Annotated in this window: 105 protein-coding genes (2 of these 105 cut by a window edge); 57 read left to right on the forward strand and 48 right to left on the reverse strand. The window is 70.7% G+C overall.

All coding sequences use genetic code 11. From position 1 onward, the window contains the following. A protein-coding gene (locus ACIBQ1_RS11195) for a nitroreductase family deazaflavin-dependent oxidoreductase (protein WP_397276469.1) crosses the window boundary here: on the reverse strand, nt 1-378 show its 5' portion. Its footprint begins 36 nt before the window's first position; only the first 378 of its 414 coding nucleotides appear in the window; its start codon is at nt 376-378; its stop codon lies off the left edge, out of view. A gap of 81 nt (nt 379-459) precedes the next feature. On the opposite strand from ACIBQ1_RS11195, the gene ACIBQ1_RS11200 reads away from it, so the two are divergent. Beyond that, entirely contained in the window at nt 460-1068 is a 609-nt protein-coding gene (locus ACIBQ1_RS11200; RefSeq protein WP_397276471.1) for a TetR/AcrR family transcriptional regulator, read from the forward strand. Here the strand turns inward: ACIBQ1_RS11200 and ACIBQ1_RS11205 are convergent, their stop codons facing one another. The 4 genes from ACIBQ1_RS11205 to ACIBQ1_RS11220 are packed head-to-tail and all read right to left on the reverse strand — an operon-like array spanning nt 1069 to nt 4394. Beyond that, nucleotides 1069-1674 (reverse strand): MBL fold metallo-hydrolase, encoded by a 606-nt coding sequence (locus ACIBQ1_RS11205; protein WP_397276473.1) that lies wholly within the window; start codon nt 1672-1674, stop codon nt 1069-1071. It abuts the gene before it with no gap. Nucleotide 1675: 1 nt separating this feature from the next. Beyond that, nucleotides 1676-2032 (reverse strand): VOC family protein, encoded by a 357-nt coding sequence (locus tag ACIBQ1_RS11210; RefSeq protein WP_397276475.1) that lies wholly within the window; start codon nt 2030-2032, stop codon nt 1676-1678. 25 nt (nt 2033-2057) lie between these two features. Then, nucleotides 2058-3281 carry an exodeoxyribonuclease VII large subunit gene (gene xseA / locus ACIBQ1_RS11215; RefSeq protein ID WP_397276477.1) on the reverse strand — a complete coding sequence of 408 codons (1224 nt, stop codon included), beginning with the start codon at nt 3279-3281 and terminating at the stop codon, nt 2058-2060. Nucleotides 3282-3308: 27 nt separating this feature from the next. Beyond that, a complete protein-coding gene (locus tag ACIBQ1_RS11220) occupies nt 3309-4394 on the reverse strand; it encodes a hypothetical protein (protein WP_397276478.1) in 1086 nt (361 codons plus the stop codon). A gap of 100 nt (nt 4395-4494) precedes the next feature. Between ACIBQ1_RS11220 and ACIBQ1_RS11225 the strand changes: the two genes are divergently transcribed. Then, a complete protein-coding gene (locus ACIBQ1_RS11225) occupies nt 4495-5460 on the forward strand; it encodes a 4-hydroxy-3-methylbut-2-enyl diphosphate reductase (RefSeq protein ID WP_397276480.1) in 966 nt (321 codons plus the stop codon). On the opposite strand, the gene ACIBQ1_RS11230 is transcribed toward ACIBQ1_RS11225, so the two are convergent. Together ACIBQ1_RS11230 and ACIBQ1_RS11235 are read right to left on the reverse strand one after the other, a co-directional pair. Then, on the reverse strand, nt 5457-5963 hold the full coding sequence (locus tag ACIBQ1_RS11230) for a DUF6542 domain-containing protein (protein WP_397276482.1): 507 nt from the start codon (nt 5961-5963) through the stop codon (nt 5457-5459). The two genes, ACIBQ1_RS11225 and ACIBQ1_RS11230, sit on opposite strands and share 4 nt — an antisense overlap. Before the next feature lie 15 nt (nt 5964-5978). Continuing rightward, nucleotides 5979-7235, reverse strand: coding sequence for a DNA recombination protein RmuC (locus ACIBQ1_RS11235; protein ID WP_397276484.1), 1257 nt, complete (start codon nt 7233-7235; stop codon nt 5979-5981). A 79-nt stretch (nt 7236-7314) separates the two neighbouring features. Between ACIBQ1_RS11235 and ychF the strand changes: the two genes are divergently transcribed. The 12 genes from ychF (at nt 7315) to ACIBQ1_RS11295 (ending at nt 23567) form a co-directional block, all read left to right on the forward strand. Next, nucleotides 7315-8391 (forward strand): redox-regulated ATPase YchF, encoded by a 1077-nt coding sequence (gene ychF / locus ACIBQ1_RS11240; RefSeq protein WP_397276486.1) that lies wholly within the window; start codon nt 7315-7317, stop codon nt 8389-8391. 216 nt (nt 8392-8607) lie between these two features. Further along, a complete protein-coding gene (locus ACIBQ1_RS11245) occupies nt 8608-8907 on the forward strand; it encodes a hypothetical protein (protein ID WP_397276488.1) in 300 nt (99 codons plus the stop codon). Nucleotides 8908-9529: 622 nt separating this feature from the next. Then, the gene (locus tag ACIBQ1_RS11250; RefSeq protein WP_397276489.1) at nt 9530-10249 is read left to right on the forward strand and encodes a conjugal transfer protein; all 720 of its coding nucleotides are present in this window, start codon (nt 9530-9532) and stop codon (nt 10247-10249) included. 81 nt (nt 10250-10330) lie between these two features. Next, a complete protein-coding gene (locus ACIBQ1_RS11255) occupies nt 10331-10576 on the forward strand; it encodes a hypothetical protein (RefSeq protein ID WP_397276760.1) in 246 nt (81 codons plus the stop codon). Nucleotides 10577-10631: 55 nt separating this feature from the next. Further along, nucleotides 10632-13673: a TcpE family conjugal transfer membrane protein gene (locus ACIBQ1_RS11260; protein WP_397276490.1), complete on the forward strand. Its 3042-nt coding sequence runs from the start codon at nt 10632-10634 to the stop codon at nt 13671-13673. Between the two features lie 47 nt (nt 13674-13720). After that, the gene (locus tag ACIBQ1_RS11265) at nt 13721-16198 is read left to right on the forward strand and encodes an ATP-binding protein (RefSeq protein ID WP_397276492.1); all 2478 of its coding nucleotides are present in this window, start codon (nt 13721-13723) and stop codon (nt 16196-16198) included. Continuing rightward, complete coding sequence (locus ACIBQ1_RS11270) at nt 16195-18474, forward strand: type IV secretion system protein (protein ID WP_397276494.1); 2280 nt, start codon at nt 16195-16197, stop codon at nt 18472-18474. Before ACIBQ1_RS11265 ends, ACIBQ1_RS11270 begins: the two co-directional genes overlap by 4 nt. A 6-nt stretch (nt 18475-18480) precedes the next feature. Then, nucleotides 18481-19107: a hypothetical protein gene (locus ACIBQ1_RS11275; RefSeq protein WP_397276495.1), complete on the forward strand. Its 627-nt coding sequence runs from the start codon at nt 18481-18483 to the stop codon at nt 19105-19107. Then, on the forward strand, nt 19104-20198 hold the full coding sequence (locus ACIBQ1_RS11280) for an NlpC/P60 family protein (RefSeq protein ID WP_397276497.1): 1095 nt from the start codon (nt 19104-19106) through the stop codon (nt 20196-20198). Before ACIBQ1_RS11275 ends, ACIBQ1_RS11280 begins: the two co-directional genes overlap by 4 nt. Further along, nucleotides 20195-20599: a (deoxy)nucleoside triphosphate pyrophosphohydrolase gene (locus ACIBQ1_RS11285; RefSeq protein ID WP_397276498.1), complete on the forward strand. Its 405-nt coding sequence runs from the start codon at nt 20195-20197 to the stop codon at nt 20597-20599. The genes ACIBQ1_RS11280 and ACIBQ1_RS11285 overlap by 4 nt, the downstream gene beginning before the upstream one ends. A gap of 112 nt (nt 20600-20711) precedes the next feature. Beyond that, a complete protein-coding gene (locus ACIBQ1_RS11290) occupies nt 20712-22199 on the forward strand; it encodes a hypothetical protein (RefSeq protein WP_397276500.1) in 1488 nt (495 codons plus the stop codon). A 78-nt stretch (nt 22200-22277) separates the two neighbouring features. Next, on the forward strand, nt 22278-23567 hold the full coding sequence (locus ACIBQ1_RS11295) for a hypothetical protein (RefSeq protein ID WP_397276501.1): 1290 nt from the start codon (nt 22278-22280) through the stop codon (nt 23565-23567). 54 nt (nt 23568-23621) lie between these two features. Here the strand turns inward: ACIBQ1_RS11295 and ACIBQ1_RS11300 are convergent, their stop codons facing one another. From ACIBQ1_RS11300 to ACIBQ1_RS11330, 7 genes are all read right to left on the reverse strand, one after another. After that, nucleotides 23622-24374: a succinate dehydrogenase/fumarate reductase iron-sulfur subunit gene (locus ACIBQ1_RS11300; protein ID WP_397276503.1), complete on the reverse strand. Its 753-nt coding sequence runs from the start codon at nt 24372-24374 to the stop codon at nt 23622-23624. After that, a complete protein-coding gene (locus tag ACIBQ1_RS11305) occupies nt 24371-26269 on the reverse strand; it encodes a fumarate reductase/succinate dehydrogenase flavoprotein subunit (RefSeq protein WP_397276505.1) in 1899 nt (632 codons plus the stop codon). The genes ACIBQ1_RS11300 and ACIBQ1_RS11305 overlap by 4 nt, the downstream gene beginning before the upstream one ends. 12 nt (nt 26270-26281) lie before the next feature. Next, nucleotides 26282-27067, reverse strand: a complete 786-nt coding sequence (locus ACIBQ1_RS11310) for a hypothetical protein (RefSeq protein WP_397276507.1) — start codon at nt 27065-27067, stop codon at nt 26282-26284. Between the two features lie 193 nt (nt 27068-27260). Beyond that, nucleotides 27261-27710, reverse strand: a complete 450-nt coding sequence (locus ACIBQ1_RS11315) for a response regulator (RefSeq protein ID WP_397276509.1) — start codon at nt 27708-27710, stop codon at nt 27261-27263. Beyond that, nucleotides 27703-28848 (reverse strand): ATP-binding protein, encoded by a 1146-nt coding sequence (locus ACIBQ1_RS11320; RefSeq protein ID WP_397276510.1) that lies wholly within the window; start codon nt 28846-28848, stop codon nt 27703-27705. The genes ACIBQ1_RS11315 and ACIBQ1_RS11320 overlap by 8 nt, the downstream gene beginning before the upstream one ends. Next, complete coding sequence (locus tag ACIBQ1_RS11325) at nt 28845-29978, reverse strand: PP2C family protein-serine/threonine phosphatase (protein ID WP_397276512.1); 1134 nt, start codon at nt 29976-29978, stop codon at nt 28845-28847. Before ACIBQ1_RS11325 ends, ACIBQ1_RS11320 begins: the two co-directional genes overlap by 4 nt. A 32-nt stretch (nt 29979-30010) precedes the next feature. Next, nucleotides 30011-30940 (reverse strand): LysR family transcriptional regulator, encoded by a 930-nt coding sequence (locus tag ACIBQ1_RS11330; RefSeq protein WP_397276514.1) that lies wholly within the window; start codon nt 30938-30940, stop codon nt 30011-30013. Nucleotides 30941-31075: 135 nt separating this feature from the next. Here ACIBQ1_RS11330 and ACIBQ1_RS11335 point away from each other — a divergent pair, with 135 nt between their 5' ends. The 4 genes from ACIBQ1_RS11335 (at nt 31076) to ACIBQ1_RS11350 (ending at nt 35733) form a co-directional block, all read left to right on the forward strand. Beyond that, entirely contained in the window at nt 31076-31825 is a 750-nt protein-coding gene (locus tag ACIBQ1_RS11335) for a succinate dehydrogenase cytochrome b subunit (protein ID WP_397276516.1), read from the forward strand. Beyond that, a complete protein-coding gene (locus tag ACIBQ1_RS11340; protein WP_397276518.1) occupies nt 31825-33747 on the forward strand; it encodes a fumarate reductase/succinate dehydrogenase flavoprotein subunit in 1923 nt (640 codons plus the stop codon). The genes ACIBQ1_RS11335 and ACIBQ1_RS11340 overlap by 1 nt, the downstream gene beginning before the upstream one ends. Next, on the forward strand, nt 33744-34484 hold the full coding sequence (locus ACIBQ1_RS11345) for a succinate dehydrogenase/fumarate reductase iron-sulfur subunit (protein WP_397276520.1): 741 nt from the start codon (nt 33744-33746) through the stop codon (nt 34482-34484). Before ACIBQ1_RS11340 ends, ACIBQ1_RS11345 begins: the two co-directional genes overlap by 4 nt. A 778-nt stretch (nt 34485-35262) precedes the next feature. Further along, entirely contained in the window at nt 35263-35733 is a 471-nt protein-coding gene (locus ACIBQ1_RS11350; RefSeq protein WP_397276522.1) for a hypothetical protein, read from the forward strand. 565 nt (nt 35734-36298) lie between these two features. Here ACIBQ1_RS11350 and ACIBQ1_RS11355 read toward each other — a convergent pair. Further along, a complete protein-coding gene (locus tag ACIBQ1_RS11355; RefSeq protein ID WP_397276523.1) occupies nt 36299-36622 on the reverse strand; it encodes a cupin domain-containing protein in 324 nt (107 codons plus the stop codon). 70 nt (nt 36623-36692) lie between these two features. Between ACIBQ1_RS11355 and ACIBQ1_RS11360 the strand changes: the two genes are divergently transcribed. The 3 genes from ACIBQ1_RS11360 (at nt 36693) to ACIBQ1_RS11370 (ending at nt 39856) form a co-directional block, all read left to right on the forward strand. Further along, on the forward strand, nt 36693-37661 hold the full coding sequence (locus ACIBQ1_RS11360) for a helix-turn-helix domain-containing protein (RefSeq protein WP_397276525.1): 969 nt from the start codon (nt 36693-36695) through the stop codon (nt 37659-37661). Continuing rightward, the gene (locus ACIBQ1_RS11365; protein ID WP_397276527.1) at nt 37658-38581 is read left to right on the forward strand and encodes a hypothetical protein; all 924 of its coding nucleotides are present in this window, start codon (nt 37658-37660) and stop codon (nt 38579-38581) included. The genes ACIBQ1_RS11360 and ACIBQ1_RS11365 overlap by 4 nt, the downstream gene beginning before the upstream one ends. 120 nt (nt 38582-38701) lie before the next feature. After that, on the forward strand, nt 38702-39856 hold the full coding sequence (locus ACIBQ1_RS11370; protein ID WP_397276528.1) for an RtcB family protein: 1155 nt from the start codon (nt 38702-38704) through the stop codon (nt 39854-39856). A gap of 29 nt (nt 39857-39885) precedes the next feature. Here ACIBQ1_RS11370 and ACIBQ1_RS11375 read toward each other — a convergent pair whose 3' ends face one another. Continuing rightward, on the reverse strand, nt 39886-40650 hold the full coding sequence (locus ACIBQ1_RS11375) for an SDR family NAD(P)-dependent oxidoreductase (RefSeq protein ID WP_397276530.1): 765 nt from the start codon (nt 40648-40650) through the stop codon (nt 39886-39888). An 8-nt stretch (nt 40651-40658) separates the two neighbouring features. Then, entirely contained in the window at nt 40659-42086 is a 1428-nt protein-coding gene (locus ACIBQ1_RS11380) for a DHA2 family efflux MFS transporter permease subunit (RefSeq protein ID WP_397276532.1), read from the reverse strand. 80 nt (nt 42087-42166) lie between these two features. Here ACIBQ1_RS11380 and ACIBQ1_RS11385 point away from each other — a divergent pair, with 80 nt between their 5' ends. Next, entirely contained in the window at nt 42167-42790 is a 624-nt protein-coding gene (locus ACIBQ1_RS11385; protein ID WP_397276534.1) for a TetR/AcrR family transcriptional regulator, read from the forward strand. Nucleotides 42791-42847: 57 nt separating this feature from the next. Continuing rightward, nucleotides 42848-43120 carry a hypothetical protein gene (locus tag ACIBQ1_RS11390; RefSeq protein ID WP_397276535.1) on the forward strand — a complete coding sequence of 91 codons (273 nt, stop codon included), beginning with the start codon at nt 42848-42850 and terminating at the stop codon, nt 43118-43120. Here ACIBQ1_RS11390 and ACIBQ1_RS11395 read toward each other — a convergent pair. The 7 genes from ACIBQ1_RS11395 to ACIBQ1_RS11425 all read right to left on the reverse strand — a co-directional run bounded on the left by ACIBQ1_RS11395 (nt 43102) and on the right by ACIBQ1_RS11425 (nt 51561). Further along, nucleotides 43102-43317, reverse strand: a complete 216-nt coding sequence (locus ACIBQ1_RS11395) for a hypothetical protein (protein ID WP_355369618.1) — start codon at nt 43315-43317, stop codon at nt 43102-43104. The genes ACIBQ1_RS11390 and ACIBQ1_RS11395 overlap by 19 nt on opposite strands. 87 nt (nt 43318-43404) lie before the next feature. Continuing rightward, a complete protein-coding gene (locus tag ACIBQ1_RS11400; protein WP_397276537.1) occupies nt 43405-44484 on the reverse strand; it encodes a serine hydrolase domain-containing protein in 1080 nt (359 codons plus the stop codon). Nucleotides 44485-44538: 54 nt separating this feature from the next. Continuing rightward, entirely contained in the window at nt 44539-45159 is a 621-nt protein-coding gene (locus ACIBQ1_RS11405; protein ID WP_397276538.1) for a phosphotransferase, read from the reverse strand. A gap of 48 nt (nt 45160-45207) precedes the next feature. Beyond that, the gene (narI, locus tag ACIBQ1_RS11410) at nt 45208-45888 is read right to left on the reverse strand and encodes a respiratory nitrate reductase subunit gamma (RefSeq protein WP_397276539.1); all 681 of its coding nucleotides are present in this window, start codon (nt 45886-45888) and stop codon (nt 45208-45210) included. Next, on the reverse strand, nt 45885-46439 hold the full coding sequence (gene narJ / locus ACIBQ1_RS11415; protein ID WP_397276541.1) for a nitrate reductase molybdenum cofactor assembly chaperone: 555 nt from the start codon (nt 46437-46439) through the stop codon (nt 45885-45887). The genes narI and narJ overlap by 4 nt, the downstream gene beginning before the upstream one ends. Further along, nucleotides 46436-48067 carry a nitrate reductase subunit beta gene (gene narH, locus ACIBQ1_RS11420; RefSeq protein WP_397276543.1) on the reverse strand — a complete coding sequence of 544 codons (1632 nt, stop codon included), beginning with the start codon at nt 48065-48067 and terminating at the stop codon, nt 46436-46438. The genes narJ and narH overlap by 4 nt, the downstream gene beginning before the upstream one ends. Then, nucleotides 48067-51561: a nitrate reductase subunit alpha gene (locus tag ACIBQ1_RS11425; protein WP_397276544.1), complete on the reverse strand. Its 3495-nt coding sequence runs from the start codon at nt 51559-51561 to the stop codon at nt 48067-48069. The genes narH and ACIBQ1_RS11425 overlap by 1 nt, the downstream gene beginning before the upstream one ends. A 45-nt stretch (nt 51562-51606) precedes the next feature. Here ACIBQ1_RS11425 and ACIBQ1_RS11430 point away from each other — a divergent pair, with 45 nt between their 5' ends. From ACIBQ1_RS11430 to ACIBQ1_RS11440, 3 genes are all read left to right on the forward strand, one after another. After that, complete coding sequence (locus ACIBQ1_RS11430) at nt 51607-52773, forward strand: nitrate/nitrite transporter (RefSeq protein WP_397276546.1); 1167 nt, start codon at nt 51607-51609, stop codon at nt 52771-52773. A 77-nt stretch (nt 52774-52850) separates the two neighbouring features. Beyond that, entirely contained in the window at nt 52851-54539 is a 1689-nt protein-coding gene (locus ACIBQ1_RS11435; protein ID WP_397276548.1) for an ABC transporter ATP-binding protein, read from the forward strand. A gap of 225 nt (nt 54540-54764) precedes the next feature. Further along, nucleotides 54765-56525: an ABC transporter ATP-binding protein gene (locus tag ACIBQ1_RS11440; protein ID WP_397276550.1), complete on the forward strand. Its 1761-nt coding sequence runs from the start codon at nt 54765-54767 to the stop codon at nt 56523-56525. A gap of 394 nt (nt 56526-56919) precedes the next feature. On the opposite strand, the gene ACIBQ1_RS11445 is transcribed toward ACIBQ1_RS11440, so the two are convergent. Further along, entirely contained in the window at nt 56920-57801 is an 882-nt protein-coding gene (locus ACIBQ1_RS11445) for an MBL fold metallo-hydrolase (RefSeq protein ID WP_397276552.1), read from the reverse strand. A gap of 67 nt (nt 57802-57868) precedes the next feature. On the opposite strand from ACIBQ1_RS11445, the gene ACIBQ1_RS11450 reads away from it, so the two are divergent. Next, nucleotides 57869-58393: a MarR family winged helix-turn-helix transcriptional regulator gene (locus ACIBQ1_RS11450; protein ID WP_397276553.1), complete on the forward strand. Its 525-nt coding sequence runs from the start codon at nt 57869-57871 to the stop codon at nt 58391-58393. A gap of 257 nt (nt 58394-58650) precedes the next feature. On the opposite strand, the gene ACIBQ1_RS11455 is transcribed toward ACIBQ1_RS11450, so the two are convergent. Further along, a complete protein-coding gene (locus tag ACIBQ1_RS11455) occupies nt 58651-60054 on the reverse strand; it encodes an alpha/beta fold hydrolase (RefSeq protein ID WP_397276555.1) in 1404 nt (467 codons plus the stop codon). A 192-nt stretch (nt 60055-60246) separates the two neighbouring features. Here ACIBQ1_RS11455 and ACIBQ1_RS11460 point away from each other — a divergent pair, with 192 nt between their 5' ends. After that, a complete protein-coding gene (locus tag ACIBQ1_RS11460; protein WP_397276556.1) occupies nt 60247-61266 on the forward strand; it encodes a hypothetical protein in 1020 nt (339 codons plus the stop codon). Between the two features lies 1 nt (nt 61267). On the opposite strand, the gene ACIBQ1_RS11465 is transcribed toward ACIBQ1_RS11460, so the two are convergent. Continuing rightward, complete coding sequence (locus ACIBQ1_RS11465; RefSeq protein ID WP_397276558.1) at nt 61268-63331, reverse strand: prolyl oligopeptidase family serine peptidase; 2064 nt, start codon at nt 63329-63331, stop codon at nt 61268-61270. A gap of 72 nt (nt 63332-63403) precedes the next feature. On the opposite strand from ACIBQ1_RS11465, the gene mshB reads away from it, so the two are divergent. The 5 genes from mshB to ACIBQ1_RS11490 all read left to right on the forward strand — a co-directional run bounded on the left by mshB (nt 63404) and on the right by ACIBQ1_RS11490 (nt 67003). Continuing rightward, entirely contained in the window at nt 63404-64309 is a 906-nt protein-coding gene (gene mshB, locus ACIBQ1_RS11470) for an N-acetyl-1-D-myo-inositol-2-amino-2-deoxy-alpha-D-glucopyranoside deacetylase (protein ID WP_397276560.1), read from the forward strand. An 11-nt stretch (nt 64310-64320) separates the two neighbouring features. Then, nucleotides 64321-64743 (forward strand): DUF6113 family protein, encoded by a 423-nt coding sequence (locus ACIBQ1_RS11475; protein WP_397276562.1) that lies wholly within the window; start codon nt 64321-64323, stop codon nt 64741-64743. 18 nt (nt 64744-64761) lie between these two features. Then, complete coding sequence (locus tag ACIBQ1_RS11480; RefSeq protein WP_397276564.1) at nt 64762-65256, forward strand: flavin reductase family protein; 495 nt, start codon at nt 64762-64764, stop codon at nt 65254-65256. Between the two features lie 176 nt (nt 65257-65432). Continuing rightward, the gene (locus ACIBQ1_RS11485; protein WP_397276566.1) at nt 65433-65996 is read left to right on the forward strand and encodes a hypothetical protein; all 564 of its coding nucleotides are present in this window, start codon (nt 65433-65435) and stop codon (nt 65994-65996) included. A gap of 584 nt (nt 65997-66580) precedes the next feature. Further along, the gene (locus ACIBQ1_RS11490; protein WP_397276568.1) at nt 66581-67003 is read left to right on the forward strand and encodes a hypothetical protein; all 423 of its coding nucleotides are present in this window, start codon (nt 66581-66583) and stop codon (nt 67001-67003) included. 358 nt (nt 67004-67361) lie between these two features. Here ACIBQ1_RS11490 and ACIBQ1_RS11495 read toward each other — a convergent pair whose 3' ends face one another. Both ACIBQ1_RS11495 and ACIBQ1_RS11500 read right to left on the reverse strand, forming a co-directional pair. After that, on the reverse strand, nt 67362-68222 hold the full coding sequence (locus ACIBQ1_RS11495) for a hypothetical protein (RefSeq protein WP_397276570.1): 861 nt from the start codon (nt 68220-68222) through the stop codon (nt 67362-67364). Nucleotides 68223-68563: 341 nt separating this feature from the next. Next, entirely contained in the window at nt 68564-71050 is a 2487-nt protein-coding gene (locus ACIBQ1_RS11500) for a penicillin acylase family protein (protein ID WP_397276761.1), read from the reverse strand. A 173-nt stretch (nt 71051-71223) separates the two neighbouring features. Here ACIBQ1_RS11500 and ACIBQ1_RS11505 point away from each other — a divergent pair, with 173 nt between their 5' ends. Continuing rightward, a complete protein-coding gene (locus ACIBQ1_RS11505) occupies nt 71224-71403 on the forward strand; it encodes a hypothetical protein (protein ID WP_397276572.1) in 180 nt (59 codons plus the stop codon). A 214-nt stretch (nt 71404-71617) separates the two neighbouring features. Here ACIBQ1_RS11505 and cysS read toward each other — a convergent pair whose 3' ends face one another. The 7 genes from cysS to ACIBQ1_RS11540 form a co-directional block, all read right to left on the reverse strand. Next, complete coding sequence (cysS, locus tag ACIBQ1_RS11510; protein WP_397276573.1) at nt 71618-72973, reverse strand: cysteine--tRNA ligase; 1356 nt, start codon at nt 72971-72973, stop codon at nt 71618-71620. 113 nt (nt 72974-73086) lie between these two features. Further along, nucleotides 73087-74880: a sigma factor-like helix-turn-helix DNA-binding protein gene (locus ACIBQ1_RS11515; RefSeq protein ID WP_397276575.1), complete on the reverse strand. Its 1794-nt coding sequence runs from the start codon at nt 74878-74880 to the stop codon at nt 73087-73089. A 119-nt stretch (nt 74881-74999) separates the two neighbouring features. Next, complete coding sequence (locus tag ACIBQ1_RS11520; RefSeq protein WP_397276577.1) at nt 75000-76820, reverse strand: UvrD-helicase domain-containing protein; 1821 nt, start codon at nt 76818-76820, stop codon at nt 75000-75002. A gap of 4 nt (nt 76821-76824) precedes the next feature. Next, nucleotides 76825-79263 (reverse strand): hypothetical protein, encoded by a 2439-nt coding sequence (locus ACIBQ1_RS11525; RefSeq protein ID WP_397276579.1) that lies wholly within the window; start codon nt 79261-79263, stop codon nt 76825-76827. Nucleotides 79264-79375: 112 nt separating this feature from the next. Further along, nucleotides 79376-80152, reverse strand: coding sequence for a methyltransferase domain-containing protein (locus ACIBQ1_RS11530; RefSeq protein ID WP_355369670.1), 777 nt, complete (start codon nt 80150-80152; stop codon nt 79376-79378). Between the two features lie 102 nt (nt 80153-80254). Continuing rightward, on the reverse strand, nt 80255-81325 hold the full coding sequence (locus ACIBQ1_RS11535) for an ABC transporter substrate-binding protein (protein ID WP_397276581.1): 1071 nt from the start codon (nt 81323-81325) through the stop codon (nt 80255-80257). Nucleotides 81326-81342: 17 nt separating this feature from the next. Further along, complete coding sequence (locus ACIBQ1_RS11540) at nt 81343-81573, reverse strand: hypothetical protein (RefSeq protein ID WP_355369674.1); 231 nt, start codon at nt 81571-81573, stop codon at nt 81343-81345. Between the two features lie 106 nt (nt 81574-81679). Here ACIBQ1_RS11540 and fdxA point away from each other — a divergent pair, with 106 nt between their 5' ends. The 3 genes from fdxA (at nt 81680) to ACIBQ1_RS11555 (ending at nt 83919) form a co-directional block, all read left to right on the forward strand. Further along, entirely contained in the window at nt 81680-82006 is a 327-nt protein-coding gene (gene fdxA, locus ACIBQ1_RS11545) for a ferredoxin (RefSeq protein WP_355369676.1), read from the forward strand. 94 nt (nt 82007-82100) lie between these two features. Further along, nucleotides 82101-83171: a succinyldiaminopimelate transaminase gene (gene dapC / locus ACIBQ1_RS11550; protein ID WP_397276583.1), complete on the forward strand. Its 1071-nt coding sequence runs from the start codon at nt 82101-82103 to the stop codon at nt 83169-83171. A 91-nt stretch (nt 83172-83262) separates the two neighbouring features. Further along, nucleotides 83263-83919 carry a DUF4178 domain-containing protein gene (locus ACIBQ1_RS11555; protein WP_397276585.1) on the forward strand — a complete coding sequence of 219 codons (657 nt, stop codon included), beginning with the start codon at nt 83263-83265 and terminating at the stop codon, nt 83917-83919. On the opposite strand, the gene ACIBQ1_RS11560 is transcribed toward ACIBQ1_RS11555, so the two are convergent. Then, nucleotides 83916-84734, reverse strand: coding sequence for a hypothetical protein (locus ACIBQ1_RS11560; RefSeq protein ID WP_397276586.1), 819 nt, complete (start codon nt 84732-84734; stop codon nt 83916-83918). The genes ACIBQ1_RS11555 and ACIBQ1_RS11560 overlap by 4 nt on opposite strands. Before the next feature lie 37 nt (nt 84735-84771). Here ACIBQ1_RS11560 and ACIBQ1_RS11565 point away from each other — a divergent pair, with 37 nt between their 5' ends. From ACIBQ1_RS11565 to ACIBQ1_RS11590, 6 genes are all read left to right on the forward strand, one after another. Then, nucleotides 84772-85605: a 2,3,4,5-tetrahydropyridine-2,6-dicarboxylate N-succinyltransferase gene (locus tag ACIBQ1_RS11565; protein ID WP_397276588.1), complete on the forward strand. Its 834-nt coding sequence runs from the start codon at nt 84772-84774 to the stop codon at nt 85603-85605. Next, on the forward strand, nt 85605-86660 hold the full coding sequence (gene dapE, locus ACIBQ1_RS11570; protein ID WP_397276590.1) for a succinyl-diaminopimelate desuccinylase: 1056 nt from the start codon (nt 85605-85607) through the stop codon (nt 86658-86660). Before ACIBQ1_RS11565 ends, dapE begins: the two co-directional genes overlap by 1 nt. Nucleotides 86661-86859: 199 nt before the next feature. After that, the gene (locus ACIBQ1_RS11575; RefSeq protein WP_397276591.1) at nt 86860-87657 is read left to right on the forward strand and encodes a TIGR00730 family Rossman fold protein; all 798 of its coding nucleotides are present in this window, start codon (nt 86860-86862) and stop codon (nt 87655-87657) included. An 11-nt stretch (nt 87658-87668) separates the two neighbouring features. Beyond that, on the forward strand, nt 87669-88253 hold the full coding sequence (locus ACIBQ1_RS11580) for a TIGR00730 family Rossman fold protein (RefSeq protein WP_397276593.1): 585 nt from the start codon (nt 87669-87671) through the stop codon (nt 88251-88253). Nucleotides 88254-88378: 125 nt separating this feature from the next. Then, nucleotides 88379-89125, forward strand: coding sequence for a hypothetical protein (locus ACIBQ1_RS11585; RefSeq protein WP_397276595.1), 747 nt, complete (start codon nt 88379-88381; stop codon nt 89123-89125). Between the two features lie 29 nt (nt 89126-89154). Then, nucleotides 89155-89676: a DNA-3-methyladenine glycosylase I gene (locus ACIBQ1_RS11590; RefSeq protein WP_397276762.1), complete on the forward strand. Its 522-nt coding sequence runs from the start codon at nt 89155-89157 to the stop codon at nt 89674-89676. Here the strand turns inward: ACIBQ1_RS11590 and ACIBQ1_RS11595 are convergent. The 3 genes from ACIBQ1_RS11595 to ACIBQ1_RS11605 are packed head-to-tail and all read right to left on the reverse strand — an operon-like array spanning nt 89636 to nt 93449. Continuing rightward, on the reverse strand, nt 89636-91882 hold the full coding sequence (locus ACIBQ1_RS11595) for a polysaccharide lyase 8 family protein (protein WP_397276597.1): 2247 nt from the start codon (nt 91880-91882) through the stop codon (nt 89636-89638). The two genes, ACIBQ1_RS11590 and ACIBQ1_RS11595, sit on opposite strands and share 41 nt — an antisense overlap. Next, nucleotides 91879-92655: an enoyl-CoA hydratase-related protein gene (locus ACIBQ1_RS11600; protein WP_397276598.1), complete on the reverse strand. Its 777-nt coding sequence runs from the start codon at nt 92653-92655 to the stop codon at nt 91879-91881. The genes ACIBQ1_RS11595 and ACIBQ1_RS11600 overlap by 4 nt, the downstream gene beginning before the upstream one ends. Then, the gene (locus ACIBQ1_RS11605; protein ID WP_397276600.1) at nt 92652-93449 is read right to left on the reverse strand and encodes a PaaX family transcriptional regulator C-terminal domain-containing protein; all 798 of its coding nucleotides are present in this window, start codon (nt 93447-93449) and stop codon (nt 92652-92654) included. The genes ACIBQ1_RS11600 and ACIBQ1_RS11605 overlap by 4 nt, the downstream gene beginning before the upstream one ends. A 160-nt stretch (nt 93450-93609) precedes the next feature. Between ACIBQ1_RS11605 and ACIBQ1_RS11610 the strand changes: the two genes are divergently transcribed. Next, nucleotides 93610-93777: a DUF3117 domain-containing protein gene (locus tag ACIBQ1_RS11610; protein WP_020545024.1), complete on the forward strand. Its 168-nt coding sequence runs from the start codon at nt 93610-93612 to the stop codon at nt 93775-93777. Between the two features lie 78 nt (nt 93778-93855). Continuing rightward, nucleotides 93856-95259, forward strand: coding sequence for a leucyl aminopeptidase (locus ACIBQ1_RS11615; RefSeq protein ID WP_397276602.1), 1404 nt, complete (start codon nt 93856-93858; stop codon nt 95257-95259). Between the two features lie 110 nt (nt 95260-95369). On the opposite strand, the gene ACIBQ1_RS11620 is transcribed toward ACIBQ1_RS11615, so the two are convergent. Further along, complete coding sequence (locus tag ACIBQ1_RS11620; RefSeq protein WP_397276604.1) at nt 95370-96008, reverse strand: O-methyltransferase; 639 nt, start codon at nt 96006-96008, stop codon at nt 95370-95372. Nucleotides 96009-96181: 173 nt separating this feature from the next. On the opposite strand from ACIBQ1_RS11620, the gene sigE reads away from it, so the two are divergent. From sigE to ACIBQ1_RS11640, 4 genes are all read left to right on the forward strand, one after another. Further along, complete coding sequence (gene sigE, locus ACIBQ1_RS11625; protein ID WP_192787922.1) at nt 96182-96814, forward strand: RNA polymerase sigma factor SigE; 633 nt, start codon at nt 96182-96184, stop codon at nt 96812-96814. Beyond that, nucleotides 96814-97338 (forward strand): anti-sigma factor family protein, encoded by a 525-nt coding sequence (locus ACIBQ1_RS11630; protein WP_397276606.1) that lies wholly within the window; start codon nt 96814-96816, stop codon nt 97336-97338. The genes sigE and ACIBQ1_RS11630 overlap by 1 nt, the downstream gene beginning before the upstream one ends. Before the next feature lie 179 nt (nt 97339-97517). Further along, nucleotides 97518-99302: a trypsin-like peptidase domain-containing protein gene (locus tag ACIBQ1_RS11635; RefSeq protein WP_397276607.1), complete on the forward strand. Its 1785-nt coding sequence runs from the start codon at nt 97518-97520 to the stop codon at nt 99300-99302. Nucleotides 99303-99735: 433 nt separating this feature from the next. Then, nucleotides 99736-100104: a sec-independent translocase gene (locus tag ACIBQ1_RS11640; protein ID WP_397276609.1), complete on the forward strand. Its 369-nt coding sequence runs from the start codon at nt 99736-99738 to the stop codon at nt 100102-100104. A gap of 393 nt (nt 100105-100497) precedes the next feature. Here the strand turns inward: ACIBQ1_RS11640 and ACIBQ1_RS11645 are convergent, their stop codons facing one another. Then, a complete protein-coding gene (locus ACIBQ1_RS11645) occupies nt 100498-101634 on the reverse strand; it encodes an Mrp/NBP35 family ATP-binding protein (RefSeq protein WP_397276611.1) in 1137 nt (378 codons plus the stop codon). Between the two features lie 160 nt (nt 101635-101794). Between ACIBQ1_RS11645 and ACIBQ1_RS11650 the strand changes: the two genes are divergently transcribed. Next, the gene (locus tag ACIBQ1_RS11650) at nt 101795-102256 is read left to right on the forward strand and encodes a MarR family winged helix-turn-helix transcriptional regulator (RefSeq protein WP_397276613.1); all 462 of its coding nucleotides are present in this window, start codon (nt 101795-101797) and stop codon (nt 102254-102256) included. Here the strand turns inward: ACIBQ1_RS11650 and ACIBQ1_RS11655 are convergent. Together ACIBQ1_RS11655 and ACIBQ1_RS11660 are read right to left on the reverse strand one after the other, a co-directional pair. Continuing rightward, nucleotides 102240-102707, reverse strand: a complete 468-nt coding sequence (locus tag ACIBQ1_RS11655; protein WP_397276615.1) for a DUF1003 domain-containing protein — start codon at nt 102705-102707, stop codon at nt 102240-102242. The genes ACIBQ1_RS11650 and ACIBQ1_RS11655 overlap by 17 nt on opposite strands. Further along, nucleotides 102688-103908 (reverse strand): magnesium transporter MgtE N-terminal domain-containing protein, encoded by a 1221-nt coding sequence (locus ACIBQ1_RS11660; protein WP_397276617.1) that lies wholly within the window; start codon nt 103906-103908, stop codon nt 102688-102690. Before ACIBQ1_RS11660 ends, ACIBQ1_RS11655 begins: the two co-directional genes overlap by 20 nt. 97 nt (nt 103909-104005) lie before the next feature. On the opposite strand from ACIBQ1_RS11660, the gene ACIBQ1_RS11665 reads away from it, so the two are divergent. Beyond that, entirely contained in the window at nt 104006-104959 is a 954-nt protein-coding gene (locus tag ACIBQ1_RS11665) for an EamA family transporter (RefSeq protein ID WP_397276619.1), read from the forward strand. A gap of 62 nt (nt 104960-105021) precedes the next feature. On the opposite strand, the gene ACIBQ1_RS11670 is transcribed toward ACIBQ1_RS11665, so the two are convergent. Further along, entirely contained in the window at nt 105022-105390 is a 369-nt protein-coding gene (locus ACIBQ1_RS11670; RefSeq protein ID WP_397276621.1) for a hypothetical protein, read from the reverse strand. Between the two features lie 49 nt (nt 105391-105439). On the opposite strand from ACIBQ1_RS11670, the gene ACIBQ1_RS11675 reads away from it, so the two are divergent. Then, nucleotides 105440-106372 carry a CoA ester lyase gene (locus ACIBQ1_RS11675; RefSeq protein WP_355369722.1) on the forward strand — a complete coding sequence of 311 codons (933 nt, stop codon included), beginning with the start codon at nt 105440-105442 and terminating at the stop codon, nt 106370-106372. Here ACIBQ1_RS11675 and ACIBQ1_RS11680 read toward each other — a convergent pair. Both ACIBQ1_RS11680 and ACIBQ1_RS11685 read right to left on the reverse strand, forming a co-directional pair. Further along, nucleotides 106362-106904 carry a DUF6529 family protein gene (locus tag ACIBQ1_RS11680; RefSeq protein ID WP_397276623.1) on the reverse strand — a complete coding sequence of 181 codons (543 nt, stop codon included), beginning with the start codon at nt 106902-106904 and terminating at the stop codon, nt 106362-106364. The genes ACIBQ1_RS11675 and ACIBQ1_RS11680 overlap by 11 nt on opposite strands. Next, nucleotides 106901-107611, reverse strand: coding sequence for a hypothetical protein (locus ACIBQ1_RS11685; RefSeq protein WP_397276624.1), 711 nt, complete (start codon nt 107609-107611; stop codon nt 106901-106903). The genes ACIBQ1_RS11680 and ACIBQ1_RS11685 overlap by 4 nt, the downstream gene beginning before the upstream one ends. Before the next feature lie 100 nt (nt 107612-107711). On the opposite strand from ACIBQ1_RS11685, the gene ACIBQ1_RS11690 reads away from it, so the two are divergent. Further along, entirely contained in the window at nt 107712-108695 is a 984-nt protein-coding gene (locus ACIBQ1_RS11690; protein WP_397276626.1) for a lysostaphin resistance A-like protein, read from the forward strand. A 306-nt stretch (nt 108696-109001) separates the two neighbouring features. After that, on the forward strand, nt 109002-111779 hold the full coding sequence (locus ACIBQ1_RS11695; protein WP_397276627.1) for a hypothetical protein: 2778 nt from the start codon (nt 109002-109004) through the stop codon (nt 111777-111779). Between the two features lie 62 nt (nt 111780-111841). Here ACIBQ1_RS11695 and ACIBQ1_RS11700 read toward each other — a convergent pair whose 3' ends face one another. Beyond that, nucleotides 111842-112237, reverse strand: coding sequence for an NUDIX hydrolase (locus tag ACIBQ1_RS11700; protein ID WP_397276629.1), 396 nt, complete (start codon nt 112235-112237; stop codon nt 111842-111844). A gap of 74 nt (nt 112238-112311) precedes the next feature. Between ACIBQ1_RS11700 and ACIBQ1_RS11705 the strand changes: the two genes are divergently transcribed. The 3 genes in view from ACIBQ1_RS11705 to ACIBQ1_RS11715 are tightly spaced (at most 54 nt apart) and all read left to right on the forward strand, a layout consistent with a single transcriptional unit that may run on beyond the window. Next, nucleotides 112312-112938: a DUF6758 family protein gene (locus ACIBQ1_RS11705; protein ID WP_397276631.1), complete on the forward strand. Its 627-nt coding sequence runs from the start codon at nt 112312-112314 to the stop codon at nt 112936-112938. A gap of 54 nt (nt 112939-112992) precedes the next feature. Then, complete coding sequence (locus ACIBQ1_RS11710) at nt 112993-113703, forward strand: MBL fold metallo-hydrolase (protein ID WP_397276633.1); 711 nt, start codon at nt 112993-112995, stop codon at nt 113701-113703. A gap of 3 nt (nt 113704-113706) precedes the next feature. Beyond that, nucleotides 113707-113882, forward strand: partial view of a RecB family exonuclease gene (locus tag ACIBQ1_RS11715; RefSeq protein ID WP_397276634.1) — the beginning only. Its footprint extends 730 nt past the window's final position; 176 of the gene's 906 nt are visible here — the first part of the coding sequence; its start codon is at nt 113707-113709; its stop codon lies beyond the right edge, outside the window.

Genomic DNA, 113882 nt, shown 5'->3' on the forward strand with positions numbered 1-113882 from the left:
GCGGCGGCTGGTCCTGGCCTCGTACTCGCGGAACCCCGGCCACTTCTCCGCCACCCGCTCGTAAAGCCGGTCGCGCTCCTCGCCCTCCAGCACCACGGCCTTGACCTCGAACTTCTCGACGCCCACCTCCGCCGTCGCCTCGGGCGTGGCCCGCAGGTTGTGATACCAGGCAGGGTGCTTGTCGCCGCCGCCGTTCGAGGCGATGACGACGTAACGGTCGCCGTCCGCCAAATACAGCACCGGCGTGGTCGACGGCCTGCCGCTCTTGGCACCCGTGGTCGTGAGCAGCACCAGCGGGGTGCCCTCGAAGTTGCCGCGGACCCGCCCCTCGTTGGCGCGGAACTCGTCGATGATCTGCTGGTTGAACTCGCTGGGCATCTCAGACTCCTCGTAATCGGAGAACTCTCCGGATCGAGCATAATCGGAGAGTTCTCCGGTTGCCAGCGGTATGCTCCACCCGTGCGCGGACGTCGATTGCTGCCCGTCATCGGGCAACCTCAGCCGGAGCGGGCCGATGCCGCGCGCAACCGGCAGAAGATCATCGAGGTCGCCGCGGGGATGATCGCCGAACGCGGCGCCGACGAGCTCTCGCTCGACGAGGTGGCCAAGGTCGCGGGCGTCGGCGTCGGCACCGTCTACCGGCGCTTCGGCGACCGGGCCGGGCTCGTCTACGCGCTGATCGACGAGCAGGAGCGGCAGTTCCAGTCGGCGTTCTTCTCGGGGCCGCCGCCGCTCGGCCCGGGCGCCCCGGCCGGCGAGCGGATCACGGCCTTCCTGCACGCGCTCGTCGACCGCATCGTGGCGCAGCAGGGGCTGTTCATGCTGCTGGAGCAGGGGGGCAAGGCGCAGAGGTTCGGCGGGCCGTACCAGGTGCACCACGTCCACCTGGCCGCCCTGCTCGGCCAGGCCTGCCCGCGCGGCGACGCGCCCTACCTGGCCGACGTGCTCCTGGCGCCGGTCAACGCCTGCCTGATCGCGTTCCAGCGGGAGCAGCGCGGGATGACGATCGACGAGATCAAGACCGGCCTGGCCGACGTGGCGGCGTCCGTCCTCGCCGGGCCCGGCTAGCTACGCGGTCTCGCGCGGGGCCAGCCAGCGGTAGCCGTCGCCGGTCTCCTTGGCCAGCCAGGCGTTCGCGGTGCTCAGCCCGCGATCGTTGAGCTGGGCGTCATGGATCCCGTACGCCCGCCGGGGCCGCACCGCCCGTACGAAGTCGATCGCCTCGACGGTCTTCAGCCACGACCCCTGCAGCGGCACCAGCAGCGTCTCCACCGGCTCGTCCGGCACGTGTACCGAGTCGCCCGGGTGGTAGAGGGAGCCGTCGAGCAGGTAGCCGAGGTTCGCGCAGTCGGGCCGGTCGCCGTAGATCAGCGCGTGCCGCCCGCCGTGCGCCCGCACCCGGAAGCCCGCCGCGGAGAAGTCGTCGCCCGCGCTCACCGGCGTGTACGGCAGCGCCCCCAACTCCGCCCCGGCCGGCGCGAACACCGGAACCCCGGCCCCGAGCAGCCGCAGCACGTCCACGTGGTCGGCGTGTTCGTGGGTGACGAGCACCGCGTCGGCCCCGTCCAGCGCGGAGGGCTCGCTCCAGATCCCCGGGTCGATGACCAGCACACGCCCCTCGTATTCCACACGTATGCAGGCATGTGTGAACTTTGTTAGCTTCACACCTCCCACGCTAGGTCATCAGGCAGAGCAGATTTCCCTCGGAGTCCTTGAACGCGGCCATGCGGATCTCCCGGCCCGGCGTGCCGAACGTGCCGTCGTCGGTGAAGACCAGATGCGGCTCCTCGACCATCGCGACGCCGTGCGAACGCAGCCGGGCCACGTCCCCCTCCAGGTCGTCGGAGGCCAGGTAGAGCACCGAGGAGGGCGCGCCCCGCTCGATCAGCAGGCGGACGCCGTCGAGGTCGAAGAAGGCCAGTGCGGGCGGCCGGTAGGTGGCGATGTGCCGCAGGCCCAGCACGTCACGGTAGAAAGCGGTGGCCCTGTCGAGGTCGTCGGCGTGCTGGGCGACCTGCACGAGTCCTCTCATGCGCCGACGGTGGACCCCGGATCGATCACGTGTCCCCGGGTTCGCCCGGCTTCTCCGCGCGTACGGTCAGGCGGTCGTCGCTCAGGCGGATCGTCAGCAACGAGCCGGGGGAGACGTCCTTGGCCAGGCGTACGACCTCGCCCGACGGGTGCTGGACGATGGCGTACCCGCGCTCCAGCGTGGCCGCGGGGGACAGCGTGATCAGGCGGGCCCGCAGGTGGGTGAGGTCGTCGGAGGCCCGGTCGAGCGAGCCGGACAACGAGCGCCTGGCCCGGTCGCGCAGCGACTCGACCTGCTCGGCCCGGCGCTCCAGCTCGCGCACCGGGTCGGCCAGCGACGGCCGCGAGCGCGCCGACGTCAGCCAGGACATCTCGCGGTCGAGCCAGCCGCTCAGCACCCTGCGGCCCCGGTCGCGCAGCTGGCGCACCAGCGAGAGCTGCTCGCCGACGTCGGGCACGACCTTCTTGGCCGCGTCGGTCGGGGTGGACGCGCGCACGTCGGCCACCAGGTCGAGCAGCGGGCTGTCCTGCTCGTGGCCGATCGCGCTCACCACGGGGGTGCGGCAGGCGGCGACCGAGCGTACGAGCGTCTCGTCGGAGAACGGCAGGAGGTCCTCCAGCGAGCCGCCGCCGCGGGCGATGACGATCACGTCGACCGAGGAGTCGGCGTCGAGCTTGCGCAGCGCCTCGGTCACCTCGCCCACCGCGTAAGGCCCCTGGACGGCCACCTCCTCGACCTTGAACCGCACGGCCGGCCAGCGCCTGCGGGAGTTTTCCAGCACGTCGCGCTCGGCCGCGGAGTCCCGGCCGCAGATGAGCCCGATCGTGCCGGGCAGGAACGGCAGCCGCCGCTTCCTGTCGGCGTTGAACAGCCCCTCGGTGGCCAGCAGCTGCCTGAGCCGCTCCAGCCGGGCGAGCAGCTCGCCCACGCCGACCGGGCGGATCTCCAGCGCGGTGAAGGCGAACGAGCCCCTGTTGACCCAGAAGTCGGGCTTGACCTGCATCACGACCCTGGCGCCGTCAGCCGGCCTCGGTACGGCGGCCTCGTAGACCCCGCGCGGGGTGGTGACCTTGGCCGAAACGTTGGCGACCGGGTCGCGCAGGGTCATGAACACCGTGCCGCCACGAGCGCTCAGATCGGTGATCTGGCCCTCGACCCAGACCGTGCCGAGTCTGCCGATCCAACCGCCCACCATCTGCAGGACCGTGCGGATCGGCAGGGGAGACTCGGGTGAGGTCTTGTCGGTCATGGCTGGAAGACTACGGGGTAGGTACGACTACTCTCCGGCCTGCAGCTTGGCCAGGCGGTTCTCGAACATCTTGATCACCTCGGGCCGCGACTTCGTGGCCTTCTCGAAGGTGAGGAAGTCGCTGATCTGCTCGGCGGTCTTGCCGCGCATCCTGGCGCGCAGGGACGCGACGGTCAGCTCGGAGTAGCCGGGCAGCGGCTCGGCCAGGTCCGCGGGGGCGGCGGCCGGCTCGGACGCGGGTTCCGGGGCCACGGTCGCCTCGGGGGCCGCGGCGGGCTCCTCGACGGCGGCGGGCTTCTTGGCGGTCCTGCGGGTGCGCTTCGGCTTGACCTCGACGGCCTCCTCGGCGACGGGCTCGGCGACGGGCTCCGCGACGGGCTCCGCGACCACGGCCTCCACCTTGGCGGCCTCCACCTTGGGGGCTTCCTCGGCGACGGCCTCTTCCGCGACGGCGGCCTTCGGCTCCGCCTCCACGACGGGCGCCTCCGGCTCGGCGACGGCCTCCTCCGCGGCGGCCTTGGGGGCGGCCTCTTCCACGACGGCGGCCTTCGGCTCGACCTCGGCGGGCTTCTCCGCGGCAACGGCCTCCACGGGCTTGTCCGCGACGGCGGTCTCGGCGGGCTTCTCCGTGACCGTGGTCTCGGCGGCGGCCTTGGGAGCCGAGGTGGGCTCCTCCGTCGTCGCGGGCTTGGGCTCGGCGGCAGGAGCGGCGGTCTCGGGGTTGGCGGTGGACGCCGACTCCGACTTGCCCGCCGGAGCGAAGATGACGGGGTCGGGCTTGGTCTTGGCGACGCCGTTGGGCTCGGCCGCACTGGGCCGCGGCGCGAAGATCACCGGCTCCTTGCGGGCGGGCTTCTCCTCGTCCGCGGCCGGAGCCGCGGCCACCTGCTCGGCGGCGGAGGGGCGCGAGTCGTACGACTCCTCTTCCCGCTCCTGCTTGTTGCCAAGGCCCTTGATGGAGTTCTTCACCCGGTCGACGACCAGCAGTGCCTGCCCGGCCGCGCTGAGCGTGGTCTGGATGACGAGGAGCGGAAGGTCCTTGGCCTTCTCCTTCAGCTCGTCTTTGTTGGTGACGGTCTTTGCGATGTTGCGTATCACGTCGCTGAGGGACATGACGTCTCCCTGGGAGGTCAGTAATGGACGGCTAGTCTGGCAAACCGCGGGCAACCACGCACGCGCGGGCCTGACGGCCGCTCCACGTAGCATAGAAAGTATGGAGCCCCAGACCCCCACTTCCCGCCGAGTACTCGTAGCCAAGCCACGCGGCTACTGTGCCGGAGTCGATCGAGCCGTGGTAGCGGTCGAGAAGGCTCTGGAGCAGTATGGTGCGCCGATCTACGTACGCAAGCAGATCGTCCACAACACCCACGTCGTCAAGACGCTGGAGGCCAGGGGCGCCATCTTCGTCGAGGAGACCGAGGAGGTGCCCGAGGGCGAGATCGTGGTGTTCTCCGCTCACGGGGTGTCCCCGGCCGTCCACGACGAGGCCCAGCGGCGCAGCCTGCGCACCATCGACGCCACCTGCCCGCTGGTCACCAAGGTGCACAACGAGGCGCGGCGGTTCGCGAGCCAGGACTACGACATCCTGCTGATCGGGCACGAGGGCCACGAGGAGGTCGAGGGCACCTCCGGTGAGGCCCCCGACCACATCCAGCTCGTGGACGGGCTCGACGCGGTCGACAAAGTGCAGGTCAAGGACCCGAGCAAGCTGGTCTGGCTGTCGCAGACCACGCTGTCGGTCGACGAGACCAACGAGACGGTCACCCGGCTCAAGGAGCGCTTCCCCACGCTGATCGACCCGCCGAGCGACGACATCTGCTACGCCACCCAAAACCGGCAGGTCGCGGTCAAGGAGATCGCCGCCGAGGCGCAGCTGGTCATCGTGGTCGGCTCGGACAACTCCTCCAACTCCAAGCGCCTGGTCGAGGTGGCCAAAGACTACGGGGCCGAGGCCTCCTACCTCGTCGACAACGCCAACTTCATCCGCGACGAGTGGCTCGACGGCGTCACCACGGTCGGCGTGACCAGCGGCGCCTCCGTCCCGGAGGAGCTGGTCGACGAGGTGCTGGCGCGGCTGGCCCAGCACGGGTTCGGCGACGTGACCGAGGTCGAGTCGGTGCAGGAGCGCATGCGTTTCGCGCTGCCCCACGAGCTGCGCAAGGACCTGCGGGTCTCCTAGTCGTCCCCGCGCGGCGTCCCGTACACCTTGGGCTCGAAGTAGCCCTCCGGCTCGGGCACGAACGGCTGGCGCGGGCGCGACACCTCCGCGCCCGCCTTCAGCTCCTCCCGCAGGTCGCGTACGTTGTCGCGGAGCCCGCGCCGCCACGCGACGCCCAGCACGACGGCCGAGCCCGCGAACAGCCACGGCGCGCCCTGCGTCAGCGACGTGTAGAGGCCCAGCGCCAGCGACTGCACGATCGACACCGAGCCGAACGCGCGCCCCAGCTCGACGAAGAGCGTGGCGCAGAAGAACACCAGCGGCGGCGTCACCACCAGCGACAGCAGCTCGCGCCGGTTGACCATGAGCACGCCCAGCAGGCTCGACAGCACGAAGGCCGCGCCCACGACGTACTGGATGGCGAGCAGGGCCGCCAGCACGTAGCCCGCCAAGGTGGTGACCAGGGCGAGCGCGATGGCGCCGCGAGCGGTCAGCCTGACCGCGGAACGCCTCTTCTCACCCAATGCCCCACCCCCGATTTATTGCGACCCGTTGGCCAACTTACCGTTCGAGTGGGAAAGCAGAGGTGAGGTTTCCAGCAGTTCGGGGGATGCCAGGGGCCTGGGCAGGCCTTCGAGCATCTCAGGAGCGTCGAGATCGCCGTCCACGACGCCCAGATCGTTCAGTTTGCGAGCGGTGACCAGGACGCGGCTTTCGAGCGATCCGACTGACTTGTTGTACGCCTCCACGGCCCGCGTCAGCGCCCTGCCGAGCGACTCGACGTTCCTGCCGAGGGACGACAGCCGCTCGTACAGCTCCTTGCCCAGCTCGAACACCGCTCGCGCGTTCTCGCTCAGCGCGGCCTGCTGCCAGGCGTAGTGCGCGGTGCGCAGCATCGTGATCAGCGTCGTCGGCGTGGCGATGTGGACCCGCCGCGTCATGGCGTATTCCAGCAGCCCGGGATCGCGCTCCAGCGCCGGGGCCAGGAACGCCTCGCCGGGGATGAACAGCACCACGAACTCGGGCGACGGGTTGAAGCCCTGCCAGTAGGACTTGGCCGCCAGCCGGTCGATGTGCTCGCGCACGTGCCGGGCGTGGGCGTCGAGCCTGACCGTGGCCAGGCTCTCGTCGGACGCCTCCGCGGCCTCCAGATAGGCCGCCAGGGAGACTTTGGAGTCGACCACGATGTTCTTGCCGCCGGCGAGCCTGACGACCATGTCGGGGCGCATGGGGCCCTCGGTGACCTGCTCGTCGAAGTCGCAGTGGCGCTGCATGCCGGCGATCTCGGCGACCCTGCGCAGCTGGAGCTCGCCCCACCTGCCCCGCGCCTCGGGCCGCTGCAGGGCCCTGACCAGGGCCGTGGTCTGGGAACGCAGCTGCTCGTTGCTCTGCCGCACGAACTCCATCTGCTTGGCCAGCTCGGCGCGGGCCACGCGCTGGCCGGACTCGGTGTCGCGCAGCTGCGACTCGACCCGGGCGAGCGCGTCCTTCAGCGGCTCCACCAGGTGCTCGACGGCCTGCCTGCGCTGCTCCAGATCGCCCGTGGCCTCGGCGCGGGTGGCGGCCAGCCTGGTCTCGGCCAGCTCCAGGAAGCGGACGTTGTTGACGTCGAGGGCGCGCGTGGACAGGGCCTGGAAGCGCTCGGCGAGCTGCTCCTCGACGTAGACCAGCTTGTCGGCGGCCGACCTGGCCCGCGCGTCCGCCTCGGCCACCCGCACCGCGGCCCGCGTCCTGGCCACCAGGAATCCGATGACGAGCCCGGCGACCAGACCTACGAGAAGCGAGACGACGTCCACTTGATCGATGATTGCAGGACTTCGACGCGCCGTTCCGACCCGACACGCTCGTTACGCCGGGCACGTAAACTTGGGGTCCGTGAGTCTCTCTATCGGTATCGTCGGTCTGCCCAATGTCGGCAAGTCCACGCTCTTCAACGCGCTGACGAAGTCCGGCAACGCGCTCGCCGCGAACTACCCGTTCGCCACCATCGAGCCCAACGTGGGCATCGTGGGCGTGCCCGACGACCGGCTGCCCAAGTTGGCCGAGATCTTCAGCTCGGCCCGCATCCTGCCCGCCAAGGTCGAGTTCGTCGACGTCGCGGGCCTGGTCAAGGGCGCCTCGGAGGGGCAGGGCAGGGGCAACCAGTTCCTCGCCAACATCCGCGACACCGACGCGATCTGCCAGGTGGTGCGCGTCTTCAGCGACCCCGACGTCACGCACGTGGACGGCGACATCTCTCCCAAGCGCGACATCGAGACCATCAACACCGAGCTGATCATGGCCGACCTGCAGACGGTCGAGAAGGCCATCCCGCGCCTGCAGAAGGAGGCGCGCACCAACAAGGACAAGAAGCCCGCGCTGGAGGCCGCCGAGGCCGCGCTGAGCGTGCTGGAGACCGGCAAGACGATCTTCGAGAGCGGCCTCGACCGCGAGGAGCTGCACGACCTCCACCTGCTGACGGCCAAGCCGTTCCTGTACGTGTTCAACCTCGACTCCGACGAGCTGGGCGACTCCGCGCTCCGGGAGCAGCTGGCGACGCTGGTCGCGCCCGCCGAGGCGGTCTTCATGGACGCCAAGATCGAGTCGGAGCTGGTCGAGCTCGACGAGGAGGAGGCGCTGGAGCTCCTGCAGTCCGTCGGCCAGGAGGAGTCGGGGCTGCGGCAGCTGGCCAGGGTCGGCTTCGACACGCTCGGCCTGCAGACGTACCTCACGGCCGGGCCGAAGGAGACCAGGGCCTGGACGATCCCCAAGGGCGCCACCGCGCCCGAGGCGGCCGGCGTGATCCACACCGACTTCCAGCGCGGCTTCATCAAGGCCGAGGTCGTCTCGTTCGACGACCTGGTCGAGGTCGGCTCCGTCGCCAACGCCCGAGCGGCGGGCAAGGCCCGCGTCGAGGGCAAGGAGTACGTCATGCGAGACGGCGACGTGGTGGAGTTCCGCTTCAACGTCTGAGCACGGCACGGGCCGGGGTGTCCGCGTGGTCAATCACGGAAAGCCGCCGTTCGCTACGGTAAGTTACCTTCGGTGACGGCGGCGATGCCCCCTCAGAAGACGTCTGATCCCGGGAATCGGTAGGACGTCTGATCCCGGGATAACTGATGCGTCAACCACTTTGGGCCCCCGCGCGTCGAATCGTCACGGCGTTCACGCTGACTCGGGAGGCCCTCAATGATCCGTCGCATCATCCGGAAACGACGTCCAGCGCCCACGCTCGCGGGCATCAGCCTTGAGGAGGAGCTCGCCCTGATCAGGGTCGAGCTCATGTACGGCCTGCGCGTCAACCGCGAGGCGTACCTCCGCAGGAAGGTCGACGAGCGCAACGAGATGGCGACGCGCATACGTGAGCGGGACGCCGCCGACATGCTGGCGGATCTGCGCGGCTCCCTGGAGCGGGCGGTGCAGCCGACGGTCGTGGACCTCCACAGCAGGCGTCAGCCGCGGCCCAGCCAGGACCCGGAGCCCGCCTGACGGCCTTGACTCCGCTCCGCGATCCATACCAAATCCGCAGGTAGCGAGAGTCCATGCCCGGTTGGACAGGAATCCGTGGCCGTCGGGCTATGCCATTTTAGGTATCTGGCCTGGTCAAAAGCCGATTCCATCGGGAAGTCTCAGGAATCGGCAATGACGCCTGCCCTCTGCTCCGGTTTGCCGTCAGGACGGTCATGCCGCAGCATGGGCGTGGCTTTCCTGGAACAATGGCGGAGACCGGATAGGGTGACTACTTCACCGCGGATGATGGGGATCGGCAACGGACGACACCGCGCCAGCCGGGGGGATCGGCGCGAGCGGAGGCGTGATGGCTCGTAGGTCTACCGTCCAGCACGATCCTCGGATCGCTGGCGACCCCGGGCTTTCCGCGCGCCTTGACACGGCTGACTTCGACGCGCCGCCGCCTCGCCGGCCGCGGCGCGGCTGGCCGGGTGGCGGCGGGCGATGGCTGGTATGGACCGGTCGTGTCATTCTCTGGGCGCTTATCGTCGTTGTCGTGGTTAATGGGGTTCGTGCCCCATTTGAGCGATTTACCCAACAAACGGCAGCGACGCCCAATGGCGTCGCGCCTGCTCATCACGGTTTTCCCGCCGACCGGGGCATGGCTTTCGCCGCCCAGTTCGCCGGGGTCTATCTCAATTTCAGCCCGGACGACGCGGCGAGCAGGTCGCGTAAGCTGGCCGCTTTCCTGGCCGAGGGCATGGATCCGCAAATGGGCTGGGACGGCTACGGCAAGTTCGCGGCCGTCGCCATCCAGCCGTACGACATCGACGCGAGCGACGCTCACAACGCCCTGGTCAGCGTGGCCTTCCAGTCAGGCCCGCGCAGGTTGATGCTGTCGGTCCCGCTCTACTACTCGGGCGACGAGGCCGGCAGCAGGTTCGCCGTGGTCGGCCGGCCCGCGGTCCTGCCCGCCCCGGCCCCGGCCGACGTGCCGCAGGTGGCCGCGCCGGAGACCGACGAGGCCACCGCGAGCGAGCTCAAAGAGCAACTGAAGGGTTTCTTCACCGACTACGCCTCCGGCGACGCCGCCGGGCTGCAGCGTTACGTCGCCGCGGGCCGGACCCTGCCGAGCTTCGGCGGCACGTTCACGTTCAGGGAGCTGAAGAAGGTCGTGGTGCCTGTGGGGGGTGCCACCCGAGAGATCCAGGCGGTCGTGGTGTGGGTCGTGCCGAACAGCGAGCCGTCCGCCACCCCCGACACCACCGATGCCGCGGCTGTGGGCGGCACGCTGGAGATGGCCTACCGGCTGACCGTCGAGAAGCAGGGCGACAAGTGGTTCGTCGCCGACATCCGCGGCGCCGGCCGGGTTGTTGGATAGAGGCACGGCCACGCCGCTCATCGGTACCCCCCGGGAGGACAAGAAGTGACCTTGAAGACCGTACTGCTCCACTTGCTCGAGATGACGCCTACGCCCCCGGCCACCGGCCCGGACACCGGGGGTCTGGCCAACTTCCTGCGCGGGTTCTTCGCCCCGCTGTTCCTCGTCGTCGTCTCCGTGGTCGCGCTCTTCTTCCTCTTCACCCGCGAGATCACACGTTTCGTGCAGTTCTTGATACTGGCTGTGGCCATCGGCGTGATCTTCTACGTTCCCAACATCATTGAGGTGACGGCGAAGGCAATCGCGGGTGCACTGGGCATCAAGTAAGGGTTGAGACCGCTCCGCGGCGGTCATGTACGAGCGGGTGGAGAGGAGGACCGGCGTGGATCTGCCCACATATACGAACATCTGGCGGATCGAGAAGCGGCTCTACAAGCTGTACGACCTACGGCTGCCGATGCCGCTCCCGATCGTCTGGATCGGCGTTTTCGTCGGGGTGTTCGTTCCGTGGTCGCTCCTGCTGGTCCTGGTGGGCGTGCCCGTGGAGATGCCGTGGCACGTGCTCTACCTCGTGCCGCCCGGGATCGTGACCTGGCTGTCCACCCGTCCCGTCATCGAGGGCAAGCGGCTCACCGAGCTCCTGGAGTCCCAGCTCCGCTATCTTGGCCAGCCGAAGGCGTGGTACCGCCTCGCGCCCACGTCGGAATCCGAGACGATCACGTTCTCCGGTCGCGTCTGGCGCACCACCCCCGCGCGGGCCAAGTCGAAGGCGCCCCGCAAGGCCCGCCAGCCGCAGCGTCGGCGCGAGGGCCAGCGGATCTCCGGGCCGCGCCAGGTCCGCCCGGCCGTCGCGGCCGCTGCCGCCGCCGCTTCCCAGGCTCCCGTGGCGGAGCCGACCACCGGCCGCTGGGGCACCCGCCGCGGCACCGCGCCAGCCCTCAAGGCCCGGGTACGCGAGACGGCGCCGCCTTCGGCACCGAGGGCCGGGGTCGGTGCGTTGCGGCGCGAGGAGGCCCTTCCAGGCGGTCCTGGACGCCGTCAGGACGCTCTGCCGCCCGCCGTCCACGAGGGTTCCGAACCTTCCGCCCGGGAGCACCCGGAGTGGGGAGAGGCCGCCGCCCCTCTGGCCGACGTCGGGGCTCAGGAGCCTGCTGCCGGGACGCGGGGTCGCGAAGCCGCCGCCGGGGGCCAGGAGGTTGTGGGCCGGGCCGGGGACGTACAAGGGCTCGGTCACGGATCGCCCGAGGACGCGCGGGCCGATCGCGAGGCGGCCGGGCCGGCCAGGGAGACGGAGGGCCACAAGCCCGCTGCGGGCAAGCCCATCGACACCGAGGCGCTGCGGCGGCTGCGCAGGCTCGCGGCGAGCGCCGACGCGCCCGCCGAATCCTCGGGACGTCCTGAGGGGGAGCGGCAGGAACCCGAAAAGGAGCGGCGCGAGGACGAGGTCGCGCGGGACCAGCACAGGAAGGGGCAGCCGCCTCGGCTGGGCACCGCTCCGGTGCTGTCCGGGCCGCAGCGCGTCTGGCCGCCGCTCAACCCCGACGCCAAGCCCCTGCCCCGCCCGTCCACCACGCGCCCCGCGACGCACACCGCTGACGCCGCCCCGATCCGGCAGGGTGAGACGCCGAACACGCCTGATGTGCCGAGCTCGTCGGCAGGCGCGCCGGATTCGCCGGACCGTTCGCCGCGCCCGTCGGCCGAGGTCGCGGGGGCGCGTAGTGGCATGGACGCGGCGGGTGCGACGGGTGACGTGCCGAAGGACGACGTGCCGGAGACGGTTGGCGACGCCGTCGAGGCGCGCGACGACGCGGACGCGCCGCAGTCGGTCGGTGAGGCCGCGGATGCGCCGGATGGCGTGGACGCGCCGGGTACGGTGCACGGCGGGCCGAGAGGCCGCACGCTGCAGCTGGTCGGTGAGGACGCCGGGGACGCCGAAGGACGTGACGGCGTGGATGCGCCCGGGGACGTGGAAGCGCCGGTGGCGACGCACGACGAGCCGGTGCATGACGAGCCGGTGCATGACGAGCCGGAGCGCGGTGTCTCGCAGCGAGCCGCCGACGCGCCCGGCAACGCAGAGGTGCTCGGCACCGAAGATGCGCCCGGCGGCGCCGACGCGCAGGAGCCCGGTGCGGTCGGTGATCGGCCCGAGCGGGTCACGGCACGGCGACCCGCCGCGAAGGGCGATGCGCCGGTCACGCCCCTGCCCGGCACGCGTGGCGATCGGGTTGCGCCCTTGTCCGGCACGCGCGGCGGCCAGGGTGCGGCTGTGCCCGACGCACGTGGCCCGGCGGCCGGTGACCGGCGCGTTGCGGCGGCGAGCGCCGATGGGCCTCAGAGCACGGCGGCGGGCGCCGATGGGTCTCAGAGCACGGCGGCGGGCGCTGGTGAGGGCCGGGGTGCGGTTCATGAGCGGGGTGGTGACTTCGTCGCCCCCGTGCCCGTCCCCCGTCCGGGTGAAGGCCGGGTGCGGCGGGTCGAGTCGGTGGTGGGGCGCGACTCCGGGGGGTGGCGGAGGATCGCGCAGGTGGTCGTCGGCGGCGGCGGGGTCCGGACGGACGGGTCCGAGATCGACGAGGCCAGGGCCAGGGGCGTGTTCGGCGGCAGCCGCAGGATCGTGGTCCTGGGCTGCACCGGCGGCGCCGGTCAGAGCACGACGGCGCTCATGCTGGGCCACACCTTCGCCAGATACCGCGACGACAGGGTCGTGGCCGTCGACGCCAACACCGGCGGCGGCACCCTGACGAGCAAGATCCAGCCGGAGACGCCCGAAACTCTCACCTCGCTGCTGTCCGGGCTCGACCGCGTCAGCGGGTATCTCACCATGCGTGGGTACACCACGAGGACCGCCTCCGGGCTGGAGGTGATCAGCGCGGACACCGACGCGGGCGCCGAGCAGCGCCTGGCGGACCGGTCGTTCTTCTCCGACCACCGGTTGGGCGAGTCCATGCGCCTGCTGGACCGCCACTACAAGCTCGCCGTCATCGACCCGGCCGCCGCGCTGGCGGCCAGGCTGCTGCCGTACGCGGACCAGCTCGTCCTGGTGGTCCCCGCGAGTGAGGAGGCGTCCGAGGCGGTGGCGATGACGTACGAGTGGCTCGACGGGCACGGCTGCGCGGAGCTGCGCAGGCGTGCGGTCATGGTGGTCAACGGCGTGAGCAGGCGTTCGATGGCCGACGTCGAGCAGGCGGAGTCGGTGGCCAGGGGCAGGTGCCGGGCCATCGTCAGGGTCCCCTGGGAGGACGGTCTGGCGCCCGAGGGCGTGGAGGTCGTCGACCCGGGGCAGTTGCGCACGGCCGGCAAGCGGGCCTACCTCGCCCTGGCCGGCGTCGTGATCGCGGGCTTCGCGGCACAGGCACAGACCGTCCGACCGAGCGAGGAGGAGTGGGCGAGTGACCCCCCGGGCACGAGAATCGGTGAGCGATAAGTGAACAAGCGAGCAGGTCTGGCCCGTTCATGCGCCGAGGGGGCGGCATGAGCAGGGCGGCACGAGCGCACCAGCGCCTTGGGGTCCGTTATTTCGACGACCGCATCCTGCTCACGGACACCTGCGCATGGGCGTACTTCCGCCTTCCGACGGTCAGCTACGAGTTCGTCACACCCGACGAACGCGAGGCGCTGGCCACCAACATCACGATCGCGCTGGCCGCGATCAGGATGCCCGACGCCGAGGTCCACCTGAGGGTCGCGCACCGCACGTACCCCGCCGCGGAGTGGGCGATGGCGCTCAACGCCACGTCCGACGAGGGGGCTGGCTGGCGCGACTACCTGGAGGAGATGTACCGGCACGTCTGGGCGAAGGACTTCTGGTCCAAGGAGGTCTACCTCGGCGTGCGGCTCGGCCCGCGCGGCAAGCAGCTCGGCGCCGGCGTGCTGTCCCAGCTCTTCGGCTTCTACCAGAAGACCGAGAAGGCGCTCGGCATGGAGGACGACCACGTCCCCGACAGCGAGATCGGGCGCTGGACCGAGCAGGCCGAACGCCTCGGCAGAGCGCTCGCGTCGAGCGCCCTCTACGCCAGGCACGCCACCTCCGTCGAGGTGGCGTGGTTGTTCCAGCACGCGGCCTCGGGCGCGCTCGGCGACCCGCCGCCATCGGCCAGCCCGAAGCGGCGCTGGGGCAAGGGCGAGATCGAGTCGCTGGTGGAGGGGGAGATCCACAACGGCAGGTCGCTGCTGCGCATCGTGCAGCCGCAGGGCGACTCGTACGTGGCCTACCTGTCGTTCGCGAGGTTCCCCGACCTGATGCCGTTCCCGGACGGCGAGCCGTGGATGCACTTCGCGGACCAGCTCGCCTTCCCCGTGGAGATCTCGTCGCGGATGCGGCTGATCCCGCCGGTCAAGGCGTCCAAGGACGTCGCGCGCAAGCTCGCGCACGCCCGCGACATGGATCACCACATCCGCGAGGCCGGTGCGGAGGCGCCGCTGGCGCTGGCCGAGCAGATCGACGCGGCCCGCATGCTGGAGCACGGCATCACGAAGGAGCGCCTGCCCTTCGTGTACGGCTGGCACCGCCTGATCGTGTCGGCCCCCACCGAGGACATGTGCGTGCAGCGCGTGGAGGCGGTCGTCGAGCACTACCGCGACATGGGCATCGACGTGGTCAACTCGACGGGCGACCAGTTCTCGCTGTTCTGCGAGACGCTGCCGGGCGAGAAGGTGCGCGTCAACGCCTACGCGCAGCGCCAGCCGCTGCGCACCATCGCGGGCGGCATGGCCACCGCCACCGTCGATCTCGGCGACCGGCTGGATGACGGCACCGAGGGCTGGCGTGGCCCGTACATCGGCGAGACCGTCGGCAGGGCCCGCAGCATCGTGCACTTCGACCCGCTGGTGGCGGCCACCCGCAACCGGCCGACCGCCATCGCGATCACCGGTGAGCCCGGCGGCGGCAAGACCACGCTCGCGCTGCTGATGATCTACCAGATGGCGCTCAGGGGCGTGACGGTCGCGGTGATCGACCCGAAGGGCGACGCGGAGTCGCTCGTGCGCCTGCTGGAGAAGCGGGGCCGCAAGGCCCGCATCATCCCGCTGGGGTCGGCGGCGCCGGGGCTGCTCGACCCGTTCTCGTTCGGCGACGACATCGCGGCGAAGAAGACCATGGCCACCGAGACGCTGCGGCTGCTGCTGCCCCGCATGTCGGAGGAGCGCGAGTCGGCGATGATCCAGGCGGTGGCCGCGGTCTCCAACGCGCCCGACCCGTCGCTGGGCAAGGTCGTCGAGTTCCTGGAGCAGGCCGACGACCCCGCGTCGAAGAACCTGGGCGCGGTGCTGCGCTCCATGTCGGAGATGCACCTGGCCAGGCTCTGCTTCGACGCCTCGGGCGGCGACCAGATCGACAGCGAGGGGTGGACGACCGTGTTCACGCTGGGCGGGTTGACGCTGCCCGACGTGGCCACGACCAGGGACGACTACTCCTACGAGCAGCGCCTGTCGGTGGCGCTGCTCTACCTGGTCTCCCAGTTCGCGCGCAGGCTGATGAACGGCCTCGACCGGCGCGCCCCCAAGGCGATCTTCCTGGACGAGGCGTGGGCGATCACCTCCACGCCGGAGGGCGCCAAGCTGGTGCCCGAGGTCAGCCGGATGGGCCGCTCCCGCAACACCGCTCTCGTGCTGGTCTCGCAGAACGCGGGCGACCTGCTCAACGAGCAGGTGACCAACTGCCTGTCGTCCGTCTTCGCGTTCAGGTCCACCGAACGGGTGGAGGTGGACCACGTCATGTCCCTGCTCGGGGTGGAGCAGTCGGAGGAGCACAAGGCCGTGCTGCGCTCGCTCGGCAACGGCGAATGCATTTTCCGTGATCTGGATGGCAGGGCGGGGCGGATCGGAGTAGACCTGATCTCCGAGGAACTTCTCCGTTGGCTCGACACGAACCCGACGCACGACAAACCCGACGGCAGCGGGCATGATGATCTTCAGGGGGGCGTGGGCAGGGCGCAGGAGGTACGGTCATGAAGATCCGGCTGTCTCGACGGCTCGCACTGGCGCTCGCGCTCGTCACGAGCATTCTCGTGGTTCCGATCGTGGTGGGCGGGCTGTCGGCCCCGGCCGCGGCGGCACCCTGTGATCTGTCGGGCCCGCTCAACCCGGAGATGGTCGGCGGTGGCACCGACGGCCTGATCCAGGCGCCGGCTCCCCAGGGCGGGCCGCAGACGCCGATCACCAACTACGGCCAGTTCGGCATGAGCGGCCAGTTCTGGCACACCCATGACCTGGGCTGCTCCGAGTACGTGGCCGTGCTCGGCAACATGTGGGCCAACGGCATCTTCACCGCGGCCAAGGCCATCGACCGGCTGACGATCACCACGTACCAGGCGGCGGCGACGGAAGGGCCGCTCCAGGCGATCAAGGACGTCGTCGACGACATCGTCACGAACCTCTCCAAGGCCATGTACTGGCCCTTCCTGCAGCCGGTCGTCATCCTCGGCGCCATCTGGCTGGCCTGGTACGGGCTGATCCGCAAGCGCGCCACCACGACCGCCGAGGGCGTGATCTGGATGGTGCTGGCCGTCACCGTGGCGGTCTGGTTCCTCAGCCGTCCCGGCGACTTCACGGGCCTGGGCAAGGTCGTCACCGACAAGACCGGCGAGGTCGTCAACTCGGCCTTCTCCGGCCTGCCCGGCGCGGGCGGGGCGTCCTGCCTGCCGCCGCCCGGCGGGGCCGAGGCGAGGGTCCAGGCCGGTGGTTACGCCCAGAGCGGCACGCCGGGCGTCGACCAGAACGCCGACGCGCTGTGGTCCACGCTGGTCTGCAAGCCGTGGTTGGTGGGCCTGTTCGGCACCGCCGACCCGCAGCAGCCGATCGTGCGCGACTGGGGCCGCAAGGTGCTGGAGATGCAGTCGGTCCCGCGGGCCGTGGCCGGCCAGCCGGCGCCCGACGTGGGCGCCCGCCAGTCGGAGTACGCCTCGCTGGCCGACAAGCTCAAGAACGACCCCGTCTACACCGTCTTCTCCGGCCGTGACTGGTCCAACCGGCTCGGCGTGGCCGTCGGCGCGTTCATCGCGGCCATCGTGGCCGGGCTGCTCATCTTCCTGGTGGCGGTCTCGCTGCTGGTGCTGAAGGTGGGCTTCCTGCTGCTGCTGATCCTCGGGCCCGTGTTCCTGCTGATCGGCGTCCATCCGGGCAGCGGCCGGATCGTGGCCATGCGCTGGGTGGAGATGCTCATCGGCACGTTGCTCAGGCAGGCCGTGCTCACGCTGGTGCTCAGCGTCCTCGTGTACGGCTACGCGCTGATCATCTCCACGGCCATGCCATGGGGGCTGCAGGTGCTGTTCATGGCCCTGCTGACGATCGCGGTGTTCTTCTACCGCAGGCCGTTCCAGCACCTGTTCGCCTCGATGAACGGCCACACGGTCGCCACCCGCATGCTGGGCGAGGCGGCGAGCTCGTCGGTCCTCGAACGGTCCGCGGGCGCGCTGCCGCCGGTCGCCTCGGCCCGGATCGGCCGCTGGGGGCTGCGTAAGGCCGAGCCGCTCATCAGGGCGGCCGGCGCGGCCAACGCGGCGGGCGCCGCGGCCACGGCGGCGGCGAGCACGGGGCAGGCCCGGGTACGCGCCGAGGAGGGCGAGGGCGTTCCCGCGGGCACCAGGGTCCCGGCCACGGCGGCGCCGCTGGACACCGACTCGCAGGGCGGCAAGGCGGCCGCCAGGGCGCCGATGGAGCCGCGCAGGGGTACGGCGCCACCGCTCAACCTGGGCGCGCCCACCCGCACCCGCGGCCCCGCGGCAGGCGGTCCCCGGACGGCCGGCGCGTCCGGCGCCGGTGGCACGGCCTCCGGCGGGTCCGGCGCCTCCTCCGGCGGCGGCTCGGCGGGCGGCTGGTTCGGCGGCCGGTCCGGCGGCGGCTGGGCGTCCCGTGGCGGTTCGTCGGGTTCCCGCGGCTCGCGGTTCGGCGGCTCGGGCGGGTCCCGGTCGGGCGGCACCCGTTCGCGCGGTGGCGGCGGTGGGCTGTTCGGCGGCGGCGCGGGCGGGAGTTCGGGCGGCGGGTCGCGTGGCGGCTCGGGCGGCGGCTCGGGTGGGAGCATGTTCGGCGGCGGTTCGAGGGCCAACGGCGGCGTCCGGTCGAGCGGCGGCTCGGGAGGTCCCCGGATCTTCGGCTCGGACGAGCCCTCGCCCCGCACCTCCGAGGCCCCGCCCCTCTGGCTGCGCAGCAGCCGCAACGGCGGCGGCTCCGGAGGCGACAGCCCGGATGTGCCGTTCTGGCTCAAGCCGAGCAGCCCGGACAAGGACTGAGCGAACATGGTGCAGCGAGGTGACAGGCGAGGGGTGGCCTTCGCCGCCGTCGCCGTGGTCATCGCCGCGGTCGGCATCTACCTGACCGTGTGGCCCGACCCGGAGGACCGGGCCGAGCCCAGGCAGGAGCCGACCGGTGTCGTCAGCGCGCCGGCGCCGACGAACACGCCGCTGGCGACCGCGAGCGCCGCGCCGTTCGACGTCTACTCGTACCTGCCGATGAGGAAGGAGCAGCTCGCCGCGACGGCGGACCTGGCCGAGCGGTTCACCGCCGCGTACGGCACCTTCAGGTACGACGAGGACCCGGCGGCGTACGCGACCCGCGTGAAGGCGTACACGACGGCCGAGCTCGGCAACGAGCTGACCAGGACCATGACCTCGGCGGGCACCATCGAGCAGAACCGCAACGACCAGACCGTCTCCACGGCCACGGCCAGGCTGAAGGAGATCAGGCAGATCGAGAAGAACTCCATCATCTTCGTGGTCGCCTCGGCCAGGCAGGTCACCGCCAAGAGCGGTAACCAGACGACTCAGGAGGAGTACGCGGTCACGGTGACCCAGTCGGGAGCCGACTGGCGGATCTTCGACATCCGGCCCGCCGCGGAAGGCCAGGAGGGGGACATCTCGGGGTGAAGCTCTCACGCACCCGGCTCGCCCTGCTGATCGGCGCCGCCGGCGTGCTGCTCCTGGTGGCGGTCATCGTGTCGCCGATGCTGCTGATCTCGATGCCGTCGTTCCTCGGCGACGGTGGCATCTCGCCCGACTGCAACGACAACTCGCAGGTGGAGGAGGTGTCCGACTCGGCGACGTCGGACATCCCGGCCGAATACCTGGAGCTCTACAAGGAGTACGGCAAGAAGATCGGCGTCCAGTGGAACATCCTGGCCGCCGTGGGCAAGCGCGAGACCGACCACGGCCGCTCCAACCTGCCCGGGGTCAAGAGCGGCACGAACTCCGCGGGCGCGGCCGGGCCGATGCAGTTCCTGATCTCCACGTGGGGCGGCAAGGCCAGGGTCGCGATGTCGTCGAAGTTCAACGGGTACGCCTCCGACGGCGACGGCGACGGTGTGGGCGACGTCTACAACCCGGCCGACGCGATCCTGGGCGCCGCGCGGATGCTCAAGCGCAACGGCGCCCCCGAGAACGTGCGGCAGGCGCTGTTCGTCTACAACCGGGCCTGGTGGTACGTCGACCAGGTCGAGGCGATCGCCAGGAAGTACGCCAAGTCGGGCGACGTCAAGGTGCCGCCGCAGGCTTCGGAGGAATGCGATGACTCGCTGGTGGAGGCCGCGCCGAGCGACATCGTGGCCAAGATTTTGGAATACGCGCTGGCGCAGCGCGGCAAGCCGTATCTGTGGGGCGGGACGGGGCCCGACGCGTTCGACTGCTCAGGTGTCATCTTCTCCGCATACCGGGAGGCGGGGTTGACGATCCCGCGTACGACGTTCGGGCAGTGGCCGTTCGGCGTGAAGGTTTTAGACGGCCAGGAACAACCGGGTGACCTGGTGTTCTTCAACGCCGGCCCGGGCACGTCCGCCGACAACCCCGGGCATGTCGGGCTGGTCGTGTCGAAGGGCAAGATGCTGGAGGCCCGCTGCCGGCTGTGCGGGCCGATCAAGGTCACCAGCTATCAGGCGCGGGACAACCGCCTCGGCTTCACCCGCCCCCTGCAGAACCCCGACGTGCTGGAGCAGCTGAAGAAGCTGCAGAATCCTTCCCTGTGAATGATTTCGACACGGTCGTGGTGGCCGCGGTGATCGTCGCCCCGGGCGCCCGGGTGCTGGCCGCCCAGCGCGCGGAGCCTCCGGCGCTCGCAGGTGGCTGGGAGTTCCCTGGCGGGAAGGTGGATCCCGGCGAGAGCGAGACGGCGGCGCTCGTCCGCGAGTGCCGCGAGGAGCTCGGCGTGGAGGTCACGGTGGGTGAGCGGGTGGGCGGGGACTGGGCGCTTTCCGAGGGGTACGTGCTGCGCGTGTGGCTGTGCTCGGTGGCCTCGGGGGTCCCGGAGGCCCGAGAGCACCTGGAGCTGCGGTGGCTGGGGCCCGGTGAGTATTACTCGGTTGAGTGGCTCGGGGGTGATCTGCCCGTTATGAAGACTGTGGAAAATCTGCTCCTTTCGCGGGATTAGGCACTCCCTCTCTGTGACAGAATGATTACTGCGAGTGACATCTGTCGTATTGGGGGAGTTGGGCGTGATGCGGCGTGGCTGGATCATTGCGGGGGCACTGATCCTGGCGGCTGTGCCCTCCGTACCCCTGGCGGCCTCCCGGGTGTCGCTGGTGCTGGAGCGCGTGAGCACGCCCGGGACGTGGATCAGGACGGGCGACGTCCAGCGGTTCCGGGTGCGGCTGAACGGGATGGCCGACGGGGTCAAGGTGGCGGTGGCGGCCAGCCCGGCGTCGGCGCTGGCGCAGGTGTCCTGCGACTCGGCGGTTCTGGACGTGCCCTCTGCCACCGCGTTCTCCGATACCGAGGTCTCCGTGACCGGGCCCGCCGCCGGGACGGGCCTGGGGGTCGCCAGGGGCGGGGTGCGGGCCACGCGGGCCCTGGCGGCGCAGGCGCTGAGCGTCACGGGCGGTTCGAGGCTGACGAGCGCGGTCCCGCCGGGGACGCGGGTGTGCGAGCTGGGGGACATCTCCGGTGAGCTGGCCGTGGACGTGACCCTCACCACGCCGTCGGGGACGAAGCAGGTGGTGCTCGCGGCGGTGGCCGGGATGCGGGGCGGCCCGGGCGATCCGCTCACGACCAGGACCAAGGTCGCCGCCATGCGCGTCATGGACGAGGACGCGGGCTTCAGCGGCCCGGCGGTCCGCGTGAGCCCGGCGGAGCCGGGGCCCGCCGATACCGGTTCTCCGTCCGGAGCCGCTCCCGCCGGGGCGGGGGAGCTCGTTCGGCCGCAGGAGCCCGCCGGGCAGCCGCCTTCCGAGGCCTGGACGAAGGGGCGAACCGATGCCGAAGGGATCACCGGGGTGCGTGCCAGGCGCCGGCTGCTCGCCGAGGCGGGCGTGGTGCCCGAGGCCCTGGGACAGTGGCCCGGGGGCGTGCAGCGGCGCGGGGTGGCCGGAGGGGCGGGGCGCCGGGTGAAGGGCGGGATCGCCGAGATCGGTGGCCTCGCGGCGCCGCAGGCGCCCCAGAGCATGACCCGGCCGCAGGCTGCGCCCGGGCTGTCTCAGCTGCCCCAGGGCGTGCCGGGGCAGCCTCAGGCCGTACCGCAGGTGCCCCAGGTGCCCCAGGGCCTGCTGCTGCCTCCTCAGGGCGCGCCGCAGGCCCCCCAGGCGCTGCCGCAAGCGCCTCAGGTCGTGCCGCAGCTGCCGGAAGCCGTTCCGCAGCAGGCGCTCGGCGCCCCGCCCGCGCTGGTCCTGCCCGGCGCGTCCCCGCCGCTGCTCGGCGGCGGGCCCGGTATCGCGGGTGGGCCCGGTATCGCGGGTGGGCCCGGGATCACAGGCGGGCTCGGTGTTCCGGGCGGGCTCGGCGTCCCGGGTGCGCCCGGCGTGGCGCCGCCGCAAGTCGCTCAGGAGGAGGCCGGGCAATCCGCGCGCGGTGCCGAGGGCGTGGTGCCGCTGCCGTGGAATGTCGCCGCGGCGCGCAAGCACGCTCGCCCCGTCGCTTGGGCGAGCCCGCTGGACGGCCCGAAGGGGCTGCCGCTGGCCGCGGGAGGCATCGGAGTCCTGCTGGGAGCCCTGTGGTTGATTGGCACGGTGCAAAGACGCCGAAAAAGCAAAACGTAGGTTAATTCGGGCTTTACTGTTACTTTGACCCGACTAGTATTCCCTTGACCAAGGTTCCGGGATACGCGGAGGGCACCGGTGGCACGCACGCGAGCGACGGCCACGGCTGCCGTCGTCCTGGCGCTGGGCCTGGCCGGCGCCGGAGCGACGCCGTTCATCGTACAGAGCGCGAGTGCGTCCGTGTCGGCGTACGATCCCGTCGATCCCTGTGACGCCGGCGAGGTGTGCGACACCACGCCGCAGACCACCGTGACGGTGACCGAGACGGCGGGCACGCCGGAGCCCGAGGACCCGGAGACGACGATCACCAAGACCGTCACCTCGACTCCGACGAAGGCGAGCAAGACCCCGAAGCCGACGAAGAGCACGACGCCTCCGGCGACCACCAGCGCCCCGCCGCAGCAGGACAACCCCCAGCCGCTGCCCACCCAGCCCATCCCGAGCTCGACCCCCACGCAGAGCACCTCCGAGCCGGCCATCGACATCCCGGAGGTCGCCTCCTCCGAACCGGTCACGCCGCCGTCGGCGCAGCCGAGCGACACGCAGCCCGCCTCCTCCGAGGAGGTGCCGCTGGAGCTGCGTAACGCGGCGCCGGAGTTCGACCAGAAGTCGCTGACACAGAAGCTCAGCATCCCGGCGCTGGTGCTGGTCCTGCTCGCGCTGTTCGCCGTGCTGATCTTCGAGGGACGGCTGCGCAGGATGGCCCACGCGGCGGCCGTGCGGAAGGCCGGGCCGCAGCTGGGCCGGCCGGACATGCCCGCGCCGCCGGGTGGCGGTTATCCCGCGGGGCCCGGTTACTACGGCACGGCGGCCTTCCCCGCGCCGGGCTACCCGGGCGGCACGGCGTACGCGCCGATCATCAGCTTCGTCCCCGTGCAGACGTACCCGAGTGGCCCGATGCCCGGCTACGAGGAGCCGCACCCGTACCCGCCCCAGGGTTACGCGCAGGAGACCACGCCGGCGCCGGAGCCCGTGGTGCTGCACCCGGACGAGTTCGACTCCTACAACCACGAGCCGCCCGCGCCCAAGGAGTTCCGCGACCCGTTCGAGCCGGTCGTCCCGGCGGCCCCGCCGCCGGCGGACATCCCGCCGGGCGGCGGCGACCCGTACGAGGTGCCCGGCCAGGAGCGCCCGCTCGGCCCGGTCTCGGCGTCGGAGTCCGGTGACTCGGAGCCGTGGCAGGGCGGCACCTCCCTGTTCGACCCGCCGCCCAGGAACCAGGAGCAGCAGGACTACGACCCGCCGCCCTACCTGGCGCCCGACGCGGAGGCGACCGTCGTCCAGCCGCTGCCGCCGCTGCCCGAGCAGCCGGAGGCGACCAAGGAGATGCCGGACCCCAAGCGCAGGCGCTGGGGCCGCAAGAAGTAGCCGGACAACGAAATGAGGGGGGCTGGAGATCCAGCCCCCCTCATTCGCGTGTGCCTACTTGGCGCGCCTGAAGATCTTGCTGCCGAGCCACACCAGCGGGTCGTACTTGCGGTCCGCCACGCGCTCCTTCATCGGGATGAGAGCGTTGTCGGTGATCTTGATGTGTTCCGGGCAGACCTCGGTGCAGCACTTGGTGATGTTGCAGTAGCCGAGCCCGTGCTCGTCCTGCGCCGCCTCCTGGCGGTCGGCCACGTCGTACGGGTGCATGTCCAGCTCCGCGATCCGCATGAGGAACCGGGGGCCGGAGAAGTTGGCCTTGTTCTCCTCGTGGTCACGGATGACGTGGCAGACGTTGTTGCACATGAAGCACTCGATGCACTTGCGGAACTCCTGGGACCGCTCGACATCGACCTGCTGCATCCGGTATTCGCCGGGCCGGACGCCGGCCGGAGGTGTGAAGGACGGGACCTCCCGCGCCTTCTGGTAGTTGAACGAGACGTCCGTGACCAGGTCCTTGATGACCGGGAAGGTTCGCATCGGCGTGACCGTGATGGTCTCGTCCTCCTCGAACGTGGACATCCGGGTCATGCAGCCCAGCCGCGGCTTGCCGTTGATCTCCATGCTGCAGGAGCCGCACTTGCCGGCCTTGCAGTTCCAGCGCACCGCCAGGTCGGGCGCCTGCGTGGCCTGCAGCCGGTGGATGATGTCGAGAACGACCTCGCCCTCGTTCACCTCGACGGTGAAGTCCTCGAGCTTGCCCTCGCCGCCCTCACCGCGCCAGACCTTGAACTTCGCCTTGTAACTCATTTCGAAATCCCGTCGAACTCGGACATCTCTTCGTCGGTGAGGTACTTCTTCAGCTCGTCCCGGTCGAACAGGGTGATCAGGTCGTCCCGCATGGACGTCTGGAGCTTCTCCTCGACCTTGACCGTGGAGCCGTCCTCGGTGGAGCAGACGAGCAGCTTGCGGCGCCAGTCCGGGTTCATCCCGGGGAAGTCGTCGCGGGTGTGCCCGCCGCGGCTCTCCTCGCGCAGCAGCGCGGCGCGCGCCACGCACTGCGAGACCAGCACCATGTTGCGCAGGTCGATCGCGAGGTGCCAGCCGGGGTTGTAGATGCGGGACCCGGCCGCGCCGACCACCTGCGCGCGCTCCTTGAGCTTCTCCACGACCTGGAGCGCCTCGGCGACCTCCCCGGCCTTGCGGATGATGCCGACCAGGTCGTTCATCGTCCGCTGGAGCTCGTGGTGGACCTCGTACGGGTTCTCGCCGTCGCGCCCCAGCGGCGCGATGGCCTCCTCGCGGGCCTCCTCCACGAGCTCGGGCAGGACCTGGGGACGCGCCTCCAGCGAGTCGATGTACGCCGCCGCGCCCGCGCCCGCCCGGCGCCCGAACACCAGCAGGTCGGACAGCGAGTTGCCGCCCAGCCGGTTGGAGCCGTGCATGCCGCCGGACACCTCGCCCGCGGCGAAGAGCCCGGGTACGGCCGCCGCGGCGGTGTCGGCGTCCACCTCGACGCCGCCCATGATGTAGTGGCAGGTCGGGCCCACCTGCATGGGCTCGGCGGTGATGTCGACGTCGGCCAGCTCCTTGAACTGGTGGTGCATCGACGGCAGCCGCTTCTTGATCTCCTCGGCCGGGAGCCGGGTGGAGACGTCGAGGAAGACGCCGCCCTGGGGCGAGCCGCGACCGGCCTTCACCTCGGCGTTGATCGCGCGGGCCACCTCGTCACGCGGCAGCAGCTCCGGCGGGCGCCGGTTGTTGGCCTGGTCGGTGTACCAGCGGTCGCCCTCCTCCTCCGTGGTCGCGTACTTGTCCTTGAACACGTCCGGGATGTAGTCGAACATGAAGCGCTTGCCCTCGGAGTTGCGCAGCACGCCGCCGTCACCGCGGACGGACTCGGTGACGAGGATGCCGCGCACGGAGGGCGGCCAGACCATCCCGGTGGGGTGGAACTGGATGAACTCCATGTTGATCAGGTTCGCGCCGGCGAGCAGGGCCAGGGCGTGGCCGTCGCCGGTGTACTCCCAGGAGTTGGACGTGACGACGTACGACTTGCCGATGCCGCCGGTGGCCAGGACCACGGCCGGGGCGTCGAAGAGCACGAAGTTCCCGGTCTCGCGCCAGTAGCCGAACGCGCCCGAGATCCGGTCGCCGTCCTTGAGCAGCCGGGTGATCGTGCACTCGGCGAAGACCTTGATGTAGGCCTCGTAGTCGCCGTGCGTCTCGTAGTCCTCCTGCTGGAGCGCGACGACGCGCTGCTGCAGGGTGCGGATCAGCTCCAGGCCGGTACGGTCGCCCACGTGTGCGAGCCGCGGGTACTCGTGCCCGCCGAAGTTCCGCTGACTGATCTTGCCGTCCTTGGTGCGGTCGAACAGCGCACCCCAGGCCTCCAGCTCCCAGACGCGGTCGGGCGCCTCCTTGGCGTGCAGCTCGGCCATCCGCCAGTTGTTGAGGAACTTGCCGCCGCGCATGGTGTCACGGAAGTGCACCTGCCAGTTGTCGGCCGGGTTGACGTTGCCCATCGCGGCGGCGGCGCCGCCCTCGGCCATGACGGTGTGCGCCTTGCCGAACAGCGACTTGCACACGATCGCCGTCTTCTTGCCCTGCTGGCGGGCCTCGATCGCGGCCCGCAGGCCGGCGCCGCCCGCACCGATGACGACGACGTCGTATTCGTGACGCTCTGTGTTAAGCGAGTTATCCACTGAGGCTGGTCCTTACGCGTACGGGAAGGCGATGATGCCCTTGGCCACCAGGCGGACATAGAGGTCGGCGCCCATGACGGAGAACATCGAGGCCCACGCGAGGGGCTGGTGCTTGGCGTTGAGCTTGGACACGAACGTCCAGGCCCGGTAGCGCAGCGGGTGACGAGAGAAGTGGTTGAGCCTGCCCGCGGTGATGTGCCTGCAGGAGTGGCACGACAGCGTGTAGGCGTTGATCAGGACGGCGTTGACGACCAGGACCCAGGTCCCCAGGCCGATCGGCTTGTGGACGAGCGCCAGGACGGCGTCGTAGGCCAGGATGAGGCCGATCACGATGGCCGCGTAGAAGAAGTACCGGTGGATGTTCTGCAGGATCAGCGGGAAACGCCGCTCACCGGTGTACTTGCCGTGCGGCTCCTGCACGGCGCACGCCGGAGGCGAGAGCCAGAAGGAGCGATAGTAGGACTTGCGGTAGTAGTAGCAGGTAAGCCGGAAACCGCCCGGCAGGCCGAGGATCAGCAGCCCCGGCGGGAGTGCGTACCAGTCGCCGAAGGGAGCCCAGCCGAACAGCCGGGCCCCCTCGGGACACGACGTCGCCAGACATGGCGACGAGAACGGCGCAATGTAGGGATCGACGAAATAGCTGTTGTCGATGATCGCCCACACGCCGTAGACAAGGAATGAGCTGAGCCCGAGAAACGTCAGCAGCGGGACCAGCCACCATCTGTCGGTGCGCAGGGTGCGCACCTTGACTTGCGCTCGCTGCCTTCTGACCGGAGCTTCGGGCGTCGTCTGGGTCATCGCGGACCTCTCCACCTCCCGCGGACCCGTCGCGCAGGGGGTCCGTGGTTTTCGTATTCGCTGGGCGCGCGGCGGCGACCGACCGCTCAGGCGCGCGTTGGTGGGGGATACGTTACGACGACAGCATGGAATTTTGTGAGCAGGGTCACTCACAATTTCGATGACTAGCTGTGATTCCTGTCACGTCCGCCCGTCAGGGTCGCTGCCCCTGGGCAGGCAACTTAACCACTGTCACGAAAAAATCATCTATCTGCCGGACAACTCGGATAAATTGTTCAAAATCCACCGGTTTGGACACATAGGCGTTGGCGTGGAGCCGGTAACTGTGCAGGATGTCCTCCTCCGCCTCGGAGGTCGTCAGGATCACCACCGGGATCGTCCGCAACCCGGCGTCGGCCTTGACCTCGGCCAGCACCTCCATGCCGCTCATCCGGGGCAGGTTGAGGTCGAGCAGGATGAGGTCGGGGCGCGGCGCGTCGGAGTAGCCGTCCTCGTTGCGCAGGTACGCCATCGCCTGCTCGCCGTCGTTGACCACGTTGAGGCGGTTTCGCACCTTGTTGAAGTCGAAGGCCTCCCTGGTGAGCAGGATGTCACCCTGGTCGTCCTCCACCAGGAGCACCTCGATGGGGCGCCAGTCATTCATCGTCGTCTCCCGCGGCCGGCAGCGTCCAGCGGAACGTCGCGCCCTGGCCCTCGGCACCGCCGTCGAGCCAGAGCTGTCCGCCGTGATACTCGACGATCTTGCGGCACAGTGCCAGCCCGATGCCAGTACCCGGATAGACGTCGCGGGCGTGGAGACGCTGGAAGATCAGGAAGATGCGGTCGGCGTACTTGGACTCGACCCCGATGCCGTTGTCGGAGCAGCTGAACTCCCACATGCCGCCGGACCTGGTGGCCCCGATGTGGACGCGCGGGGGCTCCTCGGAGCGGAACTTGACGGCGTTCTCGATCAGGTTCTGGAACAGCTGGGCGAGCTGCAGCCGGTTGCCCTTGACCTTGGGCAGCTCGTCCCTGGTGACCGTGGCCTCGGTGTCCTCGATCGTGGCCGACAGGTTCTCCAGCGCCGTGTCGAGCGCCCTGCCCGCGTCGACCGAGGTCCGCTCGCCAGTCACCCGGCCGACCCTGGAGAAGTCGAGCAGGTCGTTGATCAGCAGCTGCATGCGCTTGGCGCCGTCGACGGCGTAGTGGATGTACTGCTTGGCCCGATCGTCGAGCTGCGGGCCGTAGCGCTGCTCCAGCATCTGCGTGAAGCTGGCGACCTTGCGCAGCGGCTCCTGCAGGTCGTGGCTGGCCACGTAGGCGAACTGCTCCAGCTCTCCGTTCGACCTGCGCAGCTCCTCGGCCTGGTCGTCGGCCGTGCGCCAGGCCGCCACGATGCGGGCGCGCATGGAGTCGACGTGGCTGGACAGCTCGGCCAGCTCCGCCGGCCTGTCGACGTGCAGGGTGTGGTCGAAGTCGCCGGCGGCCACCGTGCGGACCTGCTGGGCGAGCTGGTCGATGGGCTTCAGCACGACGTACCGGATGACGAAGGCCAGCGCCGCGCCGAACGCGAGCATCACCGCGAAGAGCACGATCAGCGCCAGATTGAGCCGGTCGAGCTGCTCCTCCACGGCGGGCGCCCGCGCCAGCGAGCGGGCCCGCGCGCCGATCATCATCGCGACCACGATCCCGGCCAGGAGCACGACGCCGGCCACCGCGCCCATGACCAGGAACCAGCGGGCCACGGGCAGCCTGCCCAGCCCCGTCGGCTCCTTGGCGGGAGGCAGCGGATTGATGCTCATCGTCTCCTCCTCCGGACCAGGACCGCGGCGAGGTCGTCGCTCAGCGTGCCCACGTGGGCGATGAGCCGGTCGAGGTCGATGGCGCCGTGCTCGCGTACGAGATCGAGCAGGCCGTCCACGCCGAGCAGCTCCTCGTCCTCGCTCACCGAGGCCTCGATCAGACCGTCGGTGTAGAGCATCATGGACCACTCCTCGCCCAGGGGTACGTCGATCACCGGCCACTCCGCGTCCGCGAAGATCCCGAGCGGCGGTCCGGAGGGCGCGCCGTCGACCACCTGGACGGCGCCGTCGCGCACCAGCACCGGCGGCGGGTGCCCGACCACGCGCATCCTGACGTGCCCCAGGTCGGGGGCGATGGTGGCCGTGCACAGGGTGGTGAAGATCTCGGGGGCCTTGCGCTCGGCCCGCAGCACGGCGTCGAGCGTACGCAGCAGCGTGTCGTCCGTCTGGCCGGCCAGCACCAGCGTGCGCCAGGCGATGCGCAGCGCCACGCCGAGCGCGGCCTCGTCGGGGCCGTGCCCGCACACGTCGCCGATCACGATGTGGACCGCCCCGTCCGGCGCCTGCACGGTGTCGAAGAAGTCGCCGGCCAGCGTGCCGCCGCTGCCCGGCAGGTAGCGGGTGACGTGCTCGATCGCCTCGGTGCGCAGCAGGGGGCCGGGGAGCAGGGCGCTCTGCAGCCTGGAGTTCTCCTTGGCCGTCAGCTCCGCCTGCACGAGCCTGAGCTGGGCCAGGTCGGCCCGCTTGCGCTCCATCGCGTACCTGATCGCCCTGGCCAGCAGCCGCGCGTCGATGTCGCCCTTGACCAGGTAGTCCTGCGCGCCGGCCTGGACGGCGGCCACGCCCACGTGCGCGTCCCTGAGCCCGGTGAGCACCAGCACGGCGGCGTGCGGCGCGAGCGCCAGCACCTCCTCCAGGGCTTCGAGGCGGCTCGCGTCGGGCAGCGAGAGATCGACCAGCACGCACTGGATCTGGGGCGTCAGCTTGGCCTTGGCCTCCTGGAGGCTGCGCGCCCAGAAGATCTTCGGAAGCGCGTCGGCCTCCTTGAGCAGCTCTTCCACGAGGAAGGCGTCACCGTCGTCGTCCTCGATGAGGAGCAGCGTCAGCGTCTCCGAAAGATGTGCCGTCAAAAACGCCTCACCAGGGAGTCGGGCCGTCCAGGTCATTCTGCGATGAGATCCACCCCTTGCGGAAGCGTGCCTTCATGACCGGCCTCCACGACGAACGACAGCAGGGTCTCCCTGAACGCCTGGGCGGCCCTGGTCGGCTCGACGTCCTTGCGCTGGGCCAGCGCGATCGTACGGCTGAGCCCCGGCGGAGCGAGCGGTGTGCCGGACAGCCCCGGGCGCCCGTCGAGCACCATCGAGGGCACCACGGCCACGCCCAGCCCCGCCTCCACGAACCGCAGCACGGCGTCCATCTCGCCGCCCTGCACCGCGAACCTGGGTTCGAACCCGGCCTGCCGGCACGCCGCCAGCGTGGCCTCCCTGAGGTCGTAGCCGCGCCTGAACATCACCATCTGGCGCCGGCGCAGGGCCTCGATCTCCATGTACGGGCCCTTCGGCCGCTCGTTGGAGGGGGCGGCCACCACCAGGTTCTCCCGCAGGATCTCCTCGGTCACCAGCGAGGGGTCGTCGCTCTGCAGCGGCATGATGATCAGCGACAGGTCGAGCTGCCCCCGCGCGAGCGCCCTGACGAGGTCGCGCGAGCCGCTCTCCTCCACCAGCAGCTCGATCCCCGGGTACGCGCGGTGGAACCGGGCCAGCGCGTCGGCCAGCAGCCCCGCGCACAGCGACGGCGTGGCGCCGAGCCGCACCCGGCCCCGGCGGAGCCCGGCGAGCTGGGCCACCTCCTGCCGCGCGGTGTCGGCGTCGGCGAGGATCCGGCGGGCGAGCGGCAGCAGCGCCTCACCGGCCGGCGTCAGCATGACGTTGCCCCGGGCCCGGGAGAACAGCGGGGCGCCCAGATCGGCCTCCAGGGCCTTGATCTGCTTGCTGAGCGACGGCTGCGCGACCCTCATGCGTTCGGCCGCCTGGGTGAAGTGCCTGGTCTCCGCGACCGCCACGAAGTACGCGAGCTGCTGCAACTGCATGTGATTTTCCTCGCACCGACCGGCGTCATTCCGTGGGGGGCGACCGTACAAACCAAGCATCATAGCCGGTGGCTATCGAAACCAGACCCGTCATGACTTGGACGGATCATTGCTGGATACCTAGCTTCTGAAGATGTGACTGCCACGATAGAGCGCGGCGCAGCCACCGCGCCCGTTACCGCCCGCAAGAACGCCCCGTCGAGCAGGGGGCCCGGCGGGTTCCTGCGCTCGTCGAACGGCAAGAAAGCCGTCATGGCCGTCACGGGGGCCGTGATGGTGCTCTTCCTCCTCCTCCACATGCTGGGCAACCTCAAGATCTTCCTGGGCAAGGACTCGTTCAACGAGTACGCCCACGCGCTGCGTACGCTCCTTGAGCCGATCGCGCCGTACCGAACCGTGCTGACCCTGGTCGAGGTCGTCCTCGTCGCGTCTGTCGTCCTGCACATGTGGGCCGCGATCTCGCTGGCCCGGCGCGCCCGCCAGGCCAGGCCGGTCAAGTACGTCGCCAAGAAGTCGCAGGCCAACGGCTACGCGACGCACATCATGCGGTTCGGCGGCCTCACGATCCTGCTCTTCCTCGTCTGGCACCTGCTGGACCTGACCTTCGGCGTCGTCAACCCCAAGGGCTTCGACTCCGCGCCCGCCGACCGGATGGTCGCCGGCTTCGACGCCTCCCGGTGGTGGGTGACCCTGATCTACGTGGTCGCCGTCGTCATGGTCGGCCTGCACCTGCGGCACGGCATCTGGAGCGCCTTCCAGACCCTCGGCTGGGCCAACCGTACGCGGAACAAGGCTCTCCGGCCGGTCGCCGGGCTGGTGTCCGCCGTGCTGGTCATCGGGTTCCTCGCGCCGCCGCTCGCGATCACCTTCGGAGTTGTGAAGTAATGAAATACACGGAAGGCCCCGAAGTTCGGGACACCAAGGCTCCGGCCGGGCCCATCGAGGAGCGGTGGGAGAAGCGGAAGTTCGGCGCGAAGCTGGTCAACCCCGCCAACAAGCGCAAGCTCAACGTGATCGTGGTCGGCACCGGCCTGGCGGGCGGCTCGGCCGCGGCGACGCTGGGCGAGCTGGGCTACAACGTCAAGTCGTTCTGCTACCAGGACACGCCGCGCCGCGCCCACTCCATCGCCGCGCAGGGCGGGATCAACGCCGCCAAGAACTACCGCGGCGACGGCGACAGCATCTACCGGCTCTTCTACGACACGGTGAAGGGCGGCGACTTCCGCGCCCGCGAGTCGAACGTCTACCGCCTGGCCCAGGTCTCGGTGAACATCATCGACCAGGCCGTGGCCCAGGGCGTCCCCTTCGCCCGCGAGTACGGCGGCCTCCTTGACACCCGCTCCTTCGGCGGCGCCCAGGTCTCCCGTACGTTCTACGCCCGCGGCCAGACGGGCCAGCAGCTCCTGCTGGGCGCGTACCAGGCGCTGGAGCGGCAGATCGCGGCCGGGACCGTGACCATGCACACCCGGCACGAGATGCTCGACGTGATCGTCTCCGACGGGCGGGCGCGCGGCGTCATCGTGCGCGACATGGTGACCGGCGAGATCGAGCGCCACATCGCCGACGCCGTGGTGCTGGCCACGGGCGGCTACGGGAACGTGTTCTTCCTGTCCACGAACGCCAAGGGCTGCAACACGACGGCGATCTGGCGGGCGCACGAGCGCGGCGCGTACTTCGCCAACCCCTGCTACACGCAGATCCACCCGACCTGCATCCCCGTCTCCGGCGAGTACCAGTCGAAGCTGACGCTGATGTCGGAGTCGCTGCGCAACGACGGCCGCGTCTGGGTGCCACTGCGCAAGAACGACACCCGCGCCCCCGGGGACATCCCGGACGAGGAGCGCGACTACTACCTGGAGCGGATCTACCCCGCCTTCGGCAACCTGGTCCCGCGTGACATCGCCTCCCGCGCCGCCAAGAACGTCTGCGACGAGGGCCGCGGCGTCGGCCCCGGCGGTCTGGGCGTCTACCTGGACTTCCGGGACGCCATCGCGCGTCTCGGGCGCGACGCCGTGGAGAAGAAGTACGGCAACCTCTTCGAGATGTACGAGCGCATCACCGGCGAGAACCCGTACGACGTGCCGATGCGCATCTACCCGGCCGTCCACTACACGATGGGCGGGCTGTGGGTGGACTACGACCTGCAGTCCACGATCCCGGGCCTGTTCGTCATCGGCGAGGCCAACTTCTCCGACCACGGCGCGAACCGCCTCGGCGCCTCGGCGCTCATGCAGGGGCTGGCCGACGGCTACTTCGTCCTCCCGACCACCCTCGGCGACTACCTGGCCGCCGGGCCGTTCGGCGACGTGGACGAGGAGGCCGTGGCGGAGGCCGAGATCCAGGTCCGGAACAAGATCGACCGGCTCATGTCCGTGAACGGCACCCGTACCCCCGACTCCTACCACCGCGAGCTGGGCAAGCTCATGTGGGACTACTGCGGCATGGAGCGCACCGAGGAGTCGCTGCGCAAGGCGCTGGAGCGCATCCCCGAGCTCCGGGAGGAGTTCTGGCAGAACGTCAAGGTGAGCGGCACGGCGGAGGAGCTGAACCAGGTCCTGGAGAAGGCCGGCCGCGTCGCCGACTTCTTCGACCTGGCCGAGCTCATGTGCCTGGACGCCCTGGTCCGCACGGAGTCCTGCGGCGGCCACTTCCGCGCCGAGTCCCAGGACGCCGACGGCGAGGCGCTGCGCGACGACGAGCACTTCGCCCACGTCTCGGCCTGGGAGTCCACGCCCGACGGGCCGGTGCTGCACAAGGAAGCGCTCGAGTACGAGTACGTCAAGATGACCCAGCGGAGCTACAAGTGAATCTGACCCTCAAGGTCTGGCGCCAGAACGGCCCTACCGATTCCGGCCGGATGGTGACCTACCGGGTTGAGGACGTCTCCCCGGACATGTCCTTCCTGGAGATGCTGGACGTCCTCAACGAGCGCCTCATCCTGGAGGGCGACGACCCGATCGCCTTCGACCACGACTGCCGCGAGGGCATCTGCGGCATGTGCGGCATGGTCATCAACGGCGTCGCGCACGGGGAGCAGCGCGCGACGACGACGTGCCAGCTGCACATGCGCCACTTCGAGGACGGCGCCACGATCACCATCGAGCCGTGGCGCGCCGCCCCCTTCCCCGTCGTGAAGGACCTGGTCGTGGACCGCAGCGCCTTCGACCGGATCATCCAGGCGGGCGGCTTCGTCTCGGTCCCGGCCGGCTCGGCCCCGGACGCCCACAGCATCCCCGTACGCAAGGAGGACGCGGACGCGGCCTTCGACGCGGCGACCTGCATCGGCTGCGGCGCGTGCGTGGCCGCCTGCCCGAACGGCTCGGCCTCCCTCTTCACCGCCGCCAAGATCACCCACCTGAGCCTGCTGCCCCAGGGCCAGCCGGAGCGCCTGTCCCGCGCCAAGGCCATGGTGGACCAGATGGACGCGGAGGGGTTCGGCGGCTGCACGAACACGGGAGAGTGCACGGCGGTCTGCCCGAAGGGGATCCCGCTGGACACCATCGCCCGCATGAACACCGACTACTTGAAGGCCAACGCCAAGTAGCAGGTCGCGCGGCTCCACCCACCCGTCGCCCATCTGGAAAGTGGGCCGTCTGATGCCCGCCCCGAGCAAAAAGAGCTTCCCAAAAGGGAGCGCTTCGCGCTCGGGGCTCAGGCTGTTTCCTATCAAGGCGCCTATCGGCGCACCCCACGCCTCCGGCGACTGGTCAGCCCACCCGTTGCCCGGTTACCGGCTGGGCCCGCTGGGGCCCACCCCGGACCAAAGTCTTCGCCCAGCCGGGGCATACCTTGCGGCGATTCGACAATGTGTTGGAACGAGCCCGTCTCATCTTGAGCAGCGGTCTTCTTCGAGGAGCTGCGGAACAAAGGATTGCCTGCACGACCGCGGCCGCGCGGTGTGGGCAGCAGTTCGGCTTGGCCGGCACCTTCCAGGTCTTCAGCGCCACACGACGCGTTCGCCGGCGGCCCGGATAGTGGGCATGAGAGCGGTTGGCGTCTCTGGACGCCTCGGATCGGCCGTGCGGGCTGTGGTCACACCGTAGACGGTGCCCGGCAGAGCGCGAGCTCAGCCAGGCGGGCCAAGGTGTGCCTGGGCAGCGGAATCGAGCAACGAGGCTTCCCCGCTCGGTCGCCAACGAGGGAGCAACGCGGCGCGTGCTGCCGGCCGCCTCATGGCGGTCGTCGAGTTTTTCGAGGGTTCTTCTCGTCACCTGACGATGTTGCGGGTTGAAGCAGGCAACGCACTTGGGTGCGGAGTGCTCGGCGGGCACGGATCCCCATAGGCGCTCACATCAGAACGTGTTCTGACATACGCTAATGGCGTGAGCGCCAGTCATGCCGACGCAGTGACCTTTTCTGACCTGTCAAGAAACCCTCGGGCAGTCGCCGAGCGGGCGGCGCGCGTGGGACGTGTGCGGATCACGCATCGGGATGCTCCTGATTTCTATTTGACCGCAGCGGACCGCGAAGAGGAGCGTGAACGAACGTTTGCTACCGCGTCCCGGCTGTTTCTCGCCCTGATCAAGCACGACCCCACCGCGCGTGTGCTGGTCATAGCCATGCCAGAAGTCTTCCCCTGGGTGCGCCACCTGTCCCCGGACGAACTGCGCGCCTTCACTCTGGAACTGGTTGAAGCGCTCTCCGATGCGGCCGAGTTGGACGTCGATGTCACGACCCAAGAGGTCATCGCGGGCTGGCGGGCCACCGCCAGAATCAAGGCCGACCCCGCGCACCATGCCGAGGCCTGTAAGCCCACGAGCGGTGACTTCGGGCCGGTGCAGGTTACGGCATGAGCCCGAAGCGTGGAGATCGAGTCACGGTGCCGCCTCCGGATGATGAGTGGGATGTCCGGTTCGGTGCCAGCGACGCGGTCCGGGGCTGGGAGGAGTTGTGCCGTCACGCCTTGGCCAATACGCGCCGATGCTTCGAGGTCCTGCGGGTTGATCCCCGTTCACGCTTCAGCCCTGACCGTCAGCATCGTCTACGTGGCGATCTCGCGACTCATCGCCACAACGTCAAGGACTTGGAACAGTGGGAGTTCGAGGTCACAAGCGGTGGTCGTGTGCGGTATCTCATCGATGACGCGGCTCGTACAGTCTGGGTGATCTATGCCTCGCCCCGACATCCCAAAGACACCGAATAGTCGGCGGTCGGGTTTGTCGTGCTGGTCGCGCTTGCGGGCCGGCGGCCGTTCTGGCGGCCCGGAACCGCCTGGGGGAGCACGGTGACGGTGACGGTGCCGGTCCGACCTAGGCCCGCCGACGGCCTTCGATGGAACGCGTGGCGAAGTCTCGGGCCCACGCCCCGTTCAGGCGCGAACTCGCCCGTCTGGTCGATCCCGGGCGAGCCGGCCGAGGGCTACCGGGCGAGAATGCTGATGCCGAGCATGCGCGCGCCCGACTCGGTGCGCGGGCGGTGCGTGCTCCCGGGCGCGAACACCACATAACTGCCCGGCCCCAGGCGTTGCCCCCGGTCGATGAACTCTCCCGAGATCACGTAGTAGCGTTCCTCTCCCTCGTGTACGTCCACCTCGGGCCACTCGGTCCCCGGGGCGAAGTCGTACATCCACCCGCGCGCCCATTCCGTGGCCGGCAGGCGCCGCCGGATGATGCCGGGGACGACCTCCACCGGTTCGACCTCGTCAACGTGCAGGATCTGAACATCACTGGACTCGTGCGTCATGGGCCCATCGTCGCGGCGCCGACCGTGCCGGCCCAGTGTCTGGAATGACGCCTACGAGTACTTTTCTGCCATGAGTGCTCATCGAGTGGTCGCCCTGGTCCTGCCGCCGCAGTCCACGTTCGAGCTGGCGTGCGCCGCCGAGGTCTTCGGCACGCGCCGCCCCGGCCTGCCCGCCCGTTACGCGTTCGGCGTGTGCGCGGAGCATCCGGGCGCGGTGCCGACCCTGGCCAGCTACGACATGATGGTCGGCCAGGGGCTGGCCGCGCTCGAGACCGCCGGCACCGTGGTGATCCCCGGCTGGCATCTCAGAGAACAACCCGCCTCACCCGCCGTGATCGACGCCGTACGGCGAGCCCACCGGCGCGGCGCCCGCATCGTCGCGATCTGCTCCGGCGCCTTCCTCCTGGCGGAGGCGGGACTGCTGGCGCACCGCAGGGCGACCACCCACTGGCGGATCGCCGCCGAACTCGCCGCCCGCTTCCCCGACGTCCAGGTCGAGCCCGACACGCTGTACATCGACCTCGGCGACGTCGCCACCAGCGCCGGCACCGCCGCGGGCATCGACCTGTGCCTGCACCTGGCCCGCACCGACCATGGCGCCGCCCACGCCGCGCAGATCGCCCGGCACATGGTCATGCCCCCGCATCGCGAGGGCGGGCAACTGCAGTACGCCGCTCCCGCCCTCGCCGGCCACCCGCCGGAGTCCCTGGCGGCCGTCCTGGACTGGGCCGTCGAACGGCTGCACGAACCACTCACCGTCGACGACCTCGCCGCGCAGGCCCGGATCTCCCCGCGCACGCTCGCCCGCAGGTTCGCCGGCCAACTCGGCGTCGCGCCCGGCCGATGGCTGCTCCAGCAGCGCATCATGGCGGCCCGCACGTTTCTGGAAGAGACAGACCTCCCCGTGGAGACGATCGCGACCAGGGTCGGCCTGTCCTCGGCCACCAACCTCCGCAGGCGCTTCCACGCGATGGTGCACACCACGCCCGCGGCCTACCGCCGCTCCTTCGGTCGCCCGGGGCCGGGCACGTCTTTGTGACGCCGGCGCTGCCGTCGTACTTGCAGCAGGCGTTGAGCCCGACGGGGTACGCGAAGGAGCACACCCGCACCCCTGCCTACCTGGAGATGTGCGGCGGGTCGGGGCCGGCCGACCTGGACGGGTTCGATCGATGGGTGCAGCGGCGGTTGCTGAATCCCGCCTCGGCGATGTTTCGCGAAGGCGGGCTGCTGCTCCGGGAGGAGCCCTCGATCTCCGACCCCACCTCGTACGCGGCCACGCTGAGCGCCATCAGCGCGGGCAGCCGGCGCCGCTCCGAGATCGCCGCCGCCCTCGGCCGTCCCGTGAGCGCGCTGGCGCATCTGCTCAACGGCCTGCGGAGCATCGGCCTCGTCGAGCAGGTCGACGACGCGTTGCGCGACAAGCGCAGCGTTTTCCGCATCGCCGAGCCGATCGTCCGCCTGCACCAGTTGATCACGCAGCGCCGCGAACCCGAGCTCGTCAGCGGCCAGGCCGCCCGCGTCTGGCGTGCCAACGCCGACACGGTGGCCTCGAAGATCTACGGTCCCCACTTCGAGGACCTCGCCCGGGAGTGGTGCTTCCTGCACGCCTCCGGCGACACGCTCGGCGGAATCGCCGGTGCCGTACGCCCGAGCGAAATCCCCTGCCGAGCGCACCGCGAAGGACACGAGCTCGACATCGTGGTGACCGAGACCAATTCCTTCGCCACCGATCGGATCATCGCGATCGGCGAGGCCAAGGCCACCCTCACGCCCATGGACGCCTCCCAGCTCCAGCGGCTCGAACATCTGCGCGCGCTGCTTCCCGACACCCGGATCGGCGAGCAGCCCAAACTGCTGCTGTTCGCCCGCTCCGGATTCACCGGCGATCTGGCGGAGGCGGCGCGCGGGCGCGCGGACGTGGAGCTCGTGGACCTGAGCCGCATGTATTCGGGGGACTGACCCGACCCGCGCCGCCCGGCGGCTGCGAACCGCCCCTCAAACCCGTCTTCGATAAAATGGATGGGAAATCCTTCCTGGTCACGCCACACTGATCAAGAACCAGTGAGGAGATTTCATCCCATGCCAAACCAGCCCGCACCGAACCTGCTGTCGTGGGCCAGCGAGATCGACGAAGGCGCGATCACGCAGGCCGCTCGCACCGCACGCCTGCCATTCGTGTCCGGCCACGTCGCTCTCATGCCCGACGCGCACGTCGGCATCGGTGCGACGGTCGGCTCGGTGATCCCCACGGAGAACGCGATCATCCCGGCCGCCGTCGGCGTGGACATCGGCTGCGGCATGGTGGCGACCGAGACCACGCTCACGGCCGCCGACCTGCCCGAAACCCTCGCCGCGCTGATGCCGATGGTGGAGCACCGCATCCCCGCCGGGGTCGGCAAGGGGCACGAGGACCCGACGGTCGACCGCGCGCTGAGCGAGCTCGGGCTCCCGCACACCCACCTCACCCCCAAGCAGAGCAAGAAGGTGAGCGACCAGTTCGGGACGCTCGGCTCGGGCAACCACTTCGTCGAGGTCTGCCTCGACGAGCGCGACCACGTCTGGACGGTGCTGCACTCGGGGTCGCGCGGCATCGGCAACCAGCTCGCCCAGATGCACATCATCGGCGCGAAGAAGCTGATGAAGCAGCAGCACGTCGGCCTGGAGGACCCGGACCTGGCGTATCTCGTGCAGAGCACGCCGGAGTTCACCGCGTACATCGAGGACATGCTGTGGGCGCAGCACTACGCCATGGCCTCGCGGGCGCGGATGGACAGGGTCCTGATCAACGCCCTGTTCAAGGTCGTCGGCAAGGGCGAGCGGGTCCGTACGATCAATTGTCATCATAACTTTACCCAGCAGGAGACCCACTACGGCAAGACGTTGTGGATCACCCGCAAGGGCGCCATCAAGGCCGACACCGGTGACGAGGGCGTGATCCCGGGCTCGATGGGCACGCGTTCGTACATCGTGCGCGGTCGGGGCAACCCCGAGTCGTACACCTCGTGCTCCCACGGCGCGGGCCGCCGCATGTCGCGTACCAAGGCGAAGCGGGAGCTGTCCGCGGCTTCGCTCAAGGCGGCGATGAGCGGCCGCACCTGGAACGCGGATCGGGCCGCCGCGCTGGTGGACGAGCACCCCGAGGCGTACAAGTCGATCGACCAGGTGATGGCGGACCAGCGGGATCTCGTGGAGGTCCAGCACACGCTCCGCCAGATCTTCAACTACAAGGGGTAGGCTCTGCCGCCGATCGGGCGGCAGAGCACTCACGATCCGGTCGAATCGACCATCTTCAGCGTGAGCTCGTGGAGCCGTTCGGCGGCGGCCGGGTCGAAGAGCCGGGGGTCCAGGCCGATCCGGCGCTCTCGCATGAAGGCGCTGAGCGGCTCGGCGGGCGGGTCGTCGATGCGGGTGACGATCGGTCTGATGCCCTCCTCGACCGGCAGCCCGTGCCTCTTGAGCGCCTCCACGTGCGCGGCGGTCGCCGCGTCGTACTCGCCGGCGACGCTCGTCGAGACGCCTCCGGGATGCATGAGGACATAGCGGGTACGGCTGCCGTGCCGGGCGGCGAAGGCCACGCCCAGCAGGTCGTTCGCCTTGCCGGCCTGGAACTGGGCGGTCATGCCGTCGTACCCGCGTTCGAGCATGAGGTCGCGCCAGCGGATGAGGTCGGTCGGCTGTCCGGGGCCTGAGACGTTCACGACGAGGCGGGGCGCGGTGAGGCCGTGGCTGAGGAGGAAGCGGCTCAGATACTCCAGCGCGAACGTCCCCTCCAAGCCCTCCGCCGTCACGAACCGGTGCGTGCGGAAGTAGCGCGCGCACAGCACGAGCGCGTCCACGGCCGGGAATTCGGCGTTGATCTCGGCGATCACCCGCCGGTTCTCGCTGATCAGGCTCAGGTCCGCCGGGATGAACACCGCCCCGGGGAGCGCCTTGGACCTGTCGCGCCCGATGACGGCCACGGTGTCGCCCCGTTCGAGGTAGGTGCGGGCGAGCGCCCGTCCCATGCCGTCCGTGCCGCCGCTGATCACCAGTGTCCTTATGACGCGCTCCTCGCGGGCTCCGCTTCCGGTACGGCCTCCGTACGGGGCCGGCCCGGCAGCAGCGGGACGGCGGCCAGGATGATCACGATCACGGCCACGCTGAGCCAGAAGACGCCGTGGAATCCGGCGATCACGTCCCCGGCGGTCTGGAGGACGAGTGTGACCACGGCGACGCCGAGCGCCGCGCCGAGCTGGTTGAGCATGTAGAGCACCGAGCTGCCCTGCGCCACCATGGACGGCGGCAGCGCCCGGTACAGGGAGCCCATCGTGGGCGCGCTGAAGCACCCGCTGCCCAGCCCGATCGTGAACGCCGCCAGCGCCGGCCAGACCTCGGGGGTGTCCGCGCCGATCCGGGTGAACGCGAACGCGCTGAACCCGGCCACGAGCGCGCCGCCGACGGCCAGCCCGCGGGCGCCGATCCGGTCCGAGAGCCGCCCGGCCAGCGGCATGGCCACCGCGCCGCCGAGCCCGAGCGGCGCCATCAGCAGCCCGGCGGCGAGCACGCCGTGCCCGTGGGCCTGCTGGTAGTACAGGGGGAGGGCGAACAGGGCGGCGAAGAGGGCCAGCCCGCCGAGCCCCATGATCGCGACGCTCGCGGTGAAGCCCCGGTTGGTGAACAGCCGCAGGTCGATCAGCGGTGGGGTTCGACGGTCGCGCAGGGCGTGCGTCGCGTAGGCGAGCAGCAGGAGCACGCCCACGCCCAGCGGGAGCAGCGCCTGCCAGGCGGTGAGCGCTCCCTGTTCGGCCGTCTGCGAGAGGGCCAGGACGACGGCCGCGAACCCGGGGCCGAGCAGTGCCAGCCCCGCCACGTCGAGCCGCGGCGAGGTCTCGGCGGCCGGTTCGTCGGCGGGGATCACGCGCAGCGCGAGCAGCAGCGCCACCAGGCCGAAGGGCACGCTGAGCAGGAACATCCACCGCCATGACAGGCCGGCCAGCACGGCCCCGCCCGCGATCGGCCCGAGCACGGGCCCCAGGGACAGGACCACGCCCATCAGGCCCATCACCCGTCCGGCCCGGCGCGGCCCGGCGGCGCGGGCCAGCAGGATGAGCACGAGGGGGTCGAGCAGCCCGGCCCCGAGGCCCTGCGCCACGCGGAACACGATCAGCGTGCCCACGTTCCAGGCGAGCCCGGCGCCGAGCGATCCGGCGAGGAACAGCGCGAGCCCGGCCAGCCACAGCCGCTTGCCGCCGAACCGGTCGACGGCCCAGGTGGTGAACGGGATGGTGGCCGTCACGGCCAGCAGGAACCCGGTGGACGTCCAGCCGATCGTGCTGAGCGAGGTCTCGAAGGTCGCGGCCAGGGTGTCGATGGCGACGGCGGCCATCGTGCTGTTGAGGATGCCCAGCAGGCCGCCGAGCAGGATCACGCCGATCATGCCCAGCAGCCGTGCGTCCAGACGGTCGTCCGGCGAATTTGAACTCATGAGTTCAAACTAGTTACCTCATGCGTTCGACCGCAACTCGTACGTCCATGAAGTTGAACTGGCGGGTACAATTCGGAGGTATGGTCACCACTTCGCGCGGGCGCATCGACAAGCGGCAGGCGATCCTGGAGGGCGCGTTCGCCGTGTTCGCCCGGCTCGGCTACGCGCAGGCCTGCGTGCAGGACGTCGCCGACGAGGCGGGCGTGGCCAAGCCGACGGTCTACAACCACATGACGGACAAGGCCACCCTGTTCAGGAACGCCATCGAGGTCGCCGCGCAGATGACGCTGAACGCCCGGCTGGCCGCACTGGAGCCGCTGGCCGACCCGGGCGAGGACCTGCGCGCCACGCTGGAGGGCGTCGCCGACGAGCTGCTCCGCCTGCACACCGACGGCCGCTCGTGCGCGCTGCGCCGGCTGCTCTACTCGGAGATCATCCGCTTCCCCGACATCCTCGACATCGTCAAGGAGAGCGGCCCGGACCGCCTCAACCGCGCGCTCGCCGACCGGATGGCCCGGCTCGCGCTCGCGGGCCGCCTGCGCGCCACCGACCCCGACACGGCGGCCGAGCAGTTCATGGCCCTGCTCGTCGGCCCGCTGGAGGCCCGTTCCCAGATGGGCACCCGTACGATCCCGGACGACGAGCTGCGCGAGGTGGCGCGCGCCGCGGTGCGGGCCTTCCTCGACGCCTGGGGCGCTGACTGATCTCGGCGACAAGGCCCCGCCATCGTCCCGCTCTACCCTGGGGAGCCCCCGCACCTGGTGGACGGCATGGCCGGCGGCATGTCCGCCCGCACGTTGAAGGAGCTGCACGGCGACGTCGCCGAAGGGCTGCCGTTCCTGTTCGCCGACCGTGCCCAGCCGCCCAAGCCCGTCTTCCACTACGCGCTGCCGGGCCTGTCGGAGCAGGACCTCGACGACTTCGCCGCCCTCCAGCGCCAGGCCGCCGCGATCGCCAGGCCCCGGACACGCGAACGGCGCCCCCTCTTACGAGGAGGCGCCGCCGGGAATGGGGACTACCTGACCCAGAGGTAGTACCAGCCGGTGCCGTTCAGCGTGCACTTGTACTCGTCCCAGCCCTCACGCTGGTAGCTCTGACCCATGTCCACACACTTGCTGTAGCTGGTGTATTCGCCAATGTATGTCCAGGCGGCCGCCTGCGCCGGGGCGGCGATGCCGATGGCGGCCAGTGCTGCGATACCTGCGGCGACGATACCTGCACGAACGCGCATACGTGATCTTCCCTTTCTGCGGGGGGCTCTCGCATACAACGATCATGGACGGCCCTATAAGACGGCTACAGAGCGGCCACAAAACCGTCACGAGGACAGCCCTCCGTAGGCGGCCAGCACGAAATTCATGCCGCGATCGTCGACCGCGGCGTGCATCTGGTTCATCACGTACGCCACCGTCATGCGGACGTCGAGATCGATCACGACCAGCGAGCCGCCCATCCCGCCCCAGAAGCACGTGCGCGGCTCCAACAGCCCGTAGCCCATGCCGTACCGCATGCGCATGCCCAGGGCGCGATCGAGGCCCAGGTACTGCTCCTCGACGGCACGCGCACAGCCCGCCTCCGACAGCAGCCGCACGCCGTGCAGCGTTCCGCCGCAGGCCAGGACCGACTGTACGAGGGCGACCGAGCGGGCGTTGCCGTGCCCGTTCGCGGCCGGGATCTCGGCGCGCCGCCAGCCGGTGGCGTTGACGTCCTCCGGCCGCACCACGGGATTGGCGCGCATGTCGGACGGGGGCGCAAAAGGTGTATGGGGCGGGATGATGGGGGCGACCCGGGGGTCGTGCTCGGCGGGAAGGCCGATGTGGAAGTCGGCCCCCAGCGGCCCGGCCACCTCCTCGGCGAAGAAGGCGCCCAGGCTGCGCCCGGTGACGCGGCGGACGACCTCCCCGACCAGGAAGCCCTGGGTGATCGCGTGGTATCCGGCCTCGGTGCCCGGCTCCCAGAGCGGTGCCTGCGCGGCCAGCCGCGTCGTGGCAAGGGGCCAGTCGTAGAGGTCCTCGACCGTCATCGGCTCGTCCCAGATGGGCAGGCCGGCGGTGTGGGCGAGCAGGTGGCGTACGAGCACGCCCTCCTTGCCCGCGGCGGCGAACTCCGGCCAGTAGGCGGCGACCGGCGCGCCCAGGTCGAGCTCGCCCCGGTCGGCGAGGATCAGCGCGCACAGCGCCGTCATCGGTTTGGTGGTGGACCAGACGTTGGTGATGGTGTCGCGCTCCCAGGGAGCGGTACGGGCCACGTCGGCGTGTCCGCCCCAGATGTCCACCACCGGCTCGCCGTCCAGGTAGACGGCCACCGAGGCGCCGACGTCGTCCTTGGCCAGGGAGGCGGCCAGCAGGTCGCGCACCTCGCCGAAGCGGTCTTCGCACGTGCCATGGATCTCGGCCATGGACGGAAACTAACCTGGGCGCCCGCGGGCGGGCCACGGATTTTTGGCATACCGCTATTCGGTCCAGGCGGCCGTGGTGTCGAGGCGTTCGCGCCAGAGCTTCTCGCCCGGCCCGCCGGCCTCCCAGCGGGCGCAGAACTCGAGCAGGCCGCGGCAGCGCGCCACCATGGCCTCCTGGCGCTCCTCCCATGAGGGGACGGGCCCGTCGTACGCGGCGAAGAAGCGCGAGAGCAGCGGGACGTGCTCCGGATGGTGGGTTCGGATGATCCACTCGCACCACGCGAGGTCCTCGACCGGGCGCCCGGGGTGGGCCCACTCCCAGTCGAGGATCGCGGTCGTCCGGAACGTGGCCGGGTCGAACAGCATGTTCTGCGGGCCGAAGTCGCCGTGCGCGATGCCCAGCCGGTGGATGCCGGACAGGATCCGGCCGCACTCGGTGAGCACCTCGGCGGCGTGCCCCTCGTCGATGAGGTCCTGGCCGTGGACGCCGGAGACGAAGCGGGTGGTCAGGCTGGTCGAGGTGACCTCGTGAACACGGGGGACCGGGAGCCGGCCGCGCAGCCGGCGCAGGTATCTGCTCTCCGTGCCCAGCCGGAACGCCGCCTCCGGGCCCTGGTAGCACTTCACGACCAGGGCGCCGTCGCCGAATGTGCTGTTGGTGTACCCGTGCTTCACAAGGGTCGATTCTGGCCTACTCGCGCCCCTCCCAGACGCCCCGGCACGCTATCGAACGCGACTCCGATACACGATGTAAGGACGGAACAAATAGCCCAACGGGGCGGAAAGAGCGTGCACCAGGCGGCTGAACGGGAAAAGTACGAACAGCGCCATCCCGATGACCGTGTGCACCTTGTAAAGGACGTTGGCCTGACGCATCGCCGCAACGTCCGGCTGGAGCACGAAGACGCCGCGGAACCAGGGCGCGACCGTGGTCCGGTAGCTCACGTCGCTCGGCATGAACCCCGTGACCGTCGTCATCAGGCCCGCCACGATCGAGGCGGCCAGCACCGCGTACATCGTCTTGTCGTTGGCCGTGGTCGCCAGGAACACCGGGCCGGTGGCGCGGCGGCGGTAGATCAGTAGGCCCAGCCCCACCAGCGTGGCCAGGCCCGCGAGCCCGCCCCAGACGAGGGCGTTCGTGTGGTAGGCGGCGTTGGACATGCCGATCGCGTCGGTCCAGCTCATCGGGATGAGCAGGCCGGTCACGTGGCCGACGATCACGAAGATCAGGCCGTAGTGGAACATCGGGCTGGCCACGCGCAGCAGCCGGCTCTCGTAGAGCTGGGACGAGCGGGTCGTCCAGCCGAACTTGTCGTAGCGGTAGCGCCAGATCAGCCCGCCCACGAAGACCAGCAGGGTGAGGTACGGCAGGACCACCCAGAGCGTGCTCTCCGCCCAGCTCACAGGTAACCTCCCACGGTCTCGGCCGGCGGCCCGCTCCGGGCCAGGCGCGTGGTCAGCAGCCGCTCGGCGGCGGTGATCGGCGGCAGGGCCGCGCACACCGCGCCGATCACGTACGCGTACGGCGAGTCGCGGTCGGTCAGGGCCGTGAGCAGCAGCTCCAGCCCTGGCCTGTGCTCCTTGAGCAACTGGGCGCCCGAAGGATCGAGCGCGGCGAACTCCAGCATCACCGGCAGGAAGTCGGGCAGTTCGTCGTCCATCAGCTCCCACCCGGCCGCCCGGTAGCACTGCTTCAGCGCGGCCAGCGACCGGCCGCGGCGGCGGGTGTCGCCGTCGGCGTAGTAGGTGAGGTAGAGGCAGCAGCGCCGCTGCAGGTCGAACGTCTCCACGTAGTGCGCGGCCAGCTCGCCGGGCCCGAGGTCGGAGACGCGCGACAGGAACGGCCCGAAATGCGGCTCGGCGGCCTCCCTGATGAGCGGGAGCCGGTGCCAGAAGCGCTCGTCCGGATAGGCGAGGAGGTGGGCGGCGGCCTGCCAGATGAGAGCGCTGTTCATGACCTTCTCCTCTTGGGGCTCCTCTTGGGGCTCCGCTTGGTCGGGAACAGGCCGGCGGGGATGCCGCGGCCGTCCCAGTTGAGCAGGTTCACCCGGTTGTGGGTGAACCCTTCGCTGGTCTGGCGCTCCTTCAGGCCGTGGAAGGTCTCCACCGAGACCGGGACGGGCCGGCCCGACGCCTCGCCGAACGGGCCCTGCATGCCGGGCCCGCCGTCGTAGTCGAGACTGCAGCCGCCCTCCTCCACGACTCCGGGCGGGATGTTCCCGAAGGCGGCCGGGATCACGTAGCGCTCGTCGTACCTGGCCAACGCCAGCAGCCGGTACATGTCGCGTACCTCCTCCTCCGACAGGCCCGTGTCCACGAGGACGGGCGGCTCGCCCAGGTTGACCGCGCGCATGTACGAGCGCATCGCGGCCAGGCGGCGCAGCGCGGCGGTCACGGGCGTCCGGTCACCGGCCGCGAACAGCTCGGCCAGGTAGCCGACGGGGATGCGGAGCGACTCGATGGCGGCGAACAGGTTGACCGCGTCCTCGCCGTCGTGACCGCCCTCGGCGAGCGCGTCGACGACGGGGGAGAGCGGAGGGACGTACCAGACCATCGGGAGAGTGCGGTACTCCGGGTGCAGGGGCAGCGCCACCCGATATTTCTTGATCAAGTCGTACACCGGGGATCTCCGCGCGGCCTCCACCCAGTCGACGGGCAGGTCCGCGGCGTCGACCGCCGGATCGTTCGGGTCGATGAACAGGTCCAGCTGGGCCTCGTACAGGTCGCGCTCATTGGCGACCGAGGCGGCCGCCGCCACGCGGTCGGCGTCGTACAGCAGGACCCCGAGGTAGCGCAGGCGTCCGACGCAGGTCTCCGAGCAGACCGTCGGCAGGCCGACCTCCACGCGCGGATAGCAGAACGTGCACTTCTCCGCCTTGCCGGTCTTGTGGTTGAAGTACACCTTCTTGTACGGGCAGCCCGTCACGCACATGCGCCAGCCCCGGCACCTGTCCTGGTCCACCAGCACGATGCCGTCCTCGGCCCGCTTGTACAGGGCGCCCGACGGGCACGAGGCCACGCACGACGGGTTGAGGCAGTGCTCGCAGATGCGCGGCAGGTAGAACATGAACGCCTGCTCGAAGGCCAGTTTGACCTGGTCGGACACCTTGGCGAGCACGGGGTCGGGCGACGGGTCGCCGCCGAGGTCGTCGTCCCAGTTGGCGCTCCACTCGATCTTCGTGGGCTCGTTGCTGATGAGCGACCTGGGCGGCGCGACGGGGACGTCCTCGGAGAGGGGCGCCCTGGTGAGGTTCTCGTAGTCGTACGTCCAGGGTTCGTAGTAGTCCCGGAGCGAGGGCATGAGGGGGTTGGCGAAGATGGTGAGCAGCTTGCGGAGGCGGCCGCCCGCCCGGAGCTTGAGCCTGCCCCGCCTGTCGAGCGTCCAGCCGCCGCGCCAGCGGTCCTGGTCCTCGTAGCGCCTCGGGTAGCCCTGGCCGGGGCGGGTCTCGACGTTGTTGAACCAGACGTACTCGACGCCCGCCCGGTTGGTCCAGGTCTGCTTGCAGGTGACCGAGCAGGTGTGGCAGCCGATGCACTTGTCCAGGTTCATCACCATGGCGATCTGGGCCATGATCGTGGCCATCAGAAGCGCACCTCCTGTGATCTGCGGCGGATTGTGGTGATCTCGTCGCGCTGGTTGCCGGTGGGGCCGAAGTAGTTGAAGCCGTACGAGAGCTGGGCGTAGCCGCCGATCATGTGGGTGGGCTTGATGAGCACCCTGGTCAGCGCGTTGTGGATGCCGCCCCTGCGGCCGGTCGCCTCGGACTTGGGCACGTCGATCAGGCGCTCCTGCGCGTGGTACATGTACACCGTGCCCTTCGGCATGCGGTGCGAGACGATCGCCCTGGCCACGACCACGCCGTTGCGGTTGACCGCCTCGATCCAGTCGTTGTCCGCGATCCCGAGGCCGGCCGCGTCCTCGACGGACATCCAGATCGTCGGGCCGCCCCTCGACAGCGACAGCATGAGCAGGTTGTCCTGGAACTCGGAGTGGATCGACCACTTGCTGTGCGGGGTGAGGTAGCGCAGCGTGCCGGGCTCGCCGAACAGCGCCGCCAGATCCAGCGGCGGGCGGTAGACCGGCAACGACTCCCCGTACTCGTGCATCCAGTCGTGGTCGAGGAAGAAGTGCATGCGGCCGGTGAGCGTGTGCCAGGGCTTGCCGTTCTCGACGTTGATCGTGAAGGGGGAGTAGCGGCGCTCGCGCGACTCCTTGCCCGACCACTCGGGGCTGGCGGCGACGTGGACGGGCCCGGCCTGGGTGTCGGAGAAGACGATCCGGTGCCGCACGTCGACCAGGTCCTCGAAGTCGGCGCCGGTGCGCTCGGCGAGCTGCCTGAAACCCTGCGCGGCCAGCCTGCCGTTGCTGACGCCCGACAGCGCCAGGATCGTCTCGCACGCCTTGGCGTCGGTGTCGAGCTCCGGCCTGCCCTTGGCCACGCCGCGCGGCACCAGGCCGCACGCCTGGCCCAGCCAGGCCACCTCCTCGTCGGGCATGAACGTCACGCCCTTGACCGGGATGCCCAGCTTCTCCGTGAGGGGGCCGAGCGCGGCCAGCTTCTCGGCGATGGCGCCGTAGTCGCGCTCCACCACCTTGAGCTCGGGCCCGCCGCCCGTCGCCAGCTCGCCCGGGGTGTCGTGCTGGTACGCCGTCGCGACCACGTCCCTGCGTACGCCGAGGTGCTTCTCGCCGAGCCTGCTGAAGGCGCGGGCGATGGCATGAAACGCCGAAAAATCGGTCTTTGTCTGCCAGGGTGGGCTGATCGCCGGGTTGAACGCGTGCACGAACGGGTGCATGTCCGTGGACGACAGGTCGTGCTTCTCGTACCAGGTGGCGGCCGGCAGCACGATGTCGGAGAAGATCGTCGAGGACGTCATCCTGAAGTCGAGCGTGACCAGGAGGTCCAGCTTGCCGCTCGGGGCCCGCTCGTCGGGGTGCTCCAGGTTCGAGGTGGCGCCGAGGAGGTGGTGCTGGAAGTACTCGCTGCCCTTGGCGGAGGAGCCGAGGAGGTTCGAGCGCCAGAGCGTGAGCACGCGGGGCCAGTTGCGCGGGTCGTCCGGGCGTTCGGCGGCGAACCTGAGCCGGCCCGAGCGGAGCTCCTCGCGCGTGTAGGCGATGGGATCGTCGGCGTCGCCGAGCTCCAGCGGGTTGCGGTCGAAAGCCGGGGCCATCGGCATCCAGCCGTTCCTGACGGCCTCGGCCACCAGCTCCGCGGTGTGCTTGCCGCGGAACTTGCCGGGACCGAGAGGAGAGACCAGGTCGCCCGCGTCGAAGTGGTCGTAGCGCCACTGGTCGGTGTGCAGGTACCAGTACGGCGTGCCCGGGACCTGCCGCGGCGGCCGCGCCCAGTCGAGGGCGCCCGCCAGCAGCGCCCAGCCGCCCAGCGGCCGGCATTTCTCCTGGCCCACGTAGTGCGCCCAGCCGCCGCCGTTGCGGCCCTGGCAGCCGGTCAGCAGGAGGAGCGACAGGAACGCCCGGTAGATCGTGTCGCCGTGGAACCACTGCGTGGTGCCCGCCCCGAGGATGATCATGCAGCGGCCCCGGGTCGACTCGGCCGTCCTCGCGAACTCTCTGGCGATCTTCACCGCCCTCCGGGCGGGCACGCCCGTGATCTCCTCCTGCCAGGCCGGCGTGTACGGCTCCCCGGCGTCGTCGTAACCCGCCGGCCAGACGCCCGGGAGCCCGTCGCGCGCCACCCCGTACTGGGCCAGCAGCAGGTCGAACACCGTGGTCACCAGGTGGTCCCCGATCCGGGCCACCGGCACGCCCCTGCGCGCCGAATGGCCGCCGTCGAAGCGGGGCAGCAGGACCTCGGCCGGCTCGCCCCCGTACAGGGTGAGCTTGGGGTCGGTGCCGAGGTCGAGGTTCCAGCGGCCCTTGCCGGACTCGGTCCAGCGGAAGCCGACCGAGCCGTTCGGGACGACGGGCTCGCCGGTCTCCGACATGAGCACGGTCTTCCACTCGGCCGCCTCCTCCTGGGAGCCCAGGTCCTTGGCGGTGAGGAACCTGCCGGGCACGTACGCGCCCGCGCGCTCCTCCAGCCGGACGAGGAACGGCAGGTCGGTGAAGCGTTTGACGTAGTCGGTGAAGTAGGGCGTCCCGCGCTCGACGAAGAACTCCTTCAGCAGCACGTGCCCCATGGCCATGGCCAGCGCGCCGTCCGTGCCGGGCCGCACGCCGACGAACTCGTCGGCGAACTTGGCGGCGTCGCTGTAGTCGGGGGAGACCACGACGACCTTCTGACCCCGGTAGCGGGCCTCGGCCATCCAGTGCGCGTCGGGGGTGCGGGTGACGGGGACGTTCGCGCCCCACATGATCAGGTACGCGGCGTCCCACCAGTCGGCCGACTCCGGCACGTCGGTCTGGTCGCCGAACACCTGGGGGGAGGCCACGGGCAGGTCGGCGTACCAGTCGTAGAAGGAGAGCATGGTGCCGCCGATCAGCGACAGGAACCTGGCGCCGATGGCCTGGGAGACCATCGACATCGCGGGGATGGGGGAGAAGCCGGCGATCCGGTCGGGGCCGTACCTCTTGATGGTGTAGACGTGGGCGGCGGCGATCATCTCGGTGGCCAGGTCCCAGGTGACGCGGACGAGACCGCCGGTGCCTCGGGCGGACTGGTAGCGACGCCTTTTCAGCGGGTTTTTCATGACATATGCCCATGCGTCCACCGGGTCGCCGTTGAGGCGTTTCTTCGCCTCCAGGTACATCTCGACGAGGACACCCCGGGCGTACGGGTAGCGGACCCGGGTGGGCGAGTAGGTGTACCAGGAGAAGGCGGCGCCGCGCGGGCAGCCGCGCGGCTCGTACTCGGGACGGTCGGGGCCCACGCTCGGGTAGTCGGTCTCCTGCGCCTCCCAGGTGATGATGCCGTCCTTGACGAACACCTTCCAGGAGCACGAGCCCGTGCAGTTCACGCCGTGCGTCGAGCGGACCACCTTGTCGTGGCTCCATCGGTCGCGGTAGAAGATGTCTCCCTCGACGCCGCCCTTCAGGTAGATGGTGTGCAGATCGGCGCTGGTGACCGACCTGCGCAGATAGCGACCGGTCTTCAGCAGAAGCTCCTCCGCACTCATACCCCCACTTCATCACAGATAGTGACCCTCTGTTACACAGGGTGCATGTCTGAGCTTCGTAAAGGTCAGGTGTCGAACCTGGCCCTGGCCACTGCGGCGTTCGCGGTGACGTTCTGGGCGTGGAACCTCATCGGGCCCCTGGCCGGGGGCTACAGCAGGCAGTTGGGGCTCTCGCCGACCCAGACCTCTCTGCTGGTGGCGATTCCGGTGGTGGTCGGGTCACTGGGGCGGATCCCGGTCGGGGTGCTGACCGACCGGCTCGGCGGGCGGCGGATGTTCGCGGCCGTCTGCTTCGTGTCGATCGTGCCCGTGCTCTTCGTCGGGTGGTCCGCTTCGTACGGGTGGCTGCTGTTCTGGGGGTTCCTGCTGGGGATCCCCGGGACGTCGTTCGCGGTCGGCGTCCCGTTCGTGAACGCCTGGTACGAGCCCGCGCGCCGGGGGTTCGCCACCGGGGTCTTCGGAGCGGGCATGGGCGGGACTGCGCTGTCCTCGTTCTTCACACCGCGGCTGGTGGAGGGCTTCGGGCGGCCCGCGGCTCATGTGCTGATGGCGGCGGTGCTGGCGCTGATGGGGGTGATCGTGCTGGGCGGGAGCCGGGACTCGCCCGCGTGGTCCGCCGCCACCGCGCCGGCCCTGCCCAGGATGCGGGAGGCGGTGCGCATCAAGGCGACCTGGCAATGTGCCTTCCTCTATGCGGTGACTTTTGGTGGCTTCGTGGCTTTCTCCACTTATCTGCCGACATTGCTGCAGAACGTGTACCGCTTCGCCCAGACCGATGCCGGGCTGCGTACGGCCGGGTTCGCGATCGCGGCGGTGGTGTCGAGGCCGCTGGGCGGGGCGCTCTCCGACAGGATCGGGCCGGCCAGGGTGCTGTTCGTCGCGCTCGGAGGGACGGTGGTGATGGCGCTGGTGCTGGCCCTGCGGCCGCCGCCGGAGGTGCCCGCCGGGGCGAGCTTCGTGCTCATGGCGTTCTTCCTGGGCCTCGGGACCGGCGGCGTGTTCGCCCTGGTGGCCAAGCTGGTGGAGGCGCCCAGGGTGGGGACGGTGACCGGGCTCGTCGGGGCCGCCGGAGGGCTGGGCGGGTACTTCCCGCCGCTCGTGATGGGGGTCGTGTACGCCATGACGGGGGCGTACACGATCGGGTATTTGCTGCTGGCGGTGACTGCGCTGGTGGCGCTCGCGTACACGTACCGGGCGTTCCGGATGCTTTGAGGAGCGGTTTTAGTACGTTCCAGCTGCTCGAAAACCGTTTGCCGAGCCGGGGTGCGCCTTGTCAACCTTGTCAGGCCATGCGCTCCCTTCCTGAAGCCGATCCCGGCGTGCCCGACATCCGCAGCCCGCTCCGCTACCTGTGGTGGAACGCGCGGCGGCAGTCGGCCACCCTTCTCATGGGCATCGGCTTCGCCATCCTGTGGTGGCTGGTGCAGGCCCTGATGCCGGCGGTGCTCGGGAAGGGCATCGACGCCGTCACCGCGAAGGACACCCGGGGGCTGCTGCTCTGGGCGTCGGTCCTGTTCGGCCTGGGGCTGATGCAGGCGTTCACCGGGATCATGCGGCATCGGATGGCCGTCTACAACTGGCTGGCCGCCGCCTACCGCACCGTGCAGGTGACCGCACGGCAGTCCGCCAGGCTGGGCGCCACGCTGCCGAAACGGCTCTCGACCGGCGAGGTCGTCAGTGTCGGCAATTCCGACATCGCCCACATCGGCAACTCCATCGACATCCTGCTGCGCGGCACCGGCTCCATCGTGGCCATCGTCACCGTCACCGTGATCCTCATCTCGACCTCGCTGCCGCTCGGGCTGCTGGTCCTGTTCGGCGTGCCGCTCATGGCCGTGGCCGTGGGGCCGCTGCTCAGGCCCCTGCACAAGCGCCAGGCCAGGCAGCGCGAGCTGGCCGGCGACCTGTCCACCAGGGCCGCCGACATCGTGGCGGGGCTGCGGGTGCTGCGCGGGATCGGCGGGGAGCAGGTGTTCACCGACCGCTACCGGGCCGAGTCGCAGCGGGTCCGGCAGGCCGGCGTGGGCGTGGCCAGGGTCGAGTCGGTGCTCGAAGGCGCCCAGATCGTGCTGCCCGGCCTGCTCATCGCGCTCGTCACCGGCATCGGCGCCTCGTTCGCCGCCGCCGGGGAGATCCCCATCGGGCAGCTCGTCGCGTTCTACCTCTACGCGGTCTTCCTGATCGGCCCGATGCGGACGCTCACCGAGGCCGCCGACAAGCTCACCAAGGGCCACGTGGCCGCCGGTCGCGTGATCCGGATCCTGTCCATCCAGCCCGAGGTCACCGGCGGCACCGGGGCCAGCGCGGGCGGCGTGCTGCGCGACTCCTACAGCGGCGTGACCCTCCAGCCCGGCTGCCTCACGGCGGTCGCGGCCGACACCCCCGAGGACGCCATCGCCATCGCCGACCGGCTCGGCCGCTACGCCGACGGCGACGTCACCTTCGGGGCGGCCGACCTGTCCACGCTGCCCATCGACGAGGTCCGCGCCCGCGTCCTGGTCGCCGACAACGGCGCCCGGCTGTTCACCGGCCGCCTGCGCGACGAGCTCGACGTGCGTGGCGGCGCCACCGACGAGCGACTGCGCGACGCCCTGCGCGCGGCCTGCGCCGAGGACATCGTGGAGGCGCTGCCCGACGGCCTGTCGACCACCGTGGCCGAGGCGGGGCGGGAGTTCTCGGGTGGGCAGCAGCAGCGGCTGCGCCTGGTCAGGGCGCTGCTTTCCGACCCGGAGGTGCTCATCCTGGTCGAGCCCACCAGCGCCGTCGACGCCCACAGCGAGGCCCGCATCGCCGAGCGCCTGGTCGAGGCCAGGGCCGGCCGGACCACGCTGATCTGCACGACCAGCCCGCTGGTGCTCGACCGTACCGACCACGTCATTTACGTGGAGGGCGGGCGGGTGCTCGCGGAGGGCACGCACCGGCAACTTCTGGACAGCTCGCCGGAGTACGCCGCCACCGTGACCCGCGGAGAGGACTGACCCATGCTCCGGACCCGCGGAAACCACTGCCCCCTGCCCACTTCGGGCACTCGGCTCCCAGGAAGGCTCCGCTCCTCCGGCACGCCGCGCCCCGGCTGCTTTCGTACGGCGCTCCGGCACGCCGGAGCCCCCAGCGGCCGGGGCCTCTGGGGCCCTTGGGGCTTCTGGGGGCGAGTCCAATCGACAAGGTGCACATTCGGGACACTCGGGGAGAGGTAAAGCAGGATGGCTCGCGAGATCTTGCCGGTCGCCGACCGAAAACAGGTTCGCGCCTACGCCAGGCGCCTCACGCTCCGCTACCCACGCCGGCTCACGATCGCGCTGGCCCTGCACGGCCTGGCGGCGGTCGCGGGCCTGGTGGTGCCGTGGCAGCTCGGCGCCCTGGTGGAGGACGTCCAGTACGGCGTCGAGGTCAACATCGCCGTCGTGGCCGCCGCCATCGGGGGCTTCCTGCTGCTGCAGGGAACGCTCATGCGGTACGCCGTGCTGGCCTCCGCCAAGCTCGGCGAGAAGGTGCTGGCGGAGCTGCGCGAGGAGTTCGTGGACCGGGTGCTCGGGCTGCCGCTGTCCACGGTCGAGCGGGCCGGATCCGGCGACCTGATCACCCGTACCTCCCGCGACGTGGACTCGCTTTCCCGCACCGTGCGGAACGCCGTCCCGGAAACGCTGATCGCCCTGGTCACCTTCTTCATCACGGTCGGCGCGCTGCTGCTGGTCAGCCCGCTGCTCATGCTGCCCATGCTGATCGCCGGGCCGGTGATCTGGGTCTCCACCCGCTGGTACCTGAAGCGGGCCCGAGACGGCTACCTCCGCGAGAACGCCGCCTATGCCGACATGACGGAAGGGCTGGCCGAAACCGTCGAGGGTGCCCGTGCCGTGGAAGCGCTCGGCCTGCACGCGCGCCGCCGAGCGCGTACCGACGGCGACATCAGCCGCTCCTACGCGGCCGAACGGTACACACTCGGGCTCCGCACGATGTGGTTCCCCGCAGTCGAGCTGGGCTACGTGATCCCGGTGGTGACCACACTGCTGGTCGGGGGCCTGTTCTACACCAACGGCTGGGTCGCGCTCTCCCAGGTGGCCACCGCCACGCTCTACGCGCAGCAGCTGATCGACCCGCTGGACAGGTTCCTGATGTGGATCGACGAGCTGCAGGTGGGCGGGGCCTCCATGGCCCGGCTGCTGGGCGTGGCCAACGTGCCCGACGACCGGGCGGCCGGCTCCTCGCGTCCCTCCGGCGAGCTCCTGGAGGCGTCCGACGTCCGCTACGCGTACCGCGAGGGCCGGGACGTGCTGCACGGCGTGTCCCTGACCGTCCGGCCCGGCGAACGGCTCGCCATGGTGGGCCCTTCGGGGGCCGGAAAGTCCACGCTGGGCCGGTTGCTGGCGGGCATCCACGGGCCACGTACCGGATCGGTGTCGGTGGGCGGAGTCCCGCTCGTGGACCTGCCACTGGACGAGCTGCGGGGGCACGTGGCGCTGGTGACGCAGGAACACCACGTCTTCAAGGGCTCGCTGCGCGACAACCTGCTGATCGCCCGCCCGGACGCCTCCGACTCGGCCGTACGCCAGGCGCTCGAGGCGGTGGACGCCCTCGACTGGGTCCTGGCCCTGCCTGAGGGTCTGGAGGCGGAGGTGGGCTCCGGCGGCCTGGCGGTGTCGCCCGCCCAGGCGCAGCAACTCGCCCTGGCCCGCCTGGTGCTCGCCGACCCGCACACCCTGGTCCTGGACGAGGCCACCTCCCTCATCGACCCGCGCGCGGCCCGTCACCTCGAACGCTCGCTGGCCGCCGTCCTGGACGGCCGCACAGTGATCGCAATCGCCCACCGGCTCTACACGGCCCACGACGCCGATCGGGTGGCAGTCGTGGAGGACGGCCGGATCAGCGAGCTGGGCTCGCATGACGAGCTGGTGACGGAAGGCGGCTCATACGCCGCCCTTTGGAGCAGCTGGCACGGCACCCCAACCACCACCACCCGCTCCTGACCCACCAAGCCGCCAACCCCTGGCCCGGACACCCTCATCACCGATCACCACCAGACCACCCACCCACCCTTCCAGGAAACAACCAACCCAGCCCAGCCCCGCGCCCAGGTGTCAGGCGGCGGGGCTGCATGGGCCCGGCCGGGACGTTGGGTGGGGTCGCGCTGGGACGTTTGGCGGTATGGCGGCTCATGCGCTGTGCCCAGGCGTCAGGTGGAGGAGCGTGTGCGCCCCGGCCGGAACGTTGGGTGGGGTGGCCCTGAGGTGTGTGCGTCCTGACCGGAACTCTCAGTGGGGCCGCGCTGGGATGTCAGATGGTGAGATGGTGGCCCATGCGCCGCACCGGGCGTAAGGCAGCGCCGGACGGGCATTCGGGCAAATGGTGGCTAATGGGGGCTCATGCTACGGGTACCCAGGTCGGGCCGTTGGCGGTGTTGCTGTCGACGCGGCCGAACACCACGTCGGCGAAGTGCACGCCGAAGCCGATCGTGTCCGGGCGTTGCAGCTCGTTGACCAGCCGGTGCCGGTGCACCGTCGACTCCACCGAGTCCAGGTCCACACCGGCGAACCAGTCGGGGCGCCGGATCTGGGCTGAGGAGTGCAGGGCGTCGCCGAACGCGATCAACCGCCGGCCGCCGGACGTGATCGTGTACGTGGTGTGCCCGAACGTATGCCCAGGCGCCAGCGCCACCCGAACTCCCGGGAAGATCTCCTCGCCGTCCCGCACGGTACGCACCCGGGCCGCCAGCGTGGCGAGCATCTCGTCGGTCGTCCCCTGCTCAAGGCTCAGCTGCCGCTGCTCCCACTCGGGCTCGGAGATCAGGTAGTCGGCCTCGGTGAACGCGGGACGGCCGCTGCCGGGCGCGGGGTGCCAGGCCCAGCCGAGGTGGTCGAGGTGGAGGTGTGTGAAGGCCACCGCCTCGATCTCGTTGGGTCGGCGGCCCAGCTTGGCGAGGTTGTCGAGCAGGTCACCACCACGGATGGCGCCGATCTTCGGGTTCTCCGGATCGTCGGGTAGGGACACCGGCCCCACTCCGGCATCGATCAACAGGGCCCTCTCCCCGTACTCCACCAGCAGCCCGCCAATGCTCCCCACGAGGTTCCCCGTGTGGTCGAGGAAGGCGGCGTTGTCCTGCCAGTCCTGCTCCGTCGTCCTGAGCAACCACCCGTACGGCTTGAGCTGCACCGCGCCGTCAGGCACATAACTGATCCTGAGGTCGCCGAGCTGCAGGGAACGGACAGTGGACGGCCGACGCAGACGCTCTTCATAGTCGTTCATGGCAGAGAAACTTACAACTAGAACTATTAAAGCTGCAAATATGCATGCTTGAGCTATCCTGATTGATGTGAAGTCGCCCGAGCCCGCTACCACCGCCGCCGCCAGCAGCGCCACTACCAACGCTCCCACCACCGGCGCTCCCACTAGTAGCGCTGCCACCAGCGGCGCTGCCACCAGCGACAGTGCGGAGCGCGCCATTGCCGAGCGGAACCTGTGCGGTCTCGTCGGCGCCTTGGCCAAGCAGATCGAGGGCCATATCAGGGAGCGGGCGGGGTCGCTGGACCTGACGGCGGCCCAGGCAGTGGCGCTGCGCGAGCTCACCGGCCCGATGACCATGCGCGACCTGGCCGATCGGATGAGCTGCGAGCCGTCGAACGCCACGTTCGTCGTCGACCGCCTGGAGGAGCAGGGCATCGTCGAACGACGCCCGCACCCCAGCGACCGCCGGGCCAAGCTACTCTTGCTGACCTCCGAAGGCGCCGCACTCCGCGAGCGGTTGATGGACCTGCTCACGGAGGCCTCACCCTTGGCCCGGCTCACGTCGGAAGAGCAGACCATCCTGAACGAACTGTTGACGCGGGTAGTGCGATAACCGAGTGCTCGCCGGGCGATTCGGACTCCGCCTTCGACACACCAACCGGCACGGGTCTCGGTCCGGGGCCCCGGTCCCCGTCCTGGTTCCTGGTTGTCTGGCCGTGTCGGCACGACCACCCGCCGGCGCTGGTACAGCTGCCCCGCCCCCGGGCTGGCGATGCCAGTACAGCCCTCGGTACCGCTACAGCCCTTGGCGCGGTCCTTGGCGCCCGGTACGGCCCTCGGTACTGGTTCGGCCTACGGTCCGAGGTGGGGTCAGCATTGGGTTTTGGTCGGGGGGAGGGTGCGGTCGGTGAAGTAGCGGTTGATGTGGTCGCGGGCGCAGGGGTTGGCGCCGTACAGGGTGTGGCCGGGGCCCTCGTGGCGGATGACGGCGCTGCCGGGCACCTGGGCGAGGACGCGGGTCACCGCGTCCGACTCGCCCCAGGCGCCTGCTCCCAGCATCGGTGGGAGGCCCTTGGGGAGAGGGGCGGGTGGGTTGCTGACCGGCTGGGGCCAGCCGATGCAGCCCAGGGTCGCTGAGGCGAGGGTGTTGGCGGTGCCGGTGTTGGGGGCCACGCGTTGCACGCGCTTGATGGCGGCGGTCATCTCCTTGCGGTTGGCGAAGCGGGGCCAGTCAGCGCATTCGGTGACGCCTGTGGTCTGGTCGGGGTAGCGGGCGCCTCGTTGCGGGACGAAGTCCGAGGCGTCACCATTGGCGGCCTTGCGGATCGCCTGGGCCAGCTTGGGCCAGGCGGTGGTGCCCTGGCGGGCCAGCCCCAGGGCGAAGCTCTGCAGGTCGCGGGTCCGGTAGGCGACGTTGGCGGTCTTCGTGGGGATGGGGAAGCGGTTGGCGCGGGCGATCAGCGTGCGCCAGAGGGCGGGGACGTCCGCGCAGTCGTTCGCGGCGCACCAGGTGAAGAAGCGCTGCAGGGACTGCTCGTTGGACCTGGCCGCCGCTTCCAGCTCGCGCTCCCAATCGGCGGCGCTGTGGTTCAGCGTGCCGTCGAGGACCATCGTGCGGATCTTGTCTGGGAAGAGGCGGGCATATGCCTGGCCGTAGAAGCCCGCGTAGGAAGCGCCGTAGTAGTTGAGCTTGTCGTCGCCGAGGGCCTTTCTGATCGCCTCCATGTCTCTGGCCTGGTCTGCCGAGCTCATGTTGGCGAACAGCTCCGGGTCCTTGAGCCGGCAGGCCTCGCCGTAGCCGCGGTTGGTGTCGGACAGGCGGCCGAAGTCGGCGTCGTCGCGGGGCGGGTCAGGGATGGGGACGCGGGTCCAGGCGCACTGCAGGCCCGTGCTGAGGCCCCCGAACTGCTCGCCGTAGCCGCGGGTGTCCCACGTGACGATGTCCATGCGTTCGCGGAGCTTGGTCCACCACTCGGGGATGGACTGCGTGAGACCGATGCCGGGGCCGCCAGGACCGCCGTAGGCCACCAGGACCGAGCCTTCCGATTTGCCGGTGGCCTTCAGACGGCCCAGCTTGAGGGTGATCTTGCGGCCGTCCGGCTTCTGCCAGTCGGCCGGGACCTGGAGGTCGCCGCACTCCATGCCGATCTTGTCGTTGGGGCAGGTCTGCCACTGCTGCGGCCCGCTGGCGGCGGCTGTCGCAGCGGACGCCGAGGCGGGCGGCAAGGTCCCCATGCCCAGCAAGGCCAGGGTGATGGTGAGGGGCTTGAGCATGGCGTTCACGATGCCGGAGGGGCAGGCGGGACCGCGTCGGACCACGGTTTGGTCTTTTGGGGGCGGGAGTCGTACCAGGGGTTGTCAGACCGCTGCCACCTCGACCGTTTCATGTTGATATTTCAGGATGGAGGTGGTTTGTGGGTGCAATGGGTCTTGCGGTGGTGGGGTGGCGTTGTCACGATCGACGGCGTGAGCAAATGGCAGTGGGTCTGGGAAGGCGTGCTCGGGGTCGTCACGGTGCTGGGGCTGGGGATGGTCCTGTTCACCGCTCCCAGCGCGCACCTGCTGAGCATCCTCGCCTCCTCCGCGCCACTCGGTCTGGTCGCCGTGGCGCTCTCCCTGTCGCTGCGCACCGGCACGCCCAACCTGGCTGTGGGCGCCGTGTCCGCGCTGTCCGGAGTTCTCATCGCCTCCGTGGTGGTCTTCCTCGGCATGCCGCTGGTCGTCGGGCTGCTCCTCGTACTCGTGCTCGCCGCGCTCTCCGGGCTGGTCATGGGGGCGTTCACGGTGCTGCTGGCGGCCCCGTCCTGGGTGGTCACGCTCGCCGCCGCAGTGGTCTGCGACGCGCTGTCGCTCGCGTTCAGCCAGGCCAGAACGGTTATCCTGCCGCAGCCGCCGTCACTCTCGCCCGTGGTGGGGTTCGCGGTGTTCGCCGTCGTCTCGGTGGCGGGCGGGCTGTTGTGGGCGCGGCGGGGGTTCCGGGAGTGGCTGACCAAGGGGTGGGCCGGCCCGCTCGTCGGGCTGACCGGGTCCTGTGTGCTGGCCGCTCTGGGCGGGTTCATGCTGCTGTTACGGCTGGGAGCGGCGCAGCCGGGCTCTCAGGGGCTGTTCGCCGTCGTGTTCGCGCTGGCCGCTGTGCTGCTGGGCGGCACCAGTGCGTCGAGCACGGCCGGGCTCACGGGCGCTTCAAGTGCGACCGGGCTCCTGGGCGGCACCAGCGCGTCGGGCACGGCCGTCCTCGGCGGCGCGTCGAGTGAGGCCGCCCTCGCGGGTGGTGCCAAGGCGACGGGTACGGAAGTCATGGGCGCGGCGACCGGCGAAGGACGTGGAGCGGTCGCCGGCACGCTGCTCGCCGTCCTCATCCTGGCGATCACGCAGGGCGAACTTGCCCTGATGAACGCCCCCACGTACATCACCATGATCGTCCTGGGTGGTGTGGTGATCGCCGGTCTGACCGTGTCCAGAGCGCTCGACGCCCTGCGCCAGTAGGTCAGCCCAGCGACCTCTTCAGGAAGTCGACCTGGAGCAGCAGCAGGTTTTCCGCCACGACCTCCTGGGGCGTCATGTGCGTCACCCCGGAGAGCGGGAGCACGCTGTGCTGCCGGCCGGCCGCGAGCAGGGCGGACGACAGGCGCAGGGTGTGGGCGGCCACCACGTTGTCGTCGGCCAGGCCGTGGATCAGCAGCAGCGGACGTTCGAGCTTGCCGGCGTCTCCGAACAGCGACGACTTCTCGTACACATCGGGCTGCTCGTCCGGATGGCCCAGGTATCGCTCGGTGTAGCACGTGTCGTACAGCCGCCAGTCGGTCACCGGCGCCCCCGCCACCGCCGCGTGGAACACGTCCGGCCGCCGCAGCACCGCCAGCGCGGCCAGGAAGCCGCCGAACGACCAGCCGCGAATGGCCACCCGCGTCAGATCGAGATCGTCGGGATACTGCTCGGCGACCCCCTGCAGGGCGTCGATCTGGTCCTCGAGCGCGGGGGCCGCCAGGTCGTTCAGCACGGCCCGCTCGAACTCGGGGCCCCTGCCGGGAGTGCCGCGCCCGTCCGCCACGATGACCGCGAACCCCTGCTCGGCGAACCACTGGCTCTCCAGGAACGCGCCGCGCCGGTTGAGCACGCGCTGCGCGTGCGGCCCGCCGTACGGATCCATGAGGACCGGCAGCTTCCCGGAGCCCTGCTCGTGCCACGAAGGCAGCACCACGGCGGTGGACAGCTCGCGGCGGCCGGAACGGCCGAGCGAGACGCGCAGGTCGAGGCCGGGCCGCTCGGCGAACGACGGGATCGGCACCGCCATGCCGTCGCGCCGCACGACCGTGGTCGACACGCCCTCGGCGTCGAGGCTCTGCTCGGTCAGTACGCCCACACCGCCCGACATCCGCCCCGAGAACACCCCGGAACGGGTCGAGACGGGCAGCAGCGAATGACCGTCCCACGTCCACAGGTGGACCTCGGTCGGATCGCCGCTCGCGCTGAACAGCACGCTGTCGTGATCGACGTCGAGCACCGCCCGCACCTGCAACGTGGGCGGCGTGACCGCGCGGTCGCCCACGAACAGCCGGTTGCCGCCGTCCGAGGCGGCCACCCACACCAGCGACCCGTCGTCGAGGTGCGCGGGCACGCCGGAGACGACGTCGACCCAGGCCGGATCGGTGTCCTCGCGCACCAGCTCGGACGCGCCCGTCGCCGGATCGACCGTGAACAGCCGCATCGTCCGCTGGTCGCGCGTCATGGTCACGATCGACAGCGCGTGGGGGTCCCAGGCCGCCGTCGTGAGGTATTCCTCCTCGTACGGCACCGCGACCCGCGACCCGTCGAGCCCCAGCACGAACAGCTCGGTGACCGCGTTGGGCGTGCCGGCGGCCGGATAGCGCTGGGCCGACGCGGGACGGTCGGGGTTGGCCGGATCGGCGATGTGCCAGACCCGGACCGGGGCCTCGTCGACGCGTTCGACCAGCAGCGCGTCGCCCGACGGCGCCCACCAGTGGCCCCGCATCCGGTCCATCTCCTCGGCGGCGATGAACTCGGCCAGCCCGTACGTCACGGTCTCCGCCTCCGGCGTGGCCAGCGCGCGGTCCTCGCCGGACCCGAGGTCCTGGACGCGCAGCGCGCCGCCGGTGACGTACGCGACATGTGCCCCGTCCGGGGACAGACGGGGGTCGATGACCGCGCCCGGCGTGTCCAGCCGGCGCGTCTGGCCGGTCGCGAGCTCGACGACGTAGAGAGCGCCGGACAGGGCGAAGCAGGCTCGTGTGAGGTCGGTGTCGGTGGCGTACGCGACCACGCCGCCCGCCGCCTCCCGGCTGCGCTCGCGCCTGGCCCGCTCCTCCGGCGGCAGGCTCTCCTCGTCGGCGTCGAGCGCGCGCGGGTCGACGACCAGGCGCTCGACGTGGGTGTCGGTGTCGAGCTCCCACAGGCACGTCACCGGGTCGGTGCCCGACTTCGTGCGGAGGAAGACCACCCTGCCGCCGTCCGGAGTGATCGTGAAGCCCCTGGGCACTCCGAGGGTGAACCGGCGGGTCCTGGCAGACAGTCGCGGGTAGCTCTCGCTCATGCGCCCAATCCTGCCACCGCCGATGGGGAACCTGCGCAATGGCGTCCGGAGCCCGTCTGTACGCTCGTTCCTATGACTGATCGACGGCTCCTCCTCGTGCACGCCCATCCGGACGACGAGTCGATCGGAACCGGGGCGACCATGGCCAAGTACGTCGCCGAGGGTGCCCACGTCACGCTCGTGACCTGCACTCTCGGCGAGGAAGGCGAGATCATTCCCGGCGACCTCGCCCACCTGGCCGCCGACCAGGACGACGCCCTCGGGCCGTACCGGATCGGCGAGCTCGCCGCCGCCTGCCAGGCGCTCGGGGTCGAGGACCACCGCTTCCTGGGCGGGCCGGGCCGCTGGCGGGACTCGGGGATGATGGGGGTGGCGTCCAACGACCACCCGAAGGCGTTCTGGGGCGCCGACCTCGACGAGGCGGCGGGGGAACTGGTCAAGGTCATCCGTGAGGTACGGCCCCAGGTCCTCGTCACGTACGACGACAACGGCTTCTACGGGCACCCCGATCACATCCAGGCGCACCGGGTTTCGCGCAGAGCGTTCGAGCTGGCGGCGAAACCGGACTTCGGCGAGGGCGAACCGTGGCAGATCGCGAAGTTCTACCACACGGCCCTCGCCCGATCCGTCATGCGGCGCACGACCGAGGCGCTGCGCGAGGCGGACGTCAGCTTCCTGGTGGAGGACGTGGAGGACATGCCGTTCGGCAACGCGGACGAGGACGTCACCACCGAGATCGACGCCCGTCCGTGGATCGGCAACAAGATGGAGGCCATGCGGGCGCACGTCACGCAGATCGTCGTGGACGACCCGTGGTTCGCGCTGTCCAACAACATCGGCCAGGAGGTTCTGGGCGTCGAGCACTACCGGCTGGCCATCGGTGTACCCGGCCCCGCCGTGCCTGGCCCGCCCATCGAGGCGGGCGGCCTGGGCGATCCGCACACCCGCGAGAACGATCTCTTCGCGGGCATCCACTAACCTCGTGCGACATGGAACATCGCAGCCAGGCCGAGTCGGCTCTGGGCGGGGCGGCGTACGGCATGCTGTTCGTGCTCGGCGTCGTCATGGCGGTCGTGGGCGGCTTCACGCATCCGGATCCGAGATGGCAGGTCGGGCCCGTCCCGGTTGCGGCGATCGTGTGGGTGCTGGCGCTCTTCGCGGTGTGCCTGGGGGCGGGGAAGCTGATGCGGGCCAAGCTCGGGGCTTTCGTGACGGCGGTCGGCTGGTTGCTGGTGACGATGCCGTTCACGCTGAAGCTGAGCGCGGGGGATCTGGTGATCGCCGATGGCCCGCCCGGATACGTGTATCTGTACGGGGGGTTGGCGGGCATCGTGGCGGCCTATGTGCTTTCGCCCTCGTCAGAGGGGGGATCGTGGCTCTTGCATGGGTACCCTCCGAAGAACTCTATGTAGAGGCATAAAGTAGCGTTCGTGCATTCCATCGAGCGGCCCGTGGACCCTGGAACGTACCGCAAGGTCGTCGGCCGCTTCGCCACTGGAGTCGCGATCGTGACGACCAGGCTGGGCGATGTCGATCACGCGATGACGGTGAATTCGTTCACTTCTGTCTCCCTTGATCCGCTCCTCGTACTGTTCTGCGCGGAGAAGGTGGCCCGGTTCCATGACGCGGTGCTGGAGGCGGGGGTGTGGGGGGTCTCCGTGCTGCCCGCCTCGATGGAGGACGCCTCACGCTTCTTCGCCCACCGGGGGCGGCCGCTGAACGGGCAACTCGCGCGGTGGCCGCATCACCTGGGGGAGTTAGGGGTGGCTTTGTTCGACGGGGCCATCGCGACGGTGGAGTGCGTGACGACGGCGGTGCACGACGGCGGGGACCACTCGATCGTGGTGGGCGAGGTGGCGGCCCTGGACACGCCTTCGGACGGGGTGCCGCTTCTGTACCACGAAGGACAGTACAAGACCCTTTAGGCGCCGCTGCGGGACTTTCCCCGGGGCGCATGCAGCGGTGAGGCCGTCCGGAGGCTTCTCTTCGGCATGAGCGCGGGCTTGAACGCGGACAAGGGCGCGGGCTTGAACGCGGGCAGGAGTCGGGCCAGGCGCTTGGCCTGGCCCGCTCACTTGGTCGCTTCCCGTGTCGCTACCGGGTGGAAGCGCTGGCCGATTTCGACGGAGTGGTGGTCGGGGTGACCGTCGGGACGCCGGTGTCGGTAGGCGTCGCCGTGTCCGGCGGGGGCTCGGAGGGGAGATCCGTCGGCGTCTCCTCCGCCGGCGGCGGACAGGTGGGGATCTCCGGCGCCCCCACCGTCGGCGGCACGGAGCCCGTCGGGGTGACCGTCGGAGCGCCGGTCGCGGTGTCAGTCGCGGTGCCGGTCGGGGCGCTGGTCGGGGCGCTGGTGGGCGGTTCGGTCGGGGTCGGGGTCGTGATGGGAGTTTCGGTCGGGGTTTCGGTGGGAGTTTCGGTCGCGGTGTCAGTCAGATTCGGAGTGGGCGTCGGCGTATCGGTGACCGGCGGGGACTCCGTGCTCGTGGCCGTGCTCGTGGCCGTGGCCGTGGCCGTGGCCGTGGCCGTGGCCGTGGCCGTGGCCGTGGCCGTGGGCGTGGCCGTGGGCGTGGCCGTGCTCGTGGCCGTGGCCGTGGGCGTGGGCGTACCCGTGTCCGTCGGAAGGGTCGTCGGCGGAGGGGTCTCCGTCGGCTCGACGCTCGGCTGACAGGTGAACGTCACTGTCTGCGTGACCGTCGGGCCCGGCTCGATGATCGTGACCTGTTCCCTCACCGTCACCGTCGGAAGGGGGATCAGTTTGACCGCCACCTTGCCCTTCTTCTTGTACGTGCCCCGGCCGAGCCGCTTCGTGGACTCTCCCGAGCCCTCGGTCACCGGCAGGTCGACGCTGGTCGTCTTGCAGGATCTGCCCTTGCATACTCGCTGCTTGATCGAGAAGAGAGCAGCTTGCGCGTCCGTGATCGATACATTCAGGTAGGAGACGCCTCGCCTCTTGACTACCTTCGTCGTGGCGGTGTACTCCCCGATCGTGGGAGTCTCCGTGGGTGTCGGACTCGCCGCCGGGATGGTGGTCAACTCCACCTCTGCGCCTAGAGCACCTAGTCGGTTGTCAGTGGATCGTACGGGATCGGTCGCTGACGTCTGGGTGATCGCAACTCCGCCGGCTCCTGCCAGTGCGACGGTGCCGAGCAGCGCGCCCAGGATGGGGAATCGCATAATCCTGCTCTTGTGGGAGATTTCAGGACAGGGATCATTATTCCGACTTGTCAAGATTGGTCAAGGCTGAGACGCATGGAGACGCGCTTCCGGTTCCGGCGCGTGGCGAACTACGTCAACCTCGCCACGCCGCTCGGTCTGCTGATCTCGATCATCGGTGGCGCGACCCGGCGCCCTGGCCCCGACGGGCTCATCCTGGCCTTCGGCTACCGCTACGGCTTCCCCATCGCAGGGGCGTTCACCGTGGGAAACGTCGTCCTGACCAAGTGGGACTCGCTCCCCGACCACCTCGTCCGCCACGAGGGCCGCCACGCCACCCAGTGGGCCTGGTGCGTCGGCCTCCCCATGCTGCCGCTCTACCTGCTGTCGATGCTCGTGTCGGTGATGGTCTGTGGCAACCAGGCTTCGTACAACGTTTTCGAGCGCTTGGCCGACTTGGAAGACGGCGGCTACCCTCGCGCCCCACTGCGGTGGCGACGACGGAGCGACGGCGCGTGAGACCCGGGCCCGCGCCCCATCCCGCCAACGCCGCAAGCCCTCACCGTGGCGGCTGGTGCTGCGAGCCGGTGCCCGGTCCCCGCCGCAACCGTGGGTGTGGGGAGCCTTGCCTCGGTGCTCTGCCCCGGCTCCAACCGTGGGCCCGGGAGCCAGTGCCGGGAGCCAGTGCCGGGAGCCAGTGCCGGGAGCCAGTGCCGGGAGTCCGCGCTGGGGAACCCGTGCTGGGGAACCCGTGCCCAGTCCCTGTGCCCCGTCCCTGTGCGCAGTCCCCGCGTGCAGTCTCTGCCGTTGCCGTGGGCGCGTATGTCCTTCAGCCGGCGCTGCGTGTGGTCGGGCGGTGGGTTGGCGTCGGTTGGGCTTATCCCTGCGTCTGATGGGTGGTTGACGGTGTGGGAGTGCGTCCTGATGAGCCCTTCAGCCAGCTCAACGTGAGCGCCGTGATGGCCAGGCCGGAGATGGCGCCGGCGCAGAGGACGGAGGCGGTGGAAGGGGACACCAGGGTGATGCCTGCCAGGGCGAGGGCCGAGACGGCGGTGGCGATGGCCACGTAGAGCCAGGTGGCCAGGCGAACCCAGCGGACGCGGGAGTCCTCGGAAGGCAGCGTGCGGGAGAGGAGCCAGGACAGGGCCGGTAAGAGGAGGACGCCGTGCATGAATATCGCGTGGGCGGGCTTCAGGGTGGTGGCCACCGTGTACGCGAGCTGCTGGTTTCCCGTCACCACCTCGATGACGCCTCGGGCGATCATGACGGTGCCGAACGCCATGGCGGCGAGGAGGGTGGCGAAGCCCGCGCGTACGGCCAGGCGCATGCTCGGGGCCAGGTCTGGATCGGGGCGGAACGCGGCGATCGTCATGATGATCGCGATGGCGATGAGGAGGCCGCCGCCTGCCGCCAGGGTCCTCGCGATGGTCGTGTCGAAGGCGGTCTCCATATTGAAGTGGGACGGGACTCCTCGCCACGCCTGGAGGGTGATCAGGGCCACCTCCACCGTGGACGCCACCGCGAAGGCGCCGACCAGGAGCGGGCGGGCGCGGACTCGCACGAACTGGGAGACCCAGGTGAGGGTCAGGACGCTCAGCCCGAACGACACGCCGAACGTGAACGGTTTGCGCCACGACACCGCGCCCTCCCACAGTCCGCCGTCCACGACGAACACGCCCAGGTGAACGAGGCCCGCGAGCACCAGCAGGACTCCGATGAGGTACCAGAGGCGATTCATGGCGCCATCGTGGCAGGGCGGCGGAGGCCGGTGCGTCGGCCCAGGGTCTGGATCGTCTCTACAACGTTGGTCGTACGGCGAGGGGGGTGTGGCGTCGGACCTCGGTCGTGCTCACCCGCGGCGCCCGGCGGGGGTGCCGGTCCTCGCCGGCGATTGCCGCAGCGTGGTGCGGTTCGGAGGGTGTCGGTTCTCGTCGGTGCTTGCTGCGGGGTGGTGCGGTTCGTTGGGTGTCGGTCCTCGTCGGTGCTTGCCGCAGGGTAGTGCGGTTCGGGGGCGCCGGTCCTCGTCCGTGCCTGCCGCGAGGTGGTGTGGTTCGGGGCGCCGGACCTCAAGGGGGTGGGTCAGGGGGTGAGCTTGAGGGTGTGCACGGCCGCCTTCTTGATCGACTCGGGCTTCGCGTACATCGGCAGCAGGTCGCCCTTGGCCCAGGTCTCCGCCTGATCCCAGTAGTTGCCGTGGAAGGCGTGTCCCGAGGCGCCCGTCAGGTTGATCCATCGGGACTTGTCCGTATTGGAGAGGTCGACGATCATGCGCATCGACGGGACGGCGGTGATCGCGTACCCCTTCTGGACGTTCCACCCCGTGGCGTTCACGGCGTCCTTGCTCCCCGCCACGGCCAGCGGCCCGCGGTTGAACAGGGCCTCCACCGGAGCTATCCCCGAGGTCCCCAGCGAGCCGTTGACCAGCTCCAACTGGTGCAGGTCACCCCAGCGCCAGGACTTGACCTCCGGCCCGAGCCGGTCCGACAGCTCCTGGTACGCCGAGGCGAGCGCCTGGCGGAGGATGTCGTCGCGGGTCTCCTTGACGTTCTTGGTGGTCACGTCGTCCCAGAAAGGGTCGTCCGGAGTGTCGAGCAGGCGCCGGACGACCTCGTACCAGCGGTCTCCACCGGCCGGTCGCGCCGCCTCCGGCAGGTCGTCGTTGAACGTCAGCAGGAGCACCTGCCGCCACACCGCGTTGAAGTAGGCGGCGGGGGTGGAGTCGAGGCCCTGCGTGCGGTCCCACGTCTTCAGCAACTGCCTGGCCTCGCCGCTGGGCCCCGCCAGGTCCACCTGCATCAGGGCCGGGACCAGCGTCTCGGCGAAGCCGTTGTAGGTGTCCTGCTGGATCGCCGACATGGTCGCCGCGTCGATCGGGCCCTTCTTGATCGCCGCCTTGATGCGGTCGCGGATGCGTTCGGAGCGGTAGCCGTGCGCCCAGTCCATGGTCAGCAGGGGTTTGTAGCGCTTGGGGTCGATGACGGCGTTGTTCGCGGTGACGATGAAGCCGTCGGCCGGGTCCTCCACCGAAGGTAATTGGTCGTACGGGATGGGGGCCGTCATCCAGTCGTACTCGCCCGTCCATCCCGGGACGGGCCAGGTGCCGTCGCCCTTCTGCCGTACGGGGATGCGCCCGGGAGCCTGGTAGCCGATCTTGCCGGTGGTGTCGGCGTAGACCAGGTTCTGGGACGGCACCTCGAACAGCGCCACCGCGGCCTTGAACTCCTGCCAGTCACCGGCCTTGTTCAGCGCGAAGATGGCGTCGGCCGACCGGCCCGGCGTCAGCGCCGTCCACTGCAGCGCCACCGCGTTGGCCTCGCCGCTGGGTTTGGCGGCGCCTATCACGTCGTTGATCAGCGGCCCGTGCCGGGTGCTCTTGACCGTGATCGTGACCGGGGCGTCGCCCGCGACCTTGACCTGCTCTTCCCGGGTCTCCAGCTTCAGCTGCTGGCCCTTGTACAGGTACGTGTCGCCCTGCACCTGCTCCAGGAAGAGATCGGCCACGTCGGGGCCCAGGTTGGTGAAGCCCCACGCGATCTTGTCCGTCTGCCCGATGATCACACCGGGCACGCCCGAGAACGTGAACCCGGTCACGTCGTACGGGCATGCCTGCGTGACCTTCCTGCAGTGCAGCCCGGCCTGGTACCAGACGGAGGGCATCTGCGGCGACAGGTGCGGGTCGTTGGCCAGCAGCGGCTTGCCGCTGGCGGTGTACTCGCCGGAGACCACCCACGAGTTGGACCCGATGCCCTCGCGGTCCTCCGTGCCCATCGTGTTCGGCACGGCGTCCAGCGTCTTGGCGGCCTGGGCGATGGCGCGGTCGGCGCGCGTCTGAGGCTCCGCGCGCTGGTCGAAGCGCCCCCGGTCGATGGTGCCCTGGGTGACGATCGGGCTGTGGCGGTCGTACGGGTAGCCGGGGTAGAGCTGCTCGACGCGCTCCTTGGGCAGCTTGGTCAGCGCCAGCGCGCGGTCGATCTCGTCCTCCATGTTGGAACGCAGGTCCCAGGCCATGGCCTTCAGCCAGGCCACGGAGTCGGCCGCGGTCCACTTCTCCGGCGTGTACCCGCCGTTCTGGATCTTCAGGATGGAGTATTCGAGGCTGCGGTCGGAGGCGTTCGGGTTGGCGCTGAGCCAGGCGTTCACACCTTTCGCGTACGCGTCCAGGTAGCTCCGGGTCTCCTGGGACAGGTCGGAGAGCTCTTCCTCGGCGACCTTGCGCCAGCCCATGGTCCTGATGGCCTTGTCGTTCTCGACGGTGGCCTTGCCGAAGAGCTCCGAGAGGCGGCCCGCGGTCAGGTGGCGGCGGAAGTCCATCTCGTAGAAGCGATCCTGGGCGTGGACGAACCCCTGAGCCGTGAACAGGTCCGCGGCGGTGTCGGCGTAGATGTGCGGGATTCCATATTTATCCCGATAAATCTCCACATTCCCGGTCAGGCCCGGCAGTCGCAGCGATCCGTCCACCTGCGGGAACGACTTCCGCACCGTGTAGACGACAACCCCTGCCAGCACCAGGACCAGCGCGAGCACTACGGTCAACACCCGAGCGAACCACCGCAACGGCCGCGGCATCCACGCATAGGGCCTCACCGACACCTCCATCTCCGCCGAACTGGCATCAAGTCTGTCAGTCCGGGATCACTCCTCCGGCCGCCTTTCCAACCCTGGGCAGAAGACTTCGAAGCGCCTGATTACGGGCGAGAACCTCTCCCTCACTCGCCGCATCCGACCGGCGGGGGCGCGACGTGACGATGTACGACGAGTGCGGCAACCGGCCGGCCGTCTGCGCCTCGGGCATGACGAGGCTCGTGCTGCCGGGCGGGATCGTCGCCTACGGCAAGACCGGCGCCCGCTACGGCTACTCCGCCGGAAGACCGGCGCCCGCTACGGCTACGCCGCCGGCGTCGCCGCGACCCGCGACCTGAGCCGGACCCTCGTCCACTCGGTCGACTCCACCGAAGCCAAGGCGTCCGGCCAGAACGACAGAACGCTGCGCATCGCCCTGGCCGCCTGCTCCCGACCAGCCGGCGCGTGACGCGTCCTGCCCGCGTGGGACCGCCGCGGCGGGTCGGCCGTGGACGTGCGGGCCTCCGGACATGTCGCGAGTGGGGTCAGGCCCAGGTCTGGCCGTCTGTGGGGTCAGGTCCAGGTCTGGCCGTCTTGGGTGTCCGCGACGCGTACCCCCATCTCCGCCAGTTCGCCCCGGAGCCGGTCCGCCTCCTCCCAGTCCCGGGCCTCCCGCGCCCGCTCCCGCGCCTGCAGAAGCTCCCCGGCTCCGGGAGGCAGCACCCGCGCCTTGCCGATCTCCGTCGAGAGGTCGAGCCCCAGCACCTGGTCAAGGTGCAGGAACGTCTCGAACTTGGCCCCGGGCGCCACCGACTCGTCGCGCTCCAGGTCCCGCAGGACGCGCAGCGCGGACGGCGTGTCGAGGTCGTCGGAGAAAGCGGCCTCCACCCGGTCCGCGTAGTCCGGCGACATCGGAGCGCTGGGCGACTCCGACCACTCGGCCACCCGGGCGCGCCAGCGCCGCATCGTGCGGTCGGCGGCTCGCAGGGTGTCCCACGTCAGGTTCAGCTGCTGCCGGTAGCGGTGCTCCAGGAACGCCATGCGTACGGCGAGAGGGTCGAGCCCGGCCGTGACCACGTCCGAGAGCAGCACCACGTTCCCCGTGGACTTGGCCATCTTGCGGCCGTCGAACAGCAGGTGCTCGCCATGGACCCAGTGCCGCACCACCTCGTGCCCCGTCGCCGAGTCGGACTGGGCGCGCTCGTCCTCGTGGTGCGGGAAACGGAGGTCGATCCCGCCGACGTGGATCTCGAAGCGGGGGCCGAGGAAGCGGAGCGACATGGCCGAGCACTCCACGTGCCATCCAGGGAAGCCGGGCCCCCATGGCGAGTCCCAGGTCAGGTCTCCGGAGGAGGGTTTCCACAGCGCCCAGTCGGCGTGGAAGCGCTTGCGCGAGTCGACGGCGTCGATGCGGTGGGCGGGCTTGAGCGAATCCAGGCGATTTCCCGAAATTTCGCCGTAAGTGGGGAAGGTTTGGACGTCGAAGAACACCGACCCGTCAGGCACCTCGTACGCGTGCCCCCGCTCGATCAGCTTGGCGATCAGCTCGATCATCAGGTCGACGGTCTCGCTCGCCCGGGGCATGTGCTCCGGCGGGCGGAGGTTGAGCGCCGAGGTGTCGGCCCGGAAGGCGTCCTCGTAGAAGCGGGCGAGCTCGCGCACGGATCGCCCCTCCGCCCGCGCCTGCTCCAGGACCTTGTCGGAGCCGGAGTCGGTCAGGTGGCCCACGTCGGTGATGTTCTGGCAGGCCAGCACGCGTACCCGCCGCCGTTCGAGCACCCGCCTGATCAGGTCGGACAGCAGGTACGTACGGAGGTTGCCCACATGCGCGTGGCGGTAGACGGTCGGCCCGCACGTGTACATGCGCACCGCCCGCCCCGCGTCGATCTCCTCGACCTGCCTGGCGCGCGTGTCGTAGATCCGGAGCATCCTCCGAGCCTAGCCGCGCCGACCGCCGGGGAAGCCGAGGGCGTCCCGGGTCGGCTGCCGGGAAAGCCGAGGACGTCCCGGTCAACTGCCAGGGAAGCCGAGGGCGTCCGGGGTCAGCCGCCCAGGAAGCCGAGGATGTCCCGGTCGCCGCGCTCGCGCAGTCTGCCCAGCACATCCTCGCGCGCCGCCGTGTCGGGCATCCCCATCCTGGCCCCGATCAGCCGCAGCCCCTCCAGCTCCGAGCTGACGGGAGCGGTGTAGCCGATGAGGTACAGGGCGCGGTTGACGGGCGGCATCCCGACCGGCGCGGCGGGCAGGTAGCGGGTCAGCAGCTCGCCCCCGTCCGACACGGTCAGGAACACGTGGTCGCCCTCGCTCGCCTTGAAGTCGGCCAGCACGTTGCGGATCGACCCCATGGTCGGCTGGTTGTGCCAGCTGATCACCACGTCCCCTGACGGGGTCGAGGCGGTGAGCTGCCCGCCCGGCGCCATCCCCAGGTACGCGGCGAAGCCGGTGGGCAGCGGCGAACCGGACCCGCGCAGGTGCTCGGCGTTGACGTCCACGCGGTGCCACCAGCGGCCGTCGCGGGAGCGGAAGCTGCGCCGCGTCTCCGACACGTCCTTGCGCGGCTGGTACGGCTCCGCCTCCCCGGTCGGCGAGGTGCCGGCCACCCGGATCCAGCCCCGTTGCGTCCGCTCGAAGCCCGGCCCGCCCGAGTAGGCCCGCACCGAGCTCTCGCTGACGTCGTACTTGGCGGTCAGGTTGGTGACGATCGTGCTCACCGAGGCCTCGCCGCCGGCCCGCTCGATCTCCCTGGCGATCATCTCCCTGATCCCCAGGTACTCGTCGCCGCCCCATCGCGTCAGGCCGTACTTGTTCCGGTCGACCCGGCGGAAGCGTTCGTCGGCGGTGAGCTGGTTGCGGATGCCGACCAGGCTGTAGTCCTCGCCGATGCGCTCCTGGATCTCCTCGGGCGACAGGGGCGCGCCCGCCACCGCCAGCACCGCCTCGGCCTTCTCGTTGATGCTGCGCGGCCACGGCACGACGTGCTGGCCCAGCACGCGCAGCTGCGGCACCGCCAGGATCCACCGCTCGGCCACGTCCTCGCGCACGCCGAGCTGGGCGACCATGGCCACCGCCTCGCCGAGCGGCCGCGGCCCGTCGGCGAACAGCTGCCGCGTCTTCTCCCGGAGCTCGTCGGCCCCGCCCGCCACGAGCCACCCGTCGGACTGCTCGTAGCCGGTCAGCAGCGTACGCACGAACCGCCACGCCGGGATCCCCAGCGAGCGCAGCTCGGCCCGGTGCCACGGCACGGCGGCCTGCAGGTCGTCGGCCGGGACCGCGGAGCCGAGCCGGCCGCGCAGCCAGGAGACGTGCGCGACGAGGGCGGAGGCGTCCGGCTTGCCGAGCCAGGCCTCCACGTGGTCGCGCAGGTCGCGCTCGATCTGCCGGATCCGCTCCCGCGTGACCGAGAAGCGCTGCGCCAGCTCGTCCAGTGTGGCCCGCTGCGCGGCGTAGAGCCGGTCGCGGGCGATGGCCCGCTGCCGGTCGTCCAGCGCCCCGAACAGGTCGTCGATCAGCTCGGGCAGCGGCTTGTCCGGCCTGGACGGCACCGACGGCGCCGAAGGTGCGGACACGGCCTCGGGCGCGGGCTCGAGCAGCCGCTCGAACACGCCGCCGAACAGCTTCTGCACCATGTCCTTGCCCAGCGTCTCCGGGGTCCGCTCGGCCTCGGAAGGGTCGGAGAAGCGCAGCAACGGGAGGATGTCGCCGACCATCAGATGACCCCAGCAGGCCACGGCGAGGTCGGCCAGGCGGCCGGCCACGGTCTGCGTTCCGACTATGGCGCACACGCGATCGAGGGGGATCGCCTGCCACCAGGCCTCCGGCAGCTGTGGCTCCTCCACGATCGGCGCGATCTGACCAGGGGAGGTCCATCGCAGGGGTGGCGTGAGGTCGCTCAGGCTGAGGTTCATTGAGGTCCAACCGGCAAAGGGAAGATATATCCGCAGTTCAGACTATGAGATTAGAGTGACAAAAACGGGCTGCCTCTTCCGGAATGGGAGATATAGAGCATCGCACGAGCCCGTGTGCAGGCGACGAACAGTATGCTCCGTTCGCGTTGCAGGGCACGAGCCCTTGCGTCCGGCTCCTCCGGCGGCGGCTCGGGCACCACGCCCTCCGCCACGCCGATGAGCGCCACCCGCTCGAACTCCAGCCCCTTGAGATGCTGGAACGTCCACGCCCGCACGTCCAGCCCGGCCAGCGCCCGCCTGGCGTCCCGGACGAGCCGCGGATTGCGCGCGCCGACGGCGATCTCCTCCGTGGGTACGCCGTCGGCCAGCCACGACTCGACCGTGCTCCGCAGCCCGGCCAGCTCCGACTCGGGCGTGTCGTAGGCCCTGACGACGGGCCGGTCGCCGTTACGCGTCGAGTGGAAGCCGTACATGTTGGTCGTGCCCTTGACGAGGCCGCTGGCCGGGCCGCCGCCGCGCAGCCGTACGACGAAGGACAGCAGCTCCTGCGGCAGCCGGTAGGAGAGCTTGAGCGTGTGCTGGACGGTGGGGATGCCGACCGCGCCGAGCGCCACCCGCGTGTCGGTGATCCGCTGGTGCGGGTCGCCGACCACGAACAGGTCGTCACGCGCCCGCGGCGCCGCCGCGCGCAGCAGCCGCCACTGCGCCGGGCTGATGTCCTGCGCCTCGTCCACGACAATGTGACGGTACGGCTTGTGTCCCGGATCCACGTCGTCGAGCAGATCGCCCGTCGCCAGGGAGAGCAGCCTGAGCGCCTCGTCCGTCAGCTGGGCCAGCGTGCGCGCCCCCGGGCCGACCAGCGCGGGGCGCCGGCCCTCCGCGTCGGCCACGATGCGCAGGGCCAGGCGTTCGGCGTTGCCGACCTCGACCCGCTTGCGGACCACCTCGTCCTCGATCAGGAGGTCCAGCTTCGCCGACAGCTCCTCGGCCAGCCCCTGGGAGAACGTCACGAGCAGCACCGGACCCGACCCGCGCGCGGCCAGGTACGCGGCCCGCTGCAGGGCGACGACCGTCTTGCCGGTGCCCGCCCCGCCCACGACCAGCACCGGCTGCTCGAAACGGGGGGCCCTGGCCAGCCGGTGTTGCGGCGGGTCGAGGAACGTGCACCAGGCCGGCGCCCCGAGCACCCGGTCCAGCTTCACCTTGTCGGCGACGAACGCCGCCCGGTCGGGGCTGCGGCGCAGCGCGGCGTGCAGGTCCTCGGGGTCGATCGGCCCGCTCTCCTCGTCGGAGGCGCGCCAGGCGTCCAGCTCCCGCCACGCCTCGGCGAGCGTGCCGCCGCGGGCCAGCACGGCGAGCGGGGCGTGCTGGGTGGGCGGGAGCAGCGGTTCGAGCGCGGCCACGTCGGCCTCGGTCGTGATCAGCCTGAACAGCGGCAGCATGTGCACGTCCAGGCCGATCCCCATCAGGTCGCCGTCGCAGATCGGGTCGTACAGCCCCGAGAACCTGGCCGATCTGCGTAGTGCGGGCTCGACGCGTTCGAGTGCCTCGGCGTCCCACTCCTCGACCACGCCGATCACCGGGTTGACCCCGAACCTGAAGCGCCGCGCGTAGGACCAGGCGTCGGCGTCGGGCAGCACCGTGCGCAGCCAGTACACGTCACGCTGCCGCACCACCACCCCGCGATGGCCCTCGGCCAGCCGCAACGTCGCGACCCGCGGATCCCGGCCGCCCCTGACCCGTTCGGGGTGCGGGGCGCCGGCCACGTTCAGCAGGAACCGGCGCAGCGCGACCACGGCGTCCCTGCGCACCGGCTGGGCCAGTGCGCTGAGCTCCCTGGGAAACTCAGGGCCGATCGCGAGCCGCGGCACCGGCTCAGTCCAAGAGAGCGAGCAGGTCGCGGTCCCCGCGCTCGCGGAGCCTGGTGAGCAGGTCAGGGAGCGCGACCGGCCCCGTCATGCCGATCCTGGTGGCGATCACTCTGGCCGCCTGATCTCGGGTGCCGCCCGGAGCCGTGTACCCGACCAGCCGGAGCGCCTTGGTGATCTTCTCGGCGCCCTGCGCGGCGACCGGGAGGTGCCTGGCCCTGAGCACGCCCTCGTCCGACAGCGTCAGGAACAGGTGCCCGCCCTCTCGCGCGCCCACGTCCACCAGGAGGCGTTCGATGGATTCGAGCACCGGCCTGCCGTGCCACGTCATGGTCAGCTCGCCCGCGGCGCTCCTGACCGTCCGGCTCTCGCCGGGGGACAGGCCCAGGTACGAGGCGAACCCCGTCGGCAGCGCGCACTCGCCGCCGGCCAGCTGCTCGGCCGTCACGTCGATGCGCAGCCACCAGCGGCCGTCGGGCTGCCTGAAGCAGCGCCTGGTCTGGGAGACGTCCTTCAGCGGCTGGTACGGCTTGTGCTCGCCGGAGTCGCCGTTGGCCTCCTCCACCGGCGGGGCCGCCGGGGTGAACGCCTGGAACTGCGGCGGGCCCGGGGGCGGGGACTGCGGCATCTGGGGAGAGCCGAACGCCGACTGCGGCTGCAACTGGGGCTGCGGCTGGGGTGACAGCGTCGCCAGCACGAACTGCCAGGCGGGGACCTCCAGGGCGCGGATCTCCACGTTGTGCCATTCGGCCGCGCCGATGAGCTGCTCCTTGTGGGCGGCCGGGCCCAGCGTCCTGCGCAGCTCCTCCAGATGGGCCCGGTACGGGGCCGCCTCCTCGCTCGCCAGCCAGTGGTCGAGGCGGATACGGAGCTCGTCCTCGGTGGCGGAGATCTCGGCCGGGGGAACGGCGAAGAGCTTGGCCAGCTGGTCCACGGCGGAGGGCTCGTCGGTGAAGACGCGGTTCTGCGCCACGGCCCAGCTCTTGTCGTCGAGCCCGGCGAACGCGGCCTCGATGAGGTCCGGCAGCGGCTGATCCGGCGACGGGGCGGCCTCCTGCTGGGCGGCCGCGGCGGGCTCCGGTTCCGGCTCGGGCTCCTCGGCCCCTTCCGGCTCGGGCGTCTCGCTCCCGGCCTCCTGAACCTCTGCCTCCTGATCCGCTGCGGCTTCGTGGGCGGCCGGTTCGGGGGCGGGCTCCTCGGCGGCGTCGAGGACGGGTTGGGGCTCGGGCTCGCGCGCCTCCTCGCCGGCGACGGGCTCGGCGTCGGCGTCCAGCACCGACCCGGCGTCCTCGGCCACGCCCTCCTGCGAAGCGGCGTCCTCGGAGGCGCCCTCCCGGGGAGCGGCGTCCCCGGAGGCGTCCTCGTGCGAGGCGACGGCCTCGGCCGGGCCTTCCTCGGCGTCGGCGTCCTCGGGCACGTCCTCGTCGGACGCGGTCTCGTCGGACGCGGCCTCCCCGGGCGTGCCGAGCGGCGCGACCGCCTGGGGATCGCCCTCCTGGGGAGCCTCGGGCGCGCCCTCGTGGGACGCCGCGACCTCCTCGCCGGACTCCCGCTCGGCCTCGTCGGCCTCGACGGGCTCGGGAACGGCCGGGCTCTCGTCGGGCTCGGGGTCGTCGATGACCGACCCGGCGGGGACGAAATGGGCGGCGGGCTCGGGGTCGTCGATCACCGACCCGACGGCGGCGAACCGGAGCACGGGGTCGGGCTCCTCGACCGACTCGGGGGCCGGCTCCTCGACCACGGCCTCCGGCTCGGCCGCGCCCCGCTCCTCGGCGAGGTGCGACGAGGGCTCTTCGGCGGCGGGTGCCGGCGCGTCGGCCGCGTGTGACGAGGGAACGGCGATGACGAGCGCGGGCTCCTGGGCGGCGACCGGCTGATCGAGGGCTTCGGGGGCGGGCGTGGGCTCGGCCACCACGGCGGGCGCAGGCTCGGCCGCCACGGCGGGCGCAGGCTCGGCCACCACGGCGGGCGCAGGCTCGGCCGACGCCACCCGCTCGCTCCGGGCGGGGACCGGCGCGGGGTGCGCGGGCATCGCCGCGCGCGGCTGCGCCAGCCGTACCAGGACCGCGGAGAACAGCGTGTTGAGCACCGGCCGCGCCTGGATGAAGGGCTGGTCCACCAGCTCCCGGCTGGTCAGCGTCAGCAGCCCGGCCCACGATCCGGCCCGGTCGAGGGCGATCGCGACGGCGGGCTCGTCCGCCTCCTCGGGGTCCAGGACGTACAGCGCCGGCAGGACGTCACCCACCGCCGCCGCGGGCCAGTGCTCCAGGGCGATCTCCGTCAGCAGCTCGCCCAACGACTCGGGGCCGATGGCCGCCAGGACGTGTGGCATGGGCAGGCTCCGCCACCACGCGTCCGGCAGCTCGGGCTGCCCGGTGAGTAGCGTGATCGTCGTGGCGTCGCTCCACCTCAACGGTGGTACGAGGTCGCTCAGGCAGAAGTTCATCCCGTTCCGTTCACCAGCCCCTCACGCCGCCGCAGCGGTGCAGCCATAATCTCGCCGCCCACGGAACAGACCATAGTCCGGCAAATCAGCCCTACGCATCATGTACAACGCATCAACGCCGAACAGCGGCAAAGCGTAGACGCACGTAGTCGGCCATCCAGCCAGTCTCCCTGCGGAGCGCGGGCGCGGCCAACTCGTTCACGCGACGAAGCAGGGGCTCCACGATGTCCGGCGGGAGCCCTTCGAGCACTGACGCGGCGAACATGCGTACCCAGTCGGCGGCCCCGCCAGGGCACTCTTCCAGGGGGGTCGGCCGGTCGAAGTATTCCAGCAACCTGACCACGAACCCCTCCTGCTCGAGGCGGCGGGCGTACTCGGCGGGCGAGGGAAAGTACCACGGAAGCTCGGGCTCGCGCAGGCCGTACTCGCGCCAGGCGGTCAGCATCGCGGCGGTCAGCTCGGCGCAGTTGCCCGCCCCGCCCATCTCGGCGACGAAACGCCCGCCGGGGGTCAGCGCCTCGCGCACGCTGGCGATCACCAGGTCGGGGTCGCGGCGCATCCAGTGCAGCGCCGCGTTGGAGAACACCGCGTCGTACGGGTTCACGACGTTGAAGTCGTGCCCGTCGCCGACGATGAAGTTGATCCCCGGGTACTGCGCGATGGCTTTCTCGATCATCGCGGGGGAGCCGTCGATGCCCAGCACGTCCGCGCCCCTGAAGGCGATCTGCGCGGTGAGCACGCCCGTGCCGCAGCCGAGGTCGAGCACGCGCTCGCCGGGCCGCGGGTCCAGCAGGTCGACCAGCGGCGCACCCTGAGTGGAGACGTAGCCGAAGCTGCTGTCGTAGGCGCGACTGTTCCACCGCTCCAAGCTCGGTGTGTCATATCGCAAGACGATCAGCTCACATTCGATCAGACATCGGGCCCCCCTGGCCGTGCTGTCTGCTCACTTTAGAGCCTGATCGTCCCTACGACATATCAAGTCACATCGGACTCATCCGACGCTCTTCGTCCATTCCCGCCTGAGGTACGCCTTCGCCGCGTCTGCCTGCGGGATCGTCATGAGGACCGGTGGGCCCGGGGCCTTGGGAAGTTTCGCGGCCTGCTCGGCGTCGAGCGTGCCCCTCATGATCATCGCCTCGCTGCGCGCCGGGCGGGCGAAACCCTTCTGGAACAGGTTCTGGCCCTCGTTCGAGAACAGGAACTCCTGCCACAGGCGGGCCGCGGCCGGATGCGGGGCCGCCTTGCTGATGGCCTGCATGTGGTAGCCGCCGAGCGGCGCGTCCTTGGGGATCGTGACCTTCCACGCGTCGGAGTGGGCGGCGCTGCGGGCCGCGTTCAGGTGGTCCCAGGCGACGATCGTGTTGGCCTTGCCCAGGTCGGTGAACCGGCCGGCCTGCTTGAGCTTGGCGAACAGCGCCACCCCCTGCGAGGGCTGCGGCACGCCCGACCGCATGGAGGCGGCCATCACGCCGTCGAACGCCCCGTCCGCGCGCAGCGGGTCGCCGTCGAGCGCGACCCGGTAGCCGGGATTGAGCAGGTCGGCGAAGGAGGCCGGGGGCTTGACCTCGCGCGGGTCGTACCCGATGGACATGTAGCCGCCGTAGGCGGCGTACCAGGCGCCGGACGGGTCCTTGACGTCGTCGGGCAGGTCCTGCCAGCCCTGCACCTTGTACGGGGCGAACCGGTCGGCCCCGGAGACGGCCACGTCCAGGGTCAGGTCGAAGACGTCGGGCTTGAGCTGCGCGGCGGCGTCCAGCTCGCGCTTGCTGCCGGCGGTCGGCTCCAGCTCGTTGACCTTGAGCCCGTACTTGTCGGCGAAGGCGTCGATGATCTCGCCGTAGTTGACCCAGTCGCGGGGCAGCGCGATCACATTGAGCTGGCCCTCGCGCTTGGCGGCCTCGACCAGTCGGTCCATGGTGGCGAAGCCGGCCTTCAGCGAGCTCGCCTGGACGTTGACCGGCGGCAGGTTCTTGGGCTGGGCGGCGGTCGAGTGTGTGGACGACGCGCCGCATCCGGCGCTGGCGAGGATGGCTGCTGCGGCGGCGCAGGTACGTACGGTCACAGTACGAATACTTACCGTTACATCCGTTCAGGTCGAGGAGGCGCGGCGGGAACGACCTTGGCGGCCACCAGCGTCTCTTCCTGGATCTCCACCACCGTGCCGTCTCTTTTGCGAACTTTGAGTAGTCCGTTCTCCCACGACACGAGGATGCCCACCGCATCACGAAATCCCCCAGGGACGCGCCTGCGGGTGGTTATCCGTGCGCCTATATCCTGACTTGTGATCGCGATGATGAGACGTGCGGCCACGAGTTTGCCACCCTCCGTTTCGGCCAGCTGGCAAGCACGGCAATACTAGGGCGTAGCAAACCGCGGTCAGATGCCATGCCATGGTGCGGAGAAGAAGGAGCTCGAGGTGACCTACGTCATCGCGCAGCCTTGCGTGGACGTCCTGGACAGGGCGTGCATCGAGGAGTGCCCCGTCGATTGCATCTACGAGGGCGCGCGCATGCTTTACATCCACCCCGACGAGTGTGTGGACTGCGGCGCGTGTGAGCCTGTATGCCCCGTCGAGGCGATTTTCTATGAGGATGACCTTCCCGAGCAGTGGAAGGACTTCTACAAGGCGAACGTGGACTTCTTCGAAGACCTCGGCTCGCCCGGTGGTGCTTCGAAGGTCGGGAAGATCGACAAGGACCACCCGGTGGTTGCCGCCCTGCCGCCGCAGGGCGAGGACCACTGACCGATCCTGATCACGCCGCGCACGGGGGCATCCGGACCGGATGCGCCCCGTCGGCATGCGCTTTTCTGGTACGGCCACACGACCCTGGAGAACCGTGAACAAGCTACCCGACTTCCCCTGGGACCGTTTGGAGCCGTACAAGGAACGCGCGCTCGCGCATCCCGACGGCATCGTCGATCTCTCGATCGGCACGCCCGTCGATCCGGTGCCGCGGATCGTCCAGGACGCTCTCGCGGGGGCGGCCGACAGCCCCGGCTACCCCTTCACCCACGGCACCAAGGCGCTGCGCGAGGCCGCGGCCGGGTGGCTGCGGCGCAGGCACGGCGTCACCGTCGACCAGCAGGACGTGCTCCCGCTGATCGGCTCCAAGGAGTTCGTCGCCTGGCTGCCCACCTACCTGGGCGCCAGGAGGGTCGTCCTCCCCGAGTTGGCCTACCCCACCTATGACGTGGGCGCCCGGCTGGCGGGGGCGGTGGCCACGGCCTCCGACAGCACGCTCTCGCTCGGCCCCGAGCAGGTGGACCTCCTCTGGGTCAACTCGCCGAGCAACCCCACGGGCCGGGTGCTGCCCGTCGAGCACCTGCGCAAGGTGGTCGCCTGGGCGCGCGAGCGCGGCACCGTCGTGGCCTCCGACGAGTGCTACATCGAGCTCGGCTGGGAAGACGAGCCGGTCTCGATCCTCCACCCCGACGTCTGCGGCGGTTCCCACGAGGGGCTGCTCGCGGTCCACTCGCTCTCCAAGCGCTCCAACCTGGCCGGCTACCGCGCCGGGTTCGTGACGGGGGATCCCGTCCTGGTCAAGCGCCTGCTGGAGACGCGCAAGCACGCCGGCATGATCATGCCCCAGCCCGTACAGGCCGCCATGACGGTCGCGCTCGGCGACGACGAGCACGCCGACCGGCAGCGCGAGCTGTACGCCGCCCGCCGCGCCCGGCTGCGACCCGCGCTGGAGCGGGCGGGGTGGCACATCGACCATTCGACGGCCGGCCTGTACTTCTGGGCGTCGAACGGGCAGAGCGCGTGGGATCAGGTCGGGAAGCTTTCCGAAATCGGCATTTTGGTCGCGCCGGGAGAGTTCTACGGATCGGCAGGTGAGCGGCACATCCGCATCGCGGTTACCGCGACTGATGAGCGGATCGGTGCGGCGGTGCGCCGCCTCCAGTAGGATCGCGCGTCATAGCCGGGCAATCCGGCTCGCATGCATAAATTGATAAGGGCTTTTGCCGAGGCAGACCGCGAGTGGAGCGAGCTGATCGATGAGCATGACCTCCATGGTCGTACTCGGGCTGAGCATCGCCACCGTCCTTCTGCTGCTTGGGGCCTTTCTGGCCACCATGCGGCAGGACAGGAAGGGCCGCGCGAGCGCGCCGCCGGCCGAGGTCGCTCCCATCGAGACCCCGCTGCCGGCGCCCGTGAGCGCGCCCGGGCATGCCGGCACCGACTACACCGACCCTCGCACGATCCGGGTCGGCGACCGGATCGAGGTGCACGGGTCACCCCGTCGCGTGCTCGGTGCCATGTTCGTTTCCTGGCAGGGGCAGCAGTGGGTCGAATACCTGCTCCGGGACAGCGCCCGCCGTTTCCAGTGGCTCTCGGTGGAGGCGCACGAGGGTGACCCGCCGCACCTGGAGGTCCAGCTCTGGACGGAGGTGCCCACGCAGGGGATGGTTCCGGCCAAGAGCATGCTGATCATGGAGGGCGTGGAGTTCCACCCGATCGAGCGGGGCACGGCGGCCTTCCGGTGCGAGGGCGACACGGGCCACCCCGATCGGGGCCTGCTGGACTTCGCCGACTATCACGCCTCGGACGGGCGGCTGCTGTCGTTCGAACGCATCCAGGGGCAGTCGTGGACGGCCAGTTACGCGCAGCCCCTGCCGCCGGGCTCCATCACCATCGTCCGCCGCGCCTCTTAGGAGAGGTCGACCCGGGTGGCGCCGGCCTTGCCGCCGGCCTGCCACCCTTCGAGCGTCATGTCGTTCTTCCACGTCGCCCCCGCGTACCCGACCTGGCGCAGCGCGTACGTCTGGGCGTGGGCCACCGACCAGGCGGCGATCAGCCAACCGCGCCGCTCCGAGGTGACGGCCGTGCTGCCGAGCGCCCTGGCCAGCTGCTTGCGGGCCTCGGCGGTACGAGGCTGCGGCGCCGGGGTCTTCTTGCCCGGCGGATACCAGCAGTGGACGGCCTTCGGGACACGCCCGGTGAAGGCGGCGGCGAGGATTTTGGCCTCCTCCTCGTGCTGCGCGTACGCGTAGCCGCCCGCCGAGCGCTGCACCGCCTGCGCCGCCTCGGCCAGCGGGAGCTTGCGGTAGTTCTTGACCTTGACCAGCGCGGCGAAGAACTTGTTCGTGGCGTAGACGGGATCCATGATCTGCTTCTTGGTGCCCCAGCCCTGCGACTCCCGCTGCTGGAACACCCCCACCGAGTCACGGTCGCCCCCGGGGAGGTTGTAGATCTTGGATTCCTGCAGCGCCGTGGCGTACGCGATCACCGCGGCCCGCTCGGGCAGCCGGCGGCGGGCCGCGACGGCCGCGATGGTGGCGGAGATCTCCGCCTGCTCGGGGTCGAGGTCGCGCGCGCCGAGCGGGGTGCGCACGGTGCAGTACGCCGCCGGCACGACCATCGGCTGGGTCCTCTTCAGCAGGTGGAACAGGCCCACGGAGATGCCCACGGCGAGCACGACGACGATGATCGCGATGGTGATGACTCCACGGGAGAAGCGCAGGCGCACCCTGAGAACCTACCCGTGGCGGATAAGCTCCGTGGCCATGAGTGACGTGAGCACCTCATCACCGATTTCCCCGGTGGTGGACGAGTTGTGGGAGCGCCGGGCGGAGCTGTCGCCGGCCGACGCCGAGGCGCGCCGGCTGATCGTCGGCGCCGTCGACCTGCTCGACCGCGGCGCGGCCAGGGCCGCGCGCCTGGAGGGCGGCGAGGTCGTCGTGGACGAGCGCGCCAAACGGGCCATCCTGCTCAGCTTCAAGGTGCTCGGCATGGCGCGCTCGCAGGTGGGCGACTTCCAGCACCACGACCGGGTCCCGCTCAAGAGCTCGCTCGACGGCGTGCGCGTGGTGCCCGGCGCGATCGCCCGCTGGGGCTCGTACCTGGCGCCCGGCGTGGTGCTGATGCCGTCGTTCACGAACATCGGCGCCTACGTGGACGAGGGGACCATGGTGGACACCTGGGCCACCGTCGGCTCGTGCGCGCAGATCGGGAAGAACGTCCACCTGTCGGGCGGGGCGGGCATCGGCGGCGTGCTGGAGCCGCCCAACGCCGTGCCGGTCGTCGTCGGGGACGGCGCGCTGATCGGCAGCCGGGCGATGATCGTCGAGGGCGCCCGGGTGGGCGAGGGCGCGGTCGTCGGAGCTGGAACGATCCTGTCCGGGTCGATCCCGGTGATCGACGTGCAGACCGGGGAGGAGCTGGCCCGCGGCCGGATCCCCGCGTGGTGCGTGGCCGTGGGCGGCACCCGGCAGAAGGAGTTCCCCGGCGGCACGTTCGGCCTGCCGTGCGTGCTGGTGCTCAAGCGCCTGGAGCCGGGGCAGCGACACGACAAGGCGGCGCTCAACGACGTGCTGCGCGAACACGGAGTGAACACCTGATGCTTGACCTGACGCAGGACGTACGCGCGCTGACCGCGGCGATCGTGGACATCGAGTCGGTGAGCGGCGACGAGCGCGCGCTGGCCGACGCGGTCGAGCGGGCGCTGTCCGCGCTGCCGCACCTGAAGGTCGACAGGTCGGGCGAGACGGTCGTGGCCCGCACCGAGCTCGGCAGGTCCGAGCGGGTGCTGATCGCCGGGCATCTCGACACCGTCCCCGTCGCCGGCAACCTGCCCAGCCGGGTGGAGGGCGACCTGCTGTACGGGTGCGGCACGTCCGACATGAAGGCCGGCGTGGCGGTCGCGCTCAAGCTGGCGGCCACCGTCCCCGCTCCCGGCAAGGACGTCACTTACGTCTTCTACGACTGCGAGGAGGTGGAGGCCGAGCGCAACGGCCTCAACCGCGTGGCCAGGGACCACCCCGACTGGCTGGCGGCCGACTTCGCGGTGCTCATGGAGCCGACCGACGGGGCGATCGAGGGCGGCTGCCAGGGCACGCTGCGCGCCGAGGTCACCGTGCGGGGCAAGCGGGCCCACAGCGCCAGGTCGTGGTTCGGGGTCAACGCCGTTCACGGGATCGAGCCGGTCCTGGCCAGGCTGAACGCGTACGAGGCGCGGCAGCCGGTGGTCGACGGCCTCGAATACCACGAGGGCCTGAACGCGGTCGGCGTCCGGGGCGGGGTCGCCGGCAACGTCATCCCCGACCTGTGCGTGGTGACCGTCAACTACCGCTTCGCCCCCGATCTGACGATCGAGCAGGCGCAGGAGCACGTACGCGAGGTGTTCGACGGGTTCGAGGTGAGCTTCGTCGACGCCGCGCCCGGGGCCAGGCCGGGGCTGACGCATCCGGTGGCGGCGGCCTTCACCGCGGCCGTCGGCGGCACGCCGCGCGCCAAGCTGGGCTGGACGGACGTCGCCCGCTTCTCCGCGCTGGGGGTGCCCGCCGTGAACTACGGTCCCGGGGATCCGAACCTGGCGCACCAGCAGGGCGAGTACGTGTCGCTGCCGAAGATCGTCGAGAGCGAGCGGGCCATGCTCGACTGGCTCACAAAATGAAAGTGGCCTTCCTCGCCGGCCATTTGGCGGGGAAGACCACTTTCAGTCCCGAGCAGCACCCTCGGCAGTTAGACGCAGGGGAGTCGGAATCCGGTTCCGTGGTTTTTGCAAGATTTTTTAGGGCCTGGATTCATCGGTCTGACCTGCGGTGTTCGCGCGCAGGACGCCCATCTTGCCCGAAGAGGGCTAGCGTGACCACATGGAACAGTCACGTCCTGAACGCCGTCAGGGCCAGGCGGTCGTACGCGGCCGCTTCGTCCCCAGCTCCACGCACGACCAGCGCCTGCTCGCCCGCCAGGGGTCGTCCGACTGGGTCCACATGGACCCGTGGCGAGTGCTGCGGATCCAGGCCGAGTTCGTGGAGGGGTTCGGCCAGCTGGCCGAACTGCCGCCGGCGGTCACGGTCTTCGGCTCCGCCCGCACCGCTGAGACAGCGGCCGACTACCGGATGGGCCGCGCGCTCGGCCAGGCGCTGGCCGAGGCGGGCTACGCGGTGATCACGGGTGGCGGCCCGGGCGTCATGGAGGCCGCCAACCGCGGCGCGAGCGACGTGGACGGGGCGATGTCGGTCGGGCTCGGCATCGAACTCCCCTTCGAGCAGAGCATGAACGACTATGTCGACCTCGGCATCGAGTTCCGCTACTTCTTCGTGCGCAAGACGATGTTCGTCAAGTACTCGTGCGGCTTCATCGCCCTGCCCGGCGGCTTCGGCACGCTCGACGAGCTGTTCGAGGCGCTGACGCTGGTGCAGACCCACAAGGTCACGTCCTTCCCCGTGGTCCTGATGGGCTCGGAGTTCTGGGGCGGGCTGCTGGAGTGGGTCAAGGGCACCCTGCTCGGCACCGGCAAGATCGCCGCCCAGGACCTCGACCTGATCACCGTCACCGACGACGTGGACGAGGCCGTGCGCATCATCGTGGAGTCCGACATGGCCCGCTCCAAGCAGCGCGAAGAGGAGCTGGCAGCCGCCGAGGCCCAGTACGCCGAGCCCCAATAGGCTTCCTCAATGTGAACATATGCGTCTTTTGCGCCTCCAGTCTGAACATCGACAAGAAGTACATCGACCTGGCCGGCGACGTGGGCGCCGAGCTCGCCGAACGGGGCCACACCCTGGTGAGCGGCGGCGCCACGGTCTCCTGCATGGGCGCGATCACCGCTGCCGTCCGGGCGGGCGGCGGGCGCACGATCGGCGTGATCCCGCAGGTGCTGGTGGACGTCGAGGTGGCGGACGAGGAGTCCGACGAGCTGATCGTCACCCCCGGCATGCGCGAGCGCAAGGGGATCATGGACGCCCGGTCCGACGCGTTCCTCGTGCTGCCCGGCGGCCTCGGCACGCTGGAGGAGCTGTTCGAGATCTGGAGCGCGCGGGTGCTCGGCATCCACGACCGCCCCTTGGTGATCCTCGACCCCTGGGGCCTGTACGACCCGCTCAAGCAGCTGATGAACCACCTGTACGACGAGGGCTTCACCCGGCCCGCCGTCTTCGACGCGATCGCGTGGACCTCCACGGTGGAGGAGGCGTTCGATCGGCTGGCGGCACGTCCGCATCCGGTCAGGCCCAGCGTCACCGAGCTCGGCGAGGCGGCCGGCTGACCCACGCGCTCACCACCCGTAGACGCACAGACGGCGGCAAGTCCCCATAAGGTCCCCATAAGTGCAGAATGCGCTACTTGTGGTGGATCGCTGAACGTGGTCCACCGTATGAGTACGATGCCAATGTGCTGGTCATACTCGCCATCGCCGCCATCGCCATTCTGGCCTGTGTGGTCTTGGTCTCCGTCGGTAGGGGCGGTGAGCTGACCGAGTTCCCGCCGGATGTGCCGCCTCTCGACCTGCCCGAGCCCGGACAGCTGACGGCGGTCGACTTCATGGCCCTCCAACTGCCGGTCAATCTGGTCGGCTATCACACGGCGAGCGTCGACGAGACCCTGCGCAGGGCCGCCAACGCGATCAGCGCGCGTGACACGCGGATCGCGGTGCTGGAGCAGCGGGTCTCCGAGCTGCTGTCGAGCCGGTTGCACGCGCGCCAGGAGATCTACGCCGCGCCGGGGGCCGGGCTGCGTACCGACCACGCGCCCGAGGCCCCGGCGGTGGCGCGCGAGCTGCCGGAGGCGGGCGACCCCGTCGAGGTGAGCGGCGCAACGGTGTCCTGGGACGTGGCGCCGGAGCTGCTGCGCGCGCCGGAGGACCCGGAGTGGCGGATCCCGCCGGGCAACGGCCAGACGGCCGCCAAGGCCGAACCGGACGAGCAGCCGTCGGCGGACGAGCCCACCGACGCGGAACCCGCCGCCGAAGCGAAGCCCGACGAGGAGCTGGAGGAGAAGCCGGACGAGGAGCCGGAGGAGAAGCCCGACGAGACCGTCGAGGCCGAGGCCGGCGAGAGCGCCGAGGTCGAGGACGACGCGGAGACCACGCGGGCCGCGCGGGGCAAGGACGAGAAGGACGACGGGGACGGGCGCCCGTGACCGACCTGATCCGCTGCTCCTGGACGGGCATGGCGGGCAACCCGGCCTACGTCGCCTACCACGACGAGGAGTGGGGCCGCCCGCTCAGGGGCGACGACGCGGTCTTCGAGCGAGTGGCCCTGGAGGCGTTCCAGTCGGGCCTGTCCTGGCTGACGATCCTGCGCAAGCGGGATAACTTCCGCGCCGCCTTCGACCGGTTCTCGATCACCGAGGTGGCCGCGTACACCGAGCAGGACGTGGAGCGACTGCTCGGCGACGAGGGCATCGTCCGCAACCGGGCCAAGATCGAGGCCGTCGTCGGCAACGCCAGGGCCGCCCTCGACCTCCCCGAGGGCCTGTCGGACCTGGTCTGGCGCTACGCCGACCCGGACGCACCCGTCCCGAAGAGCATGGCCGACGTGCCCGCCACCACGCCCGGCTCCAAGGCGATGGCCAAGGAGCTGAAGAAGCACGGCTTCAGGTTCGTCGGCCCTACCACGGCCTACGCGTTGATGCAGGCCATCGGCCTGGTCAACGATCACATCGAGGGCTGCGTGGCTCGCTCGCGCTGAGCTCGAAGGTGTGGCTCGCGCCGAGCGACCCGCCGAGCTTGACGGACACGACGGGCGCCCTCCCGGTCCGCGCCGTGACGGTGCCGTCGGCCCTGACGAGCCCGCGCAGCGGGCGGTCGAACCCGATCGTCACGACGTCCACCGTCCTGCTCGGGTCGGCCACCGCCACGACCACCCGCCCGCGGGCGCGCCGCACGATCACCACGCACGGCGCGTCGACCGCGATCCCCTCGACGGCCCCGGCCGCCCAGAACACGGCCGCGAGCAGCCCCCGCGCCCGCACGGCCTGCAGCTCGGCGGTGTTGGCCGCCACCCGCACGGGACGCCGCCCGCAGTACCTCCGCGTCCGCTCGCGCGCCGCGCCCGGCAGCACCGTGTACGCGTAGGAGGCGTTCACGGGGTCGACGCCGTGGTCGATCCAGAGGCTCGCGTAACGCCGCGTGACGGGTTCGAACGCGCCACCGGTGTCGTCGCCCGCGTTGATGTCGCGCCACCTGCCCGTACGCGTCTCCACGGCGCACTGGGCGCCGTCCAGCACGTAGCCGGCGACCCCGGGCAGGTGCGCCCAGCCGTCGCCGACGTGCGGCCGCGCTTCTGTGGCCCGGTTCTCCACCACGGTCACGACCCGGCGCCCGTCCGAGCCGGTGATGCCGCTGCCGAGCGCCACCACGGCGGTGTCGAGGAAGAACCACGACTTGCGCGCCCGCAGGCTCGCGCCCTCGCTGTCCAGCTCCATGACGGCGGCCCCGTACCGGCCGTCGAGCACCGCGCCGCCGGCCCACGCGCCGGGCGGGCAGTGGGCGCGGAAGGAGAGGTTCTCGCGCTCGCGGTCGTCGACGGTGGTCCCGGGCAGCCGGTACGGGTCCACCGTGGGCCAGAAGTCCGCGCCGAACTGGCCCAGGTCGCTCGTGTAGAGGTAGGTCATGCCGTCGCCGGTGTACCAGCCGTGCAGGTTCTCGCCGTTGATCGCCTCGTACGCGGCGATCCGGCGAGAGGAGAGGCTGACCGCGAACGACCAGGTGGGCCGGCGGTGCACGACCCGGTCCATCGAGGGGAACACGAAGTGCCCGACGGGCCCCGGCACGGCCTCGACACTCCCGTCGCGCAGCACCGCGACCGCCCGCCGGGTCTCCGGCACGTCCGCGTGCTCCAGGTAGGGGCGGGCCCTGCCGCGCTCGATCCACCCCTTGGCCAGCTCCTCGAACCGGCCGGCATACGGCTCGGGCGCGCTGCGGGCCAGCAGCAGGACGGCACCGATCAGGCCATGGCCGGCCACGGCGTCGGAGAACGCCTGCCGCGTGGCCGCCCGCCCCCTGACCGTGTCCATCAGCAGCCCGTCGTGGACGAACGGCGCGTACGACCGCTCGACCGCGTCCAGGAGCACGGGCAGGTCCGGGTCGGAGACCTGCCACGGCGAACCGTTCAGGAGCGCGAGCGCCTCGGCGACCGCGACGAGCAGCGACAGGCCGTACGAGCCGGTGTAGGCGACGCACTCGTGCTGGATGAATGACCCGTCGCGGTAGAAGCCGTCGCCGGACTCGACGTGCCGGAACACGCTCCTGAGCCCGCCGTCGCGCACGTCCGACAGGCCGTCGCGGGCCAGCGCCAGCTTGTCCGCGCCGCGTCCCGCGATGCCGCGGAAGGCGACGATGGAGGCCTTGTCGGCCCGGTTGGCGCCGCTCTCGCTCGCCCGCGGGTTGCCGGCGCGGCGGTCGGCGTCCGGGCAGAACCGGTCGACGGCCGCCAGGTAGGCGTCGAGCCTGGCGGGGCCGAGCCGGTCGCCGAGCAGCACGCACAACCGGCTCAGGTGGGCGGGCGTGCCGATCTCCCAGAACCACCAGTTGCCCGTCTCGGGGAGCCGCTCGTTGTAGTGGCGCTCGTGGAGCACGTCGAGGGCGTCCACCACCCGCGCCACGACGCTGTCGTCGCCGTGCTGCGCGGTGCCCGGCGTGGCCCAGGCCGTGGCGATCCGCCGGAGGCGGCCGTAGCTGCCCGTGACGTTGCCGGGACGGCCTTCCGGCGGCAGGTCCGGCCAGAGCGTCCCGGGCGACAGCGAGGCCAGCGCGCCGCCGGCGGCCTCGCTCAGCCGGGCCAGCGGCCCGGCGTGGACCGGGTCGGAGACGTCGGCCCCGCCGCCGGTGAGCAGGTCGAACGCGGTCGCGCGAAGAACGTCGAACGCGGCGGCGCCACTGCCTGCGGCCGTCACTCGGCGCGGAACGCCGGGCGTTTCTTGGCGAGGAAGGCGCGGGTGGCGTTCAGGTGATCCTGGGTGGCGGCGCATTCGTCCTGAAGGTCGGCCTCCATGGCGAGCGAGTCGGGCAGCGAGTGCGTCGCGGCGTAGGCCAGCGCCCGCTTGGTGGCGGCGTAGGCGAGCGTCGGGCCGTGCGCGAGGCGTACGGCCAGCTCGTGGGCGGTCTTCAGCACGTCGTCCGCGGGCACCACGCGCGTGACCAGGCCCAGCTCCAGTGCGCGGGCCGCGTCGAGCGGCTCGCCGAGCAGCAGCAACTCGGCCGCGCGGCCCTGGCCGACCAGGCGCTGCAGCGTCCACGAGGCGCCCGAGTCGGGCACCAGCCCGATACCGGCGAACGCCAGCGCGAACTTCGCCTTCTCCGAGGCCACCCGCAGGTCGCAGGCGAAGGCCAGGGACGCGCCCGCGCCCGCGGCCACGCCGTTGACCGCGGCCACCACCGGCTTGGCCATGGTGGTGATCAGCTCCACGATCGGGTTGTAGTGGACGCGGACCGTGTCGGCCAGCCCGCGCCCCGCCTCCAGGTTGTCGGCGTGCTCGCGCAGGTCCTGGCCCGCGCAGAAGGCCCGGCCCGAGCCGGTCAGCAGCACCGCTCTGATCGCGGGGTCGCCCGCCGCGCGGCGCAGCGCGTCGAGGAGGGCGGCCTTGGTGTCGGCGGTCAGCGAGTTCATGGCGTCGGGGCGGTCGAGCGTGATGGCGGCGACCGTGTCGGCCACGTCATAGCGGATCAAAGCAACTCCCTCTCGACGAACGCGGCGGCTGCGGGCAGCAGCCGGGTGGCCTCCTGCTCGAAGTAGGCCCTGGCCTTCTCGCCCGGCCAGCCCGCGGGCAGCAGCTCGGGCGGCAGGCCCGGGTCGCGGAACAGGAAGTTGCGCCAGCCGTGCACGAGCCTGCTCCTGGTGGCGAACACCTGGTCCGCCGGTGCTCCCTCGGGCAGCGTGCTGATCAGCGTGACAGCATCGGCGAGCCAGTGCTCGTACGCCTCGCCGATGGCGGTCAGATCCCAGGCCCTGGCCACCAGCTCCCGCGGGTCGCCCTCCAGCGCCGAGTCGAACCTGTCGGCCCGCACCCCCTCGCTGTCGAGCAGGTTGTCCAGCTCGATGGACGAGCGTGGACCGATCCACGTGGTCTCCGACAGCGACGCGTACCCGAGGAAGGACAGATCGGCCCTGAGCCGCTCCCTGCGCGGCCGATCCTTCACCGGCGCGAAGACGATCAGGTGCCACCGGCCGTGCCAGGTCAGCGTCCCGGCTCGGTAAATTCTGAGCGCCGCCTCGTCCAGGCGCCTGCCGCATTTGGGCGTGAGCCCGTAGCCGGGTCCCTGCGAGAGTCTCACCGGCCGCAGCCACCCCTGGCGCACCATTCGCGACACGGCGGTGCGGACGGCGGGAGCGGCTATTTCCAGGGGTTTCATGAGCCTTACGAGCGAGGCGACGGACGCCTGCCCACCGCGCGAGCGCAGGTGGTCTCCATAGAGATCGAACAGAGCGGCGCGAGCGTGCACGAAGTCCAGTTTGGACGTCATCGCACGCCTCGACAACGCATTCTGGGAGGAGATCGTTACCCATGAGCGCTCTCGATGCGGGAGAATAGGACATCACAGAAGACGTGAATGCGCCGACCACCCCCCACGGGCGGTCGGAAATCGCGGGCCGCGGGAGCCCAAGGCAGGAAGGGATGCACGCATGGCGGCGATGAAGCCGCGGACCGGCGATGGTCCGCTCGAGGTCACCAAGGAAGGGCGCGGCATTGTCATGCGGGTCCCCCTGGAGGGTGGCGGCCGGCTCGTCGTGGAGATTTCCGCCGACGAGGCGAAGGCGCTCGGCGAGGCGTTGAAGAACGTCGTCGGCTGAGAGTTCCCGAAAGACCACCTGTTCCACGACCCTGGCGTAATCCGGCGCCAGGGTCGCTGACGTTCAAGGAGAGAATCCGTGCCGATTGAGACCACTGCGTCGGTGGTCGCCCAGGTTCCCGACGGAGCCGAGTTGCTGGCCGTCCCCTTCGACTCCGGCCTCAGCCCCGAGGTCGAGCTGCACCTGCCGGTGTCCGACCTGCTGGCCCACTACGAGGCCAAGGGAGAGGCGGGGGAGATCGTCGAGGTTCCCGTGGCACGGGCCGGCGGCGTCGGCCGCGTCCTGCTCTACGGAGTGGGCGACGGCTCGCCGCGTGCCCTGCGCAAGGCCGGCGCCGCGCTCGTCCGCAGAGCCAAGGGCAGGGACACGCTGACCGTGGTCGCGCCCGAGGGCGACGTGGCGGCGTTCGCCGAGGCGGCGCTGCTCGCGGCGTACTCGTTCAAGATCGGCAACGAGGGCAAGAAGCCGGTGCGGGCGCTGGCCCTCGCGGGCGCGGACGAGGGGCAGGTGCGCCGCGCGCAGGTCGTGGCGCAGGCGGTGGCCCTCGCCCGTGACCTGGCCAACATGCCCTCCTCGGTCAAGAACCCCGCCTGGCTGGCCGAGCGGGCCGCCGAGGTCGGGGTGCCCGCGCGGATCTGGGACGAGGAGCAGCTGCAGGCCGACGGGTTCGGCGGCATCCTCGCCGTCGGCCGGGGCTCGGCCAGCCCGCCCCGGCTCATCCAGCTCTCCTACACCCCGGCCGAGCCCACCGACCGGCACGTGGTGCTGGTGGGCAAGGGGATCACGTTCGACTCGGGCGGGCTGTCCCTCAAGCCCACCGAGAACATGAAGACCCAGAAGACCGACATGGCGGGCGGCGCGGTCGTGATCGCCGTGCTCGGCGCGCTGGCCCAGCTGGGCGCGCCCGTACGCGTCACCGGGCTGATCGCCTCCGCCGAGAACATGCCCTCGGGCACGGCGCAGCGGCCCAGCGACGTGATCAAGCATTACGGCGGGCGCACGGTCGAGGTGCTCAACACCGACGCCGAGGGGCGGCTGGTGCTGGCCGACGCCCTCGCCTACGCCGACGCCGTCCTCGACCCCGACGAGATCGTGGACATCGCCACCCTCACCGGGGCGATCACGGTCGCCCTCGGACGCAGCGTCGGCGCCGTCTACGCCTCCGACGACACGCTGGCCAAGCAGCTCCTGGACGCCGGGCAGGAGAGCGACGACCGGCTGTGGCGGATGCCGCTGATCGACGACTACGCGCCCGCGCTGGAGTCGTCGATCGCCGATCTGGCCAACGTCGAGGCCGGATCCAGGTTCGGCGCCGGGTCGATCACCGCGGCGCTGTTCCTGCGGGAGTTCGCGGGGCGGCGGCCGTGGGCGCACCTCGACATCGCCGGCGTCGGGCGCAGCACGGTGGACGAGGGCACCCTGACCAAGGGCGCCACCGGGTTCGGCGTCCGCCTCCTGCTGGAGTGGCTCACCCGCGCCTAGCCGGCTCACCCGGGCAGCCGGTTCACCTGAGGGTCAGCCGGCTCGCCTGGTCAGCCGGTTCACCTGGTCAGCCAACTCGCCTGGTCAGCCGGCAGCCGGCTCGCCCGCGGCTATTCGGCGATCTTGATGGCGGCCAGCAGGCCGTCGCCCAGCGGCATGAGCACCGAGCGCAGGCGGTCGTCCGACTGCACCAGCTTGCCCACCTCGCGCAGCGTCACCGTGTCGGTGTCGCGCTGCGCGGGGTCGGCCACCCGGTTGTGCCACAGCATGTTCCCGATGGCCACGATGCCGCCCACGCGCAGCAGGCGGACCGCCTCGGCGAAGTAGTCGGCGTACTCGTGCTTGGCGCCGTCGGCGAACACCATGTCGTAGCCGCCGTCCGACAGCCGCGGCAGCACGTCGAGCGCCCGGCCCGAGATGAGCCGCACCCGCCCGCCGGAGAAGCCCGCCTCCGCGAACGCCTGTCTGGCCAGCCGCTGGTGCTCGGGCTCGACGTCCACGCTCGTGAGCGTGCCGTCCGTACGCATGCCGCGCAGCAGCCACAGCCCCGAGACGCCGCAGCCCGTGCCGATCTCGACGACGGATTTGGCGTTGACGGCCGTGGCGAGGAAACATAGAGCCGCCCCGACGCTGGGAAGGATGGGTGTGGCCCCCATCTCCAGCCCACGCTGCCGCGCCGTGTGCAGGAGCTCATCTTCCTGATGGAACTGCTCCGCATAGGCCAGAGTGGCCTCCACCGGGTTGGTCATCGGCCGCCTCCCCCCACTTTCGTGCAATTGGTCCACGAGATTGGCACCGATCGCAGCCTAGGGGAGACACGCCAGGACGGGAACTCAGGAGGGACCTCAGGCGTTGCAGGTTTAAACGGGCTTTGCCGGTCCGGAAGGCAGGCAGTGCGCACGAAGGGACGAAACCAGGCACTATGGCGGTAGCGGTGGTCCCAAAGAGAGGAGTTCTGGTGGACGAAAGCGACCACCAGGCGGATACTCCCGTGTCGTCCGACTGGACGCCTCCCACATGGGAGGAAGTGGTGCGGACTCACTCCGCACGCGTGTATCGGCTGGCATACCGGCTGACCGGCAATGTCCACGACGCGGAAGACCTCACCCAGGAGGTTTTCGTCCGCGTCTTCAGGTCGCTGTCGAGCTACACCCCGGGCACGTTCGAGGGGTGGCTGCACCGGATCACGACGAACCTGTTTCTCGACATGGCGCGGCGCAAGCAGCGCATCAGGTTCGAGGGGCTGGCCGACGACGCCGCCGAGCGGCTGCGTGGCCGTGAGCCGTCCCCGGCGCAGGCGTTCGACGACGCCCACCTGGAGCCCGACATCCAGGCCGCCCTCGACGCGCTCGCACCCGAGTTCCGGGCCGCGATCGTGCTGTGTGACATCGAGGGCCTTTCTTACGAGGAGATCGCGGCCACACTCGGCGTCAAGCTGGGCACGGTCCGAAGCCGTATTCACCGTGGCCGGGCGCAGTTGCGGGAGGCACTCGATCATCGAGCCCCCCGTAATTCTCAACTCCCCCCGACCGTGATCCGTGGGGAGGAATTCTGATGGCTCATCTCGGAGAACGCGTTTCCGCGCTCGTCGACGGGGAGCTCAACCACACCGAACGCGAGCGCGCGCTGGCGCATCTGACCTTCTGCGCTGACTGCAGGCGAGAGGTCGAGTCGATGCGGGCGCTCAAGTCGCGCCTGCGGTCCCTGGACGGACCGGCGATGCCGGCCGATCTGACGATGTCCCTGCTCCGGATGGCGGAGCCGGGCGGGCCGCTGCCCCCGAGGGAGCGCCCTTTCCCGTCCCGCACCTTCGGCGGGGTGCCCATCCCTGGACCGCACACCATCGCGCCGCTGGACAACCGCCCGCGGAGGGACGCCACGGGTGGGGCCTCGGGCCCTGGCCGGGGCGGTAGGCGGCGTTCGGCCTGCGTGGCGGTCGGGGTGGTCTCGGCGGCCGTCGCGCTCGGCACCTTCTTCGTGAGCACCGGCGTCGGACAGAACAACCCGGCGCCGCCGGTGGAGCTGTTCCAGCAGCCGCGGACCTCGCCGGCGGGCGCGCCTTCGACAGCCACTCCTTGACCTCGGGTTGACCTCCGGTCATGCCTTGGAGACTTGGACTTGGCGTACTTGGCAGCGCGCTGGGCATACGATCTGGGTTCGGGATTTGTCACAAGCGATTCCTGACAAATGCTTTATGACCCTCGTATGCCGCAAGAGCGAGGATTGCGGTGGCCGAGCCAAGGAGTGGTGAGACTTAGATGACCGACGAGACGCGCCCCACCGAAGGACGCAAGCCGTCGGACTACCCCGGACCACAGGGGCGGCCGGACTTCCTGCCCGCGGACGACTCACCCGACCAGGCCGGCCGGCTGCCGGAGCCGCCGGCCTCGTTCGGCACTTCTTGGGGCGACCCCTCGGGCCGCCCCTCGCCGGGCGCTCCTCCGTACGGCGGCCCGTCCACCGGCGCGTCCACGTTCACCAGCCCCTCGTTCACCGCGCCGAGCTCCTACGAGAGCCCCTCGTACGGCCGGAGCCCCAACGAGGGCAGCGGCGCGTCGTACGGCGCCTCCTCCTATGACAGCGGCTCCTCGTACGGCGCCTCCTCTTACGAGAGCGGCTCGTCATTCGGGAGCCCTGCCTACGACAGCGGCTCCTCGTTCGGGAACCCCTCCTACGACAGCACCGGGCCCTCCTACGGGAGCGGTCCGTCGTTCAGCGGTGCGCAGTCGTTCGGCGGTGGGCCGGACAACGGGACGCGTGCCTACGACAGCCCGATCTTCGGCGGCCCGCAGTCGTCCGGCCCCACCGGTGGCCACACGCCGCCACCGCCGCCCCGTCAGGCGCTTCCCATGGGCTCGGGCTGGGCGCCGCCGCCTCCGCCGGGCGCCTCGGACGCGGGCTCCCCGGGGGGCAGGCGCGGGCCGGGCACGGCCCTGCTCGTCTCGACCGCCGTGGCCATCGCCCTGGTGGCCTCGCTGCTCGGCAGCGTCGGCACGTACCTGCTGACCAAGCCGAGCGACGGTGGCGACCCCGGCTACAGCCTCGGCCCCCTGCCGACCGGCGCCGCCACCAACCGGGAGCCCGGATCGGTGGCGGGCGTGGCCGCGCGGGTGCTGCCCAGCGTGGTCTCGATCGAGGCCGGCTCCGCCACCGAAGGCGCGTCCGGGTCCGGCTTCCTGATCAAGAACGGCTACGTGGTGACCAACAACCACGTCGTCGCGCTGGCCGCCAAGGGCGGCGAGATCCGGATCATGTTCAACAACCGCAAGACCACCCCGGCCAAGATCGTGGGCCGCGACCCCGGCTCGGACCTGGCCGTGATCAAGCCCGAGGACACCTTCGGGACGCCGGAGATCACCCTCGGCAACTCCGACCAGGTCGTGGTCGGTGACCCGGTCATCGCGATCGGCTCCCCGCTGGGCCTCACGGGCACGGTGACGACGGGCATCGTCAGCTCGCTCAACCGCCCGGTCATCGCCGGCGACGAGGCGGGCTCCGGCACGGAGGAGCCCGCGTACATCAGCGCCATCCAGACGGACGCCGCCATCAACCCGGGCAACTCGGGCGGCCCGCTGGTGAACGGCAGGGGCGAGGTCGTCGGCGTGAACTCGGCCATCGCCACCCTCGGCCGTTCGGTGAACAGCCAGAGCGGCAGCATCGGCCTGGGCTTCGCGATTCCCGTCAACCAGACGCGGCGCGTGGCCGAGGAGCTGATCACCACCGGTAAGGCCAAGCGGCCCAGGATCGGCATTGTCCTGGACAAGGACTACAAGGGCCAGGGCGTCAAGATCGCATCGTCTCCCAGCGGCGGCCGCCAGCCGGTGGACGCCAACGGGCCGGCGGACAAGGCCGGGCTGAAGGCGGGCGACGTCATCCTGGAGATGGACGGGCTGACCCTGCAGGACGGGAACGAGCTGATCGCCCTGATCCGCAGCAAGGCTCCGGGCGCCAAGATCACCATCAAGTACCAGCGCGCCGGCCAGGACCGCACCGCCACCCTGACCGTCGTCGCCGAGGACGAGCCCACCCCGACGCCGTCCTGATCGCCACTCCGTTCTCGCCTGTCCGTCCCGCAGGCTTTTGCGGCTGCGCGCGGTGGGCACCACCCGGGCCGTTCTTGGCGTCCGTCCCGCAGGCTTTTGCGGCTGCGCGCGGTGGGCACCACCCGGGCCGTTCTTGGTGTCCGTCCTCCCGGCTTTTACGGCTGCGCACGGCGGGCACCACCCGCCGACCCGGGTGACCGGCCCTCCAGGGAGACGCTTACCAGCCTCCCCGCCGCACCGCCGTAACGGACGGTGCGGCCGGCTGGGTGGCAAAAGCGTTGACCACAGCGGCCACGCACGGGCGGGAGGGTGTGCGAAAGGGACGTCGGTGATATGACCTTAGGGGGGACGACCGACCTGCCCCCGGGAGCCCTTAGTCTGTGGATAGGCCGGGGTTGTCCTCGGAGAAGTTGGACTGCGGTAGGAGCTCACGGTGTTCGGACTCGGGTGGATGGAGGTCGGAGCGCTGATCGTCATCGCGCTCCTCGTCTTCGGTCCCGACAAGCTGCCTCAGGCCGCATCGCAGGCGGGCAAGACGCTGCGCAACCTGCGCCGGATGGCCAACAACGCGCGTGACGACCTGCGCTCCGGGCTGGGCCCGGAGTTCTCCAACTTCGACCCCGCCGACCTCAACCCGAGGAACTTCGTCCGCAAGCACCTGCTCGACGACCTTGAGGACGACTGGAACGACAACGGCAAGCCCCGGGAGCTGGAGCCCGCCACCACGGCTCCGTACCAGCCTGAGCCGGTGGACGAGCTCGGCTTCGGGGAGATTCCCCCTTACGACTCAGAGGCCACCTGACGGGCCGGGCCCGTCGCCGCTCGTGGGCCTCGCCGCGCCCCGGACGGCGCACGAGGGCTCAAAAGGCCCGCCGCCGGTCCCCCGGGCCCGCTGGCGCCCGTAACTGCGTATACGGCCCTCTGAGGGTCTCTCACGCCCTCTCGGGCGCGCTTCGGTCAACGCTTCTTACCACCCAGCCGGTCGCACCGTCCGTTACGGCGGTGCGGCGGGGAGGCTGGTAAGCGTCTCCCTGGAGGGCCGGTCACCCTGGTCGGTGGGTGGTGCCCGCCGTGCGAAGCCGTAAAAGCCTGGAGGACGGGCACCGAACGGGTCGGAACGTGCGCGCCGTGCAGCCGCAAAAGGCCCGAAGGATGGGCGGGCGGGCACCTGGAACGGTGCCCGCCCTTCGGGGAGTCAGCGGTTGGGGGAGAGGCCGAGCTGGAGGCCCTTGAGGCTGGAGGAGCGCTTGCTGAGGCCGGAGGCGATCTTGCGGAGCTCGGCCGCCGCAGGCGAGTCGGGCTCCGTCAGGACCAGCGGCTTGCCCTCGTCGCCGCCCTCGCGCAGCCGCAGGTCGATCGGGACCTGGCCCAGGAGCGGGACGCGGGCGCCCAGCGTGCGGGTGAGCGCGTCGGCGACCGTCTGGCCGCCGCCCTCGCCGAACACGGCGATGCGCTCGTCGCAGTGGGGGCACGGCAGCCAGGCCATGTTCTCGATGACGCCGGCGATCTGCTGGTGCGTCTGCGCGGCGATCGACCCCGCCCGCTCGGCCACCTCGGCGGCGGCCATCTGGGGCGTCGTCACGACGAGGATCTCTGCCGTCGGCAGCCGCTGCGCCACCGAGATCGCGATGTCGCCCGTGCCCGGGGGCAGGTCGAGGAGGAGCACGTCGAGGTCGCCCCAGTAGACGTCGGCCAGGAACTGGTGGAGCGCCCGGTCGAGCATCGGCCCGCGCCAGACCACCGGCGTGTTGCCCTCCGGCTTGAACATCCCGACCGAGATGACCTTGATGTCGTGGGCCACCGGCGGCATGATCATGTCTTCGACCTTGGTGGGCCGCTCGGAGGCGCCCAGCATGCGCGGGATGCTGTGGCCGTAGATGTCGGCGTCGACGATGCCGACCTTCATGCCGCTGGAGGCCATCGAGGCGGCGAGGTTGACCGTCACGGACGACTTGCCGACCCCGCCCTTGCCGCTCGCCACCGCGAACACGCGGGTCAGCGAGCCCGGCTGGTTGAACGGGATCTCCTTCTCCGGCCCCCGGTCGCCCCGCAGCTTGGTCTGCAGCTTCTTGCGCTGCTCGGTGCTCATGACATCGAGCTCGATCTGGACGCTCGTCACGCCGTCGAGCCCGGCGACGGCGTTGGTGACGTCGCGGCGGATGGTGTCCTTCAGCGGACAACCCGCCACCGTGAGGAAGACGCCAACGCGCACCACGCCGTCGGGAGCGATATCGATGCTCTTGACCATGTCGAGGTCCGTGATCGGGCGACGGATCTCGGGGTCGATGACGGTGGCAAGGGCTGCCGTCACCTGTTCCTGGGTAGGTGCCATCGAAGTCTCGGCACGAGGGAGTGCCGTCCCTCCTTTGTCGGTATATGTGTGACAGGCGCTGGACGCCAGCGAGGATGCCCCTCCATGGTATGAACCAGAGGCCCCGCTGAGTTAATCCGTGCTGTTAGATGTCTGTGCAACAACGTCCTAAGGTTACTCCGTGACTCTTCTGCGCGACGAGGGCCTGACCGCCGAGGAGCTGGCGGTCTGGCGGATGCTGCAGCGCGCCCAGGTGCGCATCACCCGGCATCTGGAGGCGGAGCTGCTCGTCGCCCACGACCTGCCCCTGGCCTCGTACGAAGCGCTCATGCAGCTGGTCGAGGCGCCGGAGCGGCGGCTGCGCATGAACGATCTCGCGGGCCGCGTCCTGCTCTCCCGCAGCGGCCTGACCAGGCTCATCGACCGGCTGCAGCGCGACGGCCTGGTGTCGCGGGAGGCCTGCGCGGACGACGCCCGCGGGCTGTTCGCCGTGCTGACGGACCTCGGCGCGCGGCGGCTGGCCGAGGCCACCCCGACCTACCTGCGCGGGGTCCGGACCCAGTTCCTCGACCTGCTGGGCGCTGAGGAGATCACCCGCATCCGGGCGATGGTCGCCAAGCTGGACGTCAGCGGCGCTCCTTGAGCTCCTCCGCGAGCTGCTTGAGCTCGGCGCGCAGGTAGTCGCGCGTGGCCAGCTCGCTCAGCGCCAGCCGCAGCCCCGCGATCTCGCGGGTCAGATACTCGATCTCGGCCTGGTTGCGATCGGCGGTGTCGCGGTCCTGCTCGTACTGGATGCGGTCCCGGTCGCCCTGCCGGTTCTGGGCCAGCAGGATCAGCGGCGCCGCGTAGCTGGCCTGCAGCGACAGCATCAGCGTCAGGAAGATGAACGGGTACGGGTCGAACTTGAGGTTCGGCGGCGCGGCCACGTTCCAGATCACCCAGACCGCGACGAACACCGTCATGTAGACGATGAAGCGCCCGGTGCCGAGGAACCGGGCGATCTGCTCCGACAGGCGGCCGAACGCCTCCGGGTCGTAGTGCGGTCTCAGCGAGCGGCGCAGGGCCCGGGGCTGGTCAAGCCGTTCGGTCGTCATGTTCGACGGCCCCCTCGCGCCAGTCCTCGGGAAGGATGTGGTCGAGCACGTCGTCCACCGTCACCGCGCCGACGAGCCGGCCCAGCTCGTCGACGACCGGGGCGGCGACGAGGTTGTAGTTGGCCAGGTAGTAGGTGACCTCGCGCAGCGTGAAGTCCGGCCTGATCGGGTCGATCGACGGGTCGATCACGCCGCCGAGCAGCGTCGACGGCGGCTCGCGCAGCAGCCGCTGGAAGTGCGAGACGCCCAGGTACGTGCCCGTCGGCGTCTCCGTGGGCGGCCGGGTCACGTAGACCTGCGCGGCCACGGCCGGCGTGAGGTCCTGCTGCCTGATGTGGGCCAGCGCCTCGGCGACCGTGGCGGAGGGGGGCAGGATGACCGGTTCGCTGGTCATCACGCCGCCCGCGCTGTTCTCCGGGTAGGTCAGCAGGCGCCGCACGGGGGCGGCCTCCCCGGGCTCCATGAGGGCCAGCAGCTTGGTCGCCTGCTCCTCGGGAAGGTCGTGCAGCAGGTCGGCCGCGTCGTCGGGGCCCATCTCCTCCAGCACGTCGGCCGCCCGCTCGGGCTCCAGCGTGCCCAGGATGCCGATCTGGTCGTCGGGCGGGAGCTCCTCCAGCACGTCGGCCAGCCGGACGTCGTTGAGGGCGCGGGCGATCTCGATGCGCCGCTTGCTCGGCAGCTCGTGCAGCGCGCTGGCCATGTCGGCGGCCCGCAGCGACTCGAACGCGGAGATCAGCCCGGCGGCCCCCTGGTCCTTCTGCAGCTTGTCGAACCCGGTGACGTCTTCCCAGCCGACGATCCGCGGCTCGCGCCGCCTGCCCTTGTAGAGGGCGACCTGGGTGATCTCCCAGGTGGACGGCTTGATCTCCTCCATGGCCACGTCGTAGACGGTCATGGGCTCGTCCTGGTGCTCGACGGTCAGGTCGAGCATCTCGCCGATCACCAGCGTCTCGGTGCCACGCTGCTCGAACCTGCGCATGTTGAGGCGCCCGGTGAAGACCACGGCCCCCGTCTCGATGCGGCGGACCCGGGTGATGGGCAGGAAGACCCTGCGGCGCGGCTGCACCTCCACGACCAGGCCGTGCACGTTGGGCCGGCGGCCGATGCGCAGGCCGACCACGACGTCCCTGACCCGGCCGATCTGGTCGCCCGCGGGGTCGAAGACCGCGGTCCCCGGCAGCCGGGCCACGAAGATCTTCACCTGGCCAAGGCTAACAGTGCCGCCCCATTGCGCCCCGGACGCCTCACATGTCAGTATCAAACGTGCTTAACGGTGATTACTGGCCAGGTGGTGGACGATGAGATACGCCGGGCTCGGGCTCGCTTTCGTGTCCTCGTGGTGTTTCGCGTTCTCGGGGCCGATGGCCAAATACCTGATCGCCGCCGGGCTGGCGCCGATCGAGGCGGTCTGGACGCGCATGGCGGGCGCGGGGCTGCTGCTGCTGGCCGTCCTGGCCGTGGTGAAGCCGCGGGCGTTGCGGATCCCCAGGTCCAGGCTGCCGTTCTTCGGGCTGTATGCGGTGATGGCGGTGGCCGGGGTGCAGTCGCTGTATTTCGTGGCGATCACGCGGCTGCCGGTGGGGATCGCGCTGCTGCTGGAGTTCATGGCGCCGGTGATGGTGGTGGCCTGGGTGCGGTTCGTACGGAAGGTGCGGCTCGCGCGGGCGGCCTACATCGGGGCCGTCGTCGCGGTCGTGGGCCTCGGGATCGTGGTCGAGGCGTGGCAGGGGATGCGGCTGGACGCGCTCGGCCTGCTGCTCGGCCTGGTGGCCGGGGCGTGCTGCGCCGGATATTTCCTGATGAACGATAGCTTCGGCGACGACGTGGACCCGCTCGGGCTCATCGCCTGGGGGATGACGGGGGCGGCCGTGGTGCTGATCCCGTTCGCGCGGCCGTGGGACATCCCGTGGGCGGCCTTCACGGCCACCGTCGCGCCGGACGGCGGCCGGACGCTGCCGGTGCTGGGCGCGTACCTGTGGATGGTGCTGATCGCGACCGTGACGGCGTACATCCTGGGGGTGAACGCCGTGCGGCGGTTGTCGGCCGCGGTGGGGGCCACGGTCGCCTCGCTCGAGGTCATCGGCGGCGCGGTGGTGGCCTGGGCCCTGGTCGGCGAGACGCTGGGCTTCTTCCAGATCGTGGGCGGCCTGCTCGTGCTGTCCGGCGCGCTCCTGGCCCAGACCGCGACGTCGAGCCCCCGGCCGGCGCCGGCGCCGGAGCTCGACGCGGAGCCCGTCACAGCCAGGAGCTGACTCCCCGGGCGGCGCCGGAACCCGCCGCCGCCGGAAGCTGACTCCCCGGGCGGTCGAGCGTCTCAGGCGGCGGGGGTGAGGCGGACGACGGTGGAGTCGCGGGCCCAGCGCTCGGTGAGATGCTCGCTGTCGGGGGCGTTGAGCCGCTCCTTGGCCAGCGCGGCCACGGCGTCGGCCGCCGCGGCCTGGTCGACCACCGCGACCGCGGCGTCGAACTCCACCAGTCGGGCGCCGTTGTCCTTGCTGCGCAGGGTGACGTGGACCCGGTCGAGCGCGTCGAGGCCGGGCAGCGCCTGCTCCCCGCCGCCCGTCACCAGGTAGATCGCGCCGTCGTGCCAGGTGTGCCAGGCCAGGCGGGGGCGGTCGAGGGTGAGCCAGAGGATGCCGGACTTCTTGGCGCCCTCCTCGATGGCCGCGATGTCGTCGCTCACGGCTTCGACTGTAGTCCGTTCGGGGCGAACACCCGAGTAGCGTGTGCGCATGCGCTCACGTCGTTCCGTGCTCGCCGTGCCAGGCAGCAACCCCAGGTTCCTGGAGAAGGCTCAGACCCTGCCCGTCGACGAGGTGTTCCTCGACCTTGAGGACGCCGTCGCGCCGCTGGCCAAGGAGGAGGCGCGCAAGAACGTCGTGACCGCGCTCCGCGAGGGCGACTGGTCCGGCAAGACGCGCGTGGTCAGGGTCAACGACCTCACGACGCAGTGGACGTACCGGGACGTGATCGAGGTCGTCGAGGGGGCGGGGGAGTTCCTCGACTGCCTGATCCTGCCCAAGGTGCAGGACCCGACCGAGGTCGTCTGGCTCGACACGCTGCTCACCCAGATCGAGAAGACCATGGGGTACGAGGTGGGCCGCATCGGCATCGAGGCGCAGATCGAGAACGCCCGGGGCCTGGTCAACGCCGACGCCATCGCCGGCTCGTCCAAGCGCCTGGAGACGCTGGTCTTCGGGCCGGCGGACTTCATGGCGTCGATCAACATGCGTACGCTCGTCGTCGGCGAGCAGCCGCCCGGCTACGTCGAGGGCGACGCCTACCACTACATCCTCATGCGGCTGCTCATGGCGGCCAGGACGCACGACCTGCAGGTCATCGACGGGCCCTACCTGCAGATCAAGGACGTCGAGGGCTTCAGGCGGGCCGCCAGGAGGTCGGCGGCCCTCGGGTTCGACGGCAAGTGGGTGCTGCATCCCTCCCAGGTGGACGCGGCCAACGAGGTCTTCTCGCCGGCGCAGGAGGACTATGACCACGCCGAGCTCATCTTGGAGGCGTACGAGTACTACACCTCGGTCGAGAAGCGCGGCGCGGCCATGCTGGGCGACGAGATGATCGACGAGGCCTCGCGCAAGATGGCGCTCGTCGTGGCGGCCAAGGGGCGGGCCGCCGGGCTGAGTCGTACGAAGAGTTTCACACCTTGATCCCGATCGCGGTGAAGAACCAGAACGACGACGTCAGCCAGAGCCCGACCAGCGCGGTGAACGCCAGCCCGCCGAGCACCGGCAGCGTCCAGCCGGGCGCGTCGCGCTTGGGCAGGGCCAGCATCTTCGCCGTGAACACGCCGTAGAAGAAGCAGCCGAGCAGCGAGTGCGCGAGCACCCGCGGCACGTCGTACTGCAGGCCCAGGGCGTAGAGGCAGTGGAAGGCGACGGGGATCGTGAGCAGGAACGCGATCCGCCCCGACCAGCGGTGCACGGCGGGCGGGATGTCGATCCCGAGCCTGCCCCACATCGACATGGCGGAGACGACCTGCACGATCGCGAGCAGGAACGCCCCCGTCGTCAGCCACGCCTTCATCGGCAGCGCGCCGGAGAACCCGCCCACGCCCACGGCGAACCCGGTGGGGGTGTGCACGCGCCCGTAGACGCCGAGCGCGAGCGCCGCCAGGCCGCCGGCCAGCAGCGGTACGAGGAGCGGGGTCAGGCCGCGGGACGGCGGTTGGATGGCGGTCATTGCATCTCCTCGATGAAGCCGTCCACGTCCTTCGGGTAGACCGTGGTGTCGCCGACGGTCACGGGCGCCGTGGGCTGGTCACTCGGCAGTTGGGGGATCGGCACCTGCGTGTCGCCCTCGAACGCGGCGCCGACCTGCGTGTAGCCGCCCTGCGGGCTCTTCAGCACGATCCAGCCGGCCCGGAGCTTGGCGCCCCGGACGAGCGCGGTGGCGCGGTAGAGGCCCGACGGCTTGACCACCGTGGCCGCGTCGAAGGTCCACTTCCTGCCGCCGACCGCGACCGAGCCCTTGGCCCGGCCGTCGCCCAGGTCGGCGGTGACCTTGGCGCTGCCGAGGCCGGTCAGCCGCAGCTCGCCGTCGGACTCGCTGCCCTTGAACCAGGCCTCGGCCTTGCCGTCGCAGAAGTAGCCGACGGCCTTGCCGTCTCTGATCGAGATCGCGATGAGGCCGCCGTTGCCCTTGACGTAGCCTCCGTAGTCCGCCTTCGCGATCTTCTTCGGCTCCGTCCGCTGCGGCGAGGGCGTGGCCTCGGCCTCAGCCTCGGACGAACGTGACGGGGCCGCGGTGGTCTTGTCCGCCGACGGTGCCTCCGCGGCGGTGTTGGCGGCCTCGTCGGCCGCCGGTGTCGCGGTTACGCTGGCGACACCCAGCCCCACGGCGAGCACTGCTCCCGCCGCGAGGGTGATGACAGGTCCCAGCCTTGACATGGACTGCTCCCAGGGTCGAAATGCCGTACGCCTCCGAGCATCCGCCTAAATAGGTGGACCGTCTGTGAACTATTGCGCATCGCGCGGACAGAATAGATGGATGCAGGAAAATCCAGGGCACCAAACGCCCGCCTACGGCACGCAGCCGCCGGTCTACCCGTATCAGCCGCCGTCCTGGTTCCTGCCGACGCCGAGCGGGGCCCGCTACGACCACCTGGCCAGGAACGCCGTCGCCCGGCCGTGGCGGGCGATCGTGGGAACGCTGATCGTCGCCGTCGGGTTCGTCGTGATCAACGTGGTGGTCGTGTGGGCCGGCGTGGTCATGTCGATGGTCCTCGGGATCCCCGCGCCGCTCCAGGCCGAGGGGCAACTGTTCGGCGATCCGGTGTTCTCCCTGGTCGTGGTGTTGATGGCGCTCGCGCCCGCGCTGCCTCTCGTGTACGGGACCGCGGCGTTCGTCCAGCGCAGGCGCCCCGGCACGCTCTCGTCGGTGGCCGGGCGGCTGCGCTGGCGCTGGATGCTGAGCTGCGCGGGCCTGGCGGTGCTGGCCCTGGTGCTGGGGCAGGGCGTGCAGGCGCTCGCGTTGTCGGCCTCCGGCGAGGACGCCGGCCTGTTCGGCTGGGCCGGGTGGTCGGTGTTCCTGCCCCCGCTCATCGTGATCGTGCTGCTGGTGCCGTTCCAGGCGGCCGCCGAGGAGTACATCTTCCGCGGCTGGTTCGTGCAGGCGGTCGGGGCGCACGTGCGGAACCCGGTCTGGTCCATCGTGCTCGGGTCCGCGGTGTTCATGTCGTTGCACGGGTATTCGTGGGCGGGCCTGGTGGACGTGTTCGGCTTCGGGGTCGTCATGGGCTGGCTCGCGGTGCGTACCGGGGGGCTGGAGGCGGCGATCTCGCTGCACGTGCTGAACAACCTGCTGGCCTTCGGGCAGGCCGCCGCCGCCGGGCATCTGGAGGACGCGCTGAACCAGGGGAAGGTGCCGGTGCCCTGGCAGGCGTTGTCCGGGACTCTGGTGCAGCTCGGGGTGTATGCGTTTGGTGTGTTGTATCTAGCCAAAAAACGGTCAATTAGCACTATTTCTGAATAAATCGGTCCTGGGGTGCCGGGAATCTCGCTAGAGAGGTCTCGCTATTCCGGCTGAGTCATGCTGGTCTGGTCCTGTGGAACGGACCAGTGGTCCTGGTTCCACCCGTACGAAGTTCGACCCCCATAGGAGGTACGGCGCGTGGCCTCCGGCCCCAGCGAACCGCCGCGGCGACCGACGGGTGACGACGAACCGCGTCCCGAGGGCGCCTCAGAATCACGTTCCTCCGAAGAGCCGAGGATCAGCCATTCGCCGCCTGGTCCCACCGACGATCGGGCCCGGGGTTTACCGCTGACCTCGCCCTGGGGCATGCCGCCGTTCGCCGCCCCCGTTCCGGACGAAGAACCGCAGGAACTGCCCAAGGGGCGCCGGCCGTACAGCTCGCCGACGGCCGAGCCCGAGGTGGAGCCGCGCCGCCGCCCCCGCCGCGTCGTCAGCCGCCCGGACAAGCTCGTCGCGGGCGCCCCGCTCCATCCGCCGCGGGAGGCGCCCGAACGGTCCGGGCCGGACGCGGAGGCCGCGCCTGCCGAGGAGCGGCGCTCGTCCCGGCCTGCGCCGCCGTACCGGCTGGTGTATCCCGTCCCGGAACGCGCCGAGGCGCCCGCGCCCGCGGAGGAGGAGGAGCCCGAGCAGGCCGAGGAGCCGGTCGGGTACGACGAAACCCCTGAAGACGGGGACGGCGAGCCCGAGGTCCGGCGCGTCGGACGACCGCCGGCGGGCCGCCCCACGAGGCCGGACCTCCTCGTCGCCACAGACACGGCGCGCCCGCAGGGGTCGAGCGGCCGGCACCACAGAGGCCCCGCCCCCGCCGCCGTGCGCCGGTCCAGCCCCGTACGCAGCCGCAACAGGTCCACCCCCGTCGCCCTGACCCTGGCCGTGGCGATCCTGGTGGCCGCGGGCGTGCTCGTCTGGCAGTGGACCACGGACGAGGCCCCCGGGCTGCGGCTGGAGGCGGGCACGGGGCGCTCGGGCGACGAGCTGTTCACCGTGCCGGCCGCGGGCGAGGGCACGAACCAGAAGCTCAACGACATGACGTCCGTGGGCCGCGCGGTCGTGGCGGTCGGCAGCGACACGACGAACCCGACCCCGCGTCCCCTCTTCCTGTTCTCGCCGGACGGCGGCAAGACCTGGCAGCTCGGCCAGGTGAACGGCGCCTCCACCCCCACGGTCCAGCGGGTCGTCGGCGGCGGCGGGCGCTGGCTGGCCAGCGGCGGCGACGGCGTGTCCGGCGAGCGCGGTCTGTGGACCAGCGCCGACGGGTTCAGCTGGACGGCGGTGGAGGCGGCGGGGCTGGCCGCGTTCAAGCCTGGTGACCAGATCAACGACATCGCCAGGACCGCGTCCGGCTTCGTGGCCGTGGGGCGCACGACGGGAGACGACGGCGGCACGGGCCCCGCGGCCTGGCGCTCCGCCGACGGCCGGACCTGGGAGCGGGCCGAGACCCGGGAGCTGGAGGTACGCGAGATCAAGGCGGTGGTCGCCAAGGGCGACACGGTCGTCGCCATCGGAGTCCCCGCGGTCGGCGAGGGATCGCGGGTGCTCCGGTCGGCGGACGGCGGGCGCGGCTGGCAGGCGACGGAGTTCCAGCTGCCCCAGGTCACGCCGCACACCGGGATGGTGGCCGTGTCGCCCAAGAGGTTCGTGCTGGTGCCGACGCGCTACCCCACGTTCACGGGTGACCTGCGCGTCTACTGCTCGCCGACCGGGGCGCAGTGGTCGCAGTGCGGCTCCATCGGCGGCCTGAGCGGCGAGAGCACGGGCGTGGAGAGGTTGATCTCCTCCTCCTCGGGCATCGCGGCGATCACGCAGGCCGGCCTGGGCCGCTACTCGGTGCTGACCAGCACGGACGGGCGCTCGTGGACCAAACGGGCCGACCTCGGCAACCTGCCGGGCGCGACGCTGCGCGGGTTCACGATCGGCGACGGCGGCACCCTGTTCGCCGGCGGCGACCAGGCGGTGTCCGACGTCGACAACCAGCTCGTGCTCATGGCCGCGCCCCCGCGCGGCAGCGCCTCGCGGGTCCAGCTCGGCCAGGTCGAGGGCCTGACCAGGATCGCGCGCGAGACCAACGCGCTGGCCGGCTTCGCCGGCAGGTACGTCGCCGTCGGCTCGGCCTCCGGTGACGCCGGCCTGTGGACGATCAGGGACTGGGTGAGCTGGAAGTCCATGAGCCTCGGCGGCCCCGGCAAGCAGGCGCTGGAGGACGTGGCGCACGGCGGGCGCGGCTGGCTGGCCGTCGGCGCCACCGAGACGAACGTGGCCGTCACCGACCCCCTCCTCGTCACCTCCGCCGACGGCGAGAGCTGGAAGAAGGTGAACGTCGCCGGCGACCTGGCCCGCGACCCGAACACCCCCTACCTGGAGACCCACGTCGTGACGGCCGGCGAGAAGGGGTACGTGCTGGCCGGCGAGGCCAAGGACCAGATGGGCACGGCGAGCGCCGCCATGTGGTTCACCCCCGACCTGCGCAAGTTCACCAGGTCGAAGAAGCTGCCGCAGGGCGGCTCCGGGGTGCGGATCTACGACGCCGTCGCCACCGGCGACGGCTACGTGGCCGTGGGCGGCTCCGGAGCGGCCGACCAGGAGAACAGCGTGGTCTGGTACTCCTCCGACGGCGTGAACTGGAGCGCCCGCAAGCGCGTGGTCCCGCCGGACGCAACGTCGGCCGGGCTCCGACGGATCACGACTTATCAGGACAAGCTGGTGGCTGTCGGCACGGCCGTGTCGGGAGGTTCGCGACGTGCCTTCGCGGCGGTCTCCGACGACGAGGGCACGACCTGGCAGACGGCCTGGCTGCCCACGGACCAGGCAGCCGCGGTGTACGACCTGGCCGCGGCGGACGAGGGGCTGGTGGCCGTCGGCTGGCACGGCGTACCGGGAGAGGGCGACAGCGCGGCCTGGACCTCGCAGGACGGGCTGTCCTGGAACCGCATGGCGCTGACGAAGGACCGGCTGGCCGGACAGGGCGCGCAGTGGTTGTCGGCCGTGGCCGTGTCGGGCTCGGAGGTCGTGGCGCTCGGGCGGTCCACGACGTACAACGCCGACCACCTGATCCTCTGGACCTCCAGCCTCACCTCGAACAGGTAGGACCCGGCCCGTGGGGCGGGCGGCGCCGCTTCGGCGGGGCCGCCCGCCCGGCGGCTCCGCTTTCAGCGGGGCAGCACGCCCCAGCCGGTGAGCGACTCCAGGAGTCCCTCGGCGAGCGGCAGCCGCGCCAGCTCGTCCATGCCGCACCAGCGCACCTCGTCGGCGTCGTCCCCGGCCACGGGCACGCCTCCCGACACGCCGGCGAGGTAGTCGCGGATCACGTACGTGTCCCCGCCGAGGCCGGGGCGGTCCACCGTGCCCGCCAGGCGGCCCACCTCCACGCGTAGCCCGGTCTCCTCCAGCACCTCGCGCCGCACGCCGTCGGCGTCCGTCTCGCCGGGCTCCAGACGGCCACCAGGGATGGACCACAACCCCTTGCCCGGCGGACGTCCGCGCTTGATGAGGAGCAGCCGGTCAGAGGAGTCGAAAATAATCGCGCCGACACAATTTACGCGCACATGACCAACATTACGACGAGACAACGGGAAGCGGCCTTGACGGGCCGGTGCCGGAGAAAGCACCGTGGGTAGTTGTGAGAGCGGCTCCAACCTGCCCACGGTGCTTTGGCCCGCTTCACGGGCCAAGTGTGTGGTCGAGCGCGTACCGGTGCGACACGCACGGTGATGTCCTGCCCTATCAACCTCCATGGCCGCCGACCGGGACGGCGCTGGCAGCCATGCGCAAGAGCGCGGTGGTGCCCGTGTGGCTGCCGTGGCCGCTGCCCGCCGGCTGGCTGGTGACCGGCTTCGCGGAGGTCGGTGACGAGCGCACCGGCGCCCGGGCGAGCGTGGTCGCGCTCACGGGGCCGTCGTTCACGGAGGGCCCCGCCGACCTGCTCGTCATCGCGGAGGAGCCGGGCATCGGGCTCGGCGCGGCGTTCGCGGGGCTGGACGGCCCCGACCCGGGCGAGGGGTTCGACTCGGGGCCGCCGAACGCCAAGATCGGCGTGCTCGGGCATCCCACCGCGCTGTGGTGCGTGGACGGCGCCGACGACCGGGCCGTCTACGCGGGCGAGGCGCTCGGCAACTGGCTGTGGACCATCGCGTGGCCGGCCGACGCCGGCTGCATGATCGTGCTCGCCGAGCTGTCGCTGCTGGATGTGCGCGATCACGAGCTGGACGTGCCGTTCGGGGCGTTCTCTCCCCGGCTCGAGGACTGAGTGCTTTACGCGTCCGATTCGCGCTCTGATGCAGACGGGCTAGAGTTCGGAGGCGTGACAGCGCGTATCGAGCGAGTGGTGACCGAGGGCGTCGTCGACATCGACGGCACCGAGCACAAGGTCGAGAACAACACCTGGATCATCGGTGACGACGAGGAAGCGATCGTCATCGACCCGGCGCGCGACGCCGAGAAGATCCTGGAACAGGTGGGCGAGGATCGGGAGATCCTGGCCGTCATCTGCACGGCGGGCCTGCCCGACCACGTCGCGGCCGCCATCGAGGTGGCCAGCAGGGACGAGGCCGTGGTCGCCCTGCACCCCAAGGACAAGCCCCTGTGGCGGGAGACCTGGCGGGACACCTGGCCCGACATCGACATGGAGGACGACGGCATCTTCGAGGTGGCCGACGTCCAGCTCGACGTCATGGAGACGCCCGGCGTCTCGCCCGGCGGCGTGTCGCTCTACTGCGAGGCGCTCGGGGCCGTCTTCACCGGCAAGGCCCTGCAGGCCGACGGGCCCGGCAAGCTGGGCGGCGAATATCCCGCCCTGCCCGACCAGCTGACCTCGATCGGCGGGCGGCTGTTCACGCTGCCGGCCGACACGCGGGTGCTGGCCGCCCACGGTGACGAGGTCACGATCGGCGACCTAGAGCCGCACTTCGACGACTGGGTGTCGGGCTCGCTGACCCGTACGGAGAGCGCGGGCGACGGCCCTCTCACCGACGGCACCAAGCTCTCCGGGATCAAGCTCGACGACGACGAGTGACGCTTGTCAACTCAGGGACAGCTTCCGCTGGACGGGATGCCGCGGCGGCTCTACTCGTGCACGCCGTCGCGGTTGAACGCGTGGCTCGACTGCCGCCGCCGCTACCGGTTCAGCTACCTTGACCGGCCGCAGCCGTCCAAGGGCCCCGGGTGGGCGCACAACAGCGTCGGGGCGAGCGT

Source organism: Nonomuraea sp. NPDC050153 (genome assembly GCF_044460125.1).
Lineage (GTDB): Bacteria > Actinomycetota > Actinomycetes > Streptosporangiales > Streptosporangiaceae > Nonomuraea.

Coding starts and splice junctions, on each gene's coding strand:
- ACIBQ1_RS11465 (WP_397276558.1), bottom strand. CDS start 63,331: ATGAGCGAGAGCTACCCGCGACTGTCTGCCAGGACCCGCCGGTTCACC.
- ACIBQ1_RS11360 (WP_397276525.1), top strand. CDS start 36,693: ATGAGTGCTCATCGAGTGGTCGCCCTGGTCCTGCCGCCGCAGTCCACG.
- narJ (WP_397276541.1), bottom strand. CDS start 46,439: ATGAACAGCGCTCTCATCTGGCAGGCCGCCGCCCACCTCCTCGCCTAT.
- ACIBQ1_RS11270 (WP_397276494.1), top strand. CDS start 16,195: ATGAAGATCCGGCTGTCTCGACGGCTCGCACTGGCGCTCGCGCTCGTC.
- ACIBQ1_RS11400 (WP_397276537.1), bottom strand. CDS start 44,484: ATGGCCGAGATCCATGGCACGTGCGAAGACCGCTTCGGCGAGGTGCGC.
- ACIBQ1_RS11330 (WP_397276514.1), bottom strand. CDS start 30,940: ATGCAGTTGCAGCAGCTCGCGTACTTCGTGGCGGTCGCGGAGACCAGG.
- ACIBQ1_RS11395 (WP_355369618.1), bottom strand. CDS start 43,317: ATGCGCGTTCGTGCAGGTATCGTCGCCGCAGGTATCGCAGCACTGGCC.
- ACIBQ1_RS11225 (WP_397276480.1), top strand. CDS start 4,495: ATGGAGCCCCAGACCCCCACTTCCCGCCGAGTACTCGTAGCCAAGCCA.
- ACIBQ1_RS11370 (WP_397276528.1), top strand. CDS start 38,702: ATGCCAAACCAGCCCGCACCGAACCTGCTGTCGTGGGCCAGCGAGATC.
- ACIBQ1_RS11635 (WP_397276607.1), top strand. CDS start 97,518: ATGACCGACGAGACGCGCCCCACCGAAGGACGCAAGCCGTCGGACTAC.
- ACIBQ1_RS11435 (WP_397276548.1), top strand. CDS start 52,851: ATGCGCTCCCTTCCTGAAGCCGATCCCGGCGTGCCCGACATCCGCAGC.
- ACIBQ1_RS11630 (WP_397276606.1), top strand. CDS start 96,814: ATGGCTCATCTCGGAGAACGCGTTTCCGCGCTCGTCGACGGGGAGCTC.
- ACIBQ1_RS11210 (WP_397276475.1), bottom strand. CDS start 2,032: ATGAGAGGACTCGTGCAGGTCGCCCAGCACGCCGACGACCTCGACAGG.
- ACIBQ1_RS11690 (WP_397276626.1), top strand. CDS start 107,712: ATGCAGGAAAATCCAGGGCACCAAACGCCCGCCTACGGCACGCAGCCG.
- ACIBQ1_RS11320 (WP_397276510.1), bottom strand. CDS start 28,848: ATGAGCATCAATCCGCTGCCTCCCGCCAAGGAGCCGACGGGGCTGGGC.
- ACIBQ1_RS11220 (WP_397276478.1), bottom strand. CDS start 4,394: ATGTCCCTCAGCGACGTGATACGCAACATCGCAAAGACCGTCACCAAC.
- ACIBQ1_RS11605 (WP_397276600.1), bottom strand. CDS start 93,449: ATGACGTCCAAACTGGACTTCGTGCACGCTCGCGCCGCTCTGTTCGAT.
- ACIBQ1_RS11590 (WP_397276762.1), top strand. CDS start 89,155: ATGGCGGGCAACCCGGCCTACGTCGCCTACCACGACGAGGAGTGGGGC.
- ACIBQ1_RS11495 (WP_397276570.1), bottom strand. CDS start 68,222: ATGAATCGCCTCTGGTACCTCATCGGAGTCCTGCTGGTGCTCGCGGGC.
- ACIBQ1_RS11680 (WP_397276623.1), bottom strand. CDS start 106,904: ATGACCGCCATCCAACCGCCGTCCCGCGGCCTGACCCCGCTCCTCGTA.
- ACIBQ1_RS11430 (WP_397276546.1), top strand. CDS start 51,607: ATGTCTGAGCTTCGTAAAGGTCAGGTGTCGAACCTGGCCCTGGCCACT.
- ACIBQ1_RS11255 (WP_397276760.1), top strand. CDS start 10,331: ATGACGCCTACGCCCCCGGCCACCGGCCCGGACACCGGGGGTCTGGCC.
- mshB (WP_397276560.1), top strand. CDS start 63,404: ATGACTGATCGACGGCTCCTCCTCGTGCACGCCCATCCGGACGACGAG.
- ACIBQ1_RS11250 (WP_397276489.1), top strand. CDS start 9,530: ATGGCTTTCGCCGCCCAGTTCGCCGGGGTCTATCTCAATTTCAGCCCG.
- ACIBQ1_RS11655 (WP_397276615.1), bottom strand. CDS start 102,707: ATGACGACCGAACGGCTTGACCAGCCCCGGGCCCTGCGCCGCTCGCTG.
- ACIBQ1_RS11620 (WP_397276604.1), bottom strand. CDS start 96,008: ATGACCAACCCGGTGGAGGCCACTCTGGCCTATGCGGAGCAGTTCCAT.
- ACIBQ1_RS11425 (WP_397276544.1), bottom strand. CDS start 51,561: ATGAGTGCGGAGGAGCTTCTGCTGAAGACCGGTCGCTATCTGCGCAGG.
- ACIBQ1_RS11525 (WP_397276579.1), bottom strand. CDS start 79,263: ATGAACTTCTGCCTGAGCGACCTCGTACCACCGTTGAGGTGGAGCGAC.
- ACIBQ1_RS11565 (WP_397276588.1), top strand. CDS start 84,772: ATGAGTGACGTGAGCACCTCATCACCGATTTCCCCGGTGGTGGACGAG.
- ACIBQ1_RS11385 (WP_397276534.1), top strand. CDS start 42,167: ATGGTCACCACTTCGCGCGGGCGCATCGACAAGCGGCAGGCGATCCTG.
- sigE (WP_192787922.1), top strand. CDS start 96,182: ATGGCGGTAGCGGTGGTCCCAAAGAGAGGAGTTCTGGTGGACGAAAGC.
- ACIBQ1_RS11300 (WP_397276503.1), bottom strand. CDS start 24,374: ATGAGTTACAAGGCGAAGTTCAAGGTCTGGCGCGGTGAGGGCGGCGAG.
- ACIBQ1_RS11610 (WP_020545024.1), top strand. CDS start 93,610: ATGGCGGCGATGAAGCCGCGGACCGGCGATGGTCCGCTCGAGGTCACC.
- xseA (WP_397276477.1), bottom strand. CDS start 3,281: ATGACCGACAAGACCTCACCCGAGTCTCCCCTGCCGATCCGCACGGTC.
- ACIBQ1_RS11440 (WP_397276550.1), top strand. CDS start 54,765: ATGGCTCGCGAGATCTTGCCGGTCGCCGACCGAAAACAGGTTCGCGCC.
- ACIBQ1_RS11555 (WP_397276585.1), top strand. CDS start 83,263: ATGAGCATGACCTCCATGGTCGTACTCGGGCTGAGCATCGCCACCGTC.
- ACIBQ1_RS11685 (WP_397276624.1), bottom strand. CDS start 107,611: ATGTCAAGGCTGGGACCTGTCATCACCCTCGCGGCGGGAGCAGTGCTC.
- ACIBQ1_RS11695 (WP_397276627.1), top strand. CDS start 109,002: ATGCCGCCGTTCGCCGCCCCCGTTCCGGACGAAGAACCGCAGGAACTG.
- ACIBQ1_RS11575 (WP_397276591.1), top strand. CDS start 86,860: ATGGAACAGTCACGTCCTGAACGCCGTCAGGGCCAGGCGGTCGTACGC.
- ACIBQ1_RS11475 (WP_397276562.1), top strand. CDS start 64,321: ATGGAACATCGCAGCCAGGCCGAGTCGGCTCTGGGCGGGGCGGCGTAC.
- ACIBQ1_RS11275 (WP_397276495.1), top strand. CDS start 18,481: ATGGTGCAGCGAGGTGACAGGCGAGGGGTGGCCTTCGCCGCCGTCGCC.
- ACIBQ1_RS11675 (WP_355369722.1), top strand. CDS start 105,440: ATGCGCTCACGTCGTTCCGTGCTCGCCGTGCCAGGCAGCAACCCCAGG.
- ACIBQ1_RS11380 (WP_397276532.1), bottom strand. CDS start 42,086: ATGAGTTCAAATTCGCCGGACGACCGTCTGGACGCACGGCTGCTGGGC.
- ACIBQ1_RS11315 (WP_397276509.1), bottom strand. CDS start 27,710: ATGAATGACTGGCGCCCCATCGAGGTGCTCCTGGTGGAGGACGACCAG.
- ACIBQ1_RS11665 (WP_397276619.1), top strand. CDS start 104,006: ATGAGATACGCCGGGCTCGGGCTCGCTTTCGTGTCCTCGTGGTGTTTC.
- ACIBQ1_RS11455 (WP_397276555.1), bottom strand. CDS start 60,054: ATGCTCAAGCCCCTCACCATCACCCTGGCCTTGCTGGGCATGGGGACC.
- ACIBQ1_RS11355 (WP_397276523.1), bottom strand. CDS start 36,622: ATGACGCACGAGTCCAGTGATGTTCAGATCCTGCACGTTGACGAGGTC.
- ACIBQ1_RS11445 (WP_397276552.1), bottom strand. CDS start 57,801: ATGAACGACTATGAAGAGCGTCTGCGTCGGCCGTCCACTGTCCGTTCC.
- narH (WP_397276543.1), bottom strand. CDS start 48,067: ATGGCCACGATCATGGCCCAGATCGCCATGGTGATGAACCTGGACAAG.
- ACIBQ1_RS11490 (WP_397276568.1), top strand. CDS start 66,581: ATGGAGACGCGCTTCCGGTTCCGGCGCGTGGCGAACTACGTCAACCTC.
- dapE (WP_397276590.1), top strand. CDS start 85,605: ATGCTTGACCTGACGCAGGACGTACGCGCGCTGACCGCGGCGATCGTG.
- ACIBQ1_RS11245 (WP_397276488.1), top strand. CDS start 8,608: ATGATCCGTCGCATCATCCGGAAACGACGTCCAGCGCCCACGCTCGCG.
- ACIBQ1_RS11265 (WP_397276492.1), top strand. CDS start 13,721: ATGAGCAGGGCGGCACGAGCGCACCAGCGCCTTGGGGTCCGTTATTTC.
- ACIBQ1_RS11500 (WP_397276761.1), bottom strand. CDS start 71,050: ATGCCGCGGCCGTTGCGGTGGTTCGCTCGGGTGTTGACCGTAGTGCTC.
- ACIBQ1_RS11645 (WP_397276611.1), bottom strand. CDS start 101,634: ATGGCACCTACCCAGGAACAGGTGACGGCAGCCCTTGCCACCGTCATC.
- ACIBQ1_RS11340 (WP_397276518.1), top strand. CDS start 31,825: ATGAAATACACGGAAGGCCCCGAAGTTCGGGACACCAAGGCTCCGGCC.
- cysS (WP_397276573.1), bottom strand. CDS start 72,973: ATGCTCCGGATCTACGACACGCGCGCCAGGCAGGTCGAGGAGATCGAC.
- ACIBQ1_RS11310 (WP_397276507.1), bottom strand. CDS start 27,067: ATGACCCAGACGACGCCCGAAGCTCCGGTCAGAAGGCAGCGAGCGCAA.